The sequence below is a fragment of the Brassicibacter thermophilus genome (assembly GCF_055378355.1).
This window is the reverse complement of sequence record NZ_AP042446.1, coordinates 2,537,546-2,652,888: the sequence shown is the minus strand read 5'-3', so window position 1 is coordinate 2,652,888 and position 115,343 is coordinate 2,537,546. Positions and strand designations below refer to the sequence as shown.

General features: G+C 29.5%; 116 protein-coding genes and 4 pseudogenes (2 of these 120 running past the window's edge). 97 read left to right on the top strand and 23 right to left on the bottom strand.

Annotation, left to right across the window (positions count from 1 at the left end):
• The 26 genes and pseudogenes from ACZ41D_RS12725 to murJ all read left to right on the top strand — a co-directional run.
• Nucleotides 1-775, top strand: the 3' portion of a protein-coding gene (locus ACZ41D_RS12725; RefSeq protein ID WP_464151788.1) for an amidohydrolase/deacetylase family metallohydrolase. Its footprint begins 353 nt before the window's first position; 775 of the gene's 1,128 nt are visible here — the last part of the coding sequence; the start codon falls outside the window, past its left edge; its stop codon occupies nt 773-775.
• 17 nt (nt 776-792) lie between these two features.
• A complete protein-coding gene (locus tag ACZ41D_RS12720; RefSeq protein ID WP_464151787.1) occupies nt 793-1,167 on the top strand; it encodes a PRD domain-containing protein in 375 nt (124 codons plus the stop codon).
• Entirely contained in the window at nt 1,160-1,543 is a 384-nt protein-coding gene (locus tag ACZ41D_RS12715; RefSeq protein ID WP_464151786.1) for a glycine-rich SFCGS family protein, read from the top strand. Before ACZ41D_RS12720 ends, ACZ41D_RS12715 begins: the two co-directional genes overlap by 8 nt.
• On the top strand, nt 1,509-1,835 hold the full coding sequence (locus ACZ41D_RS12710; protein WP_464151785.1) for a DUF4312 family protein: 327 nt from the start codon (nt 1,509-1,511) through the stop codon (nt 1,833-1,835). Before ACZ41D_RS12715 ends, ACZ41D_RS12710 begins: the two co-directional genes overlap by 35 nt.
• Nucleotides 1,836-1,861: 26 nt before the next feature.
• A complete protein-coding gene (locus ACZ41D_RS12705) occupies nt 1,862-2,581 on the top strand; it encodes a DUF4311 domain-containing protein (protein WP_464151784.1) in 720 nt (239 codons plus the stop codon).
• Nucleotides 2,582-2,597: 16 nt separating this feature from the next.
• Complete coding sequence (locus tag ACZ41D_RS12700; protein WP_464151783.1) at nt 2,598-3,269, top strand: DUF4310 family protein; 672 nt, start codon at nt 2,598-2,600, stop codon at nt 3,267-3,269.
• Nucleotides 3,270-3,346: 77 nt separating this feature from the next.
• On the top strand, nt 3,347-4,459 hold the full coding sequence (locus tag ACZ41D_RS12695; protein WP_464151782.1) for a DgaE family pyridoxal phosphate-dependent ammonia lyase: 1,113 nt from the start codon (nt 3,347-3,349) through the stop codon (nt 4,457-4,459).
• An 18-nt stretch (nt 4,460-4,477) separates the two neighbouring features.
• Entirely contained in the window at nt 4,478-5,227 is a 750-nt protein-coding gene (gene dagF, locus ACZ41D_RS12690; protein WP_464151781.1) for a 2-dehydro-3-deoxy-phosphogluconate aldolase, read from the top strand.
• 13 nt (nt 5,228-5,240) lie between these two features.
• The gene (locus ACZ41D_RS12685) at nt 5,241-6,044 is read left to right on the top strand and encodes a Cof-type HAD-IIB family hydrolase (RefSeq protein ID WP_464151780.1); all 804 of its coding nucleotides are present in this window, start codon (nt 5,241-5,243) and stop codon (nt 6,042-6,044) included.
• 302 nt (nt 6,045-6,346) lie between these two features.
• On the top strand, nt 6,347-8,017 hold the full coding sequence (ilvD, locus tag ACZ41D_RS12680) for a dihydroxy-acid dehydratase (RefSeq protein ID WP_464151779.1): 1,671 nt from the start codon (nt 6,347-6,349) through the stop codon (nt 8,015-8,017).
• A 15-nt stretch (nt 8,018-8,032) separates the two neighbouring features.
• Nucleotides 8,033-8,998 (top strand): bile acid:sodium symporter family protein, encoded by a 966-nt coding sequence (locus tag ACZ41D_RS12675; RefSeq protein ID WP_464151778.1) that lies wholly within the window; start codon nt 8,033-8,035, stop codon nt 8,996-8,998.
• Between the two features lie 160 nt (nt 8,999-9,158).
• Entirely contained in the window at nt 9,159-10,832 is a 1,674-nt protein-coding gene (locus tag ACZ41D_RS12670; protein WP_464151777.1) for a helix-turn-helix domain-containing protein, read from the top strand.
• A gap of 157 nt (nt 10,833-10,989) precedes the next feature.
• Nucleotides 10,990-13,953 carry an O-antigen ligase family protein gene (locus ACZ41D_RS12665; protein WP_464151776.1) on the top strand — a complete coding sequence of 988 codons (2,964 nt, stop codon included), beginning with the start codon at nt 10,990-10,992 and terminating at the stop codon, nt 13,951-13,953.
• A 4-nt stretch (nt 13,954-13,957) separates the two neighbouring features.
• Nucleotides 13,958-14,134, top strand: a complete 177-nt coding sequence (locus ACZ41D_RS12660) for a hypothetical protein (protein WP_464151775.1) — start codon at nt 13,958-13,960, stop codon at nt 14,132-14,134.
• 189 nt (nt 14,135-14,323) lie between these two features.
• Nucleotides 14,324-15,733 carry a sugar transferase gene (locus tag ACZ41D_RS12655; protein ID WP_464151774.1) on the top strand — a complete coding sequence of 470 codons (1,410 nt, stop codon included), beginning with the start codon at nt 14,324-14,326 and terminating at the stop codon, nt 15,731-15,733.
• A gap of 94 nt (nt 15,734-15,827) precedes the next feature.
• Nucleotides 15,828-16,751, top strand: a complete 924-nt coding sequence (locus ACZ41D_RS12650) for a glycosyltransferase family 2 protein (protein ID WP_464151773.1) — start codon at nt 15,828-15,830, stop codon at nt 16,749-16,751.
• A gap of 162 nt (nt 16,752-16,913) precedes the next feature.
• Nucleotides 16,914-18,080: a nucleotide sugar dehydrogenase gene (locus tag ACZ41D_RS12645; protein ID WP_464151772.1), complete on the top strand. Its 1,167-nt coding sequence runs from the start codon at nt 16,914-16,916 to the stop codon at nt 18,078-18,080.
• Nucleotides 18,081-18,122: 42 nt separating this feature from the next.
• A complete protein-coding gene (locus ACZ41D_RS12640; protein ID WP_464151771.1) occupies nt 18,123-19,271 on the top strand; it encodes a glycosyltransferase family 4 protein in 1,149 nt (382 codons plus the stop codon).
• A 100-nt stretch (nt 19,272-19,371) separates the two neighbouring features.
• Nucleotides 19,372-20,478, top strand: a complete 1,107-nt coding sequence (locus ACZ41D_RS12635) for a glycosyltransferase family 4 protein (RefSeq protein ID WP_464153147.1) — start codon at nt 19,372-19,374, stop codon at nt 20,476-20,478.
• A 304-nt stretch (nt 20,479-20,782) separates the two neighbouring features.
• Nucleotides 20,783-21,109, top strand: a pseudogene (locus ACZ41D_RS12630) (glycosyltransferase); the annotation flags it as partial.
• 57 nt (nt 21,110-21,166) lie between these two features.
• Entirely contained in the window at nt 21,167-22,393 is a 1,227-nt protein-coding gene (locus ACZ41D_RS12625) for an O-antigen ligase family protein (RefSeq protein ID WP_464151770.1), read from the top strand.
• Between the two features lie 140 nt (nt 22,394-22,533).
• Nucleotides 22,534-22,899: a hypothetical protein gene (locus ACZ41D_RS12620; RefSeq protein WP_464151769.1), complete on the top strand. Its 366-nt coding sequence runs from the start codon at nt 22,534-22,536 to the stop codon at nt 22,897-22,899.
• A 31-nt stretch (nt 22,900-22,930) separates the two neighbouring features.
• A pseudogene (locus ACZ41D_RS12615) lies at nt 22,931-23,590 on the top strand (CDP-glycerol glycerophosphotransferase family protein).
• 42 nt (nt 23,591-23,632) lie between these two features.
• Nucleotides 23,633-23,713: an adenylyltransferase/cytidyltransferase family protein gene (locus tag ACZ41D_RS12610; protein ID WP_464153146.1), complete on the top strand. Its 81-nt coding sequence runs from the start codon at nt 23,633-23,635 to the stop codon at nt 23,711-23,713.
• A gap of 67 nt (nt 23,714-23,780) precedes the next feature.
• Nucleotides 23,781-23,999, top strand: coding sequence for a nucleotidyl transferase family protein (locus tag ACZ41D_RS12605; protein WP_464153145.1), 219 nt, complete (start codon nt 23,781-23,783; stop codon nt 23,997-23,999).
• A 103-nt stretch (nt 24,000-24,102) separates the two neighbouring features.
• Nucleotides 24,103-25,620, top strand: a complete 1,518-nt coding sequence (gene murJ / locus ACZ41D_RS12600; protein WP_464151768.1) for a murein biosynthesis integral membrane protein MurJ — start codon at nt 24,103-24,105, stop codon at nt 25,618-25,620.
• Between the two features lie 72 nt (nt 25,621-25,692).
• Here murJ and ACZ41D_RS12595 read toward each other — a convergent pair whose 3' ends face one another.
• Complete coding sequence (locus ACZ41D_RS12595; protein WP_464151767.1) at nt 25,693-25,827, bottom strand: hypothetical protein; 135 nt, start codon at nt 25,825-25,827, stop codon at nt 25,693-25,695.
• A 295-nt stretch (nt 25,828-26,122) separates the two neighbouring features.
• On the bottom strand, nt 26,123-26,356 hold the full coding sequence (locus ACZ41D_RS12590) for a helix-turn-helix domain-containing protein (protein WP_464151766.1): 234 nt from the start codon (nt 26,354-26,356) through the stop codon (nt 26,123-26,125).
• Nucleotides 26,357-26,664: 308 nt separating this feature from the next.
• On the opposite strand from ACZ41D_RS12590, the gene ACZ41D_RS12585 reads away from it, so the two are divergent.
• The 13 genes from ACZ41D_RS12585 to ACZ41D_RS12525 all read left to right on the top strand — a co-directional run bounded on the left by ACZ41D_RS12585 (nt 26,665) and on the right by ACZ41D_RS12525 (nt 39,005).
• Nucleotides 26,665-27,150: a PTS sugar transporter subunit IIB gene (locus ACZ41D_RS12585; protein ID WP_464151765.1), complete on the top strand. Its 486-nt coding sequence runs from the start codon at nt 26,665-26,667 to the stop codon at nt 27,148-27,150.
• Between the two features lie 27 nt (nt 27,151-27,177).
• Nucleotides 27,178-27,981, top strand: coding sequence for a PTS mannose/fructose/sorbose/N-acetylgalactosamine transporter subunit IIC (locus ACZ41D_RS12580; RefSeq protein ID WP_464151764.1), 804 nt, complete (start codon nt 27,178-27,180; stop codon nt 27,979-27,981).
• Entirely contained in the window at nt 27,974-28,792 is an 819-nt protein-coding gene (locus ACZ41D_RS12575; RefSeq protein ID WP_464151763.1) for a PTS system mannose/fructose/sorbose family transporter subunit IID, read from the top strand. The genes ACZ41D_RS12580 and ACZ41D_RS12575 overlap by 8 nt, the downstream gene beginning before the upstream one ends.
• 25 nt (nt 28,793-28,817) lie before the next feature.
• The gene (locus ACZ41D_RS12570; RefSeq protein ID WP_464151762.1) at nt 28,818-29,654 is read left to right on the top strand and encodes a class II fructose-bisphosphate aldolase; all 837 of its coding nucleotides are present in this window, start codon (nt 28,818-28,820) and stop codon (nt 29,652-29,654) included.
• Nucleotides 29,655-29,680: 26 nt separating this feature from the next.
• Complete coding sequence (locus ACZ41D_RS12565) at nt 29,681-30,127, top strand: PTS sugar transporter subunit IIA (RefSeq protein WP_464151761.1); 447 nt, start codon at nt 29,681-29,683, stop codon at nt 30,125-30,127.
• A 25-nt stretch (nt 30,128-30,152) separates the two neighbouring features.
• Nucleotides 30,153-30,632 carry a PPC domain-containing DNA-binding protein gene (locus ACZ41D_RS12560; RefSeq protein ID WP_464151760.1) on the top strand — a complete coding sequence of 160 codons (480 nt, stop codon included), beginning with the start codon at nt 30,153-30,155 and terminating at the stop codon, nt 30,630-30,632.
• Nucleotides 30,633-30,655: 23 nt separating this feature from the next.
• Entirely contained in the window at nt 30,656-31,912 is a 1,257-nt protein-coding gene (gene otnK / locus ACZ41D_RS12555; protein WP_464151759.1) for a 3-oxo-tetronate kinase, read from the top strand.
• Nucleotides 31,909-32,544 carry a class II aldolase/adducin family protein gene (locus ACZ41D_RS12550; RefSeq protein ID WP_464151758.1) on the top strand — a complete coding sequence of 212 codons (636 nt, stop codon included), beginning with the start codon at nt 31,909-31,911 and terminating at the stop codon, nt 32,542-32,544. Before otnK ends, ACZ41D_RS12550 begins: the two co-directional genes overlap by 4 nt.
• A 197-nt stretch (nt 32,545-32,741) precedes the next feature.
• The gene (gene galE / locus ACZ41D_RS12545; RefSeq protein ID WP_464151757.1) at nt 32,742-33,755 is read left to right on the top strand and encodes a UDP-glucose 4-epimerase GalE; all 1,014 of its coding nucleotides are present in this window, start codon (nt 32,742-32,744) and stop codon (nt 33,753-33,755) included.
• Between the two features lie 250 nt (nt 33,756-34,005).
• A complete protein-coding gene (locus tag ACZ41D_RS12540; protein WP_464151756.1) occupies nt 34,006-34,203 on the top strand; it encodes a YegP family protein in 198 nt (65 codons plus the stop codon).
• Nucleotides 34,204-35,347: 1,144 nt separating this feature from the next.
• Nucleotides 35,348-35,641, top strand: coding sequence for a WYL domain-containing protein (locus ACZ41D_RS12535; RefSeq protein WP_464151755.1), 294 nt, complete (start codon nt 35,348-35,350; stop codon nt 35,639-35,641).
• A 102-nt stretch (nt 35,642-35,743) separates the two neighbouring features.
• A complete protein-coding gene (locus tag ACZ41D_RS12530; RefSeq protein WP_464151754.1) occupies nt 35,744-37,999 on the top strand; it encodes a hypothetical protein in 2,256 nt (751 codons plus the stop codon).
• Between the two features lie 178 nt (nt 38,000-38,177).
• Nucleotides 38,178-39,005 (top strand): DNA-deoxyinosine glycosylase, encoded by an 828-nt coding sequence (locus ACZ41D_RS12525; protein WP_464151753.1) that lies wholly within the window; start codon nt 38,178-38,180, stop codon nt 39,003-39,005.
• A gap of 201 nt (nt 39,006-39,206) precedes the next feature.
• On the opposite strand, the gene ACZ41D_RS12520 is transcribed toward ACZ41D_RS12525, so the two are convergent.
• Complete coding sequence (locus ACZ41D_RS12520; protein WP_464151752.1) at nt 39,207-39,584, bottom strand: helix-turn-helix domain-containing protein; 378 nt, start codon at nt 39,582-39,584, stop codon at nt 39,207-39,209.
• Nucleotides 39,585-39,913: 329 nt separating this feature from the next.
• On the opposite strand from ACZ41D_RS12520, the gene ACZ41D_RS12515 reads away from it, so the two are divergent.
• Nucleotides 39,914-41,119, top strand: a complete 1,206-nt coding sequence (locus ACZ41D_RS12515) for a MalY/PatB family protein (protein WP_464151751.1) — start codon at nt 39,914-39,916, stop codon at nt 41,117-41,119.
• Between the two features lie 70 nt (nt 41,120-41,189).
• Nucleotides 41,190-42,533, top strand: coding sequence for an APC family permease (locus tag ACZ41D_RS12510; protein WP_464151750.1), 1,344 nt, complete (start codon nt 41,190-41,192; stop codon nt 42,531-42,533).
• Nucleotides 42,534-42,677: 144 nt separating this feature from the next.
• On the opposite strand, the gene ACZ41D_RS12505 is transcribed toward ACZ41D_RS12510, so the two are convergent.
• Entirely contained in the window at nt 42,678-44,030 is a 1,353-nt protein-coding gene (locus ACZ41D_RS12505; RefSeq protein ID WP_464151749.1) for a C1 family peptidase, read from the bottom strand.
• 403 nt (nt 44,031-44,433) lie between these two features.
• Here ACZ41D_RS12505 and ACZ41D_RS12500 point away from each other — a divergent pair, with 403 nt between their 5' ends.
• A complete protein-coding gene (locus tag ACZ41D_RS12500; protein WP_464151748.1) occupies nt 44,434-45,801 on the top strand; it encodes an MATE family efflux transporter in 1,368 nt (455 codons plus the stop codon).
• Between the two features lie 16 nt (nt 45,802-45,817).
• On the opposite strand, the gene ACZ41D_RS12495 is transcribed toward ACZ41D_RS12500, so the two are convergent.
• The 4 genes from ACZ41D_RS12495 to ACZ41D_RS12480 all read right to left on the bottom strand — a co-directional run bounded on the left by ACZ41D_RS12495 (nt 45,818) and on the right by ACZ41D_RS12480 (nt 48,522).
• On the bottom strand, nt 45,818-46,294 hold the full coding sequence (locus tag ACZ41D_RS12495) for a QueT transporter family protein (protein ID WP_464151747.1): 477 nt from the start codon (nt 46,292-46,294) through the stop codon (nt 45,818-45,820).
• Nucleotides 46,281-46,991, bottom strand: coding sequence for a radical SAM protein (locus tag ACZ41D_RS12490; protein ID WP_464151746.1), 711 nt, complete (start codon nt 46,989-46,991; stop codon nt 46,281-46,283). The genes ACZ41D_RS12495 and ACZ41D_RS12490 overlap by 14 nt, the downstream gene beginning before the upstream one ends.
• Before the next feature lie 155 nt (nt 46,992-47,146).
• A complete protein-coding gene (locus tag ACZ41D_RS12485; protein WP_464151745.1) occupies nt 47,147-48,040 on the bottom strand; it encodes a zf-HC2 domain-containing protein in 894 nt (297 codons plus the stop codon).
• The gene (locus ACZ41D_RS12480; protein ID WP_464151744.1) at nt 48,037-48,522 is read right to left on the bottom strand and encodes an RNA polymerase sigma factor; all 486 of its coding nucleotides are present in this window, start codon (nt 48,520-48,522) and stop codon (nt 48,037-48,039) included. Before ACZ41D_RS12480 ends, ACZ41D_RS12485 begins: the two co-directional genes overlap by 4 nt.
• A 407-nt stretch (nt 48,523-48,929) precedes the next feature.
• On the opposite strand from ACZ41D_RS12480, the gene ACZ41D_RS12475 reads away from it, so the two are divergent.
• From ACZ41D_RS12475 to ACZ41D_RS12435, 9 genes are all read left to right on the top strand, one after another.
• Entirely contained in the window at nt 48,930-49,898 is a 969-nt protein-coding gene (locus ACZ41D_RS12475) for a sugar-binding transcriptional regulator (RefSeq protein WP_464151743.1), read from the top strand.
• Nucleotides 49,895-50,551 carry an HAD family hydrolase gene (locus ACZ41D_RS12470; protein WP_464151742.1) on the top strand — a complete coding sequence of 219 codons (657 nt, stop codon included), beginning with the start codon at nt 49,895-49,897 and terminating at the stop codon, nt 50,549-50,551. The genes ACZ41D_RS12475 and ACZ41D_RS12470 overlap by 4 nt, the downstream gene beginning before the upstream one ends.
• Before the next feature lie 8 nt (nt 50,552-50,559).
• Nucleotides 50,560-51,240, top strand: coding sequence for a fructose-6-phosphate aldolase (fsa, locus tag ACZ41D_RS12465; protein WP_464151741.1), 681 nt, complete (start codon nt 50,560-50,562; stop codon nt 51,238-51,240).
• Between the two features lie 169 nt (nt 51,241-51,409).
• The gene (locus tag ACZ41D_RS12460) at nt 51,410-52,210 is read left to right on the top strand and encodes an SDR family oxidoreductase (protein ID WP_464151740.1); all 801 of its coding nucleotides are present in this window, start codon (nt 51,410-51,412) and stop codon (nt 52,208-52,210) included.
• An 18-nt stretch (nt 52,211-52,228) separates the two neighbouring features.
• Nucleotides 52,229-53,929 carry a BglG family transcription antiterminator gene (locus ACZ41D_RS12455; RefSeq protein ID WP_464151739.1) on the top strand — a complete coding sequence of 567 codons (1,701 nt, stop codon included), beginning with the start codon at nt 52,229-52,231 and terminating at the stop codon, nt 53,927-53,929.
• A 29-nt stretch (nt 53,930-53,958) separates the two neighbouring features.
• Nucleotides 53,959-54,405, top strand: coding sequence for a transcriptional regulator GutM (locus ACZ41D_RS12450; RefSeq protein ID WP_464151738.1), 447 nt, complete (start codon nt 53,959-53,961; stop codon nt 54,403-54,405).
• 154 nt (nt 54,406-54,559) lie between these two features.
• The gene (gene srlA, locus ACZ41D_RS12445; protein ID WP_464151737.1) at nt 54,560-55,105 is read left to right on the top strand and encodes a PTS glucitol/sorbitol transporter subunit IIC; all 546 of its coding nucleotides are present in this window, start codon (nt 54,560-54,562) and stop codon (nt 55,103-55,105) included.
• A gap of 13 nt (nt 55,106-55,118) precedes the next feature.
• A complete protein-coding gene (gene srlE / locus ACZ41D_RS12440) occupies nt 55,119-56,123 on the top strand; it encodes a PTS glucitol/sorbitol transporter subunit IIB (RefSeq protein WP_464151736.1) in 1,005 nt (334 codons plus the stop codon).
• Between the two features lie 21 nt (nt 56,124-56,144).
• Complete coding sequence (locus ACZ41D_RS12435) at nt 56,145-56,540, top strand: PTS glucitol/sorbitol transporter subunit IIA (RefSeq protein ID WP_464151735.1); 396 nt, start codon at nt 56,145-56,147, stop codon at nt 56,538-56,540.
• Between the two features lie 143 nt (nt 56,541-56,683).
• Here ACZ41D_RS12435 and ACZ41D_RS12430 read toward each other — a convergent pair whose 3' ends face one another.
• From ACZ41D_RS12430 to ACZ41D_RS12420, 3 genes are read right to left on the bottom strand one after another with little or no spacing between them, the layout of a single operon-like run.
• A complete protein-coding gene (locus ACZ41D_RS12430; protein ID WP_464151734.1) occupies nt 56,684-57,649 on the bottom strand; it encodes an ABC transporter ATP-binding protein in 966 nt (321 codons plus the stop codon).
• Entirely contained in the window at nt 57,633-59,300 is a 1,668-nt protein-coding gene (locus tag ACZ41D_RS12425; RefSeq protein WP_464151733.1) for an ABC transporter permease, read from the bottom strand. The genes ACZ41D_RS12430 and ACZ41D_RS12425 overlap by 17 nt, the downstream gene beginning before the upstream one ends.
• Before the next feature lies 1 nt (nt 59,301).
• Nucleotides 59,302-60,369 (bottom strand): ABC transporter substrate-binding protein, encoded by a 1,068-nt coding sequence (locus tag ACZ41D_RS12420; protein ID WP_464151732.1) that lies wholly within the window; start codon nt 60,367-60,369, stop codon nt 59,302-59,304.
• Nucleotides 60,370-60,573: 204 nt separating this feature from the next.
• On the opposite strand from ACZ41D_RS12420, the gene ACZ41D_RS12415 reads away from it, so the two are divergent.
• The 4 genes from ACZ41D_RS12415 (at nt 60,574) to ACZ41D_RS12400 (ending at nt 65,148) form a co-directional block, all read left to right on the top strand.
• Nucleotides 60,574-61,203, top strand: coding sequence for a PHP domain-containing protein (locus ACZ41D_RS12415; RefSeq protein ID WP_464151731.1), 630 nt, complete (start codon nt 60,574-60,576; stop codon nt 61,201-61,203).
• Nucleotides 61,204-61,596: 393 nt separating this feature from the next.
• Nucleotides 61,597-62,850 (top strand): transposase, encoded by a 1,254-nt coding sequence (locus tag ACZ41D_RS12410; protein WP_464151730.1) that lies wholly within the window; start codon nt 61,597-61,599, stop codon nt 62,848-62,850.
• A 285-nt stretch (nt 62,851-63,135) separates the two neighbouring features.
• The gene (locus ACZ41D_RS12405; protein WP_464151729.1) at nt 63,136-63,864 is read left to right on the top strand and encodes a GntR family transcriptional regulator; all 729 of its coding nucleotides are present in this window, start codon (nt 63,136-63,138) and stop codon (nt 63,862-63,864) included.
• 99 nt (nt 63,865-63,963) lie between these two features.
• The gene (locus ACZ41D_RS12400) at nt 63,964-65,148 is read left to right on the top strand and encodes an SIS domain-containing protein (protein ID WP_464151728.1); all 1,185 of its coding nucleotides are present in this window, start codon (nt 63,964-63,966) and stop codon (nt 65,146-65,148) included.
• 321 nt (nt 65,149-65,469) lie between these two features.
• Here ACZ41D_RS12400 and ACZ41D_RS12395 read toward each other — a convergent pair whose 3' ends face one another.
• The gene (locus ACZ41D_RS12395) at nt 65,470-66,903 is read right to left on the bottom strand and encodes a transposase (protein WP_464151727.1); all 1,434 of its coding nucleotides are present in this window, start codon (nt 66,901-66,903) and stop codon (nt 65,470-65,472) included.
• A 157-nt stretch (nt 66,904-67,060) separates the two neighbouring features.
• Between ACZ41D_RS12395 and agaW the strand changes: the two genes are divergently transcribed.
• The 7 genes from agaW to nagA all read left to right on the top strand — a co-directional run bounded on the left by agaW (nt 67,061) and on the right by nagA (nt 72,880).
• Nucleotides 67,061-67,831 carry a PTS N-acetylgalactosamine transporter subunit IIC gene (agaW, locus tag ACZ41D_RS12390; RefSeq protein WP_464151726.1) on the top strand — a complete coding sequence of 257 codons (771 nt, stop codon included), beginning with the start codon at nt 67,061-67,063 and terminating at the stop codon, nt 67,829-67,831.
• Nucleotides 67,821-68,630 carry a PTS system mannose/fructose/sorbose family transporter subunit IID gene (locus ACZ41D_RS12385; RefSeq protein ID WP_464151725.1) on the top strand — a complete coding sequence of 270 codons (810 nt, stop codon included), beginning with the start codon at nt 67,821-67,823 and terminating at the stop codon, nt 68,628-68,630. The genes agaW and ACZ41D_RS12385 overlap by 11 nt, the downstream gene beginning before the upstream one ends.
• A 67-nt stretch (nt 68,631-68,697) precedes the next feature.
• Nucleotides 68,698-69,123 (top strand): PTS galactosamine/N-acetylgalactosamine transporter subunit IIA, encoded by a 426-nt coding sequence (agaF, locus tag ACZ41D_RS12380; protein ID WP_464151724.1) that lies wholly within the window; start codon nt 68,698-68,700, stop codon nt 69,121-69,123.
• A 1-nt stretch (nt 69,124) separates the two neighbouring features.
• Complete coding sequence (locus tag ACZ41D_RS12375) at nt 69,125-69,817, top strand: MtnX-like HAD-IB family phosphatase (RefSeq protein ID WP_464151723.1); 693 nt, start codon at nt 69,125-69,127, stop codon at nt 69,815-69,817.
• 13 nt (nt 69,818-69,830) lie between these two features.
• Nucleotides 69,831-70,688 carry a tagatose bisphosphate family class II aldolase gene (locus ACZ41D_RS12370; RefSeq protein ID WP_464151722.1) on the top strand — a complete coding sequence of 286 codons (858 nt, stop codon included), beginning with the start codon at nt 69,831-69,833 and terminating at the stop codon, nt 70,686-70,688.
• A 4-nt stretch (nt 70,689-70,692) separates the two neighbouring features.
• The gene (pfkB, locus tag ACZ41D_RS12365; protein WP_464151720.1) at nt 70,693-71,634 is read left to right on the top strand and encodes a 1-phosphofructokinase; all 942 of its coding nucleotides are present in this window, start codon (nt 70,693-70,695) and stop codon (nt 71,632-71,634) included.
• Between the two features lie 67 nt (nt 71,635-71,701).
• Entirely contained in the window at nt 71,702-72,880 is a 1,179-nt protein-coding gene (nagA, locus tag ACZ41D_RS12360) for an N-acetylglucosamine-6-phosphate deacetylase (RefSeq protein WP_464151719.1), read from the top strand.
• 351 nt (nt 72,881-73,231) lie between these two features.
• Here nagA and ACZ41D_RS12355 read toward each other — a convergent pair.
• Nucleotides 73,232-74,087: pseudogene (locus ACZ41D_RS12355) on the bottom strand (IS256 family transposase).
• Between the two features lie 215 nt (nt 74,088-74,302).
• On the bottom strand, nt 74,303-75,049 hold the full coding sequence (locus ACZ41D_RS12350; protein WP_464151718.1) for a hypothetical protein: 747 nt from the start codon (nt 75,047-75,049) through the stop codon (nt 74,303-74,305).
• Nucleotides 75,050-75,524: 475 nt separating this feature from the next.
• On the opposite strand from ACZ41D_RS12350, the gene ACZ41D_RS12345 reads away from it, so the two are divergent.
• On the top strand, nt 75,525-76,265 hold the full coding sequence (locus ACZ41D_RS12345; RefSeq protein WP_464151717.1) for a type IV toxin-antitoxin system AbiEi family antitoxin domain-containing protein: 741 nt from the start codon (nt 75,525-75,527) through the stop codon (nt 76,263-76,265).
• A gap of 121 nt (nt 76,266-76,386) precedes the next feature.
• On the opposite strand, the gene ACZ41D_RS12340 is transcribed toward ACZ41D_RS12345, so the two are convergent.
• Nucleotides 76,387-77,820, bottom strand: coding sequence for a transposase (locus ACZ41D_RS12340; protein WP_464151716.1), 1,434 nt, complete (start codon nt 77,818-77,820; stop codon nt 76,387-76,389).
• Between the two features lie 149 nt (nt 77,821-77,969).
• On the opposite strand from ACZ41D_RS12340, the pseudogene ACZ41D_RS12335 reads away from it, so the two are divergent.
• The 3 genes and pseudogenes from ACZ41D_RS12335 to ACZ41D_RS12325 all read left to right on the top strand — a co-directional run bounded on the left by ACZ41D_RS12335 (nt 77,970) and on the right by ACZ41D_RS12325 (nt 80,938).
• Nucleotides 77,970-78,890: pseudogene (locus ACZ41D_RS12335) on the top strand (nucleotidyl transferase AbiEii/AbiGii toxin family protein).
• Between the two features lie 160 nt (nt 78,891-79,050).
• Nucleotides 79,051-80,694 (top strand): M20/M25/M40 family metallo-hydrolase, encoded by a 1,644-nt coding sequence (locus ACZ41D_RS12330; protein WP_464151715.1) that lies wholly within the window; start codon nt 79,051-79,053, stop codon nt 80,692-80,694.
• Nucleotides 80,695-80,728: 34 nt separating this feature from the next.
• On the top strand, nt 80,729-80,938 hold the full coding sequence (locus ACZ41D_RS12325) for a hypothetical protein (protein ID WP_464151714.1): 210 nt from the start codon (nt 80,729-80,731) through the stop codon (nt 80,936-80,938).
• A gap of 93 nt (nt 80,939-81,031) precedes the next feature.
• Here ACZ41D_RS12325 and ACZ41D_RS12320 read toward each other — a convergent pair whose 3' ends face one another.
• Together ACZ41D_RS12320 and ACZ41D_RS12315 are read right to left on the bottom strand one after the other, a co-directional pair.
• A complete protein-coding gene (locus tag ACZ41D_RS12320) occupies nt 81,032-81,205 on the bottom strand; it encodes a hypothetical protein (protein ID WP_464151713.1) in 174 nt (57 codons plus the stop codon).
• 167 nt (nt 81,206-81,372) lie between these two features.
• Entirely contained in the window at nt 81,373-82,614 is a 1,242-nt protein-coding gene (locus ACZ41D_RS12315) for an MFS transporter (RefSeq protein WP_464151712.1), read from the bottom strand.
• Between the two features lie 270 nt (nt 82,615-82,884).
• Between ACZ41D_RS12315 and sfsA the strand changes: the two genes are divergently transcribed.
• From sfsA to ACZ41D_RS12290, 5 genes are all read left to right on the top strand, one after another.
• Nucleotides 82,885-83,574, top strand: a complete 690-nt coding sequence (sfsA, locus tag ACZ41D_RS12310) for a DNA/RNA nuclease SfsA (RefSeq protein WP_464151711.1) — start codon at nt 82,885-82,887, stop codon at nt 83,572-83,574.
• A 547-nt stretch (nt 83,575-84,121) separates the two neighbouring features.
• Nucleotides 84,122-85,144, top strand: a complete 1,023-nt coding sequence (gene dctP / locus ACZ41D_RS12305) for a TRAP transporter substrate-binding protein DctP (protein ID WP_464151710.1) — start codon at nt 84,122-84,124, stop codon at nt 85,142-85,144.
• A 63-nt stretch (nt 85,145-85,207) separates the two neighbouring features.
• Entirely contained in the window at nt 85,208-85,711 is a 504-nt protein-coding gene (locus tag ACZ41D_RS12300; RefSeq protein WP_464151709.1) for a TRAP transporter small permease, read from the top strand.
• Entirely contained in the window at nt 85,712-86,995 is a 1,284-nt protein-coding gene (locus ACZ41D_RS12295) for a TRAP transporter large permease (RefSeq protein ID WP_464151708.1), read from the top strand.
• Nucleotides 86,996-87,225: 230 nt separating this feature from the next.
• Nucleotides 87,226-87,927, top strand: coding sequence for an MgtC/SapB family protein (locus tag ACZ41D_RS12290; protein ID WP_464151707.1), 702 nt, complete (start codon nt 87,226-87,228; stop codon nt 87,925-87,927).
• Between the two features lie 90 nt (nt 87,928-88,017).
• On the opposite strand, the gene ACZ41D_RS12285 is transcribed toward ACZ41D_RS12290, so the two are convergent.
• The 3 genes from ACZ41D_RS12285 to ACZ41D_RS12275 all read right to left on the bottom strand — a co-directional run bounded on the left by ACZ41D_RS12285 (nt 88,018) and on the right by ACZ41D_RS12275 (nt 89,728).
• Complete coding sequence (locus ACZ41D_RS12285; protein ID WP_464151706.1) at nt 88,018-88,584, bottom strand: TetR/AcrR family transcriptional regulator; 567 nt, start codon at nt 88,582-88,584, stop codon at nt 88,018-88,020.
• A 161-nt stretch (nt 88,585-88,745) separates the two neighbouring features.
• Complete coding sequence (locus ACZ41D_RS12280) at nt 88,746-89,240, bottom strand: rubrerythrin family protein (protein WP_464151705.1); 495 nt, start codon at nt 89,238-89,240, stop codon at nt 88,746-88,748.
• Between the two features lie 59 nt (nt 89,241-89,299).
• Nucleotides 89,300-89,728, bottom strand: coding sequence for a Fur family transcriptional regulator (locus tag ACZ41D_RS12275; protein WP_464151704.1), 429 nt, complete (start codon nt 89,726-89,728; stop codon nt 89,300-89,302).
• A gap of 528 nt (nt 89,729-90,256) precedes the next feature.
• Between ACZ41D_RS12275 and ACZ41D_RS12270 the strand changes: the two genes are divergently transcribed.
• The 5 genes from ACZ41D_RS12270 (at nt 90,257) to pcp (ending at nt 96,839) form a co-directional block, all read left to right on the top strand.
• Nucleotides 90,257-93,295, top strand: coding sequence for a M14 family metallopeptidase (locus tag ACZ41D_RS12270; protein WP_464151703.1), 3,039 nt, complete (start codon nt 90,257-90,259; stop codon nt 93,293-93,295).
• A 145-nt stretch (nt 93,296-93,440) separates the two neighbouring features.
• Nucleotides 93,441-94,139, top strand: coding sequence for a 5-oxoproline transporter, DUF969 family subunit (locus ACZ41D_RS12265; RefSeq protein ID WP_464151702.1), 699 nt, complete (start codon nt 93,441-93,443; stop codon nt 94,137-94,139).
• Between the two features lie 14 nt (nt 94,140-94,153).
• On the top strand, nt 94,154-95,116 hold the full coding sequence (locus ACZ41D_RS12260; protein WP_464151701.1) for a DUF979 domain-containing protein: 963 nt from the start codon (nt 94,154-94,156) through the stop codon (nt 95,114-95,116).
• Nucleotides 95,117-95,134: 18 nt separating this feature from the next.
• Entirely contained in the window at nt 95,135-96,121 is a 987-nt protein-coding gene (locus ACZ41D_RS12255; RefSeq protein ID WP_464151700.1) for an aminopeptidase, read from the top strand.
• A 70-nt stretch (nt 96,122-96,191) separates the two neighbouring features.
• Nucleotides 96,192-96,839: a pyroglutamyl-peptidase I gene (pcp, locus tag ACZ41D_RS12250; RefSeq protein WP_464151699.1), complete on the top strand. Its 648-nt coding sequence runs from the start codon at nt 96,192-96,194 to the stop codon at nt 96,837-96,839.
• A gap of 69 nt (nt 96,840-96,908) precedes the next feature.
• On the opposite strand, the gene ACZ41D_RS12245 is transcribed toward pcp, so the two are convergent.
• On the bottom strand, nt 96,909-97,460 hold the full coding sequence (locus ACZ41D_RS12245) for a helix-turn-helix domain-containing protein (protein ID WP_464151698.1): 552 nt from the start codon (nt 97,458-97,460) through the stop codon (nt 96,909-96,911).
• A gap of 283 nt (nt 97,461-97,743) precedes the next feature.
• Between ACZ41D_RS12245 and ACZ41D_RS12240 the strand changes: the two genes are divergently transcribed.
• The 16 genes from ACZ41D_RS12240 (at nt 97,744) to ACZ41D_RS12165 (ending at nt 109,588) form a co-directional block, all read left to right on the top strand.
• Entirely contained in the window at nt 97,744-98,958 is a 1,215-nt protein-coding gene (locus ACZ41D_RS12240; protein WP_464151697.1) for a DUF819 family protein, read from the top strand.
• A 17-nt stretch (nt 98,959-98,975) separates the two neighbouring features.
• On the top strand, nt 98,976-99,950 hold the full coding sequence (locus ACZ41D_RS12235) for a dipeptidase (protein ID WP_464151696.1): 975 nt from the start codon (nt 98,976-98,978) through the stop codon (nt 99,948-99,950).
• Between the two features lie 132 nt (nt 99,951-100,082).
• Nucleotides 100,083-100,853, top strand: a complete 771-nt coding sequence (locus ACZ41D_RS12230; RefSeq protein ID WP_464151695.1) for an SDR family NAD(P)-dependent oxidoreductase — start codon at nt 100,083-100,085, stop codon at nt 100,851-100,853.
• Nucleotides 100,853-101,500 carry an acetoacetate decarboxylase family protein gene (locus ACZ41D_RS12225; protein WP_464151694.1) on the top strand — a complete coding sequence of 216 codons (648 nt, stop codon included), beginning with the start codon at nt 100,853-100,855 and terminating at the stop codon, nt 101,498-101,500. The genes ACZ41D_RS12230 and ACZ41D_RS12225 overlap by 1 nt, the downstream gene beginning before the upstream one ends.
• 46 nt (nt 101,501-101,546) lie before the next feature.
• Nucleotides 101,547-102,539, top strand: a complete 993-nt coding sequence (locus ACZ41D_RS12220) for a DUF4003 family protein (RefSeq protein WP_464151693.1) — start codon at nt 101,547-101,549, stop codon at nt 102,537-102,539.
• A 93-nt stretch (nt 102,540-102,632) separates the two neighbouring features.
• Complete coding sequence (locus ACZ41D_RS12215) at nt 102,633-103,142, top strand: lysostaphin resistance A-like protein (protein WP_464151692.1); 510 nt, start codon at nt 102,633-102,635, stop codon at nt 103,140-103,142.
• A gap of 80 nt (nt 103,143-103,222) precedes the next feature.
• Nucleotides 103,223-103,687, top strand: a complete 465-nt coding sequence (locus tag ACZ41D_RS12210) for a hypothetical protein (protein ID WP_464151691.1) — start codon at nt 103,223-103,225, stop codon at nt 103,685-103,687.
• A gap of 78 nt (nt 103,688-103,765) precedes the next feature.
• The gene (lepB, locus tag ACZ41D_RS12205) at nt 103,766-104,368 is read left to right on the top strand and encodes a signal peptidase I (protein WP_464151690.1); all 603 of its coding nucleotides are present in this window, start codon (nt 103,766-103,768) and stop codon (nt 104,366-104,368) included.
• Nucleotides 104,369-104,701: 333 nt separating this feature from the next.
• On the top strand, nt 104,702-104,845 hold the full coding sequence (locus ACZ41D_RS12200; protein WP_464151689.1) for a hypothetical protein: 144 nt from the start codon (nt 104,702-104,704) through the stop codon (nt 104,843-104,845).
• Nucleotides 104,846-104,868: 23 nt separating this feature from the next.
• Entirely contained in the window at nt 104,869-105,384 is a 516-nt protein-coding gene (locus ACZ41D_RS12195; protein ID WP_464151688.1) for a TIM barrel protein, read from the top strand.
• 324 nt (nt 105,385-105,708) lie between these two features.
• On the top strand, nt 105,709-106,233 hold the full coding sequence (locus tag ACZ41D_RS12190) for a hypothetical protein (protein ID WP_464151687.1): 525 nt from the start codon (nt 105,709-105,711) through the stop codon (nt 106,231-106,233).
• A gap of 158 nt (nt 106,234-106,391) precedes the next feature.
• The gene (locus ACZ41D_RS12185; RefSeq protein WP_464151686.1) at nt 106,392-106,538 is read left to right on the top strand and encodes a hypothetical protein; all 147 of its coding nucleotides are present in this window, start codon (nt 106,392-106,394) and stop codon (nt 106,536-106,538) included.
• A 17-nt stretch (nt 106,539-106,555) separates the two neighbouring features.
• On the top strand, nt 106,556-107,131 hold the full coding sequence (locus ACZ41D_RS12180) for an NUDIX hydrolase (RefSeq protein WP_464151685.1): 576 nt from the start codon (nt 106,556-106,558) through the stop codon (nt 107,129-107,131).
• A gap of 92 nt (nt 107,132-107,223) precedes the next feature.
• Entirely contained in the window at nt 107,224-108,048 is an 825-nt protein-coding gene (locus tag ACZ41D_RS12175; RefSeq protein ID WP_464151684.1) for a radical SAM protein, read from the top strand.
• Nucleotides 108,049-108,149: 101 nt separating this feature from the next.
• On the top strand, nt 108,150-108,830 hold the full coding sequence (locus tag ACZ41D_RS12170) for a peptidoglycan recognition protein family protein (RefSeq protein WP_464151683.1): 681 nt from the start codon (nt 108,150-108,152) through the stop codon (nt 108,828-108,830).
• Between the two features lie 251 nt (nt 108,831-109,081).
• The gene (locus ACZ41D_RS12165) at nt 109,082-109,588 is read left to right on the top strand and encodes a flavin reductase family protein (protein ID WP_464151682.1); all 507 of its coding nucleotides are present in this window, start codon (nt 109,082-109,084) and stop codon (nt 109,586-109,588) included.
• 65 nt (nt 109,589-109,653) lie between these two features.
• On the opposite strand, the gene ACZ41D_RS12160 is transcribed toward ACZ41D_RS12165, so the two are convergent.
• Entirely contained in the window at nt 109,654-111,090 is a 1,437-nt protein-coding gene (locus tag ACZ41D_RS12160; protein WP_464151681.1) for a sensor histidine kinase, read from the bottom strand.
• Between the two features lie 11 nt (nt 111,091-111,101).
• Complete coding sequence (locus ACZ41D_RS12155; protein ID WP_464151680.1) at nt 111,102-111,791, bottom strand: response regulator transcription factor; 690 nt, start codon at nt 111,789-111,791, stop codon at nt 111,102-111,104.
• A 167-nt stretch (nt 111,792-111,958) separates the two neighbouring features.
• Between ACZ41D_RS12155 and ACZ41D_RS12150 the strand changes: the two genes are divergently transcribed.
• The 5 genes from ACZ41D_RS12150 to ACZ41D_RS12130 all read left to right on the top strand — a co-directional run.
• Nucleotides 111,959-112,462 (top strand): hypothetical protein, encoded by a 504-nt coding sequence (locus ACZ41D_RS12150; RefSeq protein ID WP_464151679.1) that lies wholly within the window; start codon nt 111,959-111,961, stop codon nt 112,460-112,462.
• A 175-nt stretch (nt 112,463-112,637) separates the two neighbouring features.
• Nucleotides 112,638-113,990: an Lcl C-terminal domain-containing protein gene (locus tag ACZ41D_RS12145; protein WP_464151678.1), complete on the top strand. Its 1,353-nt coding sequence runs from the start codon at nt 112,638-112,640 to the stop codon at nt 113,988-113,990.
• Nucleotides 113,991-114,002: 12 nt separating this feature from the next.
• Nucleotides 114,003-114,317, top strand: coding sequence for a hypothetical protein (locus tag ACZ41D_RS12140; RefSeq protein ID WP_464151677.1), 315 nt, complete (start codon nt 114,003-114,005; stop codon nt 114,315-114,317).
• Between the two features lie 199 nt (nt 114,318-114,516).
• Nucleotides 114,517-115,227 (top strand): ABC transporter ATP-binding protein, encoded by a 711-nt coding sequence (locus tag ACZ41D_RS12135; RefSeq protein ID WP_464151676.1) that lies wholly within the window; start codon nt 114,517-114,519, stop codon nt 115,225-115,227.
• A protein-coding gene (locus ACZ41D_RS12130) for an ABC transporter permease (RefSeq protein ID WP_464151675.1) crosses the window boundary here: on the top strand, nt 115,227-115,343 show its 5' end (the start). The gene runs 2,232 nt beyond the window's last position; only the first 117 of its 2,349 coding nucleotides appear in the window; the start codon lies at nt 115,227-115,229; its stop codon lies off the right edge, out of view. Before ACZ41D_RS12135 ends, ACZ41D_RS12130 begins: the two co-directional genes overlap by 1 nt.

Below are 115,343 nucleotides of genomic sequence, written 5' to 3'. Positions count from 1 at the left end.
TCTTATAAATATTGCGTATACAGGTCTTGAAAAACCTAGATACGAAATAGCAGATTTAAACAATATAAATATAGATTCGTTAAAAACTGTTGTTGAAAAAAATAGAAATTATATAAAAGGAATAAAAGCTAGAGCAAGTGCTTCAACAGTTGGAGAACTAGGAATAATTCCTATAAAGATAGCTAAGAGAACGGCAGCTGAATTAGGGCTTCCATTAGTTGTCCATATAGGGAATTATCCTCCTAAAATAGAAGAGGTATTGTCGGTAATGGATAAAGGTGATATTATAACACATTGCTTCCATGGTAAACCAAATGGAATTATGGATGAAAACGGACTAATAAGAAAAGAAGTTCGTGATGCAAAAGAAAGAGGAGTTCTTTTTGACGTAGGTCATGGAACCTCTAGCTTTAATAGTAACATAGCAAGAAAAGCTATGAAACAAGGCTTTTTACCAGATATTATAAGTACTGATATATATAGAGATAATTATAAAGGCCCTGTATATAGCTTAATCACAACAGTAAATAAGTTAATTGCATTAGGCATGAGCATAGAAGAATGTGTAAGTAGGGTTACTACATCTCCAGCAAAAACCTTTAACCTAGATGGGCTAGGAGTTATAAGAGAAGGAGCAAAAGGAGATTTAACTATATTTGATATTATCGAAGAACCTATTGAACTCAAAGATTCAGATGGCAATATATTTAGCGGAGAAGAATACATAAAGGCTAAATATGCAGTAATAGATGGATTAGTTATAAGCATTAAGTAAAGGCAGGAGGGTATTGAATGGAAACTTTGTATAATTTAAAACAAAAATTAAATATAAATGATGACGATTTTGATGAAATAAAGGATATTATTGATGAAATGAATAAAAGACTAAAAGAAGAAAAAATAATACTGAATAAACAGTTTAAAATAGGATTTTATTCGCATATTATTGCTTTTATAAAAAGATTGAAGGAACATGAAAAGGTAATGGAAATAAGTGATGAAGTGGTTACACAATTAGAGGAATGGGCTATTACACTATCTGAAGAATTATTAAAGCCACTATTTGAAAAGTACAATACTCCTATAGATATTTCTGAAGTTTATTTGGTTGCTATTCATTTGCAAACTGCAAAAAATTCTAGAGAAGGAGGTGATAAGATTGACTGATGCTAAAAAAGAAGATGAAATAATTGTTGTCATAGGAGATAGACTAGGTAAGGGTAAAAAAGTAGCAAAAGGAGTAGAAGAAGCAGGAGCTAAAGCAATACATATACCAGGAATGGGTGCTGACATGAAATTAGGAGATGTTATGCATGAAAATAACGCAGATATAGGATTGAGCTTTTGTGGTAGTGGAGGAGCTGGCGCATTAATGGCTTCTAATAAGTATGGTTATAAATCAAGACATCATCTGCGTTCTATTGAAGCAGGGGTTACTGCAATAAAAGAAGGTGCGAGAGTATTAGGTTTTGGTTTTTTAGACAGTGAAGAGCTAGGTAGAAGGATCGTTGAAGAGTATAAAAAACTTCATAAGAAAGGATAATGATTTCATGGGAAATCAGTGCATGAAAACAATAGAAAAAGACTTCATACTTAGTGCAACAGCTAATTCCAAAGAAGAAGCATTTAGTAAAATATTTGTTATTCTTAGAAGACGCATTTATCAAGAGATCTCTGGAGTAATCATTCACATGGAACCTAAAGAAGTATACTTATTAGAAGATAATATAGAAAAATACACTGAAAAATTTTTATGGCTTTTTATGCCAAGAGAAAAAGCAAAATATACAATTAAAGCTAAAATTGTAGTTGAAATTAAGTATATAGATACTTAAATTATATCCAAAAGGAGGAGAGTGTATTGTTAGCAATTATAATTAAGTCAATAATTATTGGCGCTATTGGAGGAGGTGCAATAGCTGCTGGAGCAGCTAGAATGTTTTACGCTCCAAAGGTGCAATCTATGGGAGCATTTAGGACTATTGGTGAATTAGATGCTTGTAAAGGTGACCCCATTACTCACTTTTCATTTGGACTTGGTTTTTTGTTTAATGCTGCAGCTGCTGCTGTAGGTACTGGAGCCTTAACTCAAGATGTACTTCATAGAATTGTTCCAAATTGGGCTGCAGGTTCATTGCTTATTAAGAATAAAAATGTAGAAGAAACTATGCACGATCCTGCTAAAATGATGTTTGCTGGAGCTGTAATGGGGGCTATAGTAGTATTGTTCTTAAATTCCATAGCTGCTATAGTACCAGAAAAAATGTCTATAATAGCAAAAAATATATTAGGACCAGCTTCTAACCTTATGATTAATCCTGTTATGCCAATTATATTCTGGCTTGCAGCATTAGATGCTGGCAAAACTACAGGTATCTGGGGTACTATTTTAGGAGGACTTGCTCACATGATTATGGGTAATGCAGTGCCTGGAGTTGTGTTAGGAATACTTATTGGTCAATCTATAGAAGAAACAGGATATTCTAAACCTGTTAAAACAATGATTACAATAGTAACAGTATTGTTTGTAGTTATAGCATATTTCAGAGGCTTTGGAGCCAAACTGTTATCTTTATTCTAAAAAGGGGGATCGAATTATGTCTGATAGCAATGCAAATAAAATAACAAAAGATAGTAAGCTTAAAGAATTGTTATTAAAGGATTTTACTTTTCCAATACTAGTAGCACTGGCATCAGCAGCTATATTTGCAGGTACTCATATGTATATAACCCATCACATTGGTGCTTTTAACGAAATATTTGTTGTTCAAATGTTAGATGAAGGCTTAAGAACTGGCGATTATGCTGCAGCAGCAGGATTTGCAGCAGGATTTTTAATAGCTAGAGTACTTGAGGGTCCATTAGTTGGAGTTTTAGATATAGGTGGTTCCCTTCAAACAGGTGTTGGTATAGGTATACCAGCAGTTATGCTAGCAGCAGGGATAACGCTTCCGCTTGAAAACTTTGCTTTGTCACTAATAACTGGTGCAGTAATAGGATTAGTTATAGGCTTTGTAATAATACTAATAAGAAAGTTAATGCCCCAAGGAATTGCAGCTAGTGGAACTGATATTATGATGGGAGCAGGAAATGCAGCAGGAAGATATCTTGGGCCACTTATTATAGTATCCGCTATATCATATAGTATACCTGCAGGAGTTGGAGCATTTATTGGTGCAGCAATATTTTATAAGATAGACAAACCAATAACAGGGGGAGCAATATTAGGAGCTATGTTACTTGCTAGTATTTTCCCTGCAGTAGGATAAGAAAAGAAGAATGTGTTAAAAAAGAAGAATATGTTATATAACATATTCTTCTTTTCCAATCAAAGGAGGATTTAAGAATGAATGTATATGAGAAAATTGGACTAAAGAAGATAATAAACGCAAGTGGTAAGATGACTGCTTTGGGAGTATCTACTCCAGATCCTAAAGTAGGAGATTATATGAAAGAAGCTTCAATGAGTTTTGTTAAAATAGACTCATTAATAGATAAAGCTGGGGAAATTATATCAAAATATACAGGTGCTCAAGATTCTTGTGTTGTTACTGGAGCTGCAGCAGGCATTGCAATATCAGTAGCTGCTTGTATAACAAAGGATAATATGACAAACATAGAAAAATTGCCACAAAGCGAAGGATTGAATAACGAAATAATAATACAAAAAGGACATGCCATAAATTTTGGTGCTCCAGTAACCCAGATGGTAAGACTAGGTGGTGGAGTTCCAATAGAAGTTGGTTATGCCAATGATGTTAAACCTTATCATATAGAAGAAGCTATTAATGAAAAAACAGGAGCAATGTTATACATTAAATCTCATCATTCGGTACAAAAGGGTATGGTTTCGCTAGAGGACATGATTCATATAGCCCAAAGTTATAAATTACCATTAATTGTAGATGCTGCGGCAGAAGAAGATATTAGAAAATACATTGATATGGGCGCTGATTTAGTGATATATAGTGGAGGTAAAGCTTTAGAAGGTCCAACATCAGGCTTTATAACAGGTAAGAAGGATCTTATAAAATACTGTAAGCTCCAATATAAAGGAATAGGGCGTGCAATGAAAATAGGAAAAGAAAATATTATGGGCTTGCTAAAAGCTATTGAAATATATAATCAAAAAAACATGAAAGAATCAATAAAAGTACAAAAACAACGTATGGAATGGCTCACAAAGCAAATCAATACTATAAATGGATTGAAGGCATCTGTAATTCAAGATGAAGCAGGAAGGTATATATACAGGACAAAGATAGAAATAGATTCAAACATATTGGGGGTAGATGCTTACTATATTATAAGAGAATTAGAAAATGGTAATCCAAGTATCTATACGAGAAATCATTATGCAAATATAGGAATAATAAATGTTGATCCAAGACCTTTAAAAGATGGGGAAGAAAAAATTATATTTGAAAGATTAAAAGACATAATAGAAAACTTAGGATAATTAGGAGGTATGAGTTAAATGGAATTAGATAAATTCAGATTTTACAAAGATAAAATTGCAATAAACTTACTTGCTAAAAATATAGACAATGCAAAAGATATATTAGATGTATTAGATGGCAACGGGGTAATAGGCATATTGTCAAATAACTTTAACAGTGTAGATGAAGGTGTAGAATATGTCAAAGAATTTCAAAAATATATTCCAACGATATCTGTTGGATTAGGTGCTGGTGACCCAAATCAATGGAAAAAGGCTGCTATGATAGCTGCAGAAACAGATCCTGGACATGTAAATCAAGTATTTACTACAGCAGGATATGCAGCAGGACTATTAAAGAGTAAAGGTTGTAAAAATACATTGGTAAATGCACTTATAAGTCCAACAGGTACAGTAGGAATGGTAAAGATATCTACAGGTACATTTAGTTCTCAAAAAAAACCTGCAATAGTTGATATAGATACAGCTCTATGTATGCTAAAAGATGTTGAGATTAATTCATTAAAATTTTTTAATATAAAAGGTACAAAACATTTGGATGAACTTAAGGAAGTTGCAATGGCATGTGTACGAGTAGGTATACCGGTAATAGAACCTACTGGAGGTATAACATCAGAGAATATATATGACATAGTAAAAGTATGTATAGATGCTGGATGCCAAAAAGTGATACCACATGTCTATAGCTCAGCTATAGATAAAGAAACTGGACTAACGGATATAAATATTGTAAAGCAGTTATATACAAACATTAAAAAAATAATTTAATAGAGGTGAGATATTGTCTTATAAGCTTGTTTCAATAGATTTGGATGGAACATTATTAAATGACGAACAATTAATATCTGAACAGAATGCAAAAAAATTACTACAATGTATTAGAAAAGGGACAAATGTAGTTTTAGCTACTGGAAGAACATTTAAATCTGCACAATACTATACAAAGGTACTAAACATAAATATACCTATTATAGCTTATAATGGTGCATTAATAAGGCAATCTATTAGTGAAGAAACAATCTTTTTTTCAAAACTACAAATGAAATATGCAAAACGGCTCTTGAAATTAGCAGAAAAGTATGATTTATACACCAAGGTATACATCGATGACATTTTATATGTAGCTGAAGAAACAGAAGAAGCCAAAAAATTTTCCAAAGAGCATAGGATAGAATACAAAGCAGTCGGAAAATTAAGTGAATGGATAAATTCTTCTCCTTATATGATAGTTATAAAAGAATCAGAAGAAAAAATAAATTATTTTATTGATCGGTTAGAATCAGAAAAAGATCTTCCTATAAGCATAACAATGTCCACACCAAATTCTTTAGAAATAATGGCATACAATGTATCAAAGTCAAATTCGTTGAAAATATTGTCTAATAAAATGAATATAGATAATAACTTAATTTTAGCTATAGGTAACAGCTTAAACGATTATCATATGATAAAAAATGCAGGTTTAGGCATAGCAATGAAAAATTCAGATAAAAAACTTCTAGATAAATGGTCCATAGTATCAGAATATGATAATAATGAGGATGGGGTGGCACGGATACTAGATAAATATATTCTTCATTACTAAGACATTTTTGATCTTTGCTTAATATTTGAAACAAAAACAAGAATTATTCAGGAAATGATATCAATAAGGTATGTAAGGGAAAAATTACATACCTTATTTTTTTAATATAAATCTTAATTTTTTTATATCATTAACTAGTTAATATATGAAAATATACTTTGTAATTATTTATAATCAAAACTTGTTATACTCATATTTAAGAAATATTTATTAAAGACAAGGCAAACCTTTTCTTAAGTATTATATTACAGATTTTAATTTTTAAATCTTTTATAAAAAATAATTTAGAAAGGAATGATTATATGAAAAGTGATTTAGTAAAAAAGGGGATACAGCAAGCACCACATCGCTCTTTGTTTAATGCACTTGGGATAACAAAAGAAGAAATTGATAGACCATTAGTTGGTATTGTGAGTTCTTATAATGAAATTGTACCTGGTCATATGCATTTAGATAAAATTGTTGATGCAGTGAAAATGGGTGTAGCTATGGCAGGTGGAACTCCAATAGTTTTTCCAGCAATTGCAGTATGTGATGGTATTGCTATGGGACACAAAGGAATGAAATATTCTCTAGTAACTAGGGAATTAATTGCTGATTCTACCGAAGCAATGGCGATAGCACATTCTTTTGATGCATTAGTCATGGTGCCTAATTGTGATAAAAATGTGCCAGGACTTTTAATGGCAGCTGCAAGAATTAATATTCCAACGATATTTGTTAGCGGTGGGCCAATGCTTGCTGGTAAAGTTGGTGGCAAGAGAACTAGTTTATCATCTATGTTTGAAACGATAGGAGCGTATACAGTTGGTAAAATGTCACTTGAAGAAGTAAAAGAATATGAAAGGAAAGCATGTCCAACTTGTGGGTCATGTTCAGGAATGTTTACAGCGAATAGTATGAATTGTTTAACAGAAGCATTAGGAATGGGACTTAAAGGGAACGGGACAATACCAGCTGTATATTCAGAAAGATTACAATTAGCAAAACATGCTGGTATGCAAATTATGGAATTAATTAGAAAAAATATTAGACCAAGAGATATTATGACAAAGGACGCTTTTATAAATGCTTTATCAGTAGATATGGCATTAGGTTGTAGTACTAATAGTGTATTACACTTACTAGCTATTGCACACGAAGCAGGATTGGATTTAGACATTGATATAATAAATGAAATTAGTGAAAGGGTACCAAATTTGTGTCATTTAGCACCTGTGGGGAATACATACATAGAAGATTTACATGAAGCAGGTGGTATATATGCTGTTATGAATGAGCTTGATAAGAAAGGTCTTCTAAAAACAGATATTATTACATGTACTGGCAAAACAATTGCAGAAAATATAAAAGGTTGTACTAATAAAAACCCAGAAGTCATTAGACCTATAGAAAGACCATATAGTGAGACAGGTGGAATTGCAGTTCTAAAAGGTAATCTAGCACCAGAATCTTGTGTTGTAAAACGCTCTGCTGTAGCACCGGAAATGATGAAACATAGTGGCCCAGCAAGAGTATTTGATTGTGAAGAAGACGCAGTTGAAGCAATTAAGGGAGGAAAAATTGTAGAAGGAGATGTAGTAATTATAAGATATGAGGGACCAAAAGGTGGACCTGGAATGAGAGAAATGTTAAGTCCAACTTCTGCTATCATAGGTATGGGGTTAGGTAGTAAAGTTGCACTTATAACAGATGGACGGTTTAGTGGAGCAACAAGAGGAGCAGCTATAGGTCATGTATCACCGGAGGCAGCAGTAGGTGGGAATATAGCACTTGTTGAAGAAGGTGATATTATTAATATTGACATAAATAACTATTCAATAAATTTTGAAGTAACTGAGGAAGAGTTGGAAAAGAGAAGAGCTAATTGGATTAGTAAACAACCTAATATTACAACTGGTTGTTTAGCACGTTATGCAGCCTTAGTTACATCAGGAAATAAAGGGGCAATTTTAGAAAAACCAAGAAATTAGTGGGAGGTTATGCTGGTGAAAAAAATAGCAAAATTAATTTCAAAATATTTTGGTGTAATAATTATTATTTTTATGATACTAGGCTTTTTAACACCAAAATTATTTAAATGGGTAACGTCAGCTTTATTTGGGCAATCTGTTATCAATATTTTATTAGGCATTATAATGTTTGGAATGGGTATGACATTAAGTTTAAATGATTTTAAAGTAGTTTTGAAAAGACCTCTTGATATTTTAAAAGGAACGGCTGCACAATTTATTGTTATGCCTATGCTAGCTATTTTACTATCGAAAATATTTGGACTAGAAAAACCACTAATGGTAGGGGTAGTATTAGTAGGTACTTGCCCAGGAGGGACGTCTTCAAATGTAATTTCATATATGGCAGGAGGGGATGTAGCACTTTCGGTAGCTATGACAACAGTTTCTACATTGCTTGCACCAATTTTAACACCAGCTATTACTTATTTATTGATTAAACAGTCAGTAAATTTTAGCCCAGTGAATATGTTTATTAGTATTATACAGGTTGTTCTTTTACCAATAGCATTAGGGTTAATTGTTAAGTCTATTATAAAGGAAAATGCAGATTTCATTAATGACTATATGCCAGCAATTTCTGCAATTTCAATAGCATGCATTGTAGGTGGCGTAATTGGAGCAAATGCAAATCGGATATTGGGTTCTTTAGGGTTAATTGTTGTAGTAATTATTTTGCATAATTTATGTGGGTATGCTTTAGGATTTTTAATAGGAAGATTAACTGGTATGAATCGCAAAAAGAGTATTACACTTGCTGTTGAAGTTGGCATGCAAAATTCTGGCTTAGCAACATCATTAGCAGCAAGCCAATTTGCAGCAATGCCTTTAGCAACAGTTCCAGGAGCATTATTTAGTGCATGGCACAATATCTCTGGAGCGATTTTTGCGTGGCTAGTAAAATCTTTAGAAGTGAAAATGCCTAAAAAGCAGTTTAGCTAAGAACAATTATAAAATAAAAAAATTTACTTAGTTTTCTTATTCCTCTTAAGATAGATAGTTAAAAAATAAAGAACTAACGTCTTAAGGGGAATTTTTATGCAAAAAGATATATGATATAATTATAGATAAGTAAATTTGTATATCGTTAGGAGTGAATATCATGAATTTACTCAATAATTCAGATATACATCATGATAAACAAATTTTCGAATGGGGAGAAATATCATGGCTTCATGAACCAGTTGGAGCATCATATTGTAGAATAAGTGTAGCACAAGTTAAAATTTATCCTAGGTGCCATCAAAAAAGGCATTTTCACTTGGGTGAGGAACAAATTGTTTTTGTGATACAAGGACAAGGAATTTTTATTACAGATGGAAAAAAAGAAATTATCAATAAATCTATGCTTATATATATTCATCCTTATTCAGAGCACGAAGTAATAAATTTAGGACAAGAAGACTTGGTGTTTATTATAGTGTACGTCCCTACAAGATCAATTCAATTAGAAAAACCGTATGTTTTCCCGTTGTGTAATAATATTCAAGATGTTATTTCTACTGAAGTATTACAGAGTATAAAAGAAAAGTTGTCTGAATTATTGAAACATCAGATTCATATATATGATGAAAACAATCAACTCCTTACTAATAAAACTAATGAAAAAGAAAAAATAGATTTTTGTAAATTGTGTGCTTCTGTATATGATTGTAGTAAGCGGAAATATACAGCATATAGTACAAATCAATTTAATGATAAAATATATAAATGTGATTTTGGACTAATAGAATTAGAAGTACCAATAACTATAAATGATAAAATTATGGGTTATATTAGAAGTGATAGTTTTATTTTAAGTAATAACAAAAAAATTGATGAAAAAATTTTAAAAATTGAGAAAAAATTGAATATTAACCATAATATTATTTGGAATATGTACAAAAAAATTCCTAGTATTATTAAAAGCCGTATTTATGTAATACACGAACACTTAACTATTGCAGCACAATTCATACAGGAATTATTGGAGCGAAGTATTTTAGAGAATGAACTGATGGAGAAAGAACATGAAATATTGACAAGTGAAGAAGAAAAAATACAATTAAAAAATGAACTTCAAAAAGTAAACTATAGAATATATTATGAAAAAAATTTTTTAGAAAATTTAAATAAAGCAGAAAAGATAATGTATCCTTATAAATTAGAAATAATTTTAGAAGATGCTATTAAGGAGCTCAATACAGAAAAAATAGAAAGAGTTATTAATGAATATAGGAGTAAATATATAGATGGTGAAAATATTGTACGAGAAATGATTATAGTTTTATCTAGGACGGCTTTAAGAAGTTTAGAAAATATAGAAATAATATCAAAGATGAGAATGAAATATAATAAATATATTCATCAAATAAAAAAAGAAGATCCGTGGGATGTTCTTAAATGTTTTTGTATTGATTGTATTGAGGAATATAAAAAAATAATACAGCTTAATAGAAAAGATTTAATTGATAGTATTAATATGTATATTAATACTCATTATAAAGAAGAATTAAACTTAAATTTAGTTGCTGATGCTTTTTATATTAGCCCAAATTATTTAAGCCTTTTATTTAACAAAAAGAATAATATCTCTTTTAGCAGTTATATACACAATTTAAGAATAAAAGAAGCAAAAAGATATTTAAGAACTTCTAACATGAAAGTATGTGATATAGCCAAAAAGGTAGGATATAAAAATGACAGTTATTTTATAAGTGTATTTAAAAGAAGTGTAGGATTAACTCCTGTTCAGTATAGAAATAAATATAGGAATAAAGAAGATAATTACTTATAAACTACAGAAACTTTGACGTAGCGATTGGTAATAGTTTAGTGTCTAGAGAAGTTTCTAAGTGCACAGAGAGTTTTACTCCAGTGCATTTTTTAAATTGAAAAAAAGAAACAAAAAATGTATAATATACCTTGATAAATTAAAGAATGGAGAATGCAAAATGCCAAAAGTAAAACAAAAAAATATCATATTTACCTTACTAACAATACTCCTAGTATACCCTCCATACTTAAGAGGGTTGTTTTTCGACAAAGAATTGCTTCCAACCCAGGTATTTGCCTTTGCAGTAACTGCTATATGGCTTATATCTAGGTATAAAGACAAAGACTATAAGCTTGTAAAAACACCAGTGGATATGCTAGCATTAGGAGTAGTATTTATGTACCTTATTTCTACTATATATGGAGTAAATACTAGACTAGCACTGGGAGAATTTTTAAAATACGCAAACTACTTTGCTATATTCATACTAGCAAGAGATATAGTGAATGATGATAATAAACGAAAATGGCTGCTAACCATATTACTACTAAGCGGAGCAGGAGTAGCTATAGTAGGTATAGGTTCAGCCATAGGTACTTGGGACTATAATGGTGCATATGTAGGCTACAGACTAAGTTCAACATTTCAATATCCAAATACATTAGCCTCTTACTTAGGAGCAATGTTTATACTATCCATAGGACTAACATCTTGGGTAGAAAACAAAAAACTAAAATGTCTATACGGAGCATTATCAGGAATATACATATTTGCATTTATACTTACATATTCAAGGGGCATGTGGATATTACTTCCCTTTATGCTGCTAATATTTATCATATTTGTACCAAATAAACGAAAGCTAGAGATTATACTCTATATTATAGCAGCAGTAATATCAGCAGTACCACTATCATTTTTATTTGCTAACAGGTTACAAAACTCACAAGACAAACTGTGGATAATATTTATATCTGCAGCAGTACTATCGACGGTATTGACATTATTAGTTTCAATTATAGAAGAAAAACTAAGAAAAGTCACTATAAAGAAGTTATTAATTTCATTTGGAGTAGTTGTCATCATACTTGCAGTAGCAATAACCTACATGGTAAATGCTACTACCACACTTACTTTATCTAATAATGGTGATAAAGACAAGTGGTCAACCGTATATAGGAGTGTAGGGGATATACTACCTAATGAAGAGTATCAACTGACAGTAAAATACGATGCAGAAATAAATGATGAAAAGCCTTATGCAGGAAGAGTGAGAATATATAGCGTAGATGAACAAGATAATAATACTAAGATAGAATTTGTAAATATAGAAGACACATCTAAAAAAGAGATAACAATACCATTTACTACATTAGATAACACAGAAGGATTAAGGATATATTTTGATAATTACTACACAAACACTTCTATAACATATAATGAAGCTGTAGTAACTAAAGAAGATAATGTAGTAAAAGACATACCATTAAAATACAAATACATACCAGAAAGAATAGTACAGAGATTTGACAATATAAGTTTAAAAGAAAATAGTGCTTCGGGAAGATTAGCTTTTTACCGAGATGGATTTAAAATAGTAAAAGATTATCCTATTTTCGGCACAGGTGGTGGAGGCTGGGTAACATTATACCAAATATACCAGTCATATAACTATCCAACTACTCAAGCACATAACCATTTTCTGCAGCTGTGGATAGAGGTAGGGACTATAGGGTTATTACTTTATGTAGGTTTCTTAGTATTATTAACTATTTATCTTATAAAGAAATATATGAGTGATAGTTCTGATTACAATAGACTACTTTTAGCTACAATATTTATGGCAGCAGCATCTATACTATCACATGCATTTATGGACTTTGACTTATCATTGTCAGGACTTACATATATACTATGGGCATTGCTAGGTATAGCATATGGAACTGTAGAGTATGACAAAATATTTACAAAAAATGAAGAAAAAACTGTAAAACGAAAAAAATATACTAGTAGTAAGGTTAATGTTATACCACTAATATCTACAATAGCATTGATAGCGTTAATGATAATTTCTAGCAAATTAGCATATGGTTTATACAAGGGACAAGCTTATGCAGAAAAAGCTATAGAAGCAAATAGTAATGGCAATACAGACGAAGCTATGATGTATTTTGAAAAGGCAGTAGAAGCTAATCCATATGAAATGAACTATAAAGTAGACCTAACTAAATTTTACAGGCTAAAATATACTAACACTAAGGATAACCAATACCTCATAAAGCATAAAAAGCTAGTAGATGACGCTATGAATATAAACCCATACAGTACAGTATATAAAGCATTGGCTTCATCTTACTACATGAGTATAGGTGAAATAGATAAATCACTAGAATTAATAAATGAAGCTGTAGAGTTAAATCCAATGAGATTAGAAAACTATGCACAAAAATGTGATGCATATCTAGCAGCATTTTACTATTATGTAAATCAAAAGAAAGATACAGAAAAAGCACAAGAAATAATTAATGAAGCATATAAAATAAAAGAACAAGTACAAAAAATAACTAAAACAGCAATAAGGCCTATGAGGTATAACGAAGATTTATTATACAAGTTAGGATATATACAATTTTACTATGAAAATATAAATAATAAGGAATATAATATACCTAAAGGATATACATTAGATTTTGCATATTACTTTGATTTAGATATGGACAACAATGGAAAAATTGATAAGTTAGCTATATGGAACCCTGAAGGTGGAAATGTACAGTATGAATTGATGAGTGAAAATGACAGCAGTTTTATAAGGATAACAAATGATGGAGAAAAATATGGTATAGTTTACCCATATGGATTGAAGCTAGAGCCAGATACAGATTACAAGGTATATTTCAAAGCAAGAGGTACTGTAAAGGATGGCACATTTAAATTCTATGTATGGGATAACAAAGCTAAAGATAGAAACCAAGGAGAGCTTAAAGGTATAAAGTTAGATAATAACTGGAATATATATGAATTGGATATACACACAGACGAAGACATAGAACCAGGAAGCCAGTACTTAAGATTCCAGCATAACGGCAATGATGAAGGATATATAGATGTTGAAGAAGTGTTGGCGTTTAGAGGAGAATAATAAAATGAGTAAAATAATTCATCTTTTCAAGAAAAAGGAAGACCTATATGAAACGTGTGTTATTTGTAAATGTAAGACAAATATAAGGAAGGACCAGCCAATAGAAGAAAGGTATGGTTATATAGAAGGTGTAGGACAACTTTGTTATAATTGTTATAAAGAAATAAAAGAAACAAAATAGCCAATAGTAATGCCTTATATTACACAAGTAGCAATAAGGAAAAGAGAAAGACTAAGTATTTTTGATGATGATTATGTGTAGAGATTCTTGGAACTGGCAAAAAAATAATCCAAATGGATATATGTAAAATTGTTAATATGTTTAATATTTGATTAATTTGTGCTTTTACCATAAAGCGAGGGATTATAAATGAATAATAGTAAAAAAAGAGATGGTATTATTTTTAAGATGTTAGAAGTAATATTATATATTGTATTTGTTGTACTAGGGTTTTATTTAGCTTTTTTAATAAGATTTGATAAGAAGCCATCACCTGTTAATATTATGCCATTTTACGATAATATACCTTATATAATAATAACTTCTGTTATAATATTTTATATATATAATATTGTTTCAACAGTAAAAAAGTCTTTGTTTGAAAATGCTATAACTATTGGTATTTCGCTATTTTTAATTGATATAATAACTGTAGCAATTGTGTTTTTTGATAGAGGATTTGCTTTCCCTCGTAGTGTTTTTTTAATAGGATTTTTTCTTCAATTTGTCCTTTTATTCATTTTAAAGATTGTTATTATAAATATAATTAAAATTAATAGAAAGAGAAAAGATATATTAATTATAGCGCCTAAAGAAGAAGCGGAATGCATAGCAAAAAAATTACTGTTGGATAAATATAATTTTGATAATATTAAATATATCTGTAGTGAAGTAAATGACTTAATTTATGGTTTTATAAATAATGTTGATAAGATATACATAGGAAATAATGTGAGTAATAAGGACAAGCTAAACATTATAAAATACTGTTCCGAGAGAAATAAAACAGTTTATATAGTACCGGGATTATTTGAAATAGCATTGGTGAATTCTAAGACTACTCAGATTAATGACATTCTTGTTTTTAAAGTTAATAGTATGGGATTATCTTTTGAGCAAGAAATTTTAAAGAGATTATTAGATATTACTGTATCTTTAATAGGATTGATTATAGTATCACCTTTATTATTAATTGTTTCGATAATTATTAAATTATATGACGGAGGACCAATATTTTATAAACAAAAAAGAGTTACTAAAGATAATAAAATATTTAATTTATATAAATTTAGAACTATGATAGTAGATGCAGAAAAGCATACTGGTCCTGTACTAGCTACAGAAAAGGACCCTAGAATAACTCCTATAGGTAGGTTTTTAAGAGCTTCTAGAATAGATGAGTTTCCTCAATTAATTAACGTATTGAAAGGAGACATGAGCATAGTTGGGCCACGTCCAGAAAGACCTTTTTTTGTTGAAAAGTTTAATGAGGAAATTGAAGAGTTTAAATATAGGATATTTGTAAAAGCAGGAGTAACTGGATTGGCTCAAATATTAGGCAAGTATTCTACAGATGCAGAAAATAAAGCTAAGTATGACTTGTTGTACATAAGAAATTATTCATTATTACTAGATATAAAAATTATCTTTAATACTATAAAAATTATGTTTATTAAAGATAGTTCAAAAGGAGTTTCCAAGGAGAAAAAATTAGAAGAGATATTTAAAGAATTAAATTTAAATACATACGAAGAACTAGGAGTTACTAAGATAGAATGAGATGATTTAAAATTCTTAGAGAGACTACCCAATTAAATTTATAGCTTAGTGTTAAAGTGGCTAATTAATGTCTTAAGAAGGTGATATATTAATTATGAATAATAAAGTAAGTGTGATAATACCCACATATAAACGAAGTGAATTTCTTCAAAGGGCTATAGACTCTGTACTAAATCAGACTTACAAAAATATTGAAATAATTGTAGTAGATGATAATGATTCCAGTTCAAAGTATAGAGCACAAACTGAAGAAAAAATGAAAAAATATAGTAACTATAGTAATATAGTATATATAAAAAATAAAAAAAATCTAGGCGGTGCACTTGCTAGAAATGAAGGTTTATTTAAAGCAAGTGGAGATTATATAACATTTCTTGATGACGATGATATTTATTTGCCAGATAAAATTAATAGTCAAATTAATTATATGATTGATAATAAATTAGATATGTCTTTTACTGATGTAAGAATTCATAATACGGATGACAAATTAGTGGATTATAGAGAACATAGTTATGTAAAAAATTTATCTAAGAAAGAACTATTAAAGCAACATATAATGCACCATTTAACACCTACAGATACATATATGTTTAAAAAAAAAGCTATCCTCAATATTGGTGGTTTTGATGATGTACAAATGGGACAAGAATTTATGTTAATGTTGAAGGCTATTGAAAGTGGTTTGAAAATTGGATATTTACCAGTTGCACATGTAATACAATATATACATAATGGAGAGAGAATATCAGTAGGTAAAAATAAACTTGATAAAGAAGTAGAACTTTATAACTATAAGAAAAAGTATTTTGATCTATTAAATTTTCGAGAGAGACTATATGTTAAATTTAGGCATTATGCTGTTATGATGGTTGTAAGTAAAAGAAGTAAAAAGACATTTATTGCAATAAAATATTTAATTAAAGCTTTTTTAGCTTCACCTATAGATTGTGTTTTAGAAACTATATATTATATAAAAAAAATAAAAAGAAATAAAAATATTAACATTAAAATTTAACAAATAAGATTTTAAATTATTGATTGATTTTTATATGTTTTGCTTTATAATAAGTGATTTAATTAAATATAATAATTAGAGTGTTTACGTTAAATTATTTTATTAAAAAATCGATATTATTTCATGAAAAACAATTTTTACAGGATGAAGGGGGCATGAAACATGAAAATCACGGTAGCAGGAGCAGGTTACGTAGGATTATCGCTTGGTGTATTGCTTGCACAAAATAATGAAGTTAAAATAATTGATATAGTTCAAGAAAAAGTAGATTTGTTGAACAACAAAAAATCCCCAATAGTAGATAAAGAAATTCAAGAATTTTTATCAACTAAGAAATTAAATCTAATAGCAACTACTGATAATTATAAAGCATATAAAAATGCAGAATTTGTTATCATAGCTACACCTACAGATTATGATTATGAAAAGAACTATTTTAATACTACGACTGTAGAAAGTGTTATATCAGCAGTACTTACTATAAATCCTAATGCTGTAATGATTATTAAATCAACTGTACCAGTAGGGTATACTGAAAAAGTAAAAAAAATGTTTGATACAGACAATATTATTTTTTCTCCAGAATTTTTAAGAGAAGGCAAAGCACTATATGACAATCTTTATCCATCCAGGATTATTGTAGGAGAACAATCAGAAAGAGCAGAGAACTTTGCTAATCTTTTAATAGAAGGAGCAATAAAAAAAGACATTCCTGTTTTATACACTAATCCAACGGAAGCAGAAGCTATAAAACTTTTTGCAAATACATACTTAGCGATGAGAGTTGCATTTTTTAATGAATTAGATACATATGCAGAAATTAAAGGACTTAATACAAAACAAATTATTGAAGGTGTATGTCTTGATCCAAGAATAGGAAATCACTACAATAATCCTTCTTTTGGATATGGTGGATATTGCTTACCAAAAGATACAAAGCAGCTTAGAGCAAATTATAAGGATGTTCCTAATAATATTATTGGAGCAATAGTTGATGCAAATAGAACAAGAAAAGATCATATAGCTGATATGATAATTAAAAAGAAACCTAAAATTGTAGGAGTATATAGGCTAACAATGAAAACTAATTCGGATAATTTTAGACAATCTGCTGTTCAAGGCGTAATGAAAAGAATAAAAGATAAAGGAATAGAAGTAGTAGTATATGAGCCGGTATTAGAGGAAGATAGATTTTTTAATTCTAAAGTAATAAATGATTTAGATAAATTTAAGAAAATCTCTGATATAATTCTTGCTAATAGAATGTGTAAAGAGTTAAAGGATGTTGAAGATAAGGTTTATACAAGAGATTTGTATGGAAGAGATTAATAAAGAGTATGTAAATATATAATTAAATAAAGGAAGGTTAACATGAAGAGAATTTATGTTGCGACAAGAGCAAGAGGGTTTTTACTAAATTTGTTTAAGTGCAAATTTAGCGATATAGAATTTATTTATAATACAAATGCTATTTATGAAGTAAATTCTAAAAGTAGAAAAGTAATTTTCAGATTAGTAAGTTCTCGTTTAGCGGATTATTTGGGAGTAATCCAAAGAATTAAGGTTAAAAATGTACCTGGAGATATTATTTTTAGCTACAACAGATTTGTATGTGCCGATAAGAAATATGTAATCCTTTTAGAGAACCCATTAGCTTTAGTTCATTATTCTACTTATAGAAATAATACTTATTTAAGTAGAATTAAATTAAAGAAATATTTTAGTGACCCTAATTTAAAATCGATTATTTGTATATCAAAGGCATGCTATGATACTGTTAAGAGTTTTTATTCTATACCTGATAGAATTAAAATTGATCAAATATATCCATTTGTTCAAGCTAATTCACTGACAAGCAAGGAAAGTATTAGAAACAAATGCAGAAAAAGTGATATTCAATGCTTATATATTTCTTCAAATTTTAATTTAAAGGGTGGAAAAGATATTTTAATGGCTTTTAATAAATTTAAAGCTTTAGGTATTAATAACATAAAACTTACAATTATTACACAAATAAAATCTATTGATAAAAACACTAGAAAAATTATAGAAGAAAATAAAAATATTAATTTGTTTGACTTTAAGTTTAGTAAAGAAGAATTAGATAAGTTTTATAATGACTCTTGTATATATTTAAATCCAACTAGACAAGACAGTTTTTCTTTAGTTACTTTAGAAGCTATGAAATCAGGAAATGCAGTCTTAACAACAGATTTGTATGCTATACCTGAAATGATAATAAATAATTTTAATGGGTATTTAGTAAATCCTAAATTTAGATTTTTTAATTATGATAATATGCCAAATACTGTAGTATGGAATAATAGGAGAAATACTATTTATTCGGATTATATCGATAAAAAAATAGTGAATTTTTTGATTGAAAAGATACTGTATTTAAATGAAAATAGAGATGAATTAGAAAGACTGGCATTAAATTCTTTTGAAAGGTCTAGAATTGGAGAATTTAGTGAAGAATTCATAAAAGAAAAATGGAGTAAGCTTTTTTCTGAAATATAATATTGAAATCTCGAAAGACAAAAATTTTTTAAAGGCCTTGATTTTGTCTTTTTAAAAAAGGATGTAGCTATTAATTATTAATATTTAGGAAGTGAAAAAAATGAGAGTTTGTCATGTTTGTTCAAATTATGATCGATTTTTTGTTAACTTAATGGAGGAACAAATATCTAGAGGAATAGAGTTGAGAGTTTTCTATTTTCGGGCAAAAGAAAGAGGGTGGCCAGATGTTAAATCCTCATATGTAGATGTTAGACTTAACTATAGAAATTGGCATCGACCTTTTTTTCATTTAAAAGAAAAATTTGTATTAGAAGATTTCTTTAAACTTTATAAAAATAAAAAATTCGATATTGTTCATGCTCATACTTTGTTTTCAAATGGTTATGTTGCATTACAGATTAAAAAAAGGTTGGGTATACCATATATTGTAGCTGTTAGAGATGTTGATGTTAACGTGTTTCTAAAATATCGAATAACTTTACGCAACTTAGGAATGGAAATTTTAAAGCAAGCGGAAAAAGTTGTATTTTTATCTCCTGAATATAGAAATTTCGTTTTGTCAAAATATGTCTCTAAAGATTTAAGAAGAAGGTTATTAGAAAAAAGTGTTATTATACCCAATGGAGTAGAAAACTTTTTTTTAGAAAATAAAAAAATAAGACATAATTTACATATGGACAAACCTATACAGATTATTACAGTAGGTTATGTATGTAAAAGAAAAAATCAGTTAACTGTAGCGAAAGCAATAGATAAACTTAATAAATCTGGGATAAAAGCTAATTATACCGTTATTGGTAAAGTATTAGATAATGGTGTATTCAATAAGTTGAAAAAATATTCATTTGTAAGTTATATTCCTTTTTCACCTAAAGAAAAACTAATTGAGTATTATCGACAATCCGATATTTACGTTATGCCATCTTTAACAGAAACTTTCGGAATTACTTATGCTGAAGCAATGACTCAAGGGCTTCCTGTTATTTACTCAAAAGGGCAAGGATTTGATGGCCAGTTTAAGGATGGGGAGGTTGGTTATTCAGTTAAAAGTTTAGATATAGAAGATATTAATAATAAAATTATTAAAATTATTGATAACTATCAAATGTTAACGAGAAATTGTATAAAGTTATGTGACAAATTCAACTGGATAAAAATTACTGATGAATATTTAAAGATATATTATAGTATTTATAACAATAGATAAGATAAAACAGAGTATATTATTAAATATAAGTACTAATTCTATAAATGTTAGAAAAAAGTTTAATGATTATGTAAATAATTTTGATATGTGATATAAACCTAAAGTGTAAGATATTATATAATATTTAATTAAAGAGAGAATTTATTATATGTTTTAATTTTATGATTTTTAATTTTGAAGTATATTAAAAGATTAAATATCTAATTTATTAATTATAAAGTTAAAAAACATTAATAATATATATTACTATAGAAAACATATATTTGTTAAAAAATTAATTAACCGTTATTAAAATTCAGATGTATTTGTAATGCTTTCAAAATATGAAACATTTGAGTTAGTATATGCAGAGGCAATGTCGCAAGGATTACCAGAGATTTATACAAAATGGCAAGACTTTAATGAGCAATTTAACGAAGGAGAAGTTGGTTATTCAGTTCAGTATGATTCTAGTGAAGAAATTGTCGAGAGGGTTAAGGATATTTTGAAAAATTATGAGGATATTTCGAATAATTGTTTAAATATGGTTGATAAGTTTGATTGGGATAAGATAGGGAAGGTATATTGTAACATATACGATAAAAATATTATGAAACTAGATAAGAAATTAAAATATTTCATAAAAGAATAATTATTAACTTTAACTAATAAGATAAAGCTAATTAAATACAATGTGAGGATGAAAAAAATGATAGCAGTAAAAAAATTAAGACAAGAATTTAATCAAGACAAATGGATAAGCTTAGCTATAATGTCTTCTTTTATTATATTAATAGTACAATATTTTGCTTTATACTATTTTAATATAGATGGGACAAACATTGGTAAAATTGTGCAATTAGGATCTAAAGTTATTGTAGGACTATTTTTTATTTATTCTTTTCCAATTGTTTTTAAAAGAAATGGTTTATTAATGATATTAGTGTATTCTATTTCTATATCAATTTTTTCTATAAATTATCTTTTTTATCCACAGAATATAGTATATTTAAATGATGTTTTATTTAACTTTTTTTTTATAAGTTTACCTTGCTTTATATATAGTTTTAGTATTGATGATACAAAAATACTTAAAAATATTATGTTAATGTGTAGTTTGATAGTTTTTATTATAGGTGCAATTATTGGATTCTTGGTTTTTATTAATAAAATATCTTTAGGTTTATATAGTATGTCAATGTCATATTACATGCTTTTTCCTACTATTATGAATATAAATAAGTTTTTTGAGAATTTTTCAATTAACTCTTTAGTATTAGCTGTAATTTCTATGTTTATAATACTTTCAATAGGTTCTAGAGGACCAATAATGTGTATTATAGTATACGTAATGTTATATTTTATAATTAATATGAAAAGACAAAATATAAAAAAAATATTATTTAATATAATTATTCTAACGTTAATATTTATTGGATTAATTTATTTAAAAGAAATACTTACATTATTAAATAATATATTAAATAATTTTGGAATATATAGTAGAAGTATTACATTGTTTTTGAAAGATGAGATACATCTTAGTGGAAGAGATAAAATCTACAGTAATATATTGTACCAAATTAAAGCAAGACCTATTTGTGGAATAGGATTAGCAGGAGATAGAGTATATTCTGGTGGTTCTTATTCACACAATATTCTATTAGAAATTATTTCTGGATTTGGGGTTATAATGGGCACATGTATTATTATAGTTTTGGTAATTATTATTATTAAATCATTATTTTCAAAAGACATAAAAAAATCAAACTTAATGTTGATATGGTTTTGTATAGGGGTTGTACCACTAATGGTGAGTGGATCTTATTTGACAGATTTTCAGTTTTGGATATATATGGGACTAAGTATAAGATTTATTAAAGAAAGAGGTGCAGTTTTTATTAGGAATAAAGGTATAAGAATGCATAATACATAAATTAATATGGTTTGTGAAAGATGCGAATAATATGAGAATTGTTTCAAAAATGTACAATTTTTTTGTTAGGAAATTTCAATATTATATATTAATAATATTTAATAACATTATTAAAAAATCAAAAAATAGAATTTTTGTGTTTGAAAAGAGATATAGAAAATGTATGGGCACTTACTGATTATTTGTCTTCTATTGATGAATATGCAAGCTATAAAACTTATTATTATTTTAAAGCAAATATTCCACCTAGAAAAAATGTTATTTTAATTTGTAATGGATTATATGTTCTTTGGAATCAATTAAGAGATAACTATATTTTTTATTACTACAGAGATATTAAAGTGTTTAAGCCTGTAAGGAATCAAATAATTGTTGATACTATGCATGGATCACCACTCAAAAATATAGGATATTTAGCAAGTAATTTTAGGCTTAAAAAACTGTGGAAGTTTCAAAATTTTTTTAGTTATATTTTGTGTGTTTCTGATTTTTTAAAAATATTATAAAAAAAGTTTTGGAGCTGACGAAAAACAATGTATAATATTAGGATATCCTAGAAATGATATTATTTTTTCAAGGGAAGAAGTTTTATATAAATTAAGTATACATAAGGAATACTTCCATAAGATTGTATTATGGTTACCTACTTGGAGAGCTCATTTAAATAATGGGAAAAATAGTGAATCTGATATACATTTCCCAATTTTAACTTTTGACAATATAAAATATTTTAATGATTATCTTTATAATTCTAATATTCTATTGATCATTAAGCCTCATCCTAATCAAATGGATTTAGCAATTTTGTGTTAAAATTATAGTAATATTAAAATTTTTAAAAATGAAGATTTGGAAGAGAAAAATGTTAACTTATATCAAATTTTTAGTGAATTAGATGCTCTTTTGACAGATTATTCTTCTGTGTATTTTGATTTTTTATTAACCAAAAAACCTATTGGGTTTACAGTAGATGATATAGATAGTTATGGAGACAAACGAGAATTTGTAGTAGATTACCCATATAAAATCATGCTAGGAGAAAAAATTACGAATATTGATGGATTAATTAGTTTTTTTAATGATTTAAAGGAAGGTAAAAATAATTTTTATAATGAAAGAAAAACTGTAAATTATATTGCAAATAAATATAAAGATGGTAATAGTGCAAAAAGAATTATCGAATATTTAGGTATATAATTTTGACAATTAGTTACAATATTTTATGGTTTAGGGAATGAAATGATGAAAAAAGTGATAACATATGGTATTTTTAACCTATTACATTATGGTCATATAAATATTTTAAGGCGGGCTAAGTAACTTGATGATTATTTAATAGTAGCTTTATCTACAGATGAATTTAACAAAATAAAAGGTAAAACATGTTATTTTTCATAAGTTAATTGAGTTTATATGTTATGTAGATTTAGTTATACCTGAAAAAATTGGGGAACAAAAAATTAGTGATATTAATGAATTTAAAATAGATATTTTTGTAATGGGAGATGATTGGAAAGGTAAGTTTGATTTTTTAAAAGCTTATTGTGAAGTTGTATATTTACCAAGAACTTCAGAAATATCTACTACTAAAATAAAACAAATTTAAGATTAAAGGAAATTGCATTTACTAAAGATTTAAGATAACTAAGAATTATATATATACATATTGTTAAGTTATGTATAATTAATATTACAATGAGGTAAATCAAATGAAAAAAACAGCAATAATGATAATGATAATAACAATAATTTCAAAACTACTTGGTTTTGCTAGAGAAATGACTCTAGCATATTTTTACGGAGCTTCAAATATAAGTGACGCTTACATTATATCATTAACTGTTCCTTCAGTTATATTTGGACTTATAGGTACAGGTATTTCTACAGGATATATACCTATGTATAGTAATATAATACAAGAGCATGGAGAAAAAGAAGGTAACAAATATACTAGTAATCTTGTAAATATACTAATAGTTCTGTGTACAATAATTATTATTCTAGGATTAATATTCACAGGTCAAATAGTAAAGCTTTTTGCTTCAGGATTTGAGGGAGAAACTTTATCATTAGCTATACGATTTACAAGAGTAAGTTTATTAGGTATATATTTTACAGGTATCATATATATATTTAAGGGGTTTTTACAAATAAAAGGAAATTATGCTATACCTGCATTGATAGGATTTCCTCTTAATTTCTTTATAATATTATCCATAGCTTTAAGTTCAAAAACAAATATATTGGTTCTTTCAATAGGAACTGTTATAGCTACTGCTTCTCAGCTTGCACTATTGATACCTTTTATAAGAAAAAAAGGATATAGACATAAATTAGTATTCGATATAAAAGATAAACATATAAAAAGAATGGCACATATTGCTTTACCGGTAATAATAGGAACAGCAGTTAATGATATCAATGTTTTAGTAGATAGGACTATAGCTTCTCAAATATCCGTAGGTGGTATATCTGCTCTTAACTATGCTAATAGACTCAATGGATTTGTACAAGGTATATTTGTAATGTCTATTGCTACAGTTTTATATCCTACAATATCTAAAATGGCTGCAGAAAATAATATGAATGGACTTAAAAAATCAGTTGCAGAATCTATCAGTAGTATAAATATATTAGTTATACCAGCTACTGTAGGCTCAATGATTTTTGCAGAACCGATCATTAGGTTATTATTTGGCAGAGGTGCTTTTGATGTACAGGCTATATCGATGACATCTTATGCCTTGTTCTTTTATTCTATAGGAATGATTGGTTTTGGACTTAGAGAGATTTTATCAAGGGCATTTTATTCTATGCAAGACACAAAAACTCCTATGATAAATGCTGCTATAGCTGTAGTAATTAATATTATCTTAAATATCGTATTATCAAGATACTTGGGCATAGGTGGACTTGCATTAGCTACAAGTATATCGGCTATACTCTGTACCGTATTATTGTTTATAAGTTTGAGAAAAAAGATAGGACCGTTTGGATTAAAAAATGTAGCTATTTCATTTATTAAAATAGCGTGTGCTTCTATAATCATGGGAATTATAGCTAGATTATCATATAGTACTTTGTTAAATAGAATAAGTGCTAATTTATCACTTATTATTGCTATAGGAATAGGTGCACTAGTGTATTTTGTTATAATTAATTTTATGAAGATAGAAGAAGTAGATAGCATGATGAGGGCGATTAAGATGAGATTGAAAAGAATTTAAGGAGAATCAAAAAAACAGGTATAATACTTTTTAAAAGTATTATACCTGTTTTTTTCGTTAATAAATCCTTAATCACCTATTAACTTCAGGATTATCAGCTCTACCCAAAAGATAATCCACAGACACACCAAAATAGTCTGCTAAATTAATATCACTTATAGCATTATCAGAAAGTCCTACAAGAGCAAAAATTTCTTTAGAAAACATAGAAAAACTTCCTAACGTTGCAAAATAAACAATATAAAATATAGGTAATTTTAATCAGTTAAATCACGAAATAAGTCAGAATCAAAAAAATCTTTTAATTCAATTCCTAATAATACAGTTTAATATAAAAACAGAGTTTTGTAATTAAATTAATAATGAAAAATTTAAATGATTATTTAAAGTGAAAAGGTGTAGATGAATTAAAAAAACAGAAAGGGGGAGGGAATATGTTTTATAGGTAAACATTAAAAAAGAAATAACAGAAAATATTCTAAAAAATGAACAAACTTCTAAATCACCTATTAATCTTAGGATTATCAGTTCTACCTACTAAAAAATCAATAGAAACTTCAAAATAGTCTGCTAAAGCAACAATTTTTTCTATAGGTGTCGTTCTCCTACCTCTTTCAATGTCACCAATAGCACTGCTTCCTGAAAAGCCTACAATTTTTGCAAGTTCAGCTTGACTAAGATTATGGGATTTTCGAAGCATTTTTACACGTTCAGAAAAAATTTTTTTAGAAAACATAATAAAACCCCTTGACTTAACGCACAATGCGTTATTTTATATAGTTAAAGAACGCATAACGCGTATAATATTGAGTAAAAGGTGGTGATAAACAAACTCTAACACATTAAAATTAAAAACTTACATAGCTGTTTCAAAGGTTTTGAAACAGCAAAAACCATCAGCTACAATTACTTAGCAAGTTATCATAAAGTTTGCACCACTAAACTTTATGATAACATTTTACCAAATTTCATTTGTTATTACAACAATATTATAGCTATTTGCGGAATGCAAATCAAGGTAAAAAAAGACAAAGGAGGGATGACATGATTGTAACACTGCGTATTGATGAACGATTAATCCATGGGCAGGTTATCGCTACATGGCTAAAAATGCTAAAAATTACTCACATTGTTGTTGCAAATGATACTGCTGCAAAGGATGAGATGTTACAAAAGACATTAAAAATGGTAATACCTGCAGAACAAAAATGTTTAATAAAAGGTATAGAAGATTCGATTAGGGTTTTAAATGATCCTCGATGTAAAAATATGCGTATATTCTTAGTAACTTCAAATCCGAAAGATGCACTTATTCTAGTTAAACGTGTACAAGGGATTCGAGAGGTTAATTTAGCAAATTACGGAAGCATTACAAAAGCTGATGTTAAGGACAAGCTTACTGTATCGAATATGGTTTATCTTGATGATGAAGATATAAAAGTAACTAATAATCTTATTAAAACTGGTATTCCACTATTTACTCAAAAAACTCCATCAGATCCAAAAAAGAGACTTTCGCTTTTATCGTAAATAAAACTTTAATGGGGAGGGTTTATATTGGTAACTAAAGCTTTACTTGTTGCTATTGTTTATTGGGTATTTTTACTACTTCATAGATTTGGTGCAAACAGTATGGCTGAGCGACCTATAGTGATAGGTTCGGCAATAGGCATTATATTAGGTAATCCAGTATTAGGTGCTTTAATTGGAGCTCAGCTAGAAGTAATTTATTTAGGGATTGTATCAGTTGGAGGTGCCCAAGCTACAGATCCAATGTATGCAACTGCTATGGCCGTTGCATTATCTGTTATGACGGGGATACCTCAAGAAGCAGCTATTGCTCTAGCAATACCTTTGGGCTTTATAGGTTTGTTTATTCTTCAGGTTACAAGGTTATTTTTTGCATTTATGTGTCCAATTTTGGACAAGTTTGCTGAAACTGATAACCGAAAAGCTTACTGTGCTACATTTATAGGACATATCATGGTAGGATATTCATTTGCACCTATAACTATATTTATAGCACTTACCGCTGGAGCTGAGGCCACACAGGCATTTGTTGATTCATTGCCTCCTTTTATCATGAAGGGTATGCAAACAGCTGGAGGAATGCTGCCAGCTCTCGGATTGGGTATCTTATTAAGCATGATCTGGGATAATAAAAAAGCAATATACTTTTTCTTAGGGTTTGCAATGGTAGTATATTTGAAAATACCTATGATTGGTTTAGCTATTATTGGTATTTTTCTAATGCTTACAGATCTATATAATAATCAAAAGTTTCAAGCTTTAAAGCAAAAAGGAGTTCTTGCGGGAAATTCAGAATTAAAGGATGATGAGGAGGTTTTCTTTAATGAGTAAGAATAAAAACAAGTCTAACAGTATTCTTAGACAAATATTTTTACGAAGCTGGGTAGTAGGTGCGGCTTATAACAATGTTAGAGGTCAGGGTCACGGATTACTTTACACGTTATATCCTTTAATTGACAAATTATATCCCAATCCTGAACAAAAAAAGAAAAAAATCGAAGCTTTGAAAAGACATACTGTTTTTTATAATATTACACCACAAGTGAATACAGTTGGAATTGGTATTTTTGCAGCTATGGAAGAAGAATGTGCTAGAGGTGACAACTTTAATCCTGCTTCTATTAATGCTATGAAAGCTGCACTTATGGGACCAATGAGTGGTATTGGCGATGCAATGTTTCAAGTTACTATCAGGGTTATTGCTGCTAGTATTGGGTTAAGTTTTGCAATGAATGGTTCATGGGTTGGCGGTTTAGTATTTTTCGCTATTTTTAATGCATTTAACTATGCTATTCGTAAATATTTATTGTATAAATCATATAACATGGGAGAACGTCTAGTAAACAATGCTGCTGAAAGTGGATTTTTACAACTGCTTACAGATGCAGCTACAATAATTGGATTGTTTATGGTAGGGGCAATGACTGCATCAACTGTTAAATTTCAATTTGGGCTATCATGGATGACAGCTGGTGCTGAAGTTACGCTTCAAAGTTTTTTTGATGCAATTATGCCTCAATTTTTACCTCTTTGTCTCACTTTGATAATGATGTTAGCCATACGAAAAAAAATAAATGGCAATATTTTAATGCTAGGTATAATAGCATTTTCTATACTCGGTGCAGGTATAGGATTGTTCTAAAAAGATTATGAGGAGGTATTTATCAATGTTAGTATCAATGGCAGAGATATTAAATGATGCTAAAAAGAAGGGCTATGGGGTAACTGCTCCTAATGTACAAAGTGAAGATACAGTAAGGGCTGTTATTGCTGTAGCAGAGGAGTTGAAAGCTCCTATGATAATTGATGTTAACGAGTTTATTCATCCAGATTTGCCATGGTTTGGTCATATGATTATAGACCTTGTCAAGTCATCACCTATTCCTTTTGCTATCAATTTAGATCATGGCAAACAATTTGAACATATTTTGCGGGGTATTCGTTCAGGATTTACTTCTGTTATGGTGGATTGTTCTAGTGAGCCTTATGAGGTTAATGTAAGAGAAACAAAAGAAGTAGTACGTATATGTAAGCCTTTGGGAATAAGTGTAGAAGCTGAACTAGGACATGTTGGGCAAGGAAATAACTATGATGTAGACGGAACTAACAATCTTACGGATCCAAATGAAGCAGCCAGATTTATTGAGGAAACTGGTGTTGACTGTCTTGCAGTTGCAGTTGGTACAGCACACGGCAGATATAAAGGGAAGCCATATATTGACTTTGACAGACTAGCTAAGATTGTTGACAAATGTGGGGATACTCCACTTGTACTTCACGGTGGAAGTGGTACAGGGGATGACAATCTTGCAAAGGCCGTTCGTATGGGTGTGCAGAAAGTAAACCTTGCTACAGATCTTATTCAATCTGGCAGAGAAGCATTGGAGGAAGCTTTTAAAGATCCTAATTATGACAAGTGGAAAATTATACCTACTTTTATAAAAGGTTATAAGGAAAGACTTGCTCATTATGTTATGCTTTTTGGCCAAAACAATAGAGCTTAAAGATTAATTTTTTATAAGGAGGAAATATGACTAAATATATCATTGCTACACATGGAAATTTAGCAGAAGGTTTTAAGAGTAGTCTTAAAGTATTAATGGGAAAAGACATAAGTGATAAAATCATTACTATTAATGGTTTTACTGAAGATAAAAACCCTAAAGAAACAATAAAAAACTTTATAGCAACTGCAGATGATAATGACAAACTGATTATTTTTACTGATTGGTTTAATGGAAGTATCAATCAATCTTGTATTACTCAGATGTCAAAAAACGGCGTATATGTTATAACAGGTATAAACCTACCTATTATATGTGAGGTGATTACAAGTGCTGAAGTTAGTGGTATAGATATTGACGAAGATTTTTTACGAAATGTCATATCTAATGCGAGAAATGAGTTAATATATGTAAATGACAAATATGAAACAAGGGATGATGTTAATTTAACAGACGAATCAAATTTTTTCTAATTTATTAATCGTAAGGAGGTAAACAATGATGGATAAAACAAGATTTCAAGATGCTTGTGGTAAAGTAGGTAAATTTGTAGCAGCAAGGATTTTACCAGGAAGTGATTTAATTGAAGGGATAGAAGAAATTTGTAAAAAGAATAATATCAAATATGCTTATGTATCATGTTTTGGTAGTTTAGAAAAGGCTGGTTATATGTATCTGATTCCAAATCCACAAACAAAGATGGGGGCAGGTTATGGAGATGTAAAAAAATGCGATGGACCAGTGGAATTTTTAAATGGAACAGGAGTTGTATGCCAAAATGAGGGAAATTATGATATTCATTTTCACGCAGTATTATGTAATCAAGAGGGTGAGGTTTTCGGAGGTCATATTGTAAAAGGGCAAAATCCTTCATTAACTACTGTAGATATTGTAATTTTGGAGGCAGAAGGAATTAAAATGCTGAGAAAAAACGATGAGGAAACTGAATTAACCCAGTTTTATCCTGTTGCTGAATAAACAATTTTTTCAGGAGGACTATTATGAAATCATTGACACCAATATTAATTGGCGTAATTGCTGATGATTTTACGGGTGGAAGCGATGCAGCGTCTTTTCTTACTCAAAGTGGTTTAAGAACGATATTATATAAAGGATTGCCAAAGGAACTACCTAAAAATTGTGATGCTGTTGTAATTGCATTAAAGACACGAAGTATTAATCCTGAGAAAGCTGTCAAAGAGTCTATTAAAGCTCTAAAGTGGCTTAAAAGTATTCATGCAAATCAAGTTTATTTTAAATATTGTTCTACATTTGATTCGAGGAAAAAGGGGAATATTGGTCCTGTGCTTGATAGTCTTATGGACTTTACAGGTCTCTCATATACAGTACTCTGTCCATCTCTACCTATAAATGGACGAACTGTAAAAGATGGAATATTATTTGTGAATGGAATACCCCTAAGTGATAGTCATATGAAAAATCATCCATTAAATCCTATGTGGAGTTCTTATATTCCAGAATTGATGAGAGATCAAAGCAAATATCCGTGCTTTGTATTATCACGAAAACAAATGAAAGAAAAATCAAAAGTAGCAAATATTATAGAAACTTATAAAAAAGAAAATGAAAGATTTTATTTAATTCCTGACTATGAATGCGATCAAGATGGCAGAAATATTGCTGAAATCTTTGGTAATCTTTATGTTTTAAGTGGTGGATCAGGCCTTCTAAAACATCTGTATGAAAATAAGCGGAATGTAAACGTAGAATATAGTGCTACTGAAACTACAGAAAATAAATCAATAATACTTTGTGGCAGTTGTTCTAGAGCAACTGCCTCTCAAATCAAATATTTTAAGGAAAAAGGAGGGGTAAGTTATCCAGTAGACTCGAAAAAACTACTGAATAATACCTTGACTGTAAATGATATATGGAGCTTTGTAGCAAATAATAAATCGAAGACTACTCTGATTTATAGTGACATGGTTGATAAAAAAGAAAATATCCTAGATAAAGGTGAAAGTTTTGCTAAGGAATCAGAACTCATTGAGAATATTATGGCAGATTTGAGTAAGCTTGCAGAAAAAAATGGCTTTAATCGTATCGTAGTAGCAGGTGGGGAAACTTCTGGTGCGGTTATGTTAAAATTAGGTTATGATGCATATTATATTGGTCGTTCTATTGACCCTGGAGTTCCTGAAATAATTCCTGTGAAAAATACTAGCTTGAGAATTGTACTAAAATCAGGGAATTTTGGTTCGGAAGATTTTTTTGAAAAGGCTGTGAAAGAAAAATGAGTATAGATGAGAAAAAAGAAGAATTAAGAGATAAGATAAATACAGCGATATGGATTGGAAAGTCACTTTTTGATAGAGGTTTTGTGACGGGTTCATCTGCTAATATGAGCTTTAGGCACGAAGATAAAATATATATAACAGGGAGCGGAACTTGTTTTGGACGTCTTACACCAGAAAGTTTCAGCTGTATTTCAATGGATGGAACTATAACAGGGATTAAACCAAGTAAAGAGTTTCCAATTCATCTCTCTCTTTATAAAAATAATAATAACATGGCAGTTATTCATACCCATAGTATGTACTGTACTATGTGGTCTTGTCTTAAAGATATAGAAAAGGATATAGATCAATTATTTTATTACACTCCATATTTAAGGATATTGACTAATAAAATAATTATCATCCCTTTTGCACCACCAGGTACTGAGGTTTTGTTTTCGTTATTTGAAGATAGAGTTGAGGATGAAGGAGTTTATTTATTAATGAATCATGGACCTGTTGTTACAAGTACTAATCTTATGGAAGCATTTTACCTGATAGAAGAGTTTGAAACCAGTGCCAAAATTGCATGGCTACTAAGGAATTCCAGGAAAGGAGTTAATGCTTTCTTGTCTAAAATAACAAAACCATAATAGTAAAAACCCTCCATAATTTCTTATTTACAACAACCCATTAAGGATTTAAAAATTTAAGCTATTTATAATATCTTTACAAAAAGTTTCGAGATTGTTATTATTGAAGCAGAGTAGATTTTTCAATTTTAGTATTTATACAACTTATAAAATTGCACAATGAGCTACAAAAAATATTACAAAATGGAGGAAAGAATATGCCTATATTAATAACAGGAGGAGCAGGTTACATAGGAAGTCATACTTGTGTAGAACTTCTAGATGCAGGATATGATATTGTTGTAGTTGACAATTTTTCCAATAGTAAACCGGAAGTTTTAAACCGTATAAAAGAAATAACAAAAAAGGATTTTAAGTTTTATGAAGTAGATATTTTAGATAAAGAAGAACTTGAAAAAGTGTTTATACAAAATAATATAGAAGCTGTTATACATTTTGCAGGACTTAAAGCAGTAGGTGAGTCTGTAGAAATTCCTCTTAAGTACTATCATAACAATGTAACTGGTACTCTTGTGTTATGTGAAGTTATGAAAAAATATGGTGTAAAGAAAATGGTATTCAGTTCATCTGCTACTGTATATGGTAAACCAAAAAGTGTACCTATAACAGAAGATTTTCCACTGAGTGCTACAAATCCCTATGGTCGTACAAAACTTATGATAGAAGAAATATTAAAGGACGTATATATTTCCGATAACGACTGGAGCATAGCACTTCTTAGATATTTTAATCCAATAGGAGCTCATGAAAGCGGAAGAATAGGAGAAGACCCCAATGGTATACCGAATAACTTAGTGCCATATATTACTCAAGTAGCAATAGGCAAGAGAGAAAAACTTAGTGTTTTTGGAAATGATTATGATACTCACGATGGTACAGGAGTAAGGGATTATATACATGTAGTAGACTTAGCTAAAGGACATTTAAAAGCTCTTGAAAAAATAATGTCTACAAAAGGCATAAATGTATATAATCTAGGGACTGGCGTAGGATATAGCGTTTTTGATATAGTGAAAAATTTTGAAAAAGTTACAGGTAAAAAGATACCTTATATTATTACGGATAGAAGACCTGGAGATATAGATAAAAGTTTTGCAGATACTACTAAAGCTTACAAAGAGCTCGGATGGAAAGCAGAGAAAAGCCTTGAGGATATGTGTAGAGATTCATGGAATTGGCAGAAGAATAATCCTAATGGATATGATGATTAAGCATGAATAAAAATAAAATATTAAGAAATAATCGAGAAATCATAAGGTAAGACTCAATTTTTTAAAATTAGCTCTAGGTTTAGGCCTAGAGTAATTTTTATGTAATCGACAGAATAAATGAAAATTTGTCAAAGGATATATATTTTTTGTAGAGAATAAAGACAATAATATGATAATTCTATTGGAAGATTGAAGCTGTGCTGTAATAATTAATATCTATTTTTCCTAAGCTGTTAAAGGAGGGTTGAAAATGTATTTATCTGAGAATGAGCCTAAATTTGTAATAAAAAAATCTTCAAATGATCAATATTATTTTGTATTAAAAGCTGGAAATGGGCAAGTTATAGCAACAAGTGAAATGTATGTTAATAAACAAGGTTGTAAAAATGGGATAGAATCGGTTAAGAAAAATGCACCAATAGCAAAAGTTATTGATTTAACTGATTAAACACTTTTATATATTTTTTATTTATAAAGCGACAGCACAACTTCAATCAACCTTTAAAAATAGAAATAAACTCTTAATATGATTAATTTGAAAGCTATAAAAATAAAATTGCTGGAAGTTGGAAAATTTATTATGCATAGGGATTAAGTATAGTTATGAATAAATAATATATTAAAAATATGAATGTAAAAGAATTAGAGAATATGATGAGTGCGATAAATATGAAATTAAAAAAAGTTAAGGAAAATGAGAAAAGACAGGTGCGATACATTTGCAAAAGTATTGTACCTATTTTTCCATTATTGCTATGTCGAAATTTGTTTATAAATTAAAATAGGAAAAATCGATTTTTAATATCTAAGAAAGGAGTATGTTTGGTGAATAAAGTTGAGGTTGCTAAATAATATAGAGAAGACATAATCAGATATATAGAACAAAATAAAAAAGTATCTGAAAATGAGATATGGGAAAAATTTTTTGATGGTAAAGATAAAAACCGTTTTATAATTGAATTAAGAATATTGGTAGATAAATCGAAAAAAGCTTATGAAAAAAGTGAAATGGAAAGTAAATATTATATTGAATTTGATGATGGATATTATTATTACAAAAAATGATGTTGTAAATATAGAAAAGTAACTTTCATTGGCGACAAGTATATTGGCTATATTTTGTACGGTATTATTGTTTATTAGTTTGAGAAAAAATATAGGACCGTTTGGATTAAAGAATGTAGCTATTTTATTTATTAAAACAACATGTCTTAGCTAAATAAAATAAGCGATAATTTATCATTTATCATTGTTATAGGAATTGGCGTTTTTGTATATTTTACATAATTTATTTTATGAGGATAGAAGAAGTATACAGTATAATGATGGCGATTAAGAGAAGATTGAAAAGGAATCTGAAAAATAATAGATAAGCTAATTTTAGGCTAACCTAAGCATTTGGATTAGCCTTTTTTTGGTCAAATACGTAAGTAAATATAGCAGAAAATTGTCGAAAATTTATTAAAGGGAATTATATATATTTGCAAAAAAAATATTATATTAAAGGAAATATGTAGAAATATTTTTAGAGTTATATTTAGTCGCTATCCAAAGGAATAAAGGGGTTAATAAATATTATTGGGGGTAGTATAATGAGTTTTGATATTTGTAAAGCAATTAAAAATAGAGAGATTATTCAATTTTATTATGATGGAGGTATAAGAATAGTAGAACCTTTTTGTTATGGAGAAAATTCAAAAGGTAATTTAGTATTAAGCGGATATCAAATAGGTGGTTATAGTTCGTCTGGAGATCCTGTAGGGTGGAGATTGTTTAGGAAAGATAGGATGCAGGATATTTCCTTAGTTGGTCGTAAATTTATTCAAATAAGACCACGGTACAATCCTAATGATAAAAGAATGAAAAAGATTATATGCAACGTTTAAAATTAAGTAACCCTTTTATTCTTAATAATAAAGCATTCATAATGGCTAATTAATAATTATTTTAAAAGTAAAATGATTAACATTTTGTTAAGGGGGATTACTATGGATAAATTAAAAGTTAAACTTGAATATTGTTATGGTATAGGCAAGTTAGAGCATGAGTTTAATCTAAAGCGAAGTAATGGTTGTATTATTTATGCTCAAAATGGAACGATGAAGACTTCATTTGCTAAAACTTTTGAGGATCTTTCTAATGGTAAGAAACCTAAGGATAGGATTTATCCAGACAGAAATACAATATGTAATGTTTTTAAAGATGATGAGGTAAAGTTGAGTGAGGATGAAATATTCGTAATTAAACCTTTTGATGAAGGGATAAGATTTAGTAAATATAATGATACATCATTACTGGTTAATAGAGAATTAAGAAATAGGTATTTGCAAATATATAAAGATATTGATGAAAAGAAAAAAGCATTACTAAAGGAATTGTCTAAAATATCCGGTATAAAAAAGAATATTGAAAAATATATATGTGAAGCATTCAAAGAAGATTTTTTTGAAACTATAGAATTTATTTATGAGCATATACAAGATTTTAATACTTCAGAGTATGAAAAATTGCCTAAATATAAGGAACTATTTGATGATAAAGCTCTCAACGATATAAAAAGTTTAACGGATATTTCATTATTAGACAAATATATAAGCAAATATAATGAGTTGCTAGAAAAATCCAAGTATTTAAAAAAAGGTGTATTTAACCATACAAATGCTGATAAAGTAGGAAATGCTCTTGATGTAAATGGGTTTTTTAGAGCGAACCATTCAATTAATCTTAAGGAGGCAAATGGTAGCATAGTTATTAATAATAAGGATGAGCTTAATAAGATAATAAATAAAGAAAAAGAAAGAATATTAAATAATGAAGAATTAAAGAAAATATTTAATGAAATTGATGCTGCATTGACAAAAAATAAAAATACTGAAAAATTAAGGGAATTACTTGAGCAAAATCCTAATGTTGCTTCTTTTTACAATGATATTGAAAATTTTAAGAAAAATATATGGTTTACTTATTTTAAGCATGCAGAAGAAAGTTTTAACCAATTAATGGATATGTATTATGCAGGTAAAAAAGATATACAAAAAATAATTAATATGGCAAAATCACAAGAAACTGAATGGAATGAAGTATTGAAAATATTTAAGAGAAGATTCTCTGTACCTTTTGACATGGAAATTAAGAATAAGAATGATGTTATTTTGAAAGAAGAGAGCCCTTCAATAGATTTTTTTTATAAAGAAAGAGATATAAAAAATGAAACTAAAATAGAAGAGGATTTATTATTGGAGTGTTTAAGCACAGGTGAAAAAAGAGCATTGTATATACTAAATATGATTTATGAATTAAAAAAAAGAGAGAAAACTGGGAAAGAAGTATTATTAATAATAGATGATATAGCAGATTCTTTTGATTATAGAAATAAATATGCAATTATTGAGTATTTAAAAGAAATAAAAGATTCAGGAAAATTTAAGATGATAATTTTAACTCATAATTTTGATTTTTATAAAACTGTAGCTGGTAGACTTGATTTTAGTCGTAGAGATGTTTATATGACATTAAGAGATGATGAAGTGATTAAAATAGTAGAAGGGCAGTATACTAACAATGTATTTAATTTTTGGAAGAAAAGTTTAGCAACCAATAATAGATATCTAATAGCATCTATACCTTTTGTTAGAAATATAATTGAATGTTTAGATGATGTTAGAAACGGAAATTCACATGAATATAATGAATTAACAAGTCTTCTTCATATTAAAGAAAGAACCTATGAGATTACTTTAGAGAATTTAGAGAATATATTTAATAGTGTATGGAGAACAGGGATAAAAATTAGTAATAAAGATAAAGATAGAAAAGTAATTGATATTATTTTTGAAGAAGCTGAAAAAATTTACAATGAAACCCGTGAAGAAGTTAATTTAGAAAATAAAATTATACTATCTATTGCTTCAAGATTATATGCTGAGATGTATATGATAAGTAAAATAAGAAATTGTAGCGATAATATAACATTTGCTGATGGAAGGCAAACTCGTAGATTAATAAAAGAATTTAAAAAGTTATACTCAAGTGCATTTGAAGATATTAAAATTTTGGAAGAGGTTAATATGATGACTGCTGAAAATATACATATTAATTCGTTTATGTATGAACCAATATTAGATATGGGAGATTTATACTTGAAAAATATTTATTCATCTATTAAGAATTTATATTTAAATACTTGTGAATTAAGTTATAGCTTATCTGCAACAGGGCAAGAAAAAACGAATGATAGATTATGATTCATATGTAAAGATATGATTAAAATTGCATATCAGACTTACAATAATAGAAGATAGTTATAAGAGCAGTAAGGTTAAAGTAGAAATTAATCATAATAAAGTTATAAATATTTATAGAAAAAAACAAGATTATAAAAAATGTTATTAAATACATTAATATGAGTTAGGGTGAATACCAATGGAAATAAAAGGTTTTAATCCTATTATTGATGAAAACTCAAAAGTTATTATTTTAGGATCATTTCCAAGTGAACAGTCATTAAAAGAGAAAAAATACTATGCAAATTCTAGAAATCAATTTTGGAGATTAATATATTCTTTATTTGATAAGAAATTAGATAATACATATGATCAAAGAATAAGATTTTTGCTGGATAATGGAATTTCAATATGGGATGTTTTTAAAAGTTGTGGAAGAGAAGGAAGCTTAGATTGTAAAATTAAGAATTATGTGCCCAATGATTTTAATTGGCTTTTGAGTAAATATTCAAATTTGAAGTATATTTTTTTTAATGGAGCTAATATTATATTTCATAAATTACCATCGTCTAGCTCTGCTTATGCTATTCCTTTTGAGCAAAAAAGAACTGAGTGGGAAATAATCATAAAATGTTTAAAAAAATTAACTAATTTAAACGAAAATGAGAAAGAAATTTTAACTCAGATTAACAAAGATTCTACAAATAGTAAAATTGATTCCATAGTTAATAAAATATTACTTAAATGCTGTACAGCTATTAAGATACAAGGAAAGAAAAAGTCATTTAAGTACTTAAGTGAAACATGGGATGATATTGAGTTATTAAGGGATAATGGAAGTAAAGTTAAAATATCTAAATCAGAAATAAAAAAAGTAGTTCAGATTATTGTTAATAATCCTAAGATATATAACTATAATACTTCTGAATTTAAAAATGAGATCAAAAGCGATATTAAAAGGCGGATATATTCACCTTTATGGGCGCTTGTTCATTTGGTAGACATAGATACTTTTACAAATATTTAACAGATGAAAATTCATTTTAAATATATTTTAACTATTAATAATAAAAACAAATTAGTTATACTGCATGTTTATGCACATATAAAGGTAAGTATTTGTTTAACCATAGTAAAAAAATAGGGATGCTATTTGTATAAAAAAGGGAGGAGTTTTACCAGACAAAAGAATGTGAAACTTGCTTAATTTGCTGCTCTTATCAATTTTCTAAATACTATCTTTTATAGATTTAACAAAATCCCAAGTTTTTAACAACAAAGTTATATCTCTATCATCTGTATATTTAAGTTCAGATACAAGTTTTTTAATTTCTTCATGGCCATTTAGTATTTCTAATATTTTTTTTTCTTCTTGAGTTTTAATAAAAGAATCTGCTTTTTCTTTTGTTTGTTCACCTATTAAATAAGAAATAGAAGTATTAAGATTTTCGGCTAATATTTTAAGTGTTTCTAGGGAAGGATTTGTCCTTCCTTTTTCTATATCATTAATATAAGAATGAGATAGGTTACAAAGTTTACCAAATTCTCTCAAACTATACCCTTTTTCTTTTCTTAACAATTCAATTTTTTTTCCTAAAGAATCCATATTATTCACCTTATTTCAAAACAATGTATTTATTATGCATATTAATTATATTAAAGTATACAAGTTAATACAAACAAATATTGTACGTAAATAAAAGACATTTAGAAAAACATATAGAAAAATTAGAATAAATGGAAATATTCAACGATATACGTAAATTTTAGACGCATATACTGCTTGCTAAATGTACGTATATAACTTACAATTGTATGTAAGTTTATTACTGAGAGGAGGTACGGAAATGATTTATACAAAAAGAAATAGAGGTAGCCCCATATTTCATGCATAAGAAAACGTTTGTCTAAAAATAAAAAATAGAGGTGAAAATCATGAAATATTGTTTTGATGAAATTATTGATAGAACAGGTACAAATTCTGTTAAGTATGATCCTGAATTTTTATCAGAAATGTTTGGTAGTAAAGATTTGTTACCAATGTGGGTTGCAGATATGGATTTTAAATGTTGTGATGCAATAATTGAAGCAATAATCAATAGAGCAAAGCATGGAATTTATGGTTATAGTGAGAGGCTTTCTTCATATTACGATTCTATTATTAATTGGAATAAAAGAAGAAATAATTGGGATATAAATAAAGATTGGATCGTATACACTCCAGGTGTTGTTCCAGCTATAAACTATATTATACAAGCCTTCTGTTTTCCAGGAGATAAAGTAATAATACAGAATCCAGTATATTATCCATTCTTGAATGCTATTTTAAATAATGGCTGTCATCCTGAATTCAATAAATTAATTTTGAAAGATAATAGATATGTCATGGATTATGATGATTTAAAGAACAAGGTCAAAGACCCTAAGGCAAAGCTACTGATATTATGTAGTCCACATAATCCTGTTGGCAGAGTATGGACTAAAGAGGAACTTACAGAATTAGGCAAAATTTGTATTGAAAATGATGTGCTTGTAGTATCTGATGAAATACATTCAGATTTAATACTGAGAGGCAATAAACATACACCATTTGCTAGTATATCTCAAGAATTTGCCCAAAACTCAATCATATGCACCGCACCAAGTAAGACATTTAATTTAGCTGGATTACAAACATCAAATATAATTATGCCAAATAAGAAGATAAGAACTATATTCTCTCAAATATTAGAGAAAAACGCTGTAATGTTTCCAAATACATTTGGAATAGTAGCTACAGAAGCAGCATACAAACATGGTGAGGAATGGTTAGAACAGCTACTTGAATATTTACAAGGTAATGTTGAATTTATTGAAAAGTATTTAGAAGAAAAGATGCCTGAAATAAAGATGATAAAACCTGAGGGGACATATTTAGCTTGGCTTGATTTTAGGGCTATTACTAATGATGAAAAGGAATTGGAGCAGAAAATGCGTAACGAAGCAAAAATAGCTCTTGATGAAGGATATATTTTTGGTGATGGTGGGCAATGTTTTGAAAGGATAAATTTTGCATGTCCAAGGTCAATACTAAAAGATGCATTAGATAGGATATATAAAGTATTCCATAATGAACAATTAAGCAAAGCAAAGACTTTATAGGTCTCTGCTTTGTGATAATTGATTACTTCAACTATATTGTTTATAGCAATGTTACAAGGAGGTCAATAATATGTCTGAGGCAAATCAAATAAAAAGTCAAGAAGATAATCTAAAAAAGGTTATTGGGTTAGGTGAAGCAATGGGTATCTCAATAGGGCAGATAATTGGGGCTGGGATAATGGCTCTGACAGGCATTGGTATAGGACTAACAGGAGGAAGTGTACCATTTGCATTTGTTTTAGCTTCATTATTAACTATTGTTACTATGATGCCTACTGCAATAATGGGGGCAACTATTCCTACGACAGGTGGTCTTTATAGATATACTAGTAGACTACTTTCACCAAGAATGGGGTTCTTTTATCTACTACTTTTTTTAATCGGTCAAGTAACACTAGCGATGTATGCTATTTCATTTGCTGAGTATATGCAGAGCTTGATTCCAAGTATTCCTTTCAAGTTAGTAGCATTAGGATTATTAACATTACTATATGTTTTTAACCTAATTGGAGTAAATGTAGCAGCGAAAATTCAAGGTATTATGGTAATAGTTCTTTGTGTATCATTATTAGCATTTATTATTGGTGGATTTCCTAAGGTAAATTTTGATGTGTTTCATGGGACAAGCCTATTTACAGGTGGAATAAGAGGTTTCTTAACAGCAACTGCACTATTATCTTTTGCAACAGGAGGGGCACAAGTGATAGCCGAGCTAGGAGGAGAAATGAAAAACCCTAGTAGGGATATCCCTCTTACAATAATAACTACAACTATAGGAGTTGGAGTATTGTATGCATTTATGTCAACTATAGCAGTAGGAGTACTTCCTATAGATCAAGTTGCTAATAAGCCTCTTACTGATGTAGCAAGAGAAGTATTGTCGAAACCTGTTTTTTTATTTTTTATAATAGGTGGGGCAATGACTGCTCTAGCAACTACACTAAATGCTACATTATCTTGGGTTACGAAGGGTATGCTTATAGCGTGTGAAGATGGATGGCTTCCAAAGAAACTAGGAGAAGTAAATGAAAAATATGGTACACCACATTGGCTATTAACCATATTTTATATAGTAGGAGCATTACCAATAATTACAGGTCTTTCACTAGAGTTTGTATCAATGTTAGGGACAGGATTAATTTTATTTACCAATATTATTCCAGTAATAGCGTCAACACAATTACCTAAAAAATATCCAGATCTATATCAAAAATCAAGATTTAAGATATCTCCAAGAGGCCTAAAAGTTTTGGCTATAATTGCAACATTATTTTTAGGTATACAAGGGTATTTCTTACTTTCAGATCTTCCTAGAAATGTTCTTATCATCGTAGCATTATATATAATAATAGCATACCTATATTGTTATATAGCTGGAAATAAAAAAGATATTACATTCATAAATGAGTTTTAAGAAGCACAAGGACAGAATTGGTGTTATTTTTACAAACAAAGGCCTTGCTTTCTTGTCTAAAATAACAAAACCATAATAGTAAAATCCCTCTACAATTTCTAATTTATGCACTAAAAGAAATCGTGGAGGGATTATTTATATCAATCATCTTGCCATAGCAAGTGAACCAAATGGATCCCATGGGTCTAATACAATTGGCTCTTGTTTATAAGCTTCTAATAATTCTTTAGAGAGATATTTCTTATTTATAACTACTTCATAATTATATTCTTCAAACCATTTATCACTCATTATAAAGAAACCTTTTTGTCCAGGTTTATCTCCCCAACTATTTTGTACCTTCCAGCGATTTGGTTTACCATTTACCAGATTAACTCCTGTAAATACCATAGCATGAGTTAATACACTTGCACCATAATCAAGTCTATCTGCTTTTGACAAAGTAAACTTAGTATTCAAAGCTCCTTCATAATCATACAAATCAGTGTCCATAATTCCTAATTCTCTATCAGACATTTTACCTACATCACAACCAAACCATACTGGCTCTCCATCGCTAAGCTGTGCTATAGCAAGTTCTTTCAATTTTTCAATTTCTAAATTTAAATAGTGAATTTGATTTCCACCTTTTACAGTTCCAAGATATTTTACTGTATAAGTTTTATTATATGGTTTGTCTTTTGTAGGAGCATTGATAATACTAATATAGTCATTTACATTTATTCCTGAATATTTTTGATAAAATTCTAATGGAGTTATATTTCTATCATAATGAAAATTATTATCTTCATCACGATATTCAAAATCAAATTTTTTAGGAGGTTCTCCTAAGAAGTGACAAAGGATAACATAAAATTCTTTCATCATTTCTTCCTTTTTTTCTCTAAGTGCATGTATTTCGTTTTTATTTGCACTCATACATCTTAATGTTTTAGCGTATTCTCTTAATTTTAAATTTAATATTCTGTTCATAACTTTTGAATCACTGCTATGAAAAGATTCTGGCATAGCATATTTAGGTATGATACCATATTTTTCTACAATTCCAGCAAACATATCCCATTGTCCGCCGTCATTCATTGGTGATTCTAAAAGCCACATTACATTTCTGTCTCTTATATCTTTATCTCTAGTTTCTATAATATTTTCTAAAAAATAGTTGGCTTTTTCAAGTTTGTCCCAAAACATTGTATAAGCTTGAGAAAGTTCAAAATCCTTGTTTTTGATATTTAATTTTTTTGAAATACTGTAGCGAATATTGTTTAATGCAGCAAACATCCAGCATCTTCCGCTTCTTTTTTGATTAGTAACTTTTCCTACGTCAATTTCTTGAGAAAAATCATAATGCATATTTGCAATAGATTCATAGTTCATAGCAGTACTGTTTATTCCACTTTTAACTATTGCATTAGCCATGATTTTATTTTGACGATTGTCTCGAAATTCTTTAGAAAAATCTTTAAGCATTTGTTCAGAAATATTTACTTTTTCATTCAATTGTAATTCACTCCTTTTAATTCTTATTGTTTGAGAAAACTGCATAATAAAATATTTTGACCTTGCAGTAATTATGCAATTTCCTCAAATCAACATGATATTTAGATACTCTAAGTTCTTCTATATTTTTTTAGTAAATCCTTCTCAAATAGTATTTTTATTGTAATTATTAGGCGCTATTTTATTTGAAGAAGTTGAAATTTTTCTTTTAATTTGATATGAAAGTTTGCTATAATTAATTATAAGTAAAGTAGCTCCTTTCGTTTTGATTTTAGTTTTTATCAAAAGAAAGGGCTATTTTATTTATTTTTATGTTAAAATTTAAATCTGTGGATAGATGTGTAATAAGCCAATGACAAAACATTGCCTATAGATGAAATCAGAATAAGGAAGGTGTATGCTATTGAATAACAAATACGAAGAACGACTTGGCACGGATCCAATGTTGCCGTTGATTTTTAGAATGTCGCTGCCATCAGTTGCCGCACAATTGGTCAATTTGCTGTATAATATAGTTGATCGAATTTATATTGGACATATTCCGTTAATTGGCACAGATGCATTGGCTGGAGTTGGTGTTACCAATTCAATAATCATACTAATTGCTGCATTTGCGATGATTGTTGGGTCTGGAGGTGCCCCTCTTGCTGCAATAGCCCTTGGAAAAGGAGAACGACAACGGGCAGAAAAGATTCTTGGGAATGGTTTTCTCCTGATTTTAATTTTTACCGTAATAACCATGATATTATCATATATTTTTATGGAACCCATTTTGCGTATAACTGGCGCTTCAGATAATACAATAGGGTATGCAATGGACTACCTTAGGATTTACCTGATCGGTACCTTGTTTGTGCAACTTTCCATTGGCCTGAATAGCTTCATTAGCAGTCAGGGCAGACCTGGTATTGCTATGTGTTCCGTTTTAATCGGTGCGATTTTAAACATTGTGTTGGATCCGATTTTTATTTTTGCACTTAATATGGGTGTATCTGGTGCTGCCACTGCGACGGTTATTTCGCAGTTTTTTAGTGCTTTATGGGTACTTCGTTTTTTATTTTCAGAACGTGCATCTCTGAGAATTTTGCCGCGATATATGTCATTGGACAAAAATATAGTTTTCTCGGTGTTGGCACTTGGTATTTCACCTTTTGTTATGGCAAGTACAGAAAGTTTAGTAGGGTTTGTTTTAAATGGAAGCCTTGTAAAGTTTGGGGATATTTATGTGAGTGCACTTACTGTTATGCAAAGCTCAATGCAAATTGTAGCTACGCCGCTGACTGGTTTTTCGCAAGGCATTATTCCTGTTATTAGCTATAATTATGGGCATGGTAATGTGGAACGCGTAAAAAAAGGATTTAAGATTGTGCTGACTATCATGTTTTCATTTAATTTTGCTTTGGTAGTGCCAATGATTTTGTTTCCATCGACAATAGCGAGGCTATTTACTGATGATGTGGCGCTAATTAGCGTTGTTGCAAAAGTGATGCCGGTGTTTCTTGCTGGAATGAGTATTTTTGGTCTTCAACGTGCATGCCAGAATATGTTTATAGCGCTGGGACAGGCAAAGGTCTCCTTGTTTATTGCGCTGCTACGGAAAGTTATTTTGCTAGTGCCGCTTGCACTGATTTTGCCGCATTTTTTCGGTATTATGGGAGTTTATTCAGCAGAAGCGATAGCCGATGCAACATCTGCCATCTTATGTACAATAATTTTTTTGATGAAATTTCCTAAGATACTATTAGCAATGGAAGCACAGGAACGAGGTTAGTGCTTCCCTTGTTTTTTTAATTATGTTTTATTATTTTAAGCAGGTAATTATTTTTTTGAATATATTTAAATATAGGTACACCTATTAAAGATACTACTATAAATTGAGACAACATTATTTGCCCAGTTACTATGAAAAAATTAATTGGTTCTTTTGATAGAAATAATATTTCTAAACCTATGATGAAACTAAATACGGTTGGCCAGAGACTAGCAATGAATATGTTTTTAGATTTTGTCATGGCATATAAAGCTAAAAAACTAGCCAATGATCCAAATATAACATCAATTATTCCAAAAGGACTTCCTATATTAGATATTGCACAGGCAATTGTCAGAGGGAAAACATAAAATGGGTCAATAAATGCTAGTAATGTTATTGCTTCAGACAATCTAAACTGCAATGGACCGTAAGCGAAAGAAGAAAAGGCATAAGTTAATATTACATATAATGCTATTACAACACCACCTTTTACTAGGTTATTTGTTTTCAACAGTATCTCCTCCTACTCCAAAGTCAGTGTTATTCCATAATATTTCAATATTGTCGTATTGTTGTAGATATGAATAATTTTCTTTAAACCAAGAGACCAATTCTTTGTCTTGCTTAACAGGTGTAGAGTTTTCAACATAGATATTGATACATCCATGTTCAAAATATTTTTGCAAAATTTCTATATCTTTTGAGATCATTTCTTTAGTTTGTCCTTTAATTCCTACTAACAAGCAAATTGATTTAAAATAATTAGCTACTTCTTGATAATTTTTGAAGTGTACGTTTTTATTAAGATAATTATTTCTGAAATCATCGTCAAAAGTTTCAATACCACATTTAAAAATGATATCTGTCCCTTTAAAATAATTTCTTATTTCATCAAGCCTATGTCTATAATTATAATGACTTTCAAAATATAGTTTTTTTATTCCTTTTAAATTAACTATATCTTTTATATATTTAAGGGTTTCTTTTGGCAATTCAAATACAGAAGCTGAATTTATTACTTCTAGTTTTTTAAATTCTCCAGTTACATTATTTAAAATGTGCTTATTAAATTTGTTTATACTATTATCATCATTTTCATTGTCCTTAATATAGTCACAAAAAAGACAATGTCCCCATTTGCAGGGGCGTGATTTTAAAAGTACAATTTCTCTTGGGTTTTTTTTAGAAATTTTATTGTATCTTATCATTTTATCACTCCCTTGTTTTTATAGTGGGTATCAAGGAAACACTAAATATATTAAAATACTATTATAAATTAACATACATTAAATAGAATTACAAGTAGAAAAGAAAAGAAGCACAGGGACGAGGTTAGTGCTTCCTTGGAATTTTATTGTAATTATTAAGCTTTGTTTTTTGATTTTCTACGCAATTTGATAAAAAGTAAAAATAAACAATAAATTGGAATCATCACTAATAAAATTGCAGAGAAATCACGTTGTGCAGAATATGAAATAGTTGTAAAACCTTTAATACATAAATGTCCAATAATATATGATATAGGTAATAACATGATTTTTTCCAATACATATTTATTTTTGCCTTTCTTACTATATAAAATAAGAAAAATTCCACATAAAATTGCAAATAATATAGCTATAAATAAGTAAAATGCAAGATATAATCGTGGTAAGGTAACTACACCACCATCTTTGTACAAATCTTCACCATAAATTAAGGTGTCTTCTTTTCTATCAGTAAAATAATAATATACTGCTGCAACATTTTCTCCATCTGGATTTAATATTATACTTTGAGGTTTATTTTTAACAATATGTTTATTCCAAATTGTATTCCAAGTGATTAAATGATAGCTATATCCTTTGCCATTTTCAGCCTTATATCGTTTAATGTCATATCCAGCTATTTCATCATTAAATGTGACAATAACTTTACCGTCATCATATGCAGTCAGAGATATTATATCATTAGAGTAAGGTAAATACTCTGGAGAAGTAATATAAGCTATACTGATTATTACAATTGTTAATACTAAAGTTATTGTTAAAGCGATTGTTTGAATTTGTTTTTGAAAGAGTTTCTTTTTTACTTTTTTAAGTGGTTCTATATTTGTATCTATTGGTATTTGTTTAGAGTTTTGGATGGAGTTTAATTGCTTTTTACAGTTCGAGCAAGTACTAAGATGTTCTTCTATAAGCGTCTTAGTATCATTACTTACAAGTCCTTCTGCATATAAAGGCAAAAGATCTTTAATTACATCACATGTAACTTTCATAAATAACCCTCCAATTTTTTTAAAATTTTATTTTTAGCACGGTGATAAGTGACGCATGCCCAGTTTTCATTTTTCCCGAAGAGACGTGCTATTTGTTTAAAACTTAGTTCACCAAAAACACGTAATGAAAATACTTCTTTATATGGTTCTTTAAGATTATGTAAAATCTGATGAATTTTTAATGAATCTTCTTTAGAGACCATCATCTCTTCGAGATTAATTTTACTCTCATGCTCTGATATGGTATCTATAAGGACATCTTTCTTATTTTTTCGTAAATATGAAAAATAATAGTTTTTTGCAATTTGACATAACCATACTCGAATATCGCAATTCCCTTTAAAAGTATCAATAGATTTAATAGCTTTAATAAAAGTTTCTGAAACTATGTCTTCAGCTATATGTTCATCTCTTGATAAACTTTTTATATATAAAAATACGTCTTTAAAATACATTTTATATAGATCTTCAAGCTCGGTCACTTTTTCACCTCCTCATATATAAGACGCATAAATTATAATTATCTTACAATTAATTTTAACGATCATTCAAATTATTTATATTAATTATATCAGAAGCAAATATATTAGAAGCAAAGGGACGAGGTTACTGTTTCTTTTTTTAAAATACTTATTGATGTAAATGGGTTTATTACTATTATATACCATTTCAATTTAACAAAAAAGCTGCACAAATGTGCACTTATATCACAAAAATGCTATTTTTAATATTGAAAAGTAATATTTTATGGTATAAAATTAATAACAACAAAATTTCAGCTTTAGAAAGGTTCATCTGCTACGCTCCTTTTCCTTTCTAAATTAAAAAAATATAAAGAGAGCGTAAATATTAGCAAAGGAGAGTAATGATATAGTAATAATAAGGTAAAATGACTATAACTGAAAAAAGAAGAATAATGTTAAAAGCAGCTACTATGTATTATTTGGAAGATATGACTCAAAGCCAAATAGCAAAGAAACTAGGAATCAATAGAACAACTATAAGTAGGATATTAACTAAGGCTAGAGAGATGGGTATAGTTAAAATAGAAATTGGAAGTAGTTTTAATAATGAACGCATTAAACTTGAAAGAGATTTAGAAAAAAAATTAGAACTAAAAGAAGTTTTATTAGTTGAAAATAAGATTGGAGAGACAAAAGAAGAAATAAAAGAAAAATTAGGGAAAGCTTCTGTTGAGTATTTAAAAAGAATAATAAAAGATGGTGATGTTATAGGATTTTCTTGGGGTACTACAATAGGTAGTATTTGTAATTATTTAATTGATTTTAGAAAGGTAGATGCAGATATAGTACCTTTAGTTGGAGGAACATTAAATGAAGAAAATGATTATCATGTAAACCCAATAGTACACAAAGTAGCAAATGCATTTAACTCAAGAGCACACTTTATATATGCACCAGCAATAACTGAAAAAAAAGAAACAAAATATGCAATTATTAATGATGCAAATTTTAAAAAAATAAATGAACTTTGGGGAAAGGTTAATAAAGCTTTTGTTGGCTTAGGTACTCCTTTAAGTTCTTTAAATGCAAAGTGGACTGAATTATTAAGTCAAGAAGATAAAGATTATTTAAAAAAAATGAATACTGTGGGGGATATTTGTGCTAGATTTTATGACATCAATGGAAAGATCATCAAATCAGATATAGATGATAGGACTATCGCAATAGACATGAATAGATTTAAAGAAATAGAATATATAGTTGGAATAGCAGCATCATCAGAAAAGGTACAGTCTATATATGCAGCTGCAAAAGGGAAATTAATAAATGTATTAATTACTGATGTTAACACAGGGAAACAGCTTTTAAAATATAAAGAGGAGATAATAAGATGATAAAAGCAGTTATTTTTGATATGGATGGAGTAATAGTGGATACTGAGCCATTATCCTATAAAGTAAATTCCATAATGGTTAAAAGTTTATCTGGAAAACAGTATACTGAAGAATTTCATAAAGCTGTTATGGGTTTAAACATGAAAGAGGTTGTTAGGAGAATGAAAAAAGAGTATCTAATTTCTATGGATGATGGCGAATTTTTAAAACAAAGAAATCAAATATTTGAAGATTTATTAAAAACAGATTTAAATGTTATCGAAGGATTTTTTCCACTTATTCAATATATCAAGGATAATAATTTGAAATGTGCTTTAGCAACGGGTAATTCAAGGAGAATTACAGAAAAAATCCTTCATATATTAGATGTATCGTCTTATTTTGAATCTATTCTTTGTAGTGAAGATATAAAAAAAGGAAAACCAGATCCATGGGCATACAATTTAACCATGAATAGATTAGGAGTTGAAAGTGATGAGACGGTTATATTAGAAGACTCAAAAAATGGTGTATTGGCCGCATTAAATTCAGGAAGTAAGGTTATTATTGTTAATTCTATATGGAGGTTTGAAGAAAATAGTCAAATTGTATCTATAGAAAAAGATTTAACAATGGTACCTAAAATATTAAAAAACTTAAACACAGAGGAGTGATAAATCACATGTTATTGTTACTTGATACTGCAAATTTAGAGAAAATTAAAAAACTTAATGATCTTTTCCCAATTAATGGTGTGACAACTAATCCATCTATTATTTCAAAAGAAAATAGAGATTTTTTTGAAATACTAAAAGATATAAGAAAAATCATTGGGAAAGACAAAATGCTTCATGCTCAAGTTTTGGGAACAACAAGTCAGGACATTGTCAATGAAGCTAAATATCTATATAAAGAAATAGGAGGAAATCTATTTATTAAGATTCCAGTTATTCCTCAAGGTATTAAAGCTATAAAGATTTTAAAGGATGAAGGAATAAAAGTTACAGCAACAGCAGTGTTTACCCCTATGCAAGCTTTAATTGCTGCACAAGCCGGGGCTGATTTTGTAGCACCATATGTTAATAGATTAGATAATATTGCTGCAGATGGGTTAAAGGTAGTTGAAGAAATTCTTAAAATGTTCAAAGAATATGGTTTAAATACAAAAGTATTAGCTGCAAGTTTCAAAAATGTAGAACAAATACACAAATCAGCTTTAATGGGAGTTGATTCAGTAACAGCATCACCAGATATTGTGGAAAAACTTATATATCATCCATTAACAGACTGGAGTGTAGAACAGTTTATAAATGACTGGGAAAATGTATATGGTGAAGGAAAAAGAATAGACAGTCTAAAGTAAGAAAGATGGAGGATATTATTATGATATCCTCTTATTATTTTCCCCTTTTATACTACATAATATACAATTAATACAAAAAAATTGACAAAATACGATTTTATTCTTGTATTAATTAAATATAGTTGCTGATGTATAATTTTAATATGATAATACAGAAGGGGGTTATTATATGGAAAAGGATTGGCTAAATATTAATGGTAAAACAATCATAGTAACTGGAGGAAATTCTGGTATCGGATTGCACATTGTCAATGAATTAAAAAAAAATGGTGCAAATGTTGTCGTAGCAGATTTAAATGTTGAAAATGGTGAAAAAGATGGTGTGCTAAATATTAAGACAGATGTTCGTATGATAGACAGTGTAAATGCAATGGTTGATGAAACAATAAAGAAATATGGGAAAATTGATGTATTAGTTAATAATGCAGGAATTAATTTACCAAGATTGCTTGTTGATGTTTACAGTGATGAACCAAGATATGAAATTGATGAAGATTCTTTTAACAAGATTGTCGAAGTAAATCAAAAAGGCGTTGTATTTGTTACACAAGCTGTAGTAAGACATATGTTAAATAAAAAGATTAAAGGAGTTATTATTAATATATCTTCTGAATCAGGTATGGAAGGTTCAGCAGGACAAAGTTTATATTCTGCAACAAAAGGTGCTGTAAATGCTTATACTAGATCATGGGCAAAGGAGCTGGGTAAGTTTGGTATTAGAGTGGTTGGTGTAGCTCCTGGTATAAATGAAAAAACTGGACTTACAACACCTGCTTACAATGAGGCATTAGCTTATACTAGAAACATAAGTGTAGAACAGCTAGAATCATCATATGAAAAGAGCATTCCACTTGGACGTGTAGGAAAATTAGATGAAATAGCGTATTTAGTTAGTTTCCTTGCTTCAGATAAATCAGGCTATATCACTGGGACAACGATTAATATTTCAGGAGGGAAATCAAGAGGATAAAAATAGGAGGAATATATTTTGATAGGTCAAAAAAATGTAGTTAATGGTTATAGGATTAACATTGATACTTTTGACCGCGGTAATAAATACAGACGTTTAGTAAGAACAATAAAGTATGATTTTAATGATGTTGACTGTAGGATTGCATATTTACTATATAGGTTAATAGATACAGGAGATTATTTAAATATTATGCAACTTTCTGAAAGTATGAATGTTAGTAAAGGAACGGTTAATAATGATTTAAAAAAAGCTAAAGTACTTTTAAAGAAATATAATGCAAAAATTGTAGGTGTACCCAATAAAGGCATCAAGATAAGTTGTAGTGAATTTAGTAAAAGATTAGTGCTTATATATGAAGTGTTTGATTATTTTAAAACAGATATAGTTTTAAATAATCAAATGAATGAAGCTTTAGAATCATTAGCAGAATATTTCAAATTTAGTAATTCAATGGCTTTACTTTTTTATAAATCTACATTAATAACTATTGACAGATTAAAAAAAGGAAATAAACTAAGAGAAAATATTCCTATGTACAAAAATTTTGTAGCTAATGACAAAGAATTTATTAAAATTATTAAACAGATTGAAGACATTTATGAAATAGAAATTTGCGATAGAGATATTGACTTTTTATCATTTCCTATTAATACACAAAATTCTTTTTTCGGTGCTAATATAGATAATGCAATAAATGAAGAAATATTATTTAAAATTGTCAAAAAAATGCTTGATAATGTAAAAGAAAATTTCATGATTGGTGTTGATGAATACACATTTTTTAAAAAAATAAAATATCATTTATTATTTTTAATCAATCGACTAATATTTAGATTTCCTATGAAGGATATATTTTCTGATCAGATTAAAAATGAATATCCTTTAGCATATGAGCTGGCAAAGATATCGATGAATGTTCTACAAAAAGAATACCACTTAATTGGCACAAAAGCTGATATAAGCTATCTTGCGGTATATTTTGCATTAATTTTAGATGAAAAAGAAATTGCTTATAAGAATAAAAATAATGAAAGACATGTTGCTGTAGTGACTAATAGTGGTAGAGGTACTTTTGAATTAATACAAAAGCAGCTAAGAGAAATAATAGGCTTAAATTCTAAAATAGATTTTTTAACTGTTTCACAATTAAAAAATTCAGAAATGTCAAATTACGGATTAATTTTCTGTACGGAAGACATAGCTAATGAAGTACATTATCCTAGTATAAAGATAGATGTAATAATTGATCAAGAATATCTTATTCAAAAGATTAATGAGATTAGAGAAAAAAATTTTGATCCAATTAAAAGTTTAATGAAGATAAGAAATGTTAAGCTATTATATTTAGATGGAGAAAAAAGCTATAGAGATAATGTTAAAGAAATTACCAATAAATTAATTGAAGAAGATAACGTTTCGCTTGATATTTACGACACATTTAAGAGTAAAGATGATATAAGTTCAATGATTTACGAAAATGGTGTTGCTTTTCCACATTTAACAGATAAAAAAATAGATGATTTTAATCTAACTATAGGTATTATTAAATCTAATAAGAGTGAATTAAAAATTATTTTGTTCTTATTAATACCTGAAAATATGAATAAACAACAAGAAAAGGAATTATTACACATTTATGATTGTATTTTTACTATAATAAGCGATAAAAATTTAGTTCTAAAACTTCAGAATATAAATAAAAATTATAATTTTTAGATATTTCGCATAAAGGGAGGTTTTATTATATGTCTGTCTTGCAGCTAGTTATATTTGTTGTAGTTATAATGTTATCGTTTGCATTACAGTATATTCTAGGATTCAGACAGATTCGTTATTTTGGTGAAGAATATAAGAAAATGCGAAAAGAAGGGAAAGTAGCTATAGGCCGTTGTGCAGGGAAAATAAAATCTGGAACAATAATATTGTTTGCTTTAGACGATGAAGACAGAATACGTTATGGAAGGAAAATGCAAGGGACTACTGTTTTGGCTAAGTTTAAAGATTTTAATCGATTTAATGGTAGAAAGATAGGTGAAATTACACTAGAAGATGAAGAAATGAAGAAAGAAATAAAGATTACTCGAGAGACAGTTATGGATGCAGTAAATAACTATAAGGCTGTTAAAAATGGTGAAAAAATTCCGGAAAAGAAAACTTTGTTTGGACAAGTACGTGAAAAATTATTAACTTGATGTTATCAGATTAAATATTTGTAAGATGATATTTATGGAATTAGTTTTGGCATATGATTAGGTTTTAGATAACATATTGCCTATGATGCTTAAATAAATTCCATTAATATAATGTTGAATTAAAATATTATAAAAATTAAAGGAGGAATGAATAATGGATATATTAATTAAAATCGCAGAAGGATTTATAGGTTTATTTAAAGTAGGATCAGAAATCTTTTTAAGCTGGATGACAGGTATTGTACCACTAGTATTGTTGCTACTTATATTTATGAACACAGTTATTAACTTGATTGGGCAAGAAAGGGTTAATAGGTTTGCTCAGTGGGCTTCAAAATACGCAATAATGAGAAATATGATTTTACCTTTTGTTGCAGCATTTATGCTTGGTAATCCATCGTCATTTACTATGGGAAAATTTTTGCCTGAATTTTATAAGCCAAGTTATTATGCAGCTTTAGCTCAATATTGTCATACAAGTAATGGTATTTTCCCACATATTAATCCAGGTGAACTATTTGTTTATCTTGGAATAGCAACAGGGGTTGAGCAGCTTGGGTTAAGTGCTACTCCATTGGCAATAAGATACCTACTTGTTGGTCTTGTAATGAATGCAGTAGGTGCTTATGTTACAGATTTTACAACAGCATATGTATGTAAAAAAACTGGTATAACATTGAGTAAAGAAATTGAAGTATAAGGAGGGTAAAATAATGAGTAAATATAGAAGCATAATAGTTGAAAAAGGTAAAGGTGGCTGGGGAGGTCCTATTATTGTAACACCTACTGAACAAAAAAATAAATTTATATATGTTGTAGGTGGAGGGAAAAAACCAGAAATTGTAGATAAAATAGCAGAATTAACAGGAATGGAACCAGTCAATGGATTTGAAACCTCAATTCCTGATAATGAAATAGCGTTAGCAATAATTGACTGTGGTGGAACATTAAGATGTGGAATATATCCACAAAAAGGAATTCCAACTATAAATATTACTCCAACTGGAAAATCTGGTCCTTTAGCTAAATATATTACTGAAGACTTATACGTTTCTAATGTTGGAGTGAATGAAATTAGATTAGCTGATGAAAAAGAACAAGAAGCTTATTATGCACGTAGTAAAAAAGAAAAACCTAAAAAATCTGGGTATTCTGTTGATAAAAAATTAACCGAACAAAATGCAGAAAAAGGAAGCATTATTGCTAGATTTGGTATGGGAGCAGGAAGAGCAATTTCTATAATGCTACAGGCTTCAAGAGAAGCTGTACAGACAATGCTAAATACCATTATACCTTTTATGGGATTTGTTTCGATGTTGATAGGATTAATTCAAGGAAGCGGAATAGGAAATGTTTTTGCACAAATCATGACACCTTTAGCAGGGAATATATGGGGATTAATGCTTATTGGGTTTATTTGCTCATTACCATTTTTATCACCTTTACTAGGTCCTGGTGCTGTTATTGCTCAAGTTATTGGAACTTTAATTGGTGTTGAAATAGGAAAAGGAAATATACCTCCAAGCTTAGCATTACCTGCATTATTTGCAATTAATACACAAAATGCATGTGATTTTATTCCTGTTGGATTAGGGTTAGAAGAAGCAGACCCTGAGACAGTTGAAGTTGGAGTACCATCAGTATTATATTCTAGATTTTTAAATGGTGTACCACGTGTATTTGTTGCTTGGTTAGCAAGTATTGGACTATATAGTTAGAGTAAAAAGGAGAGCTGAAATATGATTTATAGCACAAGAATTCAAGAAATTGGACAGAATGCAAAAGATTTTTTAAACGAAGGATTTATAATATTGTTTGGAGCTGATGCTCCCGCTGAATTAAAGCCATATTGCTTTATAGTTGAAAAGAATGATGTAAATGATGAGATAGAAGTTGGAGACATAATGACTATTGGAGATGAAAAATATAATATTATAGCTGTTGGCAATCAAGTAACTAAAAATTTAAGAGATTTATCGCATATTACAATTAACTTTAAAGGAGATATAAGTAAATTAAAGCCTGGATCCTTATATTTAGAAAAAAAACCACTATGTGATATTAAAGTAGGGACAAAGATAACTATAGAGAAAGTAAAGATTAAGGAAAAAATTGAAGCAAAGCAGACTGTGTAATAAATATTATATAGAGGTTGAGAAGTTCAGGAAAAATATTAATATCCTCCATAATTTCTTATTTATATATAAATAAGAAATTATGGAGGATTATTTATGTACAGATTGATGCAGATTTAAATATCTATTTTATTGGGGTAATTTTATTTTTTCATCTCTTTTACGTCATATTTAAGATATACTTCATCACCTATTTCATATTCTTTTTCTGTTTTATTTGTTACTTGTACTTTTAGTAAATTGTTATCTGTACTTACTTTGTAATTTATGTAAGAACCTAAAAATACCTTTTCTACTATTTTGCCGCGTATTTTTCCTTGTTGGTTTTTATCATTAGTTACGATATTTATCATTTCGGGTCTTACGAATTTTATATTTCCATTATTATTTTCTATAATATTAGAAGAGCCTATAAAATCTAGGACAAATGGGCTTTTAGGATTTTCGTAGATTTGTCTAGGCGTTCCCAACTGTTCTAATTTCCCTTTATTCATAATACCTATTTTATCTCCTATGCTCATAGCTTCTTCTTGATCATGGGTAACAAATATCATAGTAATACCAAATTTTTTTTGTATATTTTTTATTTCTTCTCTCATTTTGATACGAAGTTTTGCATCTAAATTTGATAGAGGCTCATCTAATAATAAAACTTTTGGGTTTACAATAAGCGACCTAGCTAGTGCGACTCTTTGCTGCTGACCGCCACTTAACTCATGGATTTTTTTATTTTTGCATTTTTCAAGACCTACAAGTTTTAAGTATTCTTCTCCTTTTTCTTTTGCTTTCTTCTTTTTTATCCCTTGAAATTTCAATCCATATATTATATTTTCAATTACATTCATATGGGGGAAAAGGGCATAAGATTGAAATACGGTAGAAACCGGCCTTTTATTTGGAGGAATTTTAGTTATATCTTTGCCCTCTATCAATATATTACCACTATTTGGTATCAAAAAACCGCCTATCATTTTTAATGTAGTAGTTTTGCCACATCCACTAGGTCCTAAGAGGCATAAAAGTTCTCCTTTTTCTATTCCTATATTCAAATTATCTACTGCAATGAAATCATCAAAATATTTGTTAAGATTTTTAATTTCTAGAAACATTTTTACCCTCCAGTATAAGTTTTGAAAAAGTTATATTTACAACTAAAGTTATTAGAATGATAGTGCAGGCTATAGCAGAGCCTACTCCATAGTCTCCACTTTGTATAGCATCAAACATTTCAATAGTAGCTAATTTTTTTCCTGGATATATTAAAAATATTATTGAACCAATAGTAGTCATTGTAGCAGTAAAATTATTTATAAAAGAAACTAAAAAGGCTGATTTAGACATAGGCAGCATGATATCTTTTAGTATAAAGAAATTTTTTGCTCCTAAATCCTTTGCTGCTTCTTCTATTTGAGGATTTATTTGAGATAAAATAGCACTATTTATTTTAGTAGACATAGGCAACTGTTTAAAAAGTACATTAAGTATAACTATAAGTGCGGTGCCAGTAAGTTCTAAGGGATAATTATTGAATGCTAAAATATAACCTATTCCAAAAAAAGTCCCTGGTATTATATATGGCATAGTGGCAATAAAATCAATTTCCTTCATTATTTTTATTTTTCTTATCTCTAAGTAATAGGCTATTAAGAATCCTATTAAGCTTCCAATTATTCCTGCAATTAGTGAATATATTACACTTCTTAAAAAGCTTTTACCACTATATGTCCTCATCTTTTGAATGTTAGCTAGTGAAAAATGCATTATCCCTGATTTATATTTTGTAATAGCAGATATAAATATAGATGCATATTGCAATAGCATGACAATTAAGAAAAAATAAGTAACAAATTTAATTGATATTCCTAAAAATCCATTTATATTTATCTGATCTTCTTCAGAAATATCTTTTAAAGTGTTAGTTGAAGCTACTTTTGTATTAGTCATAAAAAACCTATAAAAGAGAAAAGCGACAATAGAAGGTATAAATATAAGTACACTTATGGCTGATGCAGTATTTAAATCAGAATACGCAATAACACTTAAATAAGCTTGTGTTGCTAATACATTAAATGAACCACCTATAATAGTAGGTGTTCCAAAGTCTGCAAGTGATCTGACAAATGTAAGCAGTGCTACAACTAATATCCCTGGTCTCATAAGTGGTAATACAATCTTTCTTATTGTGTAAGAAGAACTTCCACCTAAATCCATAGAAGATTTTATGAGATTTTTATCTATACCACTTATAAATCCGACTAAGATCAATGAACTTAGTGAAGTAAATCCTAGCGACTGCATAGCGACTATACCTTGCCAGCCATAGGTATTGATAGTTAACCCTAAAATATCATGAGTTATAAATCCTCTTCTGCCAAATAAGGTTATATAAGCTAGTGATGATACAAATGGTGGAGAGATCATAGTTAACATAAGAATAGAAACGAGAACTTTTTTGATCCTTTTACCACTAAAACTAATATATAAAGAGGTGCACACAGCCATAAAAGTAGAAATTATAGTAGTTAACGTAGCTACAAATATACTGTTGTAGAATAATTTCAATCTTTTATTGAACAAATTTCTATATATATTCAATGTTAGTTTGCCATCTATTCTAATGCTTTCTATGATTACTGAAGCAATAGGATAAAGTATAAAAATAAGCACTAAAGATATGACGATTATTAATATCAATTTATCTATTATGTTGTAAAAATGGGTATCTAAAGAATTAGATACCCTTTTGTTCTTTCTTATCATATTATTTATCTCCTACTAATGTACTCCATTTGTTAAGTATAGCTTCTCTATCATCACCAAAAGAACTCAAGTTTAATTTTAAAAGTTTGTCTTTTGGTACTCCTAATTCTAGACCTTCTACACCAGGTTTAACCATCATATTGCTGTCTTTTCCGTCTAATTTAGCTAATTCAGATTGTATTTCTTTAGAGAATATCCAATCCATAAATAGTTTTGCTGCCTCTAGATTTTCAGCATTTTTAAATATTGCCATACCTTCTGGAACCCATGGTATACCATCTTCTGGGTAAATAACTGTCATATTTCTTTCTTCTTGTAAATCAAAAATGCTTTTATCTATGTAAGTAATACCTATAGCTACTTCTCCTTCTGTAGCTTTAAGTTGAGGGTCTTTACCTCTTTTACCATAGTAAGGAATGTTTTCATTTAATTTTTCAAAAAAATTCCAACCTTCTTCATCACCCATAGATTGTAAAAGTCCGTTAACTACAGCATAATTTGTTCCTGATATTGCTGGGCTTGACATGATTATTTCATTTTTATATATTGGGTTAGTTAAATCTTGCCAGCTTTTAGGCATAGGAAGATTGTTTTCTTCCATTACTTCATTGTTAACTATGAATCCTACTATTGTTATTCCCTTTGCTACCCAGTATCCGTCACTATCTTTGTATTGGGCTGGTATATCTTCTATTTGTGGAGATTTGTAAGATTCCAAAAGGCCATCTTTTTTAGCCTGCATAAAAGCATCTAATCCACCGCCAAACCAAAAATCTGCCATTGGTTTGCCACCTTCAGCCTTTGTTCTAGATAATAATTCTCCTGAAGACATACTTACAAACTCTACTTTTATACCTGTTTTTTCAGTGAATTTGTCAAACAGTTCCTTGTAGCTTTCAGATGTAGCTACAATTCTTAGAGTTGTTCCTTCTAAATTTTTTTCTTCTCCCACATTTGTATTTTCTACTTGATTATTTTCTTGCTCATTTTTAGTTTTACTGCAAGCTGCTAAACTTAAAACCATAATTAAAACTAAAAATAAAGAAAGTATTGATTTAAAATTTTTCATTTGTAATTCCCCCTAATGTATATTCGATTTCTATAGGTAAACACAGGTATTTGACCTAAAAATTATACCATTAAATAATCTTAAGTGTAATTATTATAGATATTTTTTATACTTAATTTGTTTATTATTATATTCTGTTATAACTTAACATGAGTAAGCATTTCTGTGGTAAAATTCCTGTATAATGTTGTCGGAGGTAATTATATGATAATTGATACTCATTTACATGAAAGCAAACATTCATCTGATAGCTATTTGTCGCTTATGGAAGCTATACAAACTGCTAAATCTATAGGATTAGATGGAATATGTGTAACTGACCATGATAATAATTATTTAAAAAATGAAATTGGAACCTCTAAAAAAATAAAAGATATATTAATAATCGTAGGTGCTGAAATACTTACATTTGAAGGAGACATATTAGTCTTTGGATTACATGATATACCCAAAGACATGATTCATGCTGAAGAATTATTAGAAATGGTAAAAAGGAATCAGGGGGTAGCTATTAGTGCTCACCCTTTTAGGAATAATAATAGAGGATTGGGCGAATACATCAGAAATGTAAAAAATAATTTGGATGGGATAGAAGCTTTTAATGGAAGTACTTTACCTCACCACAACCTATATGCATATGCTCTAGCTATAGAGCTTGGTATTCCTTGCCTTGGTGCAGGTGATGCTCATGTGCCTGAGCAAGTAGGAAAGTATGCAACTTATTTTAGTCATTCCATTAGAGATGAAAAAGATTTTATTGAAGCAATTAAAACAAAAAGTTTTTGTCCAGTAGTAAGAAAAAATGGGACTTTTGAAAAGATAGATATATACTAAAAGTAGAAATACTAAAGCATATTGTTTTTGACAAAAAACTACAAAAATTATTTCTTCCTTTTCAACTATGAGATGGATATCAAACTTATGTATCTGAATTTGAGTAAGATTTTGGACCTTTAGTTGAAATTTTAAGGAAAAAAGTCCAAAATAAGTCGTACAAAAATTTAAACTTGCAAAATTTCTTAAATTATTTTATTATGCAATCAGAGATTTCGCATCAAAAAAAATAAATGGGCGATAGCCCGTAGAAATTAAACAATTTATGATATACCTATAAAATTTTGATTATTCCTATTTTTACTGGAAATTATAAAAAAATATTTGCAAAATAAAAGCATCCTTTCTATAATAGTTTTTACCACAAAAACCAAAGAAAAGGATGCTGATAAAATGAGTAAAAGCTATTTGAAACAATTACTCACTTATATTAATAAGGTATACCATATAGGTGAAAAAATCAATACCTTAAATGATAAAAGATTAAAATCTAACGTAAAAATTTCAACAATTTCCTTTGTTGTATTATTTGGATTTATGCTTCAAATAAGAAGTTTCAATAGATTAGAGCATTGGCTTAAAAAAGATAAATTTAAAAAGATCATGCCTAAAAAAATAAAGATGCCACGTATTGATACTATTAGACGCTCTTTAAGTGATTTTGATTTAGAAGGTTTAAAAAATATTCATGGTCATATAGTAAAAACTACTATAAAAAATAAGGTGTTTAGGAATGGTACTATAGAAGGTTTAAAGGTAGTTGCTATAGATGGCGTAGAATTATTTGAAAGCACTAAAAAGTGTTGTGATAAATGCCTTACAAGAGTTGATAAAAATGGAATTACTCATTATTTTCATAGATCAGTTGTATGTACAACCGTAGGTTCTGATCCACACATTATTTTAGGTCAAGAAATGCTAGAACCTAAAAATGATAGTTCATATAAAGATGAAGGCGAAATTACTGGTGGAAAACGGCTTATTAAAAACTTATATAAACAATATCATCATTTTGCAGATATTGTAGTAGCTGATGCTTTATACTGTAAGTCTACTTGGATAAAAGAAGTTCTTTCTATAGGAATGGATGCAGTAGTAAGAGAGAAAGATGAGCGACTTAATATTGTAAAAGATGCATTATCTTTGTTTAAATGCCGTAAGGCAAATAAAGAGTGGATAGTAAAGAAAAAAGGTAATAAGTATAGAAAAATTAAAGCTTGGGATGAAGATAATTTTGAAATGCCTAATTTAGATACAAAAGTAAGATTTGTAAAATTCATAGAAGAAATTCATAATGAAGATAAGATTGAAATTAAAGAAGGATGGATCATAACTACAGATAAAATAACATCAGTAGAAACTCTATGGAAGATAATGCATAAAAGATGGGACATTGAAAATAATGCATTTCATCAATTAAAAACAGAATGGCACCTAAATCATTGTTTTCTTCATAGCCCTACGGGCGTAGAAACAGTATTAATGTTTATGATAATAGCATTTAATTTAATGCAACTATATTTTTTTCGGTGTATAAGAGGATTTAGGAGAAAAGGTATGCTTCATATAGATATTATAGAAGATATAAGAGATGAAAGATTTATCATAGAAAATAATTGGGATAATCCAATATTTATGAAAACTTAAATTGAAATAAAACTGGAAATTCATTATGAAGTTTTATTGGGGTAGGGGGAATTGTAACCATTTTTATGACCTAACGGTCTTTTAGCCTACCAATAATTCGAATAATTGTTTAGAAATACATATTTAGCATAATTCAATTTTTCACTGGAAATTTGATGCGAAATCTCTATTATGCAATTTCCTCTATTGACAAAACAAAAAAGTTATATTATTATAAATATATAAGTGGTACACACCACATAACAAGTTACGATATTAAATATATTATAGTTAGGGTGAAACGAGATGAAGACTATAGATAAAGAAAGCAGAATACCATTGTACTATCAGTTAATGGATATTATTATTGAAGAGATAGAGACAGGTAAACTGAAGGAAAACGATAAAATACCATCTGAGAGGGAATTATGTAAAGGATATGATATTAGTCGTGTAACAGTAAGGCAAGCAATACAAGAATTGGAAAAGGGAAATTATATATATAAAAAACATGGTAAAGGCACCTATGTTTCACCATTGAAAATGAAACAGAATTTATTGAAATTCTATAGTTTTACAAATGAAATGAAAAATATTGGCAAAGTACCAACCTCAAAAGTTATAGATTTTGAAATAATTTATTCTAATGAAAAAATATCAAAGAAAATGGGAATAGAAACGGGAACTATGTTATATAAATTTACTAGGTTAAGATTAGCAGATGAAACACCTATGATGATAGAAACAAGTTATGTTCCATATAATCGATTTCCTGGTATTGTAAAAAAGGATTTAGAAAACCAAGCTATGTATGATATTTTTACGAAAAGATTCGAGGCTGTTATTGCTGGAGCAGAAGAGGTTTTTCAGCCTGTCTTGACTAGAAAAAATGAAGCAGAGGCCCTTGGTATAAGAGCAAATACTCCCAGCATGATGATAGAAAGATATACCTTTGAAAAGGGAAATATTATAGAGTATACAGTTGGCATAGCTAGAGGAGATAAATTTAAATATCGTGTAGTATTAGAAAAGTAGTTTTTTTAACCTAACTGGTACGAACGACATGACAATATTACCATATTAGATATTGTATTTCAAGGTAATATGTAGATTAATAATTAGGAGGGATAAAAAATGTCGGCAATATTTGGATATGATGAAGGAAAACTAAAAAAAATGAATGGGTATATAACGGCAAAAGAAATCACACAGCAGCCAAGATTATGGAAAGAAACTTTTGAAATAGTTAAAAAAAATAAAGAGCAAATAGGCAGATTTTTAAATAGAGTGTTAAAAGAAAAAGATCTTAGAATTATTTTTACTGGAGCAGGTACTTCTGCATTTGTGGGGGATAGTATTGTAGCATATTTAGATAGAATGCTTACCCATAAGGTTGAAGCTATATCTACAACTGATATAGTGTCTAATCCTAAAAACTATTTACATTCCCATATTCCTACTTTACTTATATCCTGTGCAAGGTCAGGAGATAGCCCAGAAAGTGTAGCTGCTGTTGAATTAGCGGAGAAATTAGTAGATAATCTTTATCAAATATTCCTAACTTGTAATCCGAAAGGTAACCTTGCTAAAAAAGCATCCCAAAATGACAATTCATTATTAATACTCATGCCAGAGGAATCCAATGACAGAGGTTTTGCAATGACAGGAAGTTTTACATGTATGGTTCTTACTTCGTTATTGATTTTTTATATAGAAAATATTGATAACTTAGAAACACAAATACAAGGAATAGCTGACGTAGGAGAAAGGGTGATTGAAAAATATTCAGAAACAATTAAAGAGATTGCAGCTAATGATTTTGACAGAGCAATATTCCTAGGTTCTTCTACATTAAAAGGATTGGCAAGGGAATCTGCTTTAAAAACTTTGGAGCTAACTAGAGGTAAAGTTATGACTAATTGGGATTCTTCTCTAGGTTTTAGACATGGTCCAAAATCAGTAATAAACGACAAAACTCTTATATTTTCATTCTTATCAAATGATAGTTATACAAGGCGATATGAGCTAGACTTACTCAAAGAAATGAATAGTGAAGATGGAAATAAGAAAGTAATAGCACTATCTAGTTATATAGACAAAGAAGTTGAAGGACTAGTAGATTATTATATATATATAACAGATGCTAAAGAAGATTATAAGGATGATGTATATTTAATATTTAATTATGTTTTAGTTGCTCAAATGTTTGCTTTTCTTAAGTCAATTCAGTTGGGCATAAGCCCTGATAATCCATGTCCTGATGGTAGTGTTAATAGAGTAGTAAAAGGAGTTAGAATATATCCCTATTTATTAAAATAAAATTTAATTTTGGTATTAATATAGATCTCTAAATCAGTTGTACAGGATAATACAATTAAAAACGTTTTTTACAGATTAATTAATGAATTTGTTTTCACTAGGGGTAACTATCTTTTTAGAACAAATTTTTTAAATATAGTAAGCTCTTTTAAAAACAAATTACTAAATAAATTTAGGTAGTTGCAGAATAAAAAAAATGAACTTATCCACAGAAAAACAAGATAAAAGATGCGATAGCATAAGAAAATCCACAAAAAAGAGCATAAGAAACCGAAGGTTAATTAAACCTTTAATTTTTATCAATATTCAATTATGTTCAAATTATGCTATTAATGTTTTTATCGCTAGAGGATTATCGTGATTTTCTTGAGTTTTAAACAGAAGTATGAAAGCAATTAATTGAGATATACAAGCCAATAAAATATCTGATTTCAAGGAAACTGTATTACGAACTTTTGTAACTTTTAACTGCATAAAATTTTTAATTTGCGATATCGACCTTTCAATAATGGTCCTTCGCTTGAAAAGTAAATTCCATTTCAAGCTATCGCGAAGAAAAGAAGCATTAAATCTGTAACTATGATGGATAGTAAGTTGTTTAATCCGCCCACATTTTGACTTGGTGCAGGGATTATCACAATTAAGAATATAGGTAGTTTTACCATTTACAATGGTTTTCTTTACCTTAGGGCAGATATACTTAATTCTATCAGCACGACCTTTTTCTCTAGTAATACTGTCGTAGACCATAGGTAAAGAAGGGTTTATAGAGCAAAGAGGAACACCAAGTTCATTAAAACCAGGTTGAGGTAAACTAGGAGAATTTCTAGGATTAATGTTGATAATAGGCATAATATTTTTAGAATGTAGATAAGCATAATTATCATCAGCATCAAAACCAGAATCTCCAATAAAGTATTTATAATTAAAATTAGGATGAATACTAAAAAAAGTTTCAAGAGAAGGAATTAGAGATTTAGCATCATATAAATCCTTAATCCCTTGTGGAGTAAGGTCAAAAGACAAACTATTATCAGAGTCATAAAAATTAACATCTCTAATAAGGCCAAAACCATTAGTAGAAATAACAGCTTTTTGATAATAACCAAAATGACCATTAAGGTAACAAAACTTAGCGTCTTTATTAGAAGATGCCGATTTAGGCATTAGACTTTGAGCATATTTTTCGATATCAAAATTAGAATTAGGATTACCTTTATTAATAGATTTATCATAAGCTTTCGCTTTACGTAGCTGAGACTGATAAAACTTAGGATTATTTTCAGTCACATAAGGTTCAAAGCCAGTAGTATCAGTAATTAAAATAGAAGAAAGAAAAGGGCTAACATCTTTAGCTAATTCATCAGTGACATCAACAAGACAATGAAACATTTCTCTTAACTCATCAGAGAAAGTAGATTTAAACCTAGAGAACTGTGACTTATGAGGAATTCTAAGGAAACCACAAAAGCTACGCATCTCAGAAGAAATATGCAGTAAAGAAATTAAAAGTTCAATAGTAGGGATAGATAAAATATTTTTAAGAACAAAAGCTAAAAGCATAGATTCAAGAGAAAAATACCTACTAGTACCTTTATTAGAATAATACTTTTGATAAAAAGAAAAAGGAATATATTTAGAAATATCAATAAATTGATCAAATAAAGAAAGTAAATTACTTTGATTTTGATTAAAAAAAACATCAAAATCAGAAGAAATATCACAAAAGTTTAATTGTTTAGCTTGAATTGGCATGGTTTTCTCCTTTCTTTGAGTTATTAACAATTTCTTATTATATATATACCCAAAAATGGGGGAAAACCATCCATTTCAATAGATTTAAATGTAGTATTTATGCTAGTTGTAGTATTTTGCAACGAGCTAAAAAATATAACAATAAGGGGGAAGTACAATGTTAACGGAGGCTTTATTAATTGCTTTATGGGCTGGTATTGCAGGTATTGACTTGTTTAATGTACAGCTTCATATCCATAGACCTGTTGTTAGTGGCCTAATTGTTGGCGCAATATTAGGTGATGTAAAAACAGGTCTTATAACAGGTGCTACTCTAGAACTTGTTTGGATGGGTATGGTTCCATTAGCAGGAGTGCAACCACCAAATGTTGTTATAGGTGGAATTATTGGTACAGCTTTCGCTATACTTTCTGGGCAAGACCCTAAGGTGGCAGTAGGAGTTGCGGTTCCTTTTGCAATTGCGGTACAGGCACTAATAACACTATTATTTACAGCTTTTTCACCTGTAATGCATAAGGCTGATAAATATGCCGAAGAAGCTAATACGAGAGGGATAGAAAATATTAATTATTTAGGGATGGCAATTTTATTTTTAATGTATGTAGTTATAGCTTTCTTACCAATTTATTTTGGAGCAGATTATGCTGCTGCTATAGTAGAGAAAATGCCAACATGGTTAATTGATGGTCTATCAGTAGCTGGAGGTATGATGCCAGCAATCGGTTTTGCTATGTTATTAAAAATAATGCTTAAAAAAGAGTATTTTGCTTTCTTAATGGTAGGATTTATTGTTGTAACCTATTTTAACTTAACATTAGTTGGAACAGCAATTTTAGGGTTAGCTATTGCTTTATATGACTATTATAGTAGAAAATCAGATAAAAATGATTCACAGTTTAAAAAGGAGGTAAGAACTAATGGAATCTAAAACTGTACCTCAAACTAGTGAAAAATTAACTAAAAAAGACCTTTATAAAATGGCTATTAGATCATTTTTCTTGCAAGCGTCATTTAACTACGAAAGGATGCAATCAGCAGGATGGCTATATAGTTTACTACCAGCCTTAAAAAAGGTAAAAAAATCAAAAGAAGATTTGTCATCTGCAATGAAAAGACATATGGAATTTTTCAACACACATCCATTTTTAGTAACACCTCTTTTAGGAATAGTAGCTGCTATGGAAGAAAATGACGAAGATCCTAATATGATTAGGAGTATTAAGGTAGCTACCATGGGTCCATTAGGTGGTATAGGTGATGCAATCATATGGTTAACATTTCTTCCAATTACTGCTGGTATAGGAGCTTCATTGGCTATTGAAGGTAATATTGCTGGACCTATATTATTCTTGCTAATATTTAATGCAGTTCATGCAGTTCTAAGGTTCGGAGGTATATTCTATGGTTACAATACGGGAGTTAAGGCAGTCAAAGCATTAAGAACTGGAGCCAAAGCTATATCTCACGCTGCTTCAATAGTAGGGTTAACAGTTATTGGTGGATTAATTGCATCGTACATATCATTAAATATACCCCTTGTTGTAAAGGCTGGAGAAGCACAAGTTGCTATTCAAACAGATGTCCTTGATAAAATTATGCCTAATATGCTTCCATTAGGTTACACTTTCTTATTATATTATTTACTAAAGAAAGGTATATCACCAACAAAATTGATTGGTCTAACTATATTAATAGGTATAGTAGGAAAATATATCGGTATTTTATAACAGGATAATAGTTGAGGAAAGTCATTTTGACTTTCCTCTGTTAAATATAAAGAGGAGGATTATTAAAATGGTAGGAATAATTATAGTAGGTCATGGAAAATTTTCCTCAGGGTTAAAGAACTCTATAGAACTAATAGCAGGTAAACAAGAAAAATTAGAGATAGTGGATTTTGTTGAAGGGGATTCCGTTGACGATTTGCACAGAAAAATAAAAAGAGCGGTAGATGTACTTAATAGTGAAGAAGGTATAATTTTTTTCACTGATATTTTAGGTGGTTCTCCTTTTAAAACTAGTGTTATGATATCAAAGGATATAAAAAATAGCGAAGTAATTGCAGGAACTAACTTACCTGCAATAATCAGCATATTATTTGATAGAGATGTACCGGTAGATGAAATCAAAAATAAAGCATTAGAAGCAGGAAGAGGCGGCATAAAATCATATTCAAACCAAATTAAAACTAAAAAGAATACAGGAGGAGAAGGAATATAAATTGGAGATAGATAATATGTTTTTTTTATCAAAGCGTGAATTAAGGGAGAAAAAGATTATAATATTAACTGATTTTGATGGAACAATTACAAAAATGGATGTTGGGACAGCTTTAGTTGAAAATTTCGGACCAAAAGGATGGAAAAGGTATGAAGAAAAATGGATACAAGGGGAAATAGGTTCTAGGTATACTCTTGAATATTTTTATGAAAATATGACTCAAACTACTCAACAGCTTATTGATTTTATAGATTCAAATATAGAGGTAGATGAGAGTTTTTATGATTTTTATAGCTATTGTAGAAATAATAAAATTGACTTATACATTGTAAGTGATGGTATGAATTTTTACATAGATTTTATACTGAAAAAAAATAAATTAGATGATATACCATATTTTAGTAATTTGTATATTGATAACGGAAGTTATGTTAAAACTAAATTCCCATATTTTAATGAACAATGTGGTATGTGTGGAAATTGCAAATCAGACCAATTACAAAAATTTTTAGATAAAGAGACTTATATTATTTACATTGGTGATGGATATACAGACAGATGCGTGTCAGGTAAAGCAGATCTTGTTTTTGCAAAGAATGATTTAGAAAAATATTGTAGAAATAACAATATTGATTATATACCTTATAATAATTTTTCAGATGTTTTAGAAGTGATAAAAAGTAAATTTAGCTAAGGAGAGATTAGTCATGTTTATAGTATCTACAGGAGAAATGCTTATAGATGCCCAAAAAAGGAAGTATGCTGTTCCGGCCTTTAATATACACAATTTAGAAACTATACAAGTAGTTGTAGAGACTGCAAATAAACTAAAATCACCAGTAATACTTGCAGTTACACCAAGTACGATGAAATATGCTGGTATGGATTATTTACTAGCATTAGGAAATATAGCAGCTTCTAAATACGATATTCCTATAGCTTTACATTTAGATCATTTTCAAGATCCAGATTTTATTAAGCAGTGTATTGATTTAGGATATAAGTCTGTTATGATAGATGCTTCACAAGAACCCTTTGAAGAGAATATTAGAAAAACGAAGGATATAGTGGAATATGCTCATAAAAGGGGGGTAACTGTTGAGGCGGAACTAGGAATGCTTGGAGGAAGGGAGGATGATTTAAAGGTAGATGAGAAAAATTCAATGTTGACTGATCCTAATTTAGCTGCAGAATTTGTTAAAATAACTGAAATTGATTCTTTAGCAGTTGCAATAGGCACTGCACATGGTTTATATAAATCTGAACCTAAATTAGATTTTGATAGATTGTTGCAAATAAAGAATATTGTAGGTGTTCCTCTTGTACTCCATGGTGCTTCTGGTGTTCCTGATAATAGCGTTAAAAGGGCGATTGAGCTAGGAATATGTAAGGTTAATATAGCAACAGAACTAAAAATACCCTTTGCCGATGCAGTTAAGAATTATTTTGCAAATCATCCTGATGCAAATGACCCTAGAAAATATCTAGCTGAAGGGAAAAAAGCTATGAAAAGGGTAGTAGTTGATAAAATAAGAATGTGTGGAAGTGAAGGAAAAGGGATATAGGAGAGTGAGTGCTTTGATTACTACGATAACTTTAAATCCTTCTATAGATAAAAGATATGTTGTTGATAATTTCAAAATAGGAGGAGTATTTAGGGTAAAGGAAATGCAGCAAACTCCAGGTGGCAAGGGACTAAATGTTACTAGAGTTATAAATCAAATTGGTGAACCTGTTGCAGCAACAGGCTTTTTAGGTGGAAAAAATGGTGAATTTATAAAGGAAAGTTTAAATAGATTAGGGATACCCAATTCATTTATAACAATAAAAGGGGAAATAAGAAGTTGCATTGCAATCTTATCAAGTTATGGTAGCCAAACTGAAGTATTGGAGTCTGGACCTGAGATTTCAGAAATTGAAATTGAAAGATTTTATGAAAGGTATAAGGAATTAATAAAAAGGAGCAGCATAATCATTGCTTCAGGAAGCCTACCTAAAAGTGTTCCCATAGATATGTATAAGGATTTGATTACTTTATCTAAAAAAAGGGGCATAAAATTTATTTTGGATACTAGTGGTAAAGCCCTTATAGAGGGAATAAAAGCTCAACCATATCTAATTAAACCCAATAAGGAAGAACTTGAAGCTATAGTTGGATCTAAAATTAACAGTGAAGAAGATTTGATTCTGTGGGGAAAGGAATTGTGTAACAATGGAATCGAAATAGTTGTGATATCTTTAGGTGGAGAAGGTTCTTTAGTATTTCATAAGAAATCAATTTATAGAGTAAAAGTGCCTAAAGTGGAATTAGTTAATCCAGTAGGTTCAGGAGATGCTATGGTTGCTGGATTTGCTGTGGCTATTAAAAGAGGATTTGACATAAAAGAAATGATTTCCTTTGCTTCTGCTTGTGGGACTGCCAATGCAATGGAAGAAGAAACAGGTTATGTAAATTTGAAAAATGTAAAAGGAATAAAGGAAAAAATACTAATCGAAGAGTATAGTATATAAATAAGATATTTAGAGGACTGATGATAGGTAGCAGAAATTCAAATCTATACTAGAAAGGTAGAATGAAATGAGAATTTTGATTAAAAATGTAAAGGTAATAACTCCTTATGAAATCCTTAATAAACACGCAGTTTCAATATATGATGGCAAAATTAAAAATATAGGACATGAAAATGATTTTTATGAGAAAGATTTTGAAAGAATAATAGATGCAGGTGGGAAATATCTCTCCCCAGGATTTATTGATATACATAATCATGGGAATTTTGGCTATGATACTATGGATGCTACGTTTGAAGCTATGGATTCAATATCACGTTTTCATATAAAAAATGGAGTTACTGGTTTTTTAGCTACTACAATGACATCATCACTAAATAAAATAAAAAAAGCAATAAAGAATGTGGTAGACTATATTGAATTTCAAAGCAAAGAAGATCAATCAAAAAAGCAAAAGGCACAAGTATTAGGAGTATATTTAGAAGGACCTTATTTTTCTCAAGAAAAGAAAGGTGCACAAAATCCAAAACACTTGAGAAATCCAGATGTAAAAGAGTTAGAAGAATTTTTGGATATTTCAAAGAAAAATATAAAAATAGTGTCGTTAGCGCCAGAACTTCCAGGAGCATTAGAGGTAATAAGATATTTAAAATCTAAAGGAGTTGTTGTTTCTGTAGGACATTCAAATGCTGTATTTTCAGAAGTTAAAGATGGAATAGATAAAGGAATAACATTGGCTACACATCTTTATAATGGCATGAGAGGTTTTTCTCACAGAGAGCCAGCTGTAGTAGGAGCTGTATTGACAGATGAAAGGGTTTTTTGCGAAATGATATGTGATGGAATACATCTTCATAAAGCAGCTATGGATATTGCCGTACAAATGAAAGGCAAAGATAAAATTGTACTTATATCAGATGCAATGATGGCAGCAGGTCTAGAAGATGGAGAATATCAATTAGGGGGGCAAAAAGTATTTGTGAAGAATGGGGAGGCAAGAATGTCTGATGGAGGTTTAGCTGGATCAACTTTAACACTAAATAAGGCAGTATATAATATGGTAAATATAGTTAACATTCCATTACAAGATGCAGTACGGATGGCTAGTCTAAATCCTGCTAAAGTAATAGGAATTGATGATAGAAAAGGTAGTATAGAGATAGGTAAAGATGCTGACTTAATTATATTTGATGGGGATATTAATATTTCTACAGTTATTGTAATGGGCAATGTGGTAGAAGTATAGGGACGAAGTTGGTAATGCAAAAAATTTGAGAATGTAATTAATTTTGTGCTTTAGAAGAGAATATGTAACTCTAATCTGACAAGAAATACTAACTAATATTATGTAAAATTGTAACTTAATATCTTATTTTTATTATTGCCAAAATTATTATGTTTTATGCATTAAAATAATATTTTTGGCAATAATTTTAATTATAGAGTATTATGCTCATTTATTAATATGTATATAGTATATTTGTTTTCACAAAATTTTTATTTTTTCTGTTGGCTTATATGCTTTAATCCAGCCTTTCAGGCTGTCTTAAAGCATATAAGCATTGATTAAAGAACCATAGTGCCATTAAACACCTATTTATTGGTGCAATTGTATTCTTCCATCAAAGAATATGGTTAACTGGTTTAATATTAAATCCCAGTTTTTATACCTTTGAGTCCACTTCTTTACAACGTTTTGACTAGCTAAGTAAAGTATTTTTTCAAGGGCTTGATCTGATGGAAACATCGTCTTAGTCTTTGTTACTTTTCTTAGCTGTCTATGAAAACCTTCAATAATGTTTGTAGTATACATTATAGTTCTGATTTCTTTAGGGTACTTGAAGAATGGAGATAGTACATCCCAGTTTGTTTCCCAGCTTTTGATTGCATATGGATATTTCTTACCCCATTTTTCTTCAAGTTCCCCTAAATTTTCAAGAGCTTCTTCTTCATTTACAGCCTTATACACATTCTTAAAATCATTAGAAAATTCTTTTATATCCTTGTAGCTAACATATTTAAAAGTATTTCTTAATTGGTGAATTATGCACCTTTGTATTTCAGCTTTTGGATATGCTGCTTGTATAGCTTCTTTCAAACCAGTTAGACCATCTACACTAAATATTAGTACATCTAAAACGCCTCTATTTTTGAGATCATTTAATACCCCTAACCAAAACTTAGATGATTCATTTTCCCCTATCCAAATGCCTAAAACATCCTTAAATCCGTCTAAATTAACCCCTAATACTACATAAGCAGCTTTGCTTTTAATTTGCCCATCTTCTCTTACCTTGTAATGGATAGCATCCATAAAAACAAAAGGATAAATTGATTCAAGGGGTCTATTTTGCCATTCTTTAATTTGTGGAAGTATGCTATCGTATATCCCTTTTATTCTTTGGGACAACAACAGGCTCAAAATCGCCATTTCTATCTCTAGGAGCATCTATTGGGAGTTGACCAAACTGAGTTTTTGCAGTTTTTAAATTACCTTCTGTAATCATTTTTCTTAACACTTCTTTTGACATTGTACTCATGAAAAACGCTCCTTTCTGGATTTAATCTTATTTAGATTCTTGCCAGAAAAGAGCTTTTATTTTCATAAAGGCACAGGTTTTTTACATTACCCAAAATTTGTGCTTATGTTTTATTAAAAAAGCTGACACTATTCTTTCCACCAATATCTAATACTACCACTATCAGTCCTTTCATATTTCATGTCAATTTCATTAAACACTCTTATCAATTCGTCAATAATCTTATTATTATATAAATTTGCTTCGTCAACTAGTTTACTACATCTTTCTATATTATCTTTTTTTTCTTCACTATTATTCGTATAGTATGATATTAAAGTGGCCATAAATATTTCATATATATTATCAAAATTCTTCAATTCTAATTCTTTATATACCTTTGGTTCTTCAGGGGAGTTAAGCTCTTCGATTTCAAAGTACAGTTCTTTTATTAATGTTGATTTTTCTTCTATATTATCAAAAAATATTACATCGTCGTTTTCAAAAGCATGGTTAACATTTTTGCACCAATATTCATAGTATTGTTTTAATTTATCTTTTTTAACTTCTATTAAATCTAAATAATTTGCTATTTCTCTATGCTTTTTACTTTTATTATCTACTACATTTGAGATTTGTAAATGCTTATTATCTGTGAATGAATAAATTGCAGGCTTAATCCATGTATATATAGCATATATATTCCAGATAAGTACCAATACACCACCGATACTGACTGTTCTAATTACTTTTTTTCTTTTTTCGCTTTTATCATAATAACTACTAATTTTATCTTTTTTTATGAAGCTATAAAACTCTGTATTCTTTCCATTATTATTTCTCTTACTGTATTCTTTCATTTGTTTTCTAAAATTTTTTTGAGTTTCTGTTGGCATAAAAATCATCCCCTTTAACTGTAAAATCATGACATTTTATCCTGTTTTATTATTCTATTTTTATCATTATATTCCTGCTAAATTTTTCATCAAATATGGGGAAATATACAACAGAGGAAATTGCATAATAAAATAATTTAAGAAATTTTGCAAGTTTAAATTTTTGTACGATTTATTTTGGAGTTTTTTCCTTATAAATTCAACTAAAAGTCCAAAATACCGGAGTTAAAAAAATTATAACTTGCAAAATTTTGACCTTGCAGTAATTATGCAATCTTCTCTATTTAAAAATAGAACAAAATTTTTTAAATTTAAAGATATTTGTGTTAAAATTAAAGAAAACTATTTATATTTAATAAGTTAAAATATAAAGGCGATAACTTTATATTAAGTACAAAAGTCTTTATATATAAAGATATATGAGTTAAAAATAAAGTGAGGTGAATAAATTGACTGGATATAATGAATTGGCGAGTTGAGTGTTTTTTCTATTGATGACGTTGAAAAATTAACAAAAAATAGGAAAACAGCGTATTCGCTTGTTAATAGGTTGATGAAGAATAATATGGTAAAAAAAATAAGAAATAATATTTATTCTTGTGTCAATCCAGCTACTGGTAAGATTATTGCATCAAGGTATCAAATAGCTTGTGCTGTCACTATTTCAGCTTACCTCTCTCATCATACAGCTTTTGAATATCACGGTTTAGCTAATCAAGTATATTATGAAATGTATATATCTTCAGATACTAGGTTTAGGGATTTTAAATTTGATGGCGTAAAGTATAAGTATGTAGCTTCAAAACTTAAATCTGGTGTTTTAGAGGCTAAGGGTACGGAAGGAGTAAAAGTAACAGATTTGGAACGAACTGTTATAGATAACATAAAAGATTTTGAAAAAATTGGTGGAATTGAAGAATTATTAAACTGTCTTGACGGTGTATATTATTTAGATATAGATAAATTAAAAAAATATTTATATGAATATAATATAAAAGCTCTTTATCAAAAAACAGGATTTCTTTTAGAACATTACAAGCAACAGATGCAGTTACCAGAAAGCTTTATAGATTATTGTAAAAGCAAAATAGGAAGAAGTACAAGATATCTTCTAAAGGACAACAAAGGCAAAAGATTCTATAATAGTAAATGGAAATTGGTTGTACCAGAAGGATTATTTAATATAATAGTAGGTAGTTGCAGAATAAAAAAATGAACTTATCCACAGAAAAACAAGATAAAAGATGCGATAGCATAAGAAAATCCACAAAAAAGAGCATAAGAAACCGAAGGTTAATTAAACCTTTAATTTTTATCAATATTCAATTATGTTCAAATTATGCTATTAATGTTTTTATCGCTAGAGGATTATCGTGATTTTCTTGAGTTTTAAACAGAAGTATGAAAGCAATTAATTGAGATATACAAGCCAATAAAATATCTGATTTCAAGGAAACTGTATTACGAACTTTTGTAACTTTTAACTGCATAAAATTTTTAATTTGCGATATCGACCTTTCAATAATGGTCCTTCGCTTGAAAAGTAAATTCCATTTCAAGCTATCGCGAGGAAAAGAAGCATTAAATCTGTAACTATGATGGATAGTAAGTTGTTTAATCCGCCCACATTTTGACTTGGTGCAGGGATTATCACAATTAAGAATATAGGTAGTTTTACCATTTACAATGGTTTTCTTTACCTTAGGGCAGATATACTTAATTCTATCAGCACGACCTTTTTCTCTAGTAATACTGTCGTAGACCATAGGTAAAGAAGGGTTTATAGAGCAAAGAGGAACACCAAGTTCATTAAAACCAGGTTGAGGTAAACTAGGAGAATTTCTAGGATTAATGTTGATAATAGGCATAATATTTTTAGAATGTAGATAAGCATAATTATCATCAGCATCAAAACCAGAATCTCCAATAAAGTATTTATAATTAAAATTAGGATGAATACTAAAAAAAGTTTCAAGAGAAGGAATTAGAGATTTAGCATCATATAAATCCTTAATCCCTTGTGGAGTAAGGTCAAAAGACAAACTATTATCAGAGTCATAAAAATTAACATCTCTAATAAGGCCAAAACCATTAGTAGAAATAACAGCTTTTTGATAATAACCAAAATGACCATTAAGGTAACAAAACTTAGCGTCTTTATTAGAAGATGCCGATTTAGGCATTAGACTTTGAGCATATTTTTCGATATCAAAATTAGAATTAGGATTACCTTTATTAATAGATTTATCATAAGCTTTCGCTTTACGTAGCTGAGACTGATAAAACTTAGGATTATTTTCAGTCACATAAGGTTCAAAGCCAGTAGTATCAGTAATTAAAATAGAAGAAAGAAAAGGGCTAACATCTTTAGCTAATTCATCAGTGACATCAACAAGACAATGAAACATTTCTCTTAACTCATCAGAGAAAGTAGATTTAAACCTAGAGAACTGTGACTTATGAGGAATTCTAAGGAAACCACAAAAGCTACGCATCTCAGAAGAAATATGCAGTAAAGAAATTAAAAGTTCAATAGTAGGGATAGATAAAATATTTTTAAGAACAAAAGCTAAAAGCATAGATTCAAGAGAAAAATACCTACTAGTACCTTTATTAGAATAATACTTTTGATAAAAAGAAAAAGGAATATATTTAGAAATATCAATAAATTGATCAAATAAAGAAAGTAAATTACTTTGATTTTGATTAAAAAAAACATCAAAATCAGAAGAAATATCACAAAAGTTTAATTGTTTAGCTTGAATTGGCATGGTTTTCTCCTTTCTTTGAGTTATTAACAATTTCTTATTATATATATACCCAAAAATGGGGGAAAACCATCCATTTCAATAGATTTAAATGTAGTATTTATGCTAGTTGTAGTATTTTGCAACGAGCTATAATATAATAGATCAAGGGGGTGGTGAGGGTGAGCTTGTTTAATTATGACATTATTTATATAGGAAAGAAAGCAAAGAAATTAGGATTCCTACGAGATACATTGGAAAAAGTAACTCGATTAGCTGATATACTAGAGTATTTTAATACAAATTCTTTACTTAAAGATAGCCTTGCACTAAAGGGTGGAACTGCGATTAATCTAACAATTTTTAATTTACCAAGATTATCTGTAGATATTGATTTGGACTATTTGAAAAATGAAAGTAGAGAGAAAATGTTAGAAAAACGAAAAACTATAAATAATGTAATTGATAGATATATGGTTTCTTAAGGATATAAAAGAAGCCCTAAAACAAAAAATCCACATAGTCTTAATTCTTGGGTTTATGAATATAAAAATGGAGTAGGAAACAAAGATAATATTAAGTTAGAAATTAATTATTCATTACGTTCCCATGTTCTCCCTGCTGAGGAGCGTACAATTATAACAGAATATTTTTTTAGTGAATACAGAGTAAAATCTTTATCTCCAATTGAGATATTTGGTAGTAAACTTAACGCTTTATTAAGTAGAGCAGCCGCAAGAGATCTGTATAATGTTGGTAATATGATTAAATTTGGCTTGTTTGATGAAAGCGAAGAGATATTGTTGAAAAAGTGTGTTATTTTTTATTCAGCAATTTCAGCAAATAGGATTGATAAGATTTTTGATATTAGAGCTATAGACTTTATTAATAACCATAAGGTAAAAACTGAATTATTTCCAGTGATAAGAAAAAAGGATAAATTTGATTTGGATACGGTGAAGAAGACTGTAAAAGAATACATAAAAGAATTAATGGTTTTAACAAAAGAAGAAGAAGAGTTTTTAGAACGATTCCAAAATAATGAATATATGCAGAACTGCTTTTCAAGGATAAAGAGATTCTTAGTAGAATAAAGGATCATCCTATGGCATTATGGCGAACAAGGTAATAATAAGTACAGGCACAGGGTTGGCGCTTCCTTTTGGATGAACTAAATGTATAGCAATTCAAATTTATCTATTGTTATGATATATTATGATTGTAACAATAAGATAATAGGTGGGGTATTTTAAAATGGACATATCAAACAATATAAACAAATTGTTTTATGATCTTGTAAAGATTAAAAGTGATACAAGTACAGTTTATGAAAGAGATATAGAGCAGTATATATATGATTGGTTAAAAGATCTTGACTATTATGCTACTAATCCTGATAAATTTGGGAAATACAGTTTAAAAGGGGACAACCTTAATCATTCTGTTGTGTGGGGGTTAGTAAAAGGATGGGGAAATAAAACCATTATACTTATGCACCACCATGATGTAGTTGATTCTTCTGATTATGGGGTATTATCAGAATATGCATATACACCAGATAAGCTTATAAAAGCTATGAATAAAATTAATCTATCTGAAGATGTGAAAAAAGATTTAGAGAGTAATGATTGGGTATTTGGTAGAGGGACAGCTGATATGAAAGCTGGAGCAGCAATTCAGCTAGCACTTTTAGAGAAGTATTCAAATATTAAGGACTTAAATGGAAATATTTTATTGTTATCTGTCCCAGATGAAGAATCACTTTCAAAAGGTATGAGAGAATCAGCTTACTTATTAGAAAAACTAAAGGAGAAGTTTGACTTAGAGTATATCCTCATGATCAATTCTGAACCACATGAAAGAGAAAAACCTAATCAAGGAGTTTTACATGAAGGTTCAGTAGGGAAAATAACACCAGTAGTATATGTAAGAGGGAAAAGAGTCCATGTTAAAGATGTGTTTAAAGGAGTAAACCCTATTTTAATATTATCAGAAATAGTAAAGAAAACTGAACTTAATCCAGAGTTTTCTGATGTTGTAGAAGGAGAAATAACACCACCTCCTTCGTGGATTCAATTTAAAGACAGTAAAGAGGTATATGATGTTTCTACACCTGAAGGAGCTGGAGGATATTTTAGCATATTGACCCTTAAGAAAACACCAAAGGAAGTTATAAATCAGTTAAAAAATATATGTGAAGATGGATTTAAAGAAGCCTTAAAGAATATGAAAATCAACTACAGAAAATATTGTGATAAAGGAAATATAAAGATACAAGAGACTTTATGGCCAATAAATGTTAAGACATATTCAGAGATATATAACGAAGCGTTAGAACAATCAGGGGATTTGTTTTTAAAGGATTACAACTATACACTAGTAGAAGTAAAAAAGGCTTTGCAGGACAATAAAATTAATATGCCAGAAGGGACATTGATGATTATTAAGAAAGTATTAGAATATACAGCAGATATGTCTCCAGTAGTTGTAATAGGATTATCACCTCCATATTACCCACATGTTTCAAATCAAGATTTCACAGACATATCCACAGTTACTAATGGATTATTTGAAAAAATTGAAAAATATGTGGATAAAAATTGGAATGAAGATTATTTAAAGCTAAATTATTTTATGGGTATTTCTGATATGAGTTATACCAATATAAATGACAGTGATAAAGTTATTTCATATATAAAATCTAATATGCCTTTATGGGGAGATATTTACCATATACCCTTTGATAAAATAAAGAAATTAAAAATTCCATCCATAAATATTGGCCCTTGGGGAAAAGATATTCACAAAGTTACAGAAAGGGTTTTTAAAAAGGATTTATTTGAAAGAATACCACAAATAATAGATTTTGTCATCAAGGAAGCACAGGGACGGGGTTAGTGCTTCCTTTAAAATTTAACTAGTAAAAGGAAAGATGAGAAAAGACAGTGATATAGATGCTACTCCCCTATTAAAATATGAAATTTATAAAAATAATATTTTATTGTTTACAAGAAATAAGGCTATAGAGACTAATTATAAAGTTAGAACATTGTTTGAATACGATGACATAAAAAAATATTTAGATTTAGTTTATAAAACAAATATAAATAGATTAAAAGAAGAGGTACAGTCTAATGGTTAATGAACAAATAATAAAGCAGAGATTAAATCAAAAGAAACTTATCATTTTTATTCATGATAATTTCGTTTAATAGAAGCTTAGGGATAAGGACAGTCATTTTTCTAACTTGTCCCTGCACTTATGTTTAACTAAAAAATTGACACTATTTTTCCCACCAATATCTAATGCTTTCATTATACCACCGATACTGACTGTTTTTATTACTTTTTTTCTTTTTTCACTTTTATCATAATAATTGCTAATTTTATCTTCTTTTAAAAAGGACATTTCAGAGTCTCCTAAAGTTTTAACAAATGAAGAAATAGATAAAATTAATAATGCTTTAGAAAAATTTGCCCTTGTTGAGGAGGATATTAAAAGACGACATATCAAAACTATAGAGGGAAAATAAACATAGGGACAGGATCCTTTTCTAAACTGTCCCTTGCTAATTCTTAATTGACTACTTTTACCCTTCTTTTTTCCAAACAGTACAATATATACATTAATATAGATGCTGATATTGCCAACATAAATACTACTGGCCAAACATTTCTAACTCCATTATTGTCTATAAATTCGCCCATAATCATAGGAGATATTGCTGATCCTGTTCCTGTAATGATAGGAAGTATTGAATTAAATCTTCCTCTATGGGACATTGGTGTATGATTTGCGATATATACACCAGAATTTGTTGCTTGTAATATTTCTCCTATTGTCCATAATACTGTTGATATAATGAATAGTGAATAACCATATGCAAAATACTGCATACCAAATCCTACTGCACAAAACAATCCAGACAAGACTATATTTAATATAGGTCTGTTTTTCCTAGTTATGTAAGTGATTACTGTTGTTAATGTAATAACTACAATTGCATTTGTAAAGCAAATTGTGCCAAAAAATTTAGAACCTGCATCCTTTCCAAATATCTCTTTTATTTGAATGGCAGTGCTAAAATTGTGCTGTGCAAACACAAATGAATAAATAGTGCTTACAGCTGCAAATGCCAATAAGTATGGTCTTCTAAATAACACTACAATAAAAGCTCCTTCTTCTGCTTTTTCGTCTGTGTCAATAGACATGCTTTCTTTTTGCTCTTCTTTTGAAGGAATAGATTCTTCGATAAAAATAAGTATTAGTAGTAGTGAAATTAGTGTTGTTAATGTATCACCGAGGAAAATCCATTTGATATAATTATTATACAAAAATCCTGCTATTAGTGGTCCTATGGCATATCCTAAATTAATCCCTAGATATAATAAGGAATAACATTCCTTTCTATTTTCTTCATTTGATAAATCTTGTATCATCGCACTGTTGCAAGGTTGAGCTACTGAACTACTGAGATTTGCAAGGATGATTAGTTTTGGTATCATAATTGAATTACCTAAAAAAGCACAAGGTATAAACAACAGTGCTGCCAATCCTTGAAAGAAGATAAATATCTTTTTTCTACCAAATCTGTCTGAAAGATACCCTCCTAAGAGAAGACCAGGCACAGATGAAGCTGCTGTTAGAGTGATGTATGCTCCTGCATCACTTGCAGACATACCCATTTTGTCAGTCATAAACATAGTCAAAAAAGGATAAACAAATGCCCCCATAGTATTTACGATTCTTGCTACAAAAAGTATGTATATACTTCTAGGTAGTCCTGCATAACTCTTAAGAAATTTAGGCAACTTCATATACATCACTCCTAGACTAGATTGAGGAAACTTTATTAATCACATAAAAACCTACAAAAACATTAAAAATATTATATAATTAATTTAACTATTTGTAAATGAAAACAAGTAATATTTAACTTACTACTGTTTTATGGAAATATCTTGATGAGGACTTGATTAGGGTAATTAAAATTAGGGTAAATTAGAAAAGATATTATTACGTTTTATTAGAAGAATAGATTTGTTTAAAGATTTACTTGTAGCTATGCTAAAAGAAGGAGATAGAAGATGATATATAAAGAGATTGTAGAAGGAATATTTATAAAAAGACCAAATAGATTTATTGCTCATGTATTAGTAAACGGCAAAGAAGAAATAGTACATGTGAAAAATACTGGGAGATGTAAAGAATTATTAATACCGGGTGTTAAGGTAGTACTAGAGGATTGCTCCACTCATAAAAATAGGAAGACTAGGTATTCATTAATTGCAGTTTGGAAGGGAAATATGTTAATAAATATGGATTCCCAGGCTCCTAATACTGTAGTCTATGAAGCTCTTAAAGAGGGCAAAATAGAAGGATTTGAGAATTTGTTTCATATAAAGAAAGAAGTAACCTTTGGGAACTCAAGGTATGATATATACTTTGAAAATGCAAGAGGTAAAGGATTTATTGAAGTTAAAGGAGTTACTCTAGAGTTAGGTGGTATATCTATGTTTCCGGATGCACCTACTGAAAGAGGTACTAAGCATGTATTGGAGATGATAGAAGCACACAAAGAAGGGTATATAGGAGCAATATTATTTTTAGTACAAATGAAAGGGCCAAAGGTATTTAAACCTAATTGGGAAATGGATAAGAGCTTTTCAGAAGCTGTTAAGTTAGCTTACGAAAAAGGCATAAAGATATTTGCTTATGATTCATTAGTTACAGAAAATAGTATAGTTTTAGACAAGAAGGTTGATATAGAAATTTAAGAAGTAATAACCCCGTCCCTGTGCTTCCTTTTTTGTCCACTTATTTCCATTGAATTGTTAAAAAAATAACGTGAACCCCAGTTTTTTCAAGGTATAAAGGACTTTACAAACTAGAAAAGATATGATAATATACTTACATAAATTATTGGTAAAAAGTAATATATAGTTTCATTAAACAAATTATGAAAATTTAATGAAATATTGACAGGAGAACTGGAGTGTCAACAACAATTAATAATCCTATATTATATAGGTGTTATTAAATTGTTGCTTTTTTTACGCCTTTAATTATTAAAATTTATTTATAAAATAGCTAGGCAATCCAATTATAGGAAAACGATTTAAATATACATTCATAACATACTATATTTATTAAAAATTAGTAAGAAGTGTTTTTATATTTATAAATAAGAAAAGTTTTTATGAAATAACTACAAAAATAATACAAATATTCAATATAATAGCATTAATTTTTTACAATGAAAAGTAAAGATATAGTATGTTAGATGTATATTAGAATAAATCAAAATAAGAAAGGAGAATTTATTTGAAAAGGTTTTTATCTATTTTATTAGTACTAACAATTGCTTTATCTTTAACAGCATGTGGTGGACAAGATGCTAATGCACCTGCTGGCAGTGGGGAGAAGAGAGTTATTAAAGTTAGCACAAAATTTGTTGATGATGAGCAAACAGCAATATCATTGAAAAAAGTTGTAGAAGCTATAAATGAGAGAAGCAATGGCACACTAGAACTACAATTATTTACAGGTGGTATATTACCAATAGGTAAAGACGGTATGGAGCAAATAGTTCAAGGTTCAGATTGGATACTAGTAGATGGTGTAAATTTCCTTGGGGATTATGTTCCAGACTACAATGCTATAACTGGTCCATTCTTATATCAAACGTTTGACCAATATTTAGCTATGACAAAAACACCATTAGTTCAAAACTTAAACAAGCAAGCAGAGGAAAAAGGGATAAAAGTTCTTTCTTTAGACTGGGTATTTGGTTTTAGAAGTATGATGACTAATAAACCAATAAAGACTCCAGAGGATATGAAGGGATTAAACATAAGAGTTCCTACCAGTCAATTATATACATATACAATAGAAGCTATGGGAGGCAATCCTGTATCTATGCCTTATCCAGATACTTATGCAGCACTTCAACAAGGTGTAATTGATGGGGTTGAAGGTTCTATAATGACTTATTATGGAACTAAACAATACGAAAATGTTAAAGAATACTCTTTAACAAACCACTTATTAGGTGTTTCTGCAGTTATGATTTCAACTAAAGTTTGGGATGAGTTGACTGAAGAACAACGTACTATTATAGAAGAAGAGTTCCAAAAAGGAATGGAAGATAATTTAGCTGAAACTATTAGACTTGAAAAAGAGTATGCAGAATTATTGAAAAAAGAAGGTGTAACTTTCCACGAAGTGGATATTGAAGCTTTTCAGAAAGCAGCAGCTTCAGTATATACTAAATTTGATAAATGGACTCCAGGTATTTATGAAGAAATATTAAAAGAATTAGAAAAGATAAATAAAACAATAAATTAAAGTTGGAAGGAGTAAACCTTCTTCCAACTTTAAAATGAGGTGTTAATATTAAGGGAGGAAGAGATGAGTAACTTTTTAAAGAAATTCAAACAAGATTTTGAACTTTACATAGGGAGCTTTTTTTTATCAATAACTACTATTATTGTAATTATGAATGTATTTACTAGGTATTTTTTAAGGTTTACATATCACTGGGCAGAAGAAATTGCTGTAGGTGCATTTGTTTGGACTATATTTTTAGGATTTGCTAATGCTTATAAAAAAGGTGAACTTTTAGGGGTAGAATTATTATTAAAATTACTACCTAAAAAAGGAAGAATTATAATGGAGTTTTTCACATCTTTATTGTTAACAATTATATCTTCTGCTATGTTTTACTTTAGTTTTAAATATGTATCAGGATCAACTAAGATAACTGCAGCATTAGAAATATCTTACAAATATATATATACGTCAATAGTAATTTCTTTTGCACTTACTACTGTATATTCAATTATATTTTTAGTACGAAATTTCAAGAAAATGATATCTGGTGATAATAACGAAAATGAGGGAGGGATACAATAGGTGGAAACTTTTTTTCCAGTAATTATTCTATTCATTTTATTTTTTCTCAATATTCCAATAGCATATGCTTTAATGGGTTCTGCACTATTTTATTTTACATTTATAAATACTACAATGCCTATGGAAATGGTAATTCAGCAATTTGTTACTTCTGTAGAATCCTTCCCGTATTTAGCAGTACCATTTTTTATTATGCTAGGTTCTGTAATGAATTATTCAGGGATTAGTGAAGCGTTGATGGACTTTGCAAATACTTTAGTAGGACATACTAGAGGAGGATTAGCTCAAGTTAATGTATTATTAAGTGCGTTAATGGGTGGAATTTCTGGTTCTGCAAATGCTGATGCTGCTATGCAATCTAAAATATTAGTTCCTGAGATGGAAAAGAAAGGTTTCTCTAAGCCTTTTTCAGCTGCAGTAACTGCTGCGTCATCAGCAGTAAGTCCTGTAATTCCACCTGGGACAAACCTTATTTTATATGCAATCATTGCAGGTGTTACAGTTGGAGATATGTTCTTAGCTGCATATACTCCAGGTATATTGATGACTATAGCTATGGCTATAACTGTTGCTATTATTGCAAGAAAAAGAGGTTATTCTCCTAGTAGAGATAAAAAAGCATCTTTTAGTGAAATTTTCGTTGGTTTTATAAAGTCTATTTGGGCATTATTTATTCCTTTTGGGATAATTTTGGGGATGAGAATAGGTATATTTACTCCTACAGAAGCTGGAGGAATAGCAGTTTTATTTTCTTTAATAGTGGGCTTTTTTATTTATAAAAAGCTGAAATTGCAACATATACCAATTATATTAAAGGATACAGTTAAAGGTACTGGAGCAGTAATAGCAATTATTGCAAGTGCTAAAGTATTTGGCTATTACCTTACATTAGAAAGAATTCCACAAATGATAACGCAAACTCTTATGAATATGACAGATAGTCCTTTTGTTTTGTTAATGGTTATAAATGTTATGCTATTAATAATAGGAATGTTTATTGAAGGTGGAGCTGCATTGGTAATATTAGCCCCATTGCTAGTTCCAGCAGTTAAAGCTCTTGGTGTAGACCCTGTACATTTTGGTATGATATTTATCGTAAATATTATGATAGGTGGGTTAACTCCACCATTTGGATCTATGATGTTTACGGTATGCTCTATAATAGGTGTAAGATTAGAAGATTTTGTAAAGGAAATTTGGCCTTTTATAGTAGCCTTACTAGTTGTGCTAGTTTTAGTTACTTATTCAGAAAGTGTAGCATTATTTACTCTAAATTTATTTTAATTATATTTTGGAATGCAGATTGATTATAAATGAACATTAAGGCTGAGAATAGGAGAGCCGTGAAACCATATCTATTAGAAAATAGATTGTGTTTTCACGGATTTTTATATTTATATATTTATTTTAGGCTGTACACCAACTTGTGAAATTGCGTATTATATAATAAAATTAAATGAATAACTTGGAATAAATCTAATGGGGACAATTAATATAAAGGGAGGGAAAGGTTCTTGATTAGCAATGAGGAAATTATTTTAAGATTAATTTTATCAGCAATAGCAGGAAGTATTGTTGGTATGGAAAGAGAGGTTAACCATAGCTATGCTGGGCTTAGAACTCATATATTAGTTACTTTAGGCTCTGCACTTATTATGATGATATCTATGTACGGTTTTAGAGGACTTGGTGTTAATCACAGTGGTGGAGAACCAGCTAGATTGGCAGCACAAGTAGTTAGTGGAATTGGTTTTTTAGGAGCAGGAACTATTTTAAGAACAGAAAATAATATCCGGGGGTTAACTACTGCTGCAAGTATATGGGTTTGTGGAGGCATAGGTTTAGCTATAGGAAATGGTTATTACTTAGGAGGAGCTGCGACTACTATAATAGTTTTGTTTGTTTTAAGAGGATTGGGTTTTCTTCAGAAGAGATTATCTAAAAGGCAGTACAAAATATTAATTGTGCAATGTAGGGAAAGAGCTGGATTAATAGGTGATATAGGATATATACTAGGAAAAAATGATATTACTATTAATGAAATTAAGATTAATAGCGAAGATGGCATGGCAGAAAATGGCGAAAGTATATTAGAAATTAGATTTAAAGTGAAGTTGCCTCATAAATTTGAGGACAATGGTTTTTTTGATGACATTTTAAGTGTCGATGGAGTAGAAAATGCAATATGGAAGGGTAAAATAGAAGCATGGGGATAATAGCAAGTAGCAAGTAGGGACGGTTCTTGCTTTCTTTGCTTAGATATGAACTAGACAAAGGTATACCCTTTGTCTAGTTTTTAATCAAAATTATTTTAACGAATCTAGATAAGCATTGATGATTTGTTCAGATCTCTTAGTTAATGAATAACTCCATTTATTTAAGCACCAGTCATAGGTAAGACCTCGTTGAATCATTGTATACGTTTTCCCTAACTCGGCATATGAACGATTAGTATTAATTTCTCTATTTTCGATAGCTTCCTTAAATAATCTATTAACAAGCTTATAGTATAATCTGTCAGGATTTAAGATATGCCTTTCAAACTGAGTTCTTACTTGTAAACCATATAAGTCGGAGTAAAAGGCTTTATATGGAGAGTTTTCAAGATTATTAGAAACAAACACATTAAAATCTTTTAATCTTTGGATTGCACTAATTGTTTTATTTTCATTTTTAAGCCATTCATTATATACTTCATCGAATTTATATGCTACACAAAACAACAATTCTTCTTTGCCTTTAAAATGGTGATAAAAAGATCCTTTAGAAGTTTTTGATTTTTTGATTATCTCATTAACAGTTGTGTTTTCATATCCTTGTTTTAAAAAAAGATCTAAAGCTGTATCGAGGAGTTTTTTACGTACCTTTGTCATTTTCATATTTACTAGCATATTCATTCCTCACAATTTTTTCTACATTATAGCATAACATATAATTTGTTGCAAGAGAACAGCTTGGTTTTATATAACAAAAAGGAAGCAAAGAAGGGGGGTTCTTTACTTCCTTTTATCACTTAAGAAAATTGATTTGTGTTTTAGTATTTGATAAATTTAGTGCCTGGTACACCGCATATACTGCATTTATCTGGAATACTTTTTTCAATATTTCCGCATACTGGACATAGATAGTAGGATACTTCTTCTGTCTCATCGATGTTTTCCAATGCTTCTTTATAAAGTTTTGCATGCACTTTTTCAGCTTCCATAGCAAACGTAAAAGTCTTAATAGCTTCTTTGTTATCTTCTTCCTTAGCATTTTTTAAGAATTCAGGGTACATACTTTCAAATTCATATGTTTCACCATTAACAGCGTCTTGAAGATTTTTATCAGTTGATAAGATCTTTTGAGCTACTTCTAAATGTCTTTGAGCATGTATAGCTTCTGCTTCTGAAGCTGCTTTAAAAAGTTTAGCTGCATTAGTTTTACCTTCAGCTTCTGCCTTTTTTGCGTATGCTGTATATTTTCTATTTGCTTGAGATTCACCTGCAAATGCATCCATTAAATTTTTAAGAGTTTTACTATTTTCCATTTTATTACCTCCTGTTTAATTTTTATTTTAAATTATTTTATTATGCAATTACTTCAATCTTAATTATCTTTATTTTGACTAACACAATTTTTGCAAATTCCTTTGAAATATACCTCTTTACTATAAACTTTGAATCCTTCTAAATCTTTTATATCAAATGAGTCTATATTTATTGCAAAATCATAAATAGTTCCACAGGATTCACATTTAAAATGACCATGACTCTTTGTATCTATATCATATCTAGTTTCATTATCTTCTATAGTTATCACTTTTACTATACCAGCTTCGACCAATGTATCTAATGTGTTGTAAACTGTTGTTTTTGATAGAGTAGGTATTTCTTTACGAAGTTGTGAAAATATTTGATCTACAGTAGGATGAATCCTGTTGTTGACCAGATATTCTAAGACTTTAAGTCGCTGATGAGATAAACGAATATTTTTTAATTTTAACTGTTCTAATAAACTTTCAAAAGTTATATTCAAGTAATTCACATCCTTAAAAATGAAATAAATACAAACTTGTAATAATTACAATTTAATTATAATTACAATATAATTATTTGTCAAGTATTTTTATAATTATTTGTCAAGTATTTTTTTAAAATTTTTTATTACTACAAATTACTTTAGTAAATCCTTTTAGAATTAAAGATGAATGTATAATAAATGGTATAATTAATGAGAACATTTGATATTTATACATTATTAAAAATTCAAAAAATAAAGTCGAGTATGATGAAAATTTAGTAGTATCTATAAGTAAATGTGTATATATAACTTTTTCATAATAGTGCTATATATAAAGTATCAAATAATAATGATAGTGAATATATAGAAAATTCACTTAAAATATCTTTTATTTCTGGGTTTTACTCTACATCTTCTGATTTCCCTGTTGTATCATCAGAAATAGGAACTAATATAGAAAGTGTTAACTTAGAAAATATAATAAATAAACCTGAAAACGGTATACCAACGAATTATACTGTTTCTTCAGATTCAGCAATTTATGTGAAAGAGCTCAATGATAACAGTAAAAAGGGTCTTGAAAGTCTTTTTGACAAAGGATTTGTATTGAGTGATGAAAATAACGATTTATTGGCAGATACTATGAATGTTAGATTTGACACAAAAAACCTTAATGATAAATCTATTTTAGCAGCAGCATGTAATATGGCTTTTAGGTTTGGAATGTCAGTGACATCTTTTAGTGGAAAACTGATTGCTGATGAAAACTATAAAGGTAGTAGAATAATCTTTGAAGGGACAGGTGAGCCTTCTATTAAGTTTACTGATGGACAAGTTAAGAATATTCATGTATATGGAAAAGGTTTAAGACTGGAAAAATTTATTGCTAAATTATGTCGTGAGCTTCCTGAAGTAGGACGAGGATATACGTGGGCAGATTACAAAGAGGATTTCTTTAGTTCATTTAAGTTAAGAAATTTGGACGGACAGCTTAGCTATGCCAAAACTTTCATGAATTCATCTAATGATGAGATTACTATTTATGCTGAACCTAATTTATTAGAAAGATATGACAGATATAAAGATGAGTTTAAAAATGCAAAATTTATTAATTATAAAGGTAACCGAAAGATATATTCAAAGAAATATGATATTAACTGGGAAGTAGATGAGTTAAAGAAAGTAGTTAAAGGTGAACTTATTCCGAAGCTTAGAAGTGGGTCTAAAGTAAAAATAATAGCTGCTGTAAGTGAAAACAATGATGTAAGGAAAAAACTTAAAGCTGAAATAAAGAAAATTCTTTATGATTTAGGATTTGATTCAGATATAGAGATAGTTTGTGCATATAAGCAGGGATATTCTTGGATTTCAGATATTATAGTTCCTAAGCTAAAGGGAAAAGAAATATCAGAAATTAAGGTGAAATTTAAACCTTTTCTTCCTGAGGGAAAAACAGAATGGGACGATGAAGATGGTGCGAGACCGTCATATTCTAATTTTGGCAGTTATGATGAAAACAAGTGGTATGATCTTCCTATAAGATTTCTTCAAGAGTTATATCCTGTTGATGAAATAATAGCTAGAGAGCTAGATATTTCAAAGGATGATGTGAAATTTGAAACCTATAAAGGGTTTGAGGATATAACTTACGAGGTTACAGCTTATGATAAATCAAGACATAAGTTGCTAAAAGAATGTTATAAAGTAGAAACTTATGAAAGGCCATATATTTCAGAGTTGCCTGAGTTAGGTAAGGTTCACCCTGCAACAGGTTATATAAAAGCCTATTGTAATGGTGTTGAGATATTAAATAAACAAATAAAAACAGATATAGACAGAGTATGGGATATATTTCAAAATCAAATTCTTCCTGAAAGTAAAAAGTTTGTACTAAATAAATACAATGGTAAAATTACAAAAGCTAATGAACCTTTTTTCTCAAAACTGGAAATAAAAGCTGAACTTTCTGAACCTAATTTCAGGACAGGAACACGTGAGGATATGATATCTTCACTTGATGCACTTCACGAAGATATGTATTTTGTTGCTACTGATTATTACAAGAATTTTGGCTTTATTGAATCAGGGGATCCTTTTGATGCACCAGGATTGATTTTACCTAATTTGAGAGAAGTAGAAGGTAAGAAGCCTAAGCTTACTGTTACTCTTTATGATAGAGAAGCTGAATATGCTGGCGTGTTAAGAAATGGTAAATTATTAACATATAAAGCTGAAAACCCTGAAATGTATGTTGATGAAATAAGTTTTAATGAAGATGATGAATTGAGTTACAATATAAAAACTGAAAATTGTGATAAGGACATGCTTAAGGAATATTTTGCTTTAATGAGCAAGGGGGTTCTTGAGGCATCAGAACAGACAGCGTATATTTCTTCTATTAGCGTAAAGGAATATGGTATTTATTGCACCAAACAGCCTGAGGCAAAAACTGAAATAAATATTGATAGAGATATAAAAATAATTAACAGTATTGATTTTAAAGAGGGCAATGTTATAGGTTATGACGATTATATTCAAATAATCAATGAACTTAAAAAGATATCTTGCTTAAAAGTTTATATTGCTGGCAAAAGTTATAATGGAAGGCTGATTTATGCTGTAGATATAATTCCTGAAGGTGAAACAGGTTTTGTATCAGAGGTTAAATCTTTAACATATAATCCTTCTCAGCTTATACTCTGTAGACATCATGCAAATGAAGTATCTTCTACAAATGCTTCATTTAGAATAATAAAGGAACTGATATGTAATCCTGAAAGCAGGAAGATCGCAGATAATCTTAATATTACAATTATCCCTGTAGAAAATGTAGATGGTACTGCTCTCCATTATGAACTTATGAAAATCAATCCTAATTGGAAATTCCATGTAGCACGGTTCAATGGACTTAGTAAGGAATTTTTTCATGAAGTATTTAAAGAGGATTCTATTCATACTGAAGCATATGCTTTTAATAGAATTTACAAGCGTACTCTTCCTGATTTAATCGTTGATAACCACGGCGTTCCTTCTCATGAGTGGGAACAGCAGTATTCAGGATATACATCTCCTTCATATAAAGGATTTTGGCTGCCTAGATCTATTATTTACGGATATTTTTGGCCACCTAAAGAAGATAAATTTAAAGACAATATTGTACTTTGTAAAAAATTACAAGATGAGGTATCTAAAGAAATTGCATCGCACAAAGAGCTAAAAGAGCTTAACCTTGAATGGGCTGAAAGATTTGAAAAGTATGCACATAAGTGGATGCCTAAACTTTTTCCAGCAGATTATTATAATGATATGATTTTTTATTGGATTTACATGAACCATACTGCTGATGCTAGTTATGTTTCATGGAGACATCCTTGGATAAACACAGCTTATTTCACAAGTGAAGTAGCTGATGAAACAGCACAAGGAGACTATTTAAAGATATGTACTGATGCACATTTTTATCATAATATGCGAATTTTAAATGTTATGAAAGATGTGAAAAAAATATATAAATATGAATTTAAAGATGAAGAAAATAATTTGATACTTAATTTAACTAGACAAAGACCTGTGCTTGTTTAGTTAAATTTATAGTATAAATATGAAGACAGTTATATAGGGATAAAAATTTAAAGTCAAAATTAGTTTATGAAATATAAGGTATAATAATTAAAATATTGAATTTGTTCCTTATATTCTGTCTAGAAAAATAGGAGGGAGTCATTATATGAATTATTTAGTGTTATTAGGTGTTTTAGTTGTAATCGTCGGCTTTGCATTAAAGCTTGATTCAATTCTCATTATTGCTGTTGCAGCTATAGTTACTGCTATAACAGGTGGAATGGGAATAACAGAATTTTTAGGTGCTTTTGGTGGGACTTTTGTCGGCTCAAGGTATATGAATGTATTTTTGATTGTATTATTACTCACAGGAACTTTGGAAAGAAATGGTTTAAGGCATGCTGCTGCAAAAGTTATCGGGAAGATAAAAGGAGCTACTCCAGCTCATGTGCTCAGTGTATACAGTGTGCTTAGAGGTGTTTTAGGTGCTTTTAATGTTGGACTTGGTGGAGTTGCAGGGTTTACAAGACCAGTGCTTATGCCTATGTGTCAAGCTTCAGTAGAAACTAAAGGTCATAAAGCAAACGAAGAACACATGGAAAATGTAAAAGGTATGGCTGCAGGTGTTGAAAATATTGTATGGTTCTTTACTCAGGTTCTTTTCATTGGTGGTTCAGGTGGACTATTGGTAAAAGGTGCTATGGAAGGCTTAGGTTATACAGTAGAACTTCCACAGCTTGCAGCTGTAGAAATTCCAGTAGCAATTTTTGCAATATTAGTTACAATTGTATATTACAATTTCTTGGACAAGAGATATATGAAGAAATACTATGGTGAAAATACTGCAAAAACAGAAAATAAATAAGGGGAGGTAATTATATGTCATTTTTTCTAAGTCCAGATGTAACTTTAGGAACTAAGTTACTTGAAATATTATATATTATTTGTGGAATTATCTGTTTATATGCTGCATTTAAGAATTTAAAGGATAAAGAAAATCCTTCAAGAATAGGCACTTTTATTTTCTGGTTTCTATTTGGAGTTCTTATGGCATTTGGAAGATTTATAGGGAACTTACCAAATGGCAATGTTATTAATGGTATTATAGTTTTAGCAATGATGGTCCCTGCAATATTGAAAAAGGTTAAGCCAGGACATTCAAATGTAGCAACTCCTGAAGAACAGGCTGCTGATTTTAAGAAAATAGGGATGAAAATATTTATTCCAGCTCTTGGAATAGGTATATTTGCTTTGATTTTTGCATTTATTCCTGGTATCAGTTCTCTTGTTGGTATGGGAGTTGGTGTTATAGTAGGTATAATTTTATTAACAATATTTAATAATAAAAATACTGTTAAGACTTATTTTGACGATTCAGAAAGATTTCTTTCAATAATTGGACCTATTTGTTTACTTCCTTGCTTACTTGGAGTATTAGGTAATATATTTACTTTAGCAGGTGTTGGTGACGTTATTTCAGCTTTAGTTGGAAACATTATTCCTGAAGGAAATTTAGCAGTTGGTATTATCGTATATGCTATAGGCATGATGCTATTTACTATGATCATGGGTAATGCTTTTGCAGCTATTACAGTTATGACAGTTGGGATAGGTGGACCTTTCGTATTTGCTTTAGGTGCTGACCCTGTAATCTGTGGAATGTTAGCATTGACTTGTGGTTACTGTGGTACTTTATGTACTCCTATGGCAGCAAACTTTAATATCGTTCCAGTTGCTATTTTGGAGATGAATGATAAGTGGGGAGTTATTAAAAAACAAATTGTACCTGCCATTGCAATTGTAACGTTTCAGATAATATATATGTTAATGTTTGGCATGTAATATAATGAGGGTGGTATTTTGGATGAACTAATTGCAAGAGGTGCGAAAATAGTCATAAATGATTGGCTTCTTTTGAAACCTAAAGAAAATCTTTTGATAGTTACAAGTGATCACCATTTGAAAGAAGCTAATATTTTAAAGGCTTATGCAAAAGAAGTTGGAGCTTCTGTAGATGTAATGCTTGTAGAAAAAGGTGGGAAAACAGTAGGCGTTTATTTTGATAAAAATGATAAAATATTTGATCCATACGATGCAATAATAGGTGCAACAGAATACTCTCTTGTTACAACTCTTGCAGCTAAGCGTGCAATTGCATTTGGGAAAAAGTATGTGTCTTTACCTCTATCCACTAATAATGGTGTATCTATGCTTGCATTTGATTTTATGACAGAAAATACAGAAATAAGCAAGATTAAAGCAAATTTACTTATGAAAAATATTAAAGGTTCAAGTAAAATTCATGTAAAAACAAAACTTGGAACAGATCTACATTTGAGCATGAAAGGGAGAAAACCAGGTTTCTTTAATGGAAATGTTGAAGATGGAGGAGGTTTTTCTTCTTCTAGCATAGAAGTATATATTCCAATTGTTGAGACTGCTACAAATGGTATTTTGGTGCTTGATGGTTCATATGGATATATTGGAAAGGTAGAGACTCCTTTTAAAATATTTTTCGAAGAAGGGAAAATTGTCAATATCGAAAATTCAGAAAGTGGTAGGATTTTAAAAGAGTACTTGGAATCATTTAATGATGCACGTATGTATTATGGTGCCGAATTTGGAATAGGGTTAAATTCTAAGGCAAGGTGTAATGGTGATTGCTATATTGAGGATGAATCAGCATATGGTACATTTCATATAGGCCTAGGACGAAATTTTGCATTGGGAGGGCAGCATGATGCTAGCGGTCATTTTGATTTAGTAACACATAATGCTGATATATATTTTGATAACAGGCATATAGTTGATAAAGGGAAGGTTACGATACAAAGTGTGTATTTTTAAAATTGAGGAAATTGCATAATTACTATAGGTTCAAAATTTAACCTTAATTAAAAAAGAAAGGGTGGGTAGAATGAAAATATTAGTAACTGGTTTTGATCCATTTGGTGGGGAAAAGGTAAATCCTGCTTATGAAGCGGTAAAATTGCTTCCTCAAAAAATAAAAGGAGCAGAAATAATAAAGTTAGAGATTCCTACAGTATTTGCCAAAGCTCCTGAAGTAGTAAAAGAAGCCATGAAAAAATACAAACCTGATGCAGTACTTAATGTAGGACAGGCAGGTGGAAGATGCGGAATTACTGTAGAAAAAGTTGCTATTAATTATGTAGAGGCTAGAATTCCTGATAACGAAGGAGACCAGCCATCAGACCAACTACTTAGAGAAGATGGTGAAACAGCTTATTTTTCAACACTTCCTATTAAGGCAATGGTTGATAACATGAGAAAGAATGGTATTCCTTCATCTATTTCATATACAGCGGGAACTTATGTGTGCAATGCAGTAATGTATACTACATTGTATAACATTAGTAAAGAATTTCCTGGGACTATAGGTGGATTTATTCATGTACCATATGAAATGGGACAAGTGTTAGATAAACCTAAAATGCCATCTCTACCTGTTGAAACAATAGCTAAAGGTTTAGAATACGCAATAGAAGCAATCGTTGACTACAAAGAAAAGGACTTAAAAGTTAACCTAGGCGGAACAATACAATAATACTCGAACACACGAACATATGTGGAACACACGGGAACGGTTCTCGTGTGTTTATACCTATAATTATTTCTAAAAACTTGGAGGAGTCATTGCCCAAACAGATATACAATCTTCATCTCCAATGTTTATATACCTATGAGGTATAGTGCTGTCAAAATAAATACTGTCTCCTTCTTCTAATATGTAGTCTTGATTTTCAGTTTTAACCATTAATTTTCCTTTAAGAACTAATCCTCCTTCTTCACCTTCGTGGCTTATAAGTTCTTTTCTTGAACAATCTCCAGGCTTTATAGTAATATATAAAAATTCTATTTTCCTATTTAGATCAGGTGATAGCAGTTCATATGTAGCATTTACTTCAGAAGTAACTATTCTTTTTCTATTATTCTTTTTAACAATAGGATTTGTACTTTTTATTTCTTCTTCGTTAAAAAAATATCCTATGGAAACTTCCAAACTTTTTGCAATGCTCCAAAGAGAAGTAATAGAAGGATTAACTATATTACGTTCTATCTGACTTATAAGGCCAGAACTAAGGCCTGATATTTCAGCTAATTTTGCAATACTCATATTTTTACTTTTTCTTATTTTTTTTATTTTTGAGCCGATATCTATGTTCATTTATATCACTCCTACTTAGTAGTATTCTAATATGAGAAATTTGTATAATTATTATAAGTTCAACATTTTTTAAAATATTTTTTATGCAATTTTTCATTTATATTTTATCATAATATTTTGAAAGATACATAGGAAGAGGAAATTGTATGAGAAAATTATATTATTCAATATATTGAAACAAGTTTCAATATATTGAATAATATGAAAAAATATAATATAATATAAATTAACAGAATATTATGAAGAATATTCTTCGTAATTAAATAAAAAAGGGGGAGATATAGTGTCAGGAACTTTAATCAGTCCAGATAACACATGGGCATTGTGGGCTATATTAGTAGGCTGGGCAGCTGTTAGTATTTGGTTAGAACAAACTTACAAATGGGCATCGAAGGTTACTGGGGCAATAATAGGTTTGGTAGGTGCGCTGGTTTTAGCAAATTTAAAAATAATCCCAACATCTGCTCCAACTTATGATATAGTTTGGGGTTATGTAGTACCACTGGCTTTGCCGCTTCTTCTTTATAGTGCAAATGTTAAGAAGATATGGAAAGAAAGTGGAAAAGTAGTAGTTATATTCTTATTAAGTGCTGTAGGTACAATGATAGGTGCAATAGTAGCATTTTTATTACTAAAAGATAAAATACCACAATTGTATAAGATGGCAGGAATGATGACTGGTTCTTACATAGGCGGAGGAGTAAATTTTGTTGCAATGTCAGATAACTTTTCTACACCAGGAGAGATGGTTTCTGCATTAGTTGTAGCTGACAATTTACTTATGGCTTTATATTTCTTCGTTCTTATTGGGATACCATCATTAAAATTTTTCAAAAAACATTACAGTCATCCACATATTGATGAGTTAGAAAAGATTGGAGAAGATAAAGAAGGCAAGACAAGAGCAGCTCAATATTGGGAAAGAAAAGAGGTTTCACTAAAGGACATTGCATTTGCAATGGGTTCAGCTTTTGTAATAGTAGCAATTTCAGATCAATTAGCTTCCTTCTTTGCTTCAGTAATACCAACTGGTAATTTTGGATTAGAGTTATTAAATGGTTTATTAGGTAATAAGTACTTAATTATTACTACTTTAACAGTTATTTTTGCAACATATTTGCCAAACTTTTTTGGTAATATCAACGGTGCTTCAGAAATTGGAACTTTCCTCATTTATATATTCTTCGTAGTAATAGGAGTACCAGCTTCTATTCGGTTAATAGTTACTAAATCTCCTTTACTTTTAGTTTTTTGTGCTATAATTGTATTAATTAATATGATAGTAAGTTTAATATTTGGAAAGCTATTTAAATTTAATTTAGAGGAGATACTTTTAGCTTCAAATGCTTGTATAGGTGGGCCAACTACTGCTGCAGCTATGGCTATAGCTAAAGGTTGGAATAAGATAGTAGTACCTATAATACTAGCAGGTACACTTGGATATGTAGTAGGAAATTATTGTGGAATATTTATTGGGCAATTATTATCTATGATGTAAAAATTGGGGGTAATTAAATGATATTTGACGGACACGGTGATATTTGGACAGATGTAACAATAAAAAGACAAGCAGGTTACAAAGACATAATAAAAAATATGCATTTGGATAGATTTAAAAAAGGTAATATGATTGGGGGGATATTTGTAATTTGGGCAGATCCTCCTCATGATAAAAGGCCTAAAGAGAGAGCTTTAGAAATGCTTGAACATATGAGTTCAGAAATAATGGAAAACCAAGATGTAATAAAAATAGTCCATAACAGCAAGGATTTTACGAAAGCATTAGAAGAAGGTAAACTTGCAATAATTATTGGAATGGAAGGATTAAGTTCTATTGGTAATAGAGTCAATTTAATCAATGCACTATATATGTTTGGTGTTAGGCATATGTCTCTTACTTGGAATGAAGAAAATGAGTTGGCAACGGGAATAGAGGGTAGTCCAGATAGAGGAGTTACCAAATTTGGCATTGAAGCTTTAAAGCTGATGGAGAAATTAGGAATTATCGTAGATGTATCTCACGCAAATGATAAAACTTTTTGGGATGTTTATGAAAATACTACAAAACCTTTTATTGCTTCTCATTCAAACTGCAGAAAGTTATGTAATGTACCAAGAAATCTTACTGACGACCAATTGAAAGCAATTGCAGAAAGAAAGGGTTTAGTAGGATTAAATGCTTTTAATGAATTTGTACATATGGATAAAGAAAAAAGAGATGTTGAGCATTTAGTAGATCATTTAGACCATATGGTTGAATTAATGGGTATAGACCATGTAGGATTAGGCTTTGACTTCTTTGAATATTTGCAAAGCAATACTGTTACAGGTTTTACTCAAGATAATTATGTTGGGACAAAAGGATTTGAGGACATCTCAAAGAGTGCGAATTTTATTAATTTACTTGAAAAAAGAGGTTACAACCAAGATGATATTGAAAAGATATGTTATAAAAATTACCTTAGAATTATAAAAGAAATAATGGATTAGCACATGGGAACGGTTCTCATGTGCTATTTTTTATATATAATGGAACATTATACTTTGCAAAAATGATTTTCATATGTTTTATGTTATAATAATATCATAGCTTTTAGAGTATATTAGAAATGAAGGGAAGAGATGAATATGGATATTTCGGGAAAAAATGTAGTTGTTACTGGGGGTTCTTCTGGCATTGGCTTAGAACTTGTTCATCTTCTTTTAAAGTCAAATTGTAATGTAGTAGCTGCTTCTCGAAGTATAAATAAAATTTCTTTGCAAGATGAAAAATTATATACTTTTACATGTGATGTTTCTAAGAAAGAAGAAATTGATGCTTTATTTGATTATTCTATAGAAAAATTGGGGTATATTGATATCTTTATTGCTAATGCAGGATTTGCATATTATGAAAAAATCGAAAAGGCTGATTTAGAACATATAGAAAAAATATTTAAAACAAATGCTTATAGTGTGATGTATAGTGCTATGAAGATGAAAGAGCTATATTATGATAAACCATACAACTTTGTATGTACTTCCAGTGCTATGGGATTTTTATCTTTGCCAGGATATTCTCTATATAGTGCCACTAAAGCGGCATTGAGAGGATTTGCTGATGCTTATAGGTATGAATTAAATAAAAACCAGCATTTTCAAGTTGTATTTCCTATAGCCACTAAGACACAATTTTTCAAAAACGCAAATAATGCTCCCCCACCATGGCCTATGCAAAATGTAAATCATGTTGCTAACTGTATTATTTCTGGAATAAAAAAAGATAAAAAGAATATATACCCATCAAAAGCATTTGTTTTTACGAAGAATTTTCTTCCTTTTGCTTTTAAATTATATGTTATGAATGAAAATAAAAGATATATCAATTATTTGAAAAAAAGAAGGGATAAGTGATGACCACTCTTAAACCAGCACCTTGGCATTTATCTGGCAAGGGTTATATTCTTGTCTATAAGCTAAAAAGATCTTTTGTTAAAGAGAAAGCTTTTGTTCATGATTTTTTACATGGTAAGAGCTTAGGAGGATTTGGATTTATTATGCTTGTAGATTATGAATCCTCGAATGTTGGACCTTACGGTGAGTTGTTGTTTATTCCAGGCAAGTTTAAATATAAAGAAAAAAGACTATATTCTATAACTAAAATATATGTTTCAACATTGGACAGCGTAGTGAATGGAAGAAATAATTGGGGAATACCTAAGGAAAAAGCAGATTTTAGGTTTGAATTGATAGATGAATCAAAAGAAAGAATTGTTGTAAGTAATGATGATAAGCTGATTGCTGATTTTGAGATTGATTCAGGTAAGGTACCATTTCCTATTAGTACAAAGGTGCTTCCATTTCCATTAATTCAACGATATGAAGGAAAAGATTATTATACTTCTTTTTCTGGTAGTGGTAAGGGTAGACTAGCTAAAATAAAAAGATTAAAGATAAATCAAGAAATGTTTCCTGATGTTTCAGAAGAAAGATTAATAGGTGTAATCGAGGTAGACCCTTTTCATATTACTTTTCCTACTGCTAGAATAGAGAAAATTTAAGAGGTATACAAAGGATTTGATTATTTATAATAATAGGAGGAATTTAATGAATACTGAAGTGAAAGCAAAAGTAGATTTAATGGTTGACAATTATTATGAGCTAAAAAAAGGATTTAAATGGGAATCAAATTTAGCAAAACATTTTGGAGCGTTAGTTCATTCAATTAATGGAAAAAAGGTTGATGTAAGTATCATTGAAAAAATTGTCAAATACATCAAAAGTAAAACAGGTACATTCTCTAATTATAGAGGTACTAATGGATTTATATTATCAAATCTTTTATCTTTTGAAGAAGATTATGAAACATTTTTTAATAATATGTTGGAAGTAAATAAGAAGATGAGAGACAAAAAGTTTAAAAGTTCAGCTTATTTGCCTTTGGCTGCTTATACTATTACAAAAGAAGTATCTTCGGAAGAATGGGATTATAGAATTGATAGAATGAGAGATTTCTATAATTATATGAAGGAAAATCATTTTTGGTTAACTTCTAGTGATGATTACGTATTTGCAGCAGTATTAGCAATTTCTGATTTAGAGGCAGAAAAAGCCTCTAAAGATATTGAAAAATGTTATAGGTATCTAAATGAAGATGGGTTTCATAAGGGTAATGACCTTCAGACACTTTCGCATATCCTTGCTATTGGAGAAGAGAGTGCTGAAGTAAAATGTAAGAAAACAGTCGAAATATATAAAGGATTAAAGGGGAAAAAGTTAAAATTAGCGTACAATGGATTAGCCTCTTTAGGAGTATTAGCACTTGTAGCATCTGATATAGATAAGATAATTGATGAAATAAAAGAAGTATATGATTATATTTATGAAAAGAAAGGCTATGGGACATGGAGCATCGATAAATCTATGAGAACTATGCTAGCTGCAACTTTAGTTGCTGATTCTTATGTAGAAAATATCAAGAAGGGAGTTGTACAGGTAGCTTTAGGCAACAGTATAAATGCTATAATAATAGCTCAACAGCAGGCAATGATAGCTGCAGCATGTGCAGCAAGTGCAGCAGCTTCATCTTCCAGTTCCTAACAAACAGAACACAAGGGGACAGTTCTCTTGTGTTAATTTTACAGTGGACAAGCCTATGCAAGTCATTTCAACGGTGTCTGGAGGGAGATGATCATGCCTATTTTGTTTTTAGTAATTGGAATAGTAGCTTTGTTTTTTGTTGATAAAAAATTTTTATATGTATCTTCAACATCTTCTTTTTATGGGTTTATAATAGGAATTTGTTTTATGATTATTCATATTTTAATGGCCAAAGGAATTAAGTTGAGAAAAGAAGAAGTGAATAGAGGATTAATCTATACTAGTTTATTAATGTATGCTATAGAGTTGCCAGCAGAAGAGTTTTTATATCGAGGAATTATTTTTGTTTCTCTTTTGAAATTATTTCATCCTATAGTATCTATTTTATTGGTGTCAATATTATTTCTAGGGTTGCATATAAAAACTTGGAGTAATCAGTTTGTTTGGATTGGTTCATTGATATTAGGATTAATATGTGCAGTAAGTGTATACTTCACAAAAAGTATTTGGACTGCAATTATAATTCATATTTTGAATGATTTTGGATTTATGACTTTAATAAACAAAAGAAATATATTCAAAGAAAATAAATTATTCAATTAATTGACGAAAATGCATAATTACTACAAGGTAAGAAATATTTTATTATGCAATTTTCTCATATAACAGAAAGAGGTGTATTTATGAAGAAGCCTAAATATAAGAGTGATGTATACGCGTTTATATTTTTATGTTTAGGATTGGCATTTATTATCTTTGGTTGTTTAAGTTTTGCAAATATTATAAAACCGACAGCACATTCACTTGTGCAAGACCAGATTTTGTTAGGACAAATATTTTGTTTTTTAGGTATAGCTTGTTGTATTATACAAGTAGTATTCAAGATTTTTAGCTATAAACAAGCAAAATTGCATAATGAGTTAATTTCAACGGGAACAAAAATTGTTGGTACAATAGAAAAAATTTCTTTACAAAAAGGGATACGGGTTGAGAGAAAATCACCATTTGTAGTTTATTATACATATTCATATAAAGATAAAGTCTACCATAATAAAAGCTATTTGTTATGGGATAAACCAAATCTAAGTAACGGTGATAAAATTGATATTTTTGTTAATGAAATTGGGCAATCAACGTTGAAACTATAGTATTTATTATGAGAATAATATAGAGGAAATAGCAAGTATGTACATTATGTATTCATTATATAAAGGAGTGAAAAGATTATGAAAGAAAGAAAACAAAAAAGCATTAAAAGAGAAGGAATAGAATGGTTTTTATGTTTGATGATAGCATTTGTTATTACAGTATTTATTAATAGTGAAGTATTTGCAATAACTGAAGTTAAAGGACCTTCCATGGAGAATACTTTATTTGATGGAGAAAAATTATATATAGATAAGATTTCTTATCATTTTTCAGAGCCTAAAGCTGGTGATATAATTGTTTTTCTTGAAGGTGAAATCAATGAAGGGTTTATTGACAAATTTGTAATTACTTTAGAAGATATAAAAAGGAAGTTTGAAAGGAATCCTCGTAGAAATAGGTATATTAAAAGAGTTATAGGGGTTCCTGGTGATAAAATTGACATTCTTGATGGCAAAGTTTATGTGAATGATAAATTGTTAGATGAGGGATATATTAAGGGAAATACAATTGATGATAATATTAAATATCCTGTTACTGTACCAGAAGGCAAGTTATTTGTTATGGGAGATAATAGAGAGAATAGCAAAGATAGTAGAGTGTTTGGGTTTGTAGATTATAGAAGTGTTGAAGGGAAAGCACTATTTAGAATTTGGCCATTTGATAAGTTAGGAAGTTTATAATAGGTTTTGAGTGTAGGACTTTATTTTACTGAAGTTAAGGTTGTAGATGAAGCAGGTGTACATTTAGGGTGGTATTTATTTTAGTTTAAATTTGGTTTTTATCGGGATTCTAACTTAGAGGTAATTATGGATATTATTATTGATTACCCAGATAAAGGTATTGCATGGATTGGACTATTAATGGTTGATGGCAACTTGAGAAGAAGAGGATTAGGACTCTTTTTGGATGTCATTGAATTTCACTGAAATAAGAAGAAGCAAGATGGTTAAAAAAGATAAGTCAAGAGTTGATGTCATAGTAATGGAACATATCCTTAAAAGGAGGGGAAAATAATGCAGATAGGGTGCTTAGCGAGATATTTTAATCCTTATGAAGCAGAAGTAGAATTTGCACGAAACAACAATTTTCAATTCATGCAAATATGGTATGACAGAAATGTAAATATAAATTTCCTACTATTATTCATGCTGTTCTAGATGTAAATGAAATTGAAGAACATGTGCCAAAATTAATTGAGATAATTAAACATTTAGGACACAATGAGTTAATAATTCATCCAATATGTGAAAGTGAAGAAATAACTCCAAAAACCATATATAAGCTATCAGATAAAGTAAAATTTGCATTAGAGAGGTTAGATAAAGAAAATATTACCTTATATTTAGAAAATAACAGTAGATTAGACCCAATATTTAATGAAACAAATGAAATAGAGATTATGTTTCAACAAAACCCAAAGTTAGAGTTTCTTCTCGATGTAGCTCATATAGATAATTATGAACATCTTAAGAATATGATAAAAATAAAAAAACCTAAGATACTGCATATTGCAGATAGACATTTGGAAGTGGTTCATGAACATTTACCTATAGGACAAGGCAATATTGATTATAAGTATATTTTTACTAATATCTTAAAGGAATTTGATGGAAAGATAATATTAGAGATTGTACAAAGTTCAAATGATATTATTAACTCAAAAGTTAAAATTGAAGAGTATTGCGGAATTATATAGGATGACAGGATGACAAGGGGACGTTTCAATTGACATCTAATATAACATATATTAGCGTAAATACTAATTTTAAGAAAATTTTCTGTTAACAAATTAATATTAAAGGGAAAAACACGATTAAATAGAACTATTAAAATAAAAATTAAAGCAAGTAGACTTTTATTATTAAAACATCTTGTAGCATAAAAACTATCCTTGTAGCGCATTCAACCCCTTTAATAGTGTTCCCTTAAAAAGAGTAAAGCAGATAAGGAAGTAGAGATATACAAAATTATAACATTACTAATGTAAATTATAATTACTAGAATAAGTAAGGGGAGATTTATGACAAAACTATTGATTTTGTCGAAAAGATATTCTAAATCAATTTTAGTATTTATATTAGTTAGTATTATGCTTTTTTCTATATTAAATCAATTTGTTATAGAATATAGAATTAATAGTTTTATTGGCGTAGATATTGATGAAATTAAAGAAGTGAAAATTATCCAAAAAGATATTGGTGTTATAACAGATGATAATAAGTATTTAATAAAGGAATTCAATATAAAAAATGAAGATAAAATTAAAAATTTTATCAATAGTCTTAATAAAATTAGATTAAGGAGAGATTTTAAAAACGAATTATCTTATAAGTTAGGACAATGGGTAAGGTATCCAGAAACTAATAGTAGTATTTCTTATAAAATTTACATAAAAACACTTAACAAATTAGTAGAGATAGAATTGACTAGTGGAAATACTTATATTGCTTTGAATATTAAGAAACTAAAAGAGTATACAGATGAGAAGCAATATTATTTCAAAATTAAGGGTGGATTTGATGAAAGGCTACTTTTTAAAAACTGAGTGATTGGGATTTTTCACGTGGGATGAAGAAGATTTAGATATAGCTATTAGCCTTTGTGGTGATCCTGATGTAACAAATAACACGAAAGTTCACGATATTTGGAATCAGAACCTAGTGTAGTGATGATTAGAGACAGGTTTGATTATCAGAGCTTATAATGTATAAGAATTTTATATGGGATTTTGATGGAACTCTTTTTGATACTTATCCAGTTATGGTTAGGACTATTTGTGTAAGGTGGTTGTTATTATCATCATTTAGTGGGCTAATAACGAAAAATAGTGGATTTACACGTATGGTTTAGATTCAAAGAAAACAATAATGATTGGAGATAGAGAGTTAGATTTATTAGCTGGAAAAAATGCAGGTATTAGTGCGTGCTATTTTCTTCAGGATGATAATCTAGATACTGACGTAGCAGATTATGTTGTTAGATATATTAAAGAGTTAAAAGCTAATGAGTTTCATTTAGTTGTACATATTTGTCTATTTAATTCAAAAAATCAGATGCTAATTCAGCAAAGGCAACCATTTAAAAAAGGTTGGCCTAATATGTGGGATGTAACTGTTGGAGGAAGTTGTTTATCAGGGGAGACAAGCTCGCAAGGAGCTGAGAGAGAGTTGCTTGAAGAAATAGGATATAAAGCTGACTTATCAGCAGAAAGACCATATTTTACAATTAATTTTAGTTTTGGATTTGATGATTATTATATTATAGAAGATGATGTGGATATAAATTCTTTAGTATTACAATATGATGAAGTTCAAGATATAAGGTGGGCAACAAAAGAAGAAGTGATGCAATTAATCGATGAAGGAAAGTTTATACCATATCATAAGAGTTTAATTGAGTTGATATTTGATATGAGACATAATAGGGGAGCTATAAAAAAATAACGACACAATTTGATATATCTTAAAATTAATGACAAACGACGTCCCTGCGTCAGATTCATAAAATTGTGTTAATAGGAGGAGCTATGTATAATATGTATAATAATGATTCTATTTTTTATCCACAGGATGAGATGACTACGGTTTTAATACCAGTAACATCAGGATGTTCATATAATAAATGTGCCTTTTGTTCCATGTATAAGGATGATAAATACAGTGAAATATCTTTTTCAGAAATAGAGATGCAATTATTAAATGCTTATAAGTATACTGAAAAGGTATTTTTGACAGGTGCAGAACCTATGTCTATAGGATTTGATAAAATGAAGCGATTGTTAGATATGATACATAAGTATTTACCTTATTGTGCACAAGTATCTTCATATGCTTCAGTAAAGAATATCACCAGATATTCAGTAGAGGAATTGTCAATTCTTCATGATGCTGGACTTAGACTGCTATATATTGGTTTTGAAACAGGCAGAGATGATATATTAAAGCTGATGAATAAAGGACATACTGTTGGTGAAGCTATTAATCAAGCTAAAAAGCTTAATGAAGCAAAACTTCCTTTTAATTCTATTATAATGTATGGTATAGCTGGTAAGGGGGAATGTGAAGATAATGCAGTTGAAACTGCTAAAATGATAAATCAGTTTATAACAAATAAGGTTATAACTATGAATCTAATGATATTTGATGGAACTAAATTAAATGAAATGATAAAAAGAGGTGAATTTATTCCTCCAGATGGAAGTGAGCGATTAAAAGAAATAAAAACTCTTATAGAAAATCTTGAGCCTAAACAACCTATGATATTTGACACAACGCATCCAACTAATTTAATTAAGATAAAAGGCATATTGCCTAAGGATAAAGAAAAATTAATAAGAGAAATAGTAAATATATATAGTTAAATCCCACCATTTTTCATATATATTATAGTGAGGAAAAAGCATAATTTTTTCAACTCCGATTACGCAATTTTCTCTAGTAAGAAAAATGGGGGGATAATTTTATGGTTAAAATAGTAGATTTTAAACAATCACATCCTACTAACTACATGAAAGGAAGGGCATTACCAATAAAGTATATAGTTATTCACTATGTAGGGGCAACTGGTTCAGCAGTGGCAAACTTAAAGTATTTTCAAGGGGCAAATAGGGAGGCATCGGCACATTATTTTGTAGACCATGGACCAACTGCAGGAGTATATCAAAGTGTTTTAGATACAGATACGGCATGGCATTGTGGCTCTAAGGTAGGATATAAACATAAAGAATGTAGAAATTCAAATTCAATAGGAATTGAACTTTGTTGTCATAAAGATAAGGATGGCAAATGGTATTTTGACGATGCAACAATAGATTCAGCAGTTGAATTAGTAAAGGAATTGATGAAAAAGTACGATATAAGTGTAGATAGAGTAATAAGACATTACGATGTGACAGGGAAAAAATGTCCTGCCATGTGGGTAGAAGACGTTGAAGGATGGGAGAATTTTAAATCTAGGTTAGTAGAAAAGGAAGAAGTAAATATATATAAAACTTTAGAAGATGTGCCATCATGGTATAGACAATCAATAGAAAAGCTAGTGGCAAAAGGCATTATAGTTGGATCAGGAAACGGTGAGCTAAACTTGACAGAAGATTTATGCCGCATGATTACTATTATAGATAGATTAGGATTGATACCTTAACACAAGGGGATGGTTCTCTTGTGTTGAGATTATTTCTAGTTTATGGTAAAATTAACTAGGGGGAATATCATGCCAAGGAGTGCAAGAGAAAAAAGTAGCACAAGTATATATCATGTGATGCTTAAAAGAGGATTATGAAAGGTTTATTAAAACAATAAAAGATTATAAAGAAGTTTGCATTAGGATTTTTTGATAATGATGAAAAAAGAGATAGAATAATTAAAGAATTAAAGCACAAAGGAGGATTATTTATGGATTTTGATTACAAATTAAATTTATCAGAAGCATTGAACAGTTTGGAAAAAAGAGGTGCATTTTTAACTGTAAAGGATAATGACGGAAGGACAAATACCATGACTATAGGTTGGGGCAACATAGGGTATGAATGGGGTAGACCTGTTTTTACCGTATTGGTTAGAAAAAGCAGGTATACCTATGAACTAATTGAAAATGCAAAAGATTTTACTGTTTCTATTCCTTTAGATGATAATATGAAGAAGGAATTGGCTTTTTGTGGCAGCAAGTCAGGAAGGGATTATGACAAGTTTAAAGAATGTTCATTAGACGTAAAAGAAAGTAAGATGGTTAAATCACCAGCAATAGGGAATTGTCAGATGATTTATGAGTGCAAAATAGTGTATAAACAAGCTATGGATCCACAGCTTTTAGATGAAGAATTGAATAGCAAATGGTACAATTCAGGAGATTATCATACCATATACTATGGGGAAATAGTAAATTGTTATTGTAATAAGTAACTATATGAAAAGGACGGTTCTCTTGTGTTTGCTTATAGTGAATACAAGAGAACCGTCCTTTTGTGTTAGATGGGTAGCGTTATATCAAATTGGGCTCCTGTAGAAGTTTTTCTGTTATTCGCTTTTATACTACCTTTATGTTTTTTAATTATGGTCTTGCTTATTGCAAGTCCAAGGCCGTATTTACCTTTTTTACCTTTATAAAACCTATCGAAAATATAAGGCAAATCATCAGGATTTATCCCAGGGCCATCATCTGTAATTTGTATTTTTATATTGTTATTTACTATGCTTACTGAAACATTGACTACAGATTTTGCGTAACGGATACTATTACTGAGAATATTGACGATTGCTCTGGACATTTTTTCTTCGTCTACAACAAGACTAGGGTTAATTTGATTATTAATATTTAAGTTTAACTTTATATTGTTTTTAATTGCCATTCCATTTACACGTTCAATACATTTACTAATAAATTGATTAAAGTCAACTTCTACAAAATTGTAATTTTCTTCTATTGCATCTAAACGAGAGAGGTATAAAAGGTCTTCAACTAATGAAGTTAAACGCTTTGATTCCTCGATAATTACTTGTGCAGCTTGATTTTTTTCTACTACGTCATATTGTATTCCCTCTGCATAACCTTGGATAGACATAAGAGGAGTTCTAAACTCGTGTGATGCATTTTGTAAAAAAGTTTTCTGAGCTTTGTCATGAATTTTTAGTTTTTCAGACATTATATTAATATTATTTATAAGGTCTTTAAATTCATCATCGATGTCTATATTAATTTTATTGTCAAAATTTCTTGCAGATATATTTCTTATATACTTATTAAGAGAAGAAAGTGGTGCAGATATTTTTTTTGATAGTATTGAAGAAAATATTATTGCTATAGCTGAAGAAAATATTAGTATAGCAAGGAGTATGATATTTATTACTAATTGCAATTGTTTTATCTTTTCTATGCTAGAATAAATTACTATCCACTGCAAGTTTGAAAATCTATTTTTTGGTAGAGACTTAACAATTGCTACATAATTTGCACTTGATATATTAAAACCAAATTTATTTTGTTCATAAATATTGTTATCATCTGTTATTTTTTCTCTTATTTCACTGATCAGTTCATTTGGAAAGTTTGATTCTTCTATAAAACTATTAACAATATTAGTATTTTTATCTAACAAAATATAGTTAGCATTAAGCATTGAAACGGATTGTCTTAATAAAGGATTAAGTAAAAGATAAATTCTAAAACGTGGACCTCCGTTTTTTGCCCCAAGTTTTGTTTCATTATTATCTGAGAAAAAATCAGGGGTTTGCTTCAAAACTGTATTTTCAACTTTTTCAGCAATATTATTTAGTTGTGAGATGATATCTCTTTGCATATAAAATCGGATAACAATGTTAAAGATTAAGGAAATCAATATGACCATTGTTATTATGATAAATAAATTATATTTAAATATTCTCCATTTGATAGTTGTCTTTTTCATAGTAATATCCCTTATTCTTGTATTTTAAATCCGAAACCCCAAACTGTTTCAATACGAAGTGATGAACCTGCATGTGATAGTTTTTTTCTTATTCTTTTTACCACATCATCAGTTGCACGTGTTTCTACTGTATCTTTAAATCCCCAGATTTTATCCAACAATTCATCTCGGCTTATTGCTTTATTTTTATTAACAGCAAGGTAATAAAGTACAGAAAATTCCATACCTGTCAATTTTATAGGTTTATCATTTACTTTTACTTGCTTACTATCAGGATTAATAGATATATCATGTATTTTAAGCACGTTAGTTGCTGTGACATTTTTATCTAATTCGATCCTGCGAAAAATGCTTTTTACTCTAGCTATAAGCTCCATTGGACTAAAGGGTTTTGTAAGATAATCATCACTTCCCAAAGTAAGCCCTGCAATTCTATCAGGTTCACTATCCTTAGCAGAAACGATAATTATTGGCACATTACTTTGTTCTCTTATGGTAGAGCAAAGAGAGTACCCGTCTATTTCTGGCATCATGATGTCGATTATTAGCATATCTGCAGGTTTTTTTATAAATGCATCAAGTAGCGATTTACCATCATTATATGTTATTACTTCATATCCTTCCTTAACTAAAAATGATTTCATTATATTGCAGATATTAATCTCATCATCTGCTATGTAAATTAATTTTTTATCTTCCAAAGTATTATCACCTCAAAATCATTTTATCATAAATGATTAAAATTATCACTTAGATGTAATTTTTACCTCAATTTTGCCACAGTTTTGCGGAGATTTTATTAAAGATTATCGGTTAAAATATATTTGAAAAGAGAAAAAATAAAAAACAAAAAATGGAGGGATGGCTTATGAACACTACTTTAAAAAGAATTGTTACATCTGTGTTAACTGTTTCCCTTGTTGCATCTCTTGCAATTCCAGTACTTGCAGATGATGAAGCAACAAGTGAAGAAAATCTTGGATTTAGAAATGGATTTGGTAAGCCTAAAATTGAAAAAAGACTTGAAAAAATTGCTGAGGAAAAAGGTATAACTGTTGAAGAATTAAAACAACAAATGGAAGATAGAAAGGAAGAAATGCAGCAGAAGATTGATGAAAAACTTGCAGAACTGGCTGAAGAAAAAGATATGACACTAGATGAACTTAAAGATATTATAGATGGGCTTAAAGATATTAGAGAAGAACACAGAGCAGAAATGAAAGCAAATAGAGAAGAAAGACTTGAAGAATTAGCTGAAGAAAAAGGCATTACAGTAGATGAACTTAAAGAGCAATTAAAAGATAAAATGAGAGATAGAGGAGTTAGAGGAAGAGGTCACGGAATCAAAGTAAAAAGTAGTGAACAAGAGTAAAAGGCAAAGAGGGACGGTTCTTTTGTGTTCGCAACAAGCGAATATATGGGGCTGTCCTCTTTGCTTTTAGATTTGTAAGATATATTGTTCATAGGCAATAAAGAATTCTTTATTATTTTGTAGAATAAAATAGTAAAGTTTTGCCTATGCTGTTTGTAGATTGGAGGAGTGGGAAATGCATATAAAATTTATTTCATATGTCATGGCTATAGTACTGTTACTTAGTGGCTGTAGTACTGCACAGTACAATCAAACAGAAAACAAAACAGATAGTTCAAAAACAGATAGTTCAGAAGAAACAAAACCTGTTGAACTTTCATATCGCATTCCAGATACTGGAGTTACAGACTTTTATAGTAATACAGAAATAATTGATGAGCCATCTGAAGGAGAACCATTTTATGGTCAAGATGCAACTTATCAGTTTAATACTCCTAGCTATACGGATAACAATGATGGTACTATTACAGATAATGTTACTGGTCTTATGTGGCAAAAGGATATGGGAGAGAAAATGACATACGAGGAAGCACTGGAGGCAGCTGAGAATTGTACACTAGGAGGATATGATGATTGGCGAATACCTACCATCAAAGAGTTATATTCCCTTATTCTTTTTACAGGAAGATCGGGAGGGGAAAAAGCTGGAGATCGACTATTTATCGATACAGATTATTTTATACAGCCTTTAGGGGATACAGAAAAGGGCGAGCGAGAAATAGATGCTCAAACATGGTCATCTACTATATATACAGGAAAAACTATGAATAATGCAGAAACGATTTTTGGTGTCAATTTTGTAGATGGAAGAATTAAAGGTTATCCTTTGAAAAAACAAAATAAAGAAAATAAAATGTATTTTCGCTTTGTACGAGGAAATCCTGAGTATGGAATAAATAAATTTGTTGATAATGGAGATGGAACCATAACTGATTTAGCAACAGGGCTTATGTGGCAAAAAGCTGACAGTGGTATGGGTATGGATTGGCAAGATGCCTTAGAATATGCAGAAAATTTAGAGTTAGCAGGGTATAGTGATTGGCGTTTGCCGAACGCTAAGGAATTGCAGAGTATTGTGGATTACAGTCGTTCACCTATGGCAACTGATTCTGCAGCAATTGACCCTATTTTTGAAATTTCTGAAATTCGAGATATGAACGGACAAAAACAGTATCCTTACTTTTGGAGCAGTACAACACATTTAGATGGAGCAAACCCTTATTCATCGGCAGTATATATTGCCTTTGGAGAGGCACAAGGGATTATGAATGGCAAGCTAATGGATGTGCACGGTGCAGGAGCACAGAGAAGCGACCCAAAAAGTGGGAAACCTGAAGATTACCCCTCTGCATTTGGACCACAAGGGGATATACGAATGGTTTATAACTATGTAAGATGTGTAAGAAATGTAGATTCTGTGTCATCTCAAATGACAAATTCAGATTCTAATGAAGAAAAAGAGGATGATATTTCTGATTCACCATCATTTGTTATGGATTTGGGAGATACACTGATGTTAGGTGAATAATGAAACAATCTTTTGGGAGATATTGATGAAGAACATCGAGGAGGTGCTGCAGCAGCTTCCCTATATGAATGGGGTGGCAATAATGAAGATGGTGAATATGAATTTTTAACACAACGTCCTGATTTTGAGATGCCAACTGGAACAAGCCGGCCAAAGGTTACTACAGCTGATGAAAAAGGTTATAGTGAAGGAATTATTCTCCCTTCTGCTGGTTTCTTGAATGTGACAGTTTCTGAAAATTCGGTTAGGATTGAGTATTGTAAAACTTTACCGAAAGGTGGGTACACAGTAAAAGATACTGTTACACTACAAGAAAAAGAAGTATAACTTAAAAATATCGTTATTTTTTTGGCTTTTTTTCCTTGGTAAATTCAATTATATAGATAGGGACGGTTTTCGTGTATTAGCAATAAGCGAACACACGAGAACCATCCCTTTGTGTTGTGTTGTTGACTATATGAATAGCAGGTGTTATAATAATTATACATTGACCATGTGGTCAAACATGTAGACATGGGGTGAAACTATGAATGAAAGTATTTTAATGAAAACAGAAAATTTATCAAAGCAATACAAAATGGGAGAAGTAACAGTAGATGCACTTCAAGATGTTTCCTTCGAAATTTATGAAGGGGAATTTGTTGTGATATTAGGGCCTAGTGGTTCTGGTAAGAGTACTTTGCTAAATATAATTGGAGGAATGGATAAACCAACAACAGGTAAAGTATATCTACAGGGTGAGGATATAACTAATTATAGCGATAAAGATTTGACTAATTATAGAAGAGATAAAGTTGGCTTTGTATTTCAGTTTTATAACCTTATGGCAAATTTAACAGCTAGGGAAAATGTTGAACTTGCTACAGAGATATGTAAAGACCCACTTAATATTGATGAAATCTTTGAAGACATAGGGCTAAGTGATAGAAAGGGACATTTTCCTTCTCAAATGAGTGGTGGAGAGCAGCAAAGAGTAGCTATAGCTAGAGCAATAGCAAAAAATCCATTACTGCTATTATGTGATGAGCCTACTGGTGCATTGGATTTTAAAACTGGCATATCTATACTGTCGCTATTAAATAAAATAAATAAACAATATAACAAAACTGTTGTCATCATCACACATAACTCTCCTATTGCCAATATGGGTGATAGAGTTATAAAAATGAGAAGTGGAAAAATAATAGAAAACAGTGTAAATCCAAACCCGATTGAACCTGAAAGGATTGCATGGTAATGAAAAAATTAGATTTAAGGCTTTTAAGACTTATAAATAAATCCAGAGGGCAGTTTATAGCCATAACAGTTCTTGTAATAGTAGGGCTTACTATTTATACTGCACTAAGTACTGCT

What these genes read in the sequence shown, in the direction of transcription:
- ACZ41D_RS12175 (WP_464151684.1), top strand. Translation starts at nt 107,224, where the DNA reads ATGTATAATAATGATTCTATTTTTTATCCACAGGATGAGATGACTACG.
- ACZ41D_RS12470 (WP_464151742.1), top strand. Translation starts at nt 49,895, where the DNA reads ATGATAAAAGCAGTTATTTTTGATATGGATGGAGTAATAGTGGATACT.
- ACZ41D_RS12210 (WP_464151691.1), top strand. Translation starts at nt 103,223, where the DNA reads ATGAAGAAGCCTAAATATAAGAGTGATGTATACGCGTTTATATTTTTA.
- ACZ41D_RS12245 (WP_464151698.1), bottom strand. Translation starts at nt 97,460, where the DNA reads ATGAACATAGATATCGGCTCAAAAATAAAAAAAATAAGAAAAAGTAAA.
- ACZ41D_RS12425 (WP_464151733.1), bottom strand. Translation starts at nt 59,300, where the DNA reads ATGATAAGAAAGAACAAAAGGGTATCTAATTCTTTAGATACCCATTTT.
- ACZ41D_RS12670 (WP_464151777.1), top strand. Translation starts at nt 9,159, where the DNA reads ATGAATTTACTCAATAATTCAGATATACATCATGATAAACAAATTTTC.
- ACZ41D_RS12435 (WP_464151735.1), top strand. Translation starts at nt 56,145, where the DNA reads ATGATTTATAGCACAAGAATTCAAGAAATTGGACAGAATGCAAAAGAT.
- ACZ41D_RS12325 (WP_464151714.1), top strand. Translation starts at nt 80,729, where the DNA reads ATGAGAAAAGACAGTGATATAGATGCTACTCCCCTATTAAAATATGAA.
- ACZ41D_RS12695 (WP_464151782.1), top strand. Translation starts at nt 3,347, where the DNA reads ATGAATGTATATGAGAAAATTGGACTAAAGAAGATAATAAACGCAAGT.
- ACZ41D_RS12525 (WP_464151753.1), top strand. Translation starts at nt 38,178, where the DNA reads ATGGAAATAAAAGGTTTTAATCCTATTATTGATGAAAACTCAAAAGTT.
- ACZ41D_RS12550 (WP_464151758.1), top strand. Translation starts at nt 31,909, where the DNA reads ATGAGTATAGATGAGAAAAAAGAAGAATTAAGAGATAAGATAAATACA.
- ACZ41D_RS12590 (WP_464151766.1), bottom strand. Translation starts at nt 26,356, where the DNA reads ATGTTTTCTAAAAAAATTTTTTCTGAACGTGTAAAAATGCTTCGAAAA.
- ilvD (WP_464151779.1), top strand. Translation starts at nt 6,347, where the DNA reads ATGAAAAGTGATTTAGTAAAAAAGGGGATACAGCAAGCACCACATCGC.
- ACZ41D_RS12415 (WP_464151731.1), top strand. Translation starts at nt 60,574, where the DNA reads ATGATAATTGATACTCATTTACATGAAAGCAAACATTCATCTGATAGC.
- ACZ41D_RS12575 (WP_464151763.1), top strand. Translation starts at nt 27,974, where the DNA reads ATGAGTAAGAATAAAAACAAGTCTAACAGTATTCTTAGACAAATATTT.
- ACZ41D_RS12610 (WP_464153146.1), top strand. Translation starts at nt 23,633, where the DNA reads ATGATGAAAAAAGTGATAACATATGGTATTTTTAACCTATTACATTAT.
- ACZ41D_RS12490 (WP_464151746.1), bottom strand. Translation starts at nt 46,991, where the DNA reads ATGATAAGATACAATAAAATTTCTAAAAAAAACCCAAGAGAAATTGTA.
- ACZ41D_RS12665 (WP_464151776.1), top strand. Translation starts at nt 10,990, where the DNA reads ATGCCAAAAGTAAAACAAAAAAATATCATATTTACCTTACTAACAATA.
- agaF (WP_464151724.1), top strand. Translation starts at nt 68,698, where the DNA reads ATGGTAGGAATAATTATAGTAGGTCATGGAAAATTTTCCTCAGGGTTA.
- ACZ41D_RS12320 (WP_464151713.1), bottom strand. Translation starts at nt 81,205, where the DNA reads ATGTCCTTTTTAAAAGAAGATAAAATTAGCAATTATTATGATAAAAGT.
- srlE (WP_464151736.1), top strand. Translation starts at nt 55,119, where the DNA reads ATGAGTAAATATAGAAGCATAATAGTTGAAAAAGGTAAAGGTGGCTGG.
- ACZ41D_RS12515 (WP_464151751.1), top strand. Translation starts at nt 39,914, where the DNA reads ATGAAATATTGTTTTGATGAAATTATTGATAGAACAGGTACAAATTCT.
- ACZ41D_RS12405 (WP_464151729.1), top strand. Translation starts at nt 63,136, where the DNA reads ATGAAGACTATAGATAAAGAAAGCAGAATACCATTGTACTATCAGTTA.
- ACZ41D_RS12535 (WP_464151755.1), top strand. Translation starts at nt 35,348, where the DNA reads ATGAGTTTTGATATTTGTAAAGCAATTAAAAATAGAGAGATTATTCAA.
- ACZ41D_RS12430 (WP_464151734.1), bottom strand. Translation starts at nt 57,649, where the DNA reads ATGTTTCTAGAAATTAAAAATCTTAACAAATATTTTGATGATTTCATT.
- ACZ41D_RS12635 (WP_464153147.1), top strand. Translation starts at nt 19,372, where the DNA reads ATGAGAGTTTGTCATGTTTGTTCAAATTATGATCGATTTTTTGTTAAC.
- ACZ41D_RS12420 (WP_464151732.1), bottom strand. Translation starts at nt 60,369, where the DNA reads ATGAAAAATTTTAAATCAATACTTTCTTTATTTTTAGTTTTAATTATG.
- ACZ41D_RS12230 (WP_464151695.1), top strand. Translation starts at nt 100,083, where the DNA reads ATGAATATGGATATTTCGGGAAAAAATGTAGTTGTTACTGGGGGTTCT.
- ACZ41D_RS12625 (WP_464151770.1), top strand. Translation starts at nt 21,167, where the DNA reads ATGATAGCAGTAAAAAAATTAAGACAAGAATTTAATCAAGACAAATGG.
- ACZ41D_RS12135 (WP_464151676.1), top strand. Translation starts at nt 114,517, where the DNA reads ATGAATGAAAGTATTTTAATGAAAACAGAAAATTTATCAAAGCAATAC.
- ACZ41D_RS12170 (WP_464151683.1), top strand. Translation starts at nt 108,150, where the DNA reads ATGGTTAAAATAGTAGATTTTAAACAATCACATCCTACTAACTACATG.
- agaW (WP_464151726.1), top strand. Translation starts at nt 67,061, where the DNA reads ATGTTAACGGAGGCTTTATTAATTGCTTTATGGGCTGGTATTGCAGGT.
- ACZ41D_RS12260 (WP_464151701.1), top strand. Translation starts at nt 94,154, where the DNA reads ATGTCATTTTTTCTAAGTCCAGATGTAACTTTAGGAACTAAGTTACTT.
- ACZ41D_RS12145 (WP_464151678.1), top strand. Translation starts at nt 112,638, where the DNA reads ATGCATATAAAATTTATTTCATATGTCATGGCTATAGTACTGTTACTT.
- dagF (WP_464151781.1), top strand. Translation starts at nt 4,478, where the DNA reads ATGGAATTAGATAAATTCAGATTTTACAAAGATAAAATTGCAATAAAC.
- ACZ41D_RS12560 (WP_464151760.1), top strand. Translation starts at nt 30,153, where the DNA reads ATGATGGATAAAACAAGATTTCAAGATGCTTGTGGTAAAGTAGGTAAA.
- ACZ41D_RS12385 (WP_464151725.1), top strand. Translation starts at nt 67,821, where the DNA reads ATGGAATCTAAAACTGTACCTCAAACTAGTGAAAAATTAACTAAAAAA.
- ACZ41D_RS12265 (WP_464151702.1), top strand. Translation starts at nt 93,441, where the DNA reads ATGAATTATTTAGTGTTATTAGGTGTTTTAGTTGTAATCGTCGGCTTT.
- lepB (WP_464151690.1), top strand. Translation starts at nt 103,766, where the DNA reads ATGAAAGAAAGAAAACAAAAAAGCATTAAAAGAGAAGGAATAGAATGG.
- ACZ41D_RS12200 (WP_464151689.1), top strand. Translation starts at nt 104,702, where the DNA reads ATGCAGATAGGGTGCTTAGCGAGATATTTTAATCCTTATGAAGCAGAA.
- ACZ41D_RS12215 (WP_464151692.1), top strand. Translation starts at nt 102,633, where the DNA reads ATGCCTATTTTGTTTTTAGTAATTGGAATAGTAGCTTTGTTTTTTGTT.
- murJ (WP_464151768.1), top strand. Translation starts at nt 24,103, where the DNA reads ATGAAAAAAACAGCAATAATGATAATGATAATAACAATAATTTCAAAA.
- ACZ41D_RS12350 (WP_464151718.1), bottom strand. Translation starts at nt 75,049, where the DNA reads ATGCCAACAGAAACTCAAAAAAATTTTAGAAAACAAATGAAAGAATAC.
- ACZ41D_RS12315 (WP_464151712.1), bottom strand. Translation starts at nt 82,614, where the DNA reads ATGAAGTTGCCTAAATTTCTTAAGAGTTATGCAGGACTACCTAGAAGT.
- ACZ41D_RS12235 (WP_464151696.1), top strand. Translation starts at nt 98,976, where the DNA reads ATGATATTTGACGGACACGGTGATATTTGGACAGATGTAACAATAAAA.
- ACZ41D_RS12640 (WP_464151771.1), top strand. Translation starts at nt 18,123, where the DNA reads ATGAAGAGAATTTATGTTGCGACAAGAGCAAGAGGGTTTTTACTAAAT.
- ACZ41D_RS12485 (WP_464151745.1), bottom strand. Translation starts at nt 48,040, where the DNA reads ATGAAAGTTACATGTGATGTAATTAAAGATCTTTTGCCTTTATATGCA.
- ACZ41D_RS12450 (WP_464151738.1), top strand. Translation starts at nt 53,959, where the DNA reads ATGTCTGTCTTGCAGCTAGTTATATTTGTTGTAGTTATAATGTTATCG.
- ACZ41D_RS12285 (WP_464151706.1), bottom strand. Translation starts at nt 88,584, where the DNA reads ATGACAAAGGTACGTAAAAAACTCCTCGATACAGCTTTAGATCTTTTT.
- ACZ41D_RS12700 (WP_464151783.1), top strand. Translation starts at nt 2,598, where the DNA reads ATGTCTGATAGCAATGCAAATAAAATAACAAAAGATAGTAAGCTTAAA.
- otnK (WP_464151759.1), top strand. Translation starts at nt 30,656, where the DNA reads ATGAAATCATTGACACCAATATTAATTGGCGTAATTGCTGATGATTTT.
- ACZ41D_RS12475 (WP_464151743.1), top strand. Translation starts at nt 48,930, where the DNA reads ATGACTATAACTGAAAAAAGAAGAATAATGTTAAAAGCAGCTACTATG.
- ACZ41D_RS12410 (WP_464151730.1), top strand. Translation starts at nt 61,597, where the DNA reads ATGAGTAAAAGCTATTTGAAACAATTACTCACTTATATTAATAAGGTA.
- ACZ41D_RS12650 (WP_464151773.1), top strand. Translation starts at nt 15,828, where the DNA reads ATGAATAATAAAGTAAGTGTGATAATACCCACATATAAACGAAGTGAA.
- ACZ41D_RS12160 (WP_464151681.1), bottom strand. Translation starts at nt 111,090, where the DNA reads ATGAAAAAGACAACTATCAAATGGAGAATATTTAAATATAATTTATTT.
- ACZ41D_RS12340 (WP_464151716.1), bottom strand. Translation starts at nt 77,820, where the DNA reads ATGCCAATTCAAGCTAAACAATTAAACTTTTGTGATATTTCTTCTGAT.
- ACZ41D_RS12180 (WP_464151685.1), top strand. Translation starts at nt 106,556, where the DNA reads ATGATTGGAGATAGAGAGTTAGATTTATTAGCTGGAAAAAATGCAGGT.
- ACZ41D_RS12190 (WP_464151687.1), top strand. Translation starts at nt 105,709, where the DNA reads ATGACAAAACTATTGATTTTGTCGAAAAGATATTCTAAATCAATTTTA.
- ACZ41D_RS12720 (WP_464151787.1), top strand. Translation starts at nt 793, where the DNA reads ATGGAAACTTTGTATAATTTAAAACAAAAATTAAATATAAATGATGAC.
- pcp (WP_464151699.1), top strand. Translation starts at nt 96,192, where the DNA reads ATGAAAATATTAGTAACTGGTTTTGATCCATTTGGTGGGGAAAAGGTA.
- ACZ41D_RS12510 (WP_464151750.1), top strand. Translation starts at nt 41,190, where the DNA reads ATGTCTGAGGCAAATCAAATAAAAAGTCAAGAAGATAATCTAAAAAAG.
- ACZ41D_RS12330 (WP_464151715.1), top strand. Translation starts at nt 79,051, where the DNA reads ATGGACATATCAAACAATATAAACAAATTGTTTTATGATCTTGTAAAG.
- ACZ41D_RS12540 (WP_464151756.1), top strand. Translation starts at nt 34,006, where the DNA reads ATGTATTTATCTGAGAATGAGCCTAAATTTGTAATAAAAAAATCTTCA.
- ACZ41D_RS12220 (WP_464151693.1), top strand. Translation starts at nt 101,547, where the DNA reads ATGAATACTGAAGTGAAAGCAAAAGTAGATTTAATGGTTGACAATTAT.
- ACZ41D_RS12570 (WP_464151762.1), top strand. Translation starts at nt 28,818, where the DNA reads ATGTTAGTATCAATGGCAGAGATATTAAATGATGCTAAAAAGAAGGGC.
- ACZ41D_RS12300 (WP_464151709.1), top strand. Translation starts at nt 85,208, where the DNA reads ATGAGTAACTTTTTAAAGAAATTCAAACAAGATTTTGAACTTTACATA.
- ACZ41D_RS12185 (WP_464151686.1), top strand. Translation starts at nt 106,392, where the DNA reads ATGTATAAGAATTTTATATGGGATTTTGATGGAACTCTTTTTGATACT.
- ACZ41D_RS12645 (WP_464151772.1), top strand. Translation starts at nt 16,914, where the DNA reads ATGAAAATCACGGTAGCAGGAGCAGGTTACGTAGGATTATCGCTTGGT.
- ACZ41D_RS12520 (WP_464151752.1), bottom strand. Translation starts at nt 39,584, where the DNA reads ATGGATTCTTTAGGAAAAAAAATTGAATTGTTAAGAAAAGAAAAAGGG.
- ACZ41D_RS12660 (WP_464151775.1), top strand. Translation starts at nt 13,958, where the DNA reads ATGAGTAAAATAATTCATCTTTTCAAGAAAAAGGAAGACCTATATGAA.
- galE (WP_464151757.1), top strand. Translation starts at nt 32,742, where the DNA reads ATGCCTATATTAATAACAGGAGGAGCAGGTTACATAGGAAGTCATACT.
- ACZ41D_RS12655 (WP_464151774.1), top strand. Translation starts at nt 14,324, where the DNA reads ATGAATAATAGTAAAAAAAGAGATGGTATTATTTTTAAGATGTTAGAA.
- ACZ41D_RS12530 (WP_464151754.1), top strand. Translation starts at nt 35,744, where the DNA reads ATGGATAAATTAAAAGTTAAACTTGAATATTGTTATGGTATAGGCAAG.
- ACZ41D_RS12225 (WP_464151694.1), top strand. Translation starts at nt 100,853, where the DNA reads ATGACCACTCTTAAACCAGCACCTTGGCATTTATCTGGCAAGGGTTAT.
- ACZ41D_RS12165 (WP_464151682.1), top strand. Translation starts at nt 109,082, where the DNA reads ATGGATTTTGATTACAAATTAAATTTATCAGAAGCATTGAACAGTTTG.
- sfsA (WP_464151711.1), top strand. Translation starts at nt 82,885, where the DNA reads ATGATATATAAAGAGATTGTAGAAGGAATATTTATAAAAAGACCAAAT.
- nagA (WP_464151719.1), top strand. Translation starts at nt 71,702, where the DNA reads ATGAGAATTTTGATTAAAAATGTAAAGGTAATAACTCCTTATGAAATC.
- ACZ41D_RS12565 (WP_464151761.1), top strand. Translation starts at nt 29,681, where the DNA reads ATGACTAAATATATCATTGCTACACATGGAAATTTAGCAGAAGGTTTT.
- srlA (WP_464151737.1), top strand. Translation starts at nt 54,560, where the DNA reads ATGGATATATTAATTAAAATCGCAGAAGGATTTATAGGTTTATTTAAA.
- ACZ41D_RS12150 (WP_464151679.1), top strand. Translation starts at nt 111,959, where the DNA reads ATGAACACTACTTTAAAAAGAATTGTTACATCTGTGTTAACTGTTTCC.
- ACZ41D_RS12585 (WP_464151765.1), top strand. Translation starts at nt 26,665, where the DNA reads ATGATTGTAACACTGCGTATTGATGAACGATTAATCCATGGGCAGGTT.
- ACZ41D_RS12460 (WP_464151740.1), top strand. Translation starts at nt 51,410, where the DNA reads ATGGAAAAGGATTGGCTAAATATTAATGGTAAAACAATCATAGTAACT.
- ACZ41D_RS12395 (WP_464151727.1), bottom strand. Translation starts at nt 66,903, where the DNA reads ATGCCAATTCAAGCTAAACAATTAAACTTTTGTGATATTTCTTCTGAT.
- ACZ41D_RS12370 (WP_464151722.1), top strand. Translation starts at nt 69,831, where the DNA reads ATGTTTATAGTATCTACAGGAGAAATGCTTATAGATGCCCAAAAAAGG.
- ACZ41D_RS12595 (WP_464151767.1), bottom strand. Translation starts at nt 25,827, where the DNA reads ATGTTTTCTAAAGAAATTTTTGCTCTTGTAGGACTTTCTGATAATGCT.
- ACZ41D_RS12280 (WP_464151705.1), bottom strand. Translation starts at nt 89,240, where the DNA reads ATGGAAAATAGTAAAACTCTTAAAAATTTAATGGATGCATTTGCAGGT.
- ACZ41D_RS12400 (WP_464151728.1), top strand. Translation starts at nt 63,964, where the DNA reads ATGTCGGCAATATTTGGATATGATGAAGGAAAACTAAAAAAAATGAAT.
- fsa (WP_464151741.1), top strand. Translation starts at nt 50,560, where the DNA reads ATGTTATTGTTACTTGATACTGCAAATTTAGAGAAAATTAAAAAACTT.